Origin of the sequence: Providencia sp. PROV129 (genome assembly GCF_028482245.1) — a bacterium.
Lineage (GTDB): Bacteria > Pseudomonadota > Gammaproteobacteria > Enterobacterales > Enterobacteriaceae > Providencia > Providencia vermicola.
This window is the reverse complement of record NZ_JAMPQD010000013.1, coordinates 1-81,093: the sequence shown is the minus strand read 5'-3', so window position 1 is coordinate 81,093 and position 81,093 is coordinate 1. Positions and strand designations below refer to the sequence as shown.

Here is an 81,093-nt window from a genome sequence, read left to right as displayed (position 1 = left end):
TACCACAAGGTTGCAGGCTTCACTCACTCGCTCTAGTCACAGACTTATGTATGCTCCTAGGGACTCAATCGCTTGCCGCCTACTTGTGGCACAAACTATTTTGGATACTGCTTTAAATTTGATTTATTAACAATACAGTTATTTGATAATGAATCATTTTTTATGCATAACAAATCCGTTATGCGCGATATACAATGCCACAATGATATTTTTCACTCATGACAAATGATATAATTCAATGAATTAATAATCTAATTAATGCAACCCACGTTAATCGTCAAGCAAGTCAGAGTGTAACGATAAGCTTACTATAACAATAGGTTGTGTGGGTATAATTACCTGATTGAATGATTATCAAATCAGTCTACTCTTAATCGGAGACCAATATGGATGCTTTAACTCTTTTGTTGAACCGTCGTTCAGCTTCCAGACTCACTACACCAGCACCACAAGGCGAAGAACTTAATAACATTCTTGCGGCAGGAATGAGAGCACCCGATCACGGTGCATTACGCCCATGGCATTTCGTTATTATGCAAGATGCGGGTATTAAGCGCTTTAGTCAATTGCTAGAAAAAGCAGCGATTGAAGGCAAACTAGGTGCAGAAGTTGAAGAAAAAGCACGTAATGCACCTTTTCGTGCACCCTTAATCATCACAGTGATCGCGAAAATTAAAGATCACGCTAAAGTGCCACAGTGGGAGCAATTAGTTGCTGCGAGTTGTACTGTCCAAGCAATGCAAATGGCTGCAGTTGCACAAGGTTTTGGTGGGATTTGGCGCTCAGGTTCATGGACAGAAGATGCCGTTGTTCGTGCAGGGTTAGGTTGCGAAGAAAATGACCGTATTGTCGGTTTCCTTTATTTAGGCACTCCAGAACTAAAAGCACCAGCAAAAGTTCAAACACCAGATATGGACAGCTTTATCACACATTTTTAAGGGAACAATAATGACTGAGAAAATTAGGCTAACGCAATACAGTCACGGAGCGGGTTGCGGCTGTAAAATTGCCCCGAAAGTGTTAGAACAGATTTTACATACAGAACAAGCCAAATTTCATGATCCACATTTGTTAGTTGGCAATGAAACTAAGGATGATGCTGCTGTTTATGATTTAGGTAATGGTATTGGGATCATCAGTACCACTGACTTCTTTATGCCAATCGTTGACTCTCCATTTGAATTTGGGCGCATTGCGGCAACCAACGCGATTAGCGATATTTTTGCTATGGGGGGTAAGCCGATTATGGCGATTGCGATTTTAGGATGGCCGATCGCTAAATTACCACCAGAGGTTGCTCGTGAAGTGATTGAAGGTGGTCGTGCTGCTTGTGCAGATGCTGGAATTTCCCTTGCGGGTGGGCACTCTATTGATGCCCCTGAGCCTATTTTTGGCCTGGCTGTCACGGGGGTCGTCAACACGGAGTATGTGAAAAAAAATAGTGCTGCAACAGCAGATTGTGAGCTGTTTTTGACAAAACCACTCGGTATTGGCGTGCTAACGACCGCGGAGAAAAAAGGTTTACTCAAAGAAGAGCACCAGCACCTTGCCGCAGAAACCATGTGCCAGTTGAATAAACTCGGCGCCGTGATTGCCCCCCTAGAAGGTGTCACTGCAATGACGGATGTGACAGGTTTCGGTTTACTTGGTCACTTAAGTGAGATTTGCGAAGGTTCTGGCGTTCGCGCACAGGTTTCTTTTAGCAAAGTGCCAAAATTAGCCGATGTTGAAAAATATATCGAAGCGGGATGTGTGCCAGGCGGAACATCACGTAATTTTGATAGCTATGGTCATCTTATTGGTCCTATGAGTGATATGCAGCGTCAATTATTGTGTGATCCTCAAACCTCTGGTGGGTTACTTATTGCTGTAAAACCATCTGAAGTCATTAAAATTAAAGAGATTGCACAGCAGCAAGGTGTTTTGCTACAGTCTATCGGAAGATTACTCCCCCATCAGGACAATGTCCCACTAGTTGAAGTGATAGATTAATTCATGCGTTTGTTTATTGCGGAAAAACCGAGCCTCGCTAGAGCGATTGCCGATGTACTACCAAAACCTCACCAGCGGGGGGATGGTTTTATTAAATGTGGTGATGGCCAAACGGTCACATGGTGCATTGGTCACCTTCTTGAACAGGCTGAGCCCGATGCTTATGAGCCACGCTATGCGCGTTGGAATTTGCAAGACTTGCCAATTATTCCTGAAAAGTGGCAGCTAAAACCGCGTGCCGCAGTAACCAAACAACTGAAAACCATCGAAGCACTGCTTAAACAAGCAACAGTTGTGATCCATGCAGGAGACCCTGATAGAGAAGGTCAGTTGCTGGTGGATGAAGTGCTCGATTTTCTAAAACTTGATGTGGAAAAACGCAAAAACGTTAAACGTTGCCTTATCAATGACCTTAATCCCCAAGCCGTTGAGCGCGCTATTGACCGGTTAAGGGAAAACCGCGAGTTTATCCCATTGTGTGTATCTGCCCTTGCAAGGGCAAGAGCAGATTGGTTGTATGGTATTAATATGACTCGCGCTTACACGTTGCTAGGGCAACGTGGCGGCTATCAAGGTGTTCTTTCTGTTGGTCGAGTACAAACCCCTGTTTTAGGGCTGGTAGTGAGGCGTGATGAAGAGATAGAACATTTTGTGCCTAAAGACTTTTTTGAAGTGAAAGCGCACATTGTCACCCCAAACGATGAACGCTTTGTTGCGACTTGGCAACCGAGTGAGTCTTGTATTGATTATCAGGATGAAGAAGGGCGCTTATTTCATCGACCGTTGGCTGAGCATGTCGTATCTCGTATTGAGGGAAAACCCGCAATTGTCACGCTGTATCAAGACAAACGAGAGTCTGAAATTGCGCCACTGCCTTTTTCATTGTCTGCATTACAAATAGAAGCAGCTAAAAAATACGCGTTAAGTGCGCAAGAAGTGTTGGATATCTGCCAGCGCTTATATGAAACCCATAAATTAATCACCTATCCACGTTCAGATAGCCGTTATTTACCCGATGAGCACTTTGCAGGGCGACATAGTGTATTAAATGCAATTGCGGTTCATCAACCTGATTTAACAGAATTTGAATTACCTGAATTAGATAAGAAAAACCGTTGCTGGGATGATAAAAAAGTTGATGCTCACCATGCGATTATCCCTACAGCTAAAGCAACAGCAGTAAAATTAACAGAAAATGAAAATCATATTTATCAGCTAATTGCACGCCAATATATTATCCAGTTTATGTCTGATGCTATTTTTCGCAAATGCACGATTGAACTGGAAATTGAAAAGGGCAAATTTGTTGCCAAAGCTCGCTTCTTAGCTGAAGCAGGCTGGCGGGTTGTTTTAGGCGGGAAAGAGCGTGATGCTGAAAACGATGGGATGCCATTGCCTGTTGTTGCTAAAGATGATGAGCTTTTGTGTGAAAAAGGAGAAGTGATTGAGAGGCAAACTCAGCCACCGAGGCCTTTTACTGATGCCACTTTACTCTCTGCTATGACGGGTATTGCGCGATTTGTTCAAGATAAAGCATTAAAAAAAGTATTGCGAGAAACAGATGGTCTTGGCACTGAAGCAACCCGAGCTGGGATTATCGATTTATTGTTTAAACGCCAGTTTCTGTATAAAAAAGGGCGATATATTCATTCATCTCCTGCAGGAAGAGCCTTGATTCATGTATTGCCTGACATGGCTACGTTGCCTGATATGACAGCGCACTGGGAATCAGTTTTAACGCAAATCAGTGAAAAGCAAACTCGTTATGATGATTTTATGCATCCACTGAGTGAAACATTGATACAGCTTATTCATCACGCACGCCAGTTTACTAATTTACGAGCATTTAGAGAGTTACCTCCACCGCCAAGTAAAGGTGGTAAGAAAATGGCTAAAACTGCGAAGAAAAGTAAGAAGAAAGCGGATGACTAAGTCAATAAAAAGGCGCTGATTTGAGCGCCTTTCCACATAATATTAACTATTTAGTTAAATCGAACTCAGACCAAACAGGGGCATGATCAGACGGTTTTTCCATTCCACGAATTTCATAATCAATACCTGTTGCAATACAGCGTTCTGCTAGCTTATTGGATGCCAGTAATAAATCGATGCGTAAACCACGATTATCATCGAAACCTTTCGAACGGTAATCAAACCATGAATAACGGTCATCGACATCTGGGTTTTTTGCGCGATAAGTATCAACTAAACCCCAACCTATTAGCTTGTCTAGCCACTCTCGTTCTTCAGGTAAAAATGAACATTTTCCTGTCTTTAACCAGCGCTTACGGTTGATATCGCCAATACCAATATCTAAATCTGTTGGGCTAATATTCATATCACCCATGATGAGTAGCTGGGAGTCCGCAGTTTGTGTGGAAGTCACATAACTTTGTAAGTCACGGTAAAATTTTTCTTTTGCAGGAAATTTTGTTGGATGGTCACGGCTCTCACCTTGAGGGAAGTAACCATTGACTACAGTGAGTAATCCCCGCTCTGTTTGAATGTCAGCCATAATGATTCGCCGTTGAGCTTCTTCATCATCAGTCGGGAAGCCTTTACGAACAGCGATAGGTTCATTTTTAGTCAGAAGCGCAACACCGTAGTGTGCTTTTTGGCCGTGATAAAAAACATGATAACCCAATTGGCTCACTTCATCATAAGGAAACATATCATCATGTACTTTGGTTTCTTGTAAGCCGATGACCTCAGGTTGATGTTTTTCGATGATAGCGGCAAGTTGATGCGGGCGAGCACGAAGACCATTGATGTTAAACGATATGAATTTCATGAATTTTTATCACCTATTTTTAATATTCTTATGGTTAATTCTAACAGATGCAATCGTCACTGTAACCCATATGATAGTGGTTATTGGCTAATATACAAAATAACAATTAATTAAAGATATGAATTAGGGGTGTAATGGAAAATAGCCATATTAAAAATAAATAAGGATATATTTAATTATTTATAATTTATTGTGTGTGATTCAATTGTCATTAATATAAAGTTATGGTTGATGATTAAAAAATGGTTGTTAATTATTTGAAATAAGCATTGTTAATTTCATTTAAAGTCAATTGGTTATTTGCATTTTAATGTGATTTAATAGTGGTGGCATAAAAAATAATTAAAAGAAACAGTATAATATATTGCTTTGCTATGTTGGAAATTATAAAAATACTTTTATGAAATATTGTTACTCATTCAATAAAAAATTAAATTTTATTTTTTATTGAATGATTTTGGTTATGGGATAATCAATATATTATCTATTGGATAATAATTTTGTTGATTAACATATTAATAAATAGAATGGGGTCATAGATATGTTCTTTTCAAGAAAATTAGAGGCGTTTATGGCGGTTGTTGAAAATGGCTCGTTAAGTAAAGCTGCGAGAGTGATGAACCGAACGACGCCTCCTATCGCTAAGTCTATCAAGGACTTCGAAACAAGCCTAGGTAAACGGCTTTTTAAACGAGAAAAATTTGGAATGACATTAACTAAGGATGGCCAGGAACTTTATAATGATCTTAGAGATCTGTACTTGCAGGAGAAGGAAATCACTAAAAAACATTTTTCAGGTTATATTGTCAATGAAGCAAATATTTACTATGACTGGGGAAAGGAAAATCATTTGATTAATCTTTACCAAGCAGCTCATCAAAATAATGTACAAGTAAATATATTAAGGTTTAATTATGATGAGGTGGATGAAATAGTTGACTATGATGGAAATACACTGATTTTAAGCTCTGAACAAGTGATAAGTGAACGATTTTCATTACAAAAAAAAATAGAGAATTCACCATTGGGCATTTACTGTCGTAAGGCTCTTTATGAGAAATTTAATCATGACCTTGTCGCATTATTACAAGAAAGCACATGGCTTTGTGATCCTGCGTTTTATAAAAGTTCACTGATGAGTGATTTATTAGAAAAAATAGAAACACTCGATAATAAAGTGAGTGTGAGGCAAATGGATAATATTGGTTGTTGCCAGAGTTTTATTCAAGATGGTGATTTTATTGGCATTATTGATCACTATCCTGAAGAAGAATTAATCGATAAGTCATTAATATATATATCACTGAATAAATTATTGGGGCAGAGCGAATGTTATGTCTATAAGTCAAAGGCACATTCAAGTGTACTAAATCGTTTTATGGGGGTCGTTGATAAGCTTGGTGTAGAGTGTCTTTAAATGGTGGTGGGAGAAGGATTCGAACCTTCGAAGTCTGTGACGGCAGATTTACAGTCTGCTCCCTTTGGCCGCTTGGGTATCCCACCAGATTTTGAATTGCTGTAATCGGTCACAGCGGGCGGCATCATATCAAATGACGCGCCGCTGTAAAGCATTAATTTTCAAAAAACATTCGTTTGCTGTTTTTTTGTTCTTAATGATTGTAAATACTACAAATTATTACTAGAAAGGGCTTACGTGTATTTGTTTATAAAATGATAGTGCGGTTACCATATACAAATACACGTTGCGCCAACACCCAATACAATGCGTGACTTAAGACATTTTTTTCAACATCACGACCTGCTCGCATCATATCATCCGCTGTAAATGTATGGTCAACGTTAATCACGTTTTGCGTGATAATAGGACCTTCATCCAAGTTATCATTCACAAAGTGTGCGGTAGCGCCAATAATCTTCACACCACGCTCATAAGCTTGATGATAAGGGCGTGCACCAATAAAAGCAGGTAAGAATGAATGGTGAATATTAATAATTTGATTAGGATAATGCTGGACAAACTCAGGGGTTAAAACTCGCATATACTTTGCTAAAACGACATAATCAGGTTGATATTGATCAATCTGCGCCGTCATCTTTTCATCATGTTGTTCACGAGTTAAACCTTCATGACTAATATGATGGAATGGAATACCAAATTGCTCAACCAAATTTTTCAATGTGTCGTGATTACCAATAACGGCTGCAATTTCAACATCTAACCCGTCGTAAGCACTCTTCATTAACAAGTCACCCAAACAATGTGCTTCTTTGGTCACCATGATAACAATACGGCGGCGGCCAGAAGCATTGAGCTCACGTTTTGAACCCGCGGGTAATGCGTCATCAAGATCGGCGAGGAGGGTTTCATCATTAAAAATACCCTCAAGTTCTGTTCGCATAAAAAAACGACCCGTATGGTGATCCACAAATTCATTATTTTGCACAATGTTGAGTTGGTGCTTGTAACAAATATTGGTGATTTTTGCGATTAATCCTTTCGCATCAGGGCAAATAGTCCTGAGGATTTTTTTTTGTACAATTTTGTGTTGCATGAAACTGCCTAATCCTTAACTAACAGAGCCTTATTTTTCAGGCTAATACATACGGCGTAATGAACTCACGTAGGTAGATAGTATTTAGTGTTTATAACGAAAGTATTCGTTTTATTCACAGCATTTTTTATATTTTTTGCCAGAACCACAGGGACACAAATCGTTACGTCCAACTTTGGGGGTAATACCATCGAGATAATACCAACGCGAATTCAAACGAATAAAGCGGGAACGTTCATGAATAAGCTGTTTATGATCAGCTTTTTCATCAATAAAGCAAGCCGAAAATTCGACATAGCCTTCATCGGCGTTTTTAGCATAAGAAGAACTAATAACACGGAGCCCTACCCATTGTGTATGCTCGAAGCTATTTGTCATTTCTTGCCGCCACTCTTGTGCATTGCAATCTGGATGCCATGTTTCAATTAAATAATCAGCGTTATGCAATACATAGGCACTATAACGTGAACGCATAAGCTGTTCAGGCGTCTCTGGGGTGGCTTCATTGCGTAAGAATGGGGCACAGCAATGTTCAAATTGTGCTCTGCTGCCACAATGGCACTTACTTTCTTCTTGGTGATCCATAATACTCTCGATAAAAATAAGTAGAAGGTTGAAAAATCACTATACTCAAATGATGGATGAAAAATGATTTTATTATATGAATAATAGTATTGTTAATTAAACAGGGTTATTGCGGTAGGTATCAAATGAAAAATAGAAAAATATTGATAATCGAAGACGAAATCACCTTCTGTACTATCTTGAAAACGTACTTAGAAAGTTTAGAGCTAGAGATCTATACCGCAAGTAATGGCCAACAAGCGATTGAGATGTTGACGGTTGAGGGAATTGACCCTGATATTATTCTTTGTGATCTAAATATGCCAGTGATGAATGGGGAAGACTTCATGCGTGAATTGGTTGCTAGTAATATAACCACACCTGTGATCGTTATTTCTGCAACGACAGATTTTACTCAGCTTGATCGCATGTTTCGTCTTGGTGCAAAGGATGCTTTACTTAAGCCAATAAAGAATTTAGATGAAGTCAAAATTACAATTCTGTCTGCTCTCTATCCCGAAGAAGATGATCTTAGCACTCAAATTGGTGATGAAATACACCAGATTGCGTCTCTGATGCAAAGTAATACGCAAGATATGCTAGCCGTCTTGAAACAATTGCAGCCACCAGTGCATCAGATTATTAATGGTTATCGAATTAATTATCGCCAATTGAATGAAGCCAACCGATTTGGACTGTTGCTAGATTTAGCGCCAATTTCAGAAAGCCAAATCGGTTTTTATTGCATTGATACAGAGCGCTCAGCACAAGAGGGGATCATGGCTGCGTTTTTGATTCGTGTTGTTTTCAATGATTTGTTGAAAAACGCGGTGAGCTACCCAGATAAAAAACTACCAAATATTGATAAAATTATTAATCAAATAAATCATTTGTTAGAAGACTCAGGGTTTACCGGCCATTTTCCTCTACTTCTTGGGTATTTTAATACTCAGAATAAAGCGATTATTATGGCAAGTGCAGGTTTAGAAGCGGAAGTGACTACAGAAGAATCCCATTTTAAATTAGACAGAAGTATTCCATTGGGTGCTCTAAAATTCTACCATCCGAATCATTTAGAAGTAAAAGGAACGGCTTGGCAGTGTTTAATTCGTAATAACAGCCAGAAAATAAAACTTATGTTTAACCCTGAAAGTTAGCATTATCTTAAAATGACTCACAGTAAAGCGCCAAATAAAGCTAATCAGACTCATCGCTATTTATTCATTAATAATTCCTGATATACTTCTGCGCACTAAAAAAACCTCATTCACTTTTTTGAAAAATGAGGTAAAGGTGTGCAGAAATTATATGGAGTATAAAATGACACAACGTAAGGTGCGTAAAGCGGTAATCCCCGTTGCGGGATTAGGAACAAGGATGCTTCCAGCAACGAAAGCGATCCCTAAAGAGATGCTACCAATCGTTGATAAACCGTTGATTCAATATGTTGTTAATGAATGTATTGCCGCGGGTATTAATGAGATTGTCCTTGTCACACATTCTTCTAAAAACTCAATTGAAAACCATTTTGATACAAGCTTTGAGTTAGAGGCCATTTTAGAAGCCCGTGTTAAGCGCCAATTACTCGACGAGGTGCAATCTATTTGCCCAAGTCATGTTACGATTATGCAAACGCGCCAAGGAATCGCAAAAGGGTTAGGTCACGCTATTTTATGTGCTAAACCCCTGGTTGGCGAAGAACCATTTGCAGTAATTTTACCTGATGTAATTTTAGATCGTTACAGCACAGATTTAACTAAATTTAACTTACGTGAAATGCTTGAACATTTCGAGGAAACAGGGGCGAGTCAAATTTTGGTCGAACCTGTACCCGAAGAGGAAGTTTCTAATTACGGTATTGTGGATTGTAATGGTGAAAGCTTACAACCTGGCGATAGTAAAAAGATTTTACGTATGGTTGAAAAACCAAAACAAAACGAAGCACCATCTAATTTATCCATTGTTGGCCGTTATGTATTATCTGAAAAGATTTGGGGTGCATTAGCGAAGACAACACCAGGTGCTGGTGATGAAATACAATTAACTGATGCAATTGCTTTAATGATGGAAAATAACGAGCCTGTTGAAGCCTACCACTTATGTGGTAAAAGCCATGATTGCGGAAATAAATTAGGTTACATGAAAGCTTTTGTTGAATATGGAATGCAGCACGATACATTGGGCGATGATTTTACACAGTGGGTGAAAGAATTGTCATCAAACATTAAATAAACCTAAATCGCTTCAATCCGTCAAATTTTATTAAAGGCTAATTTTATCTGTTAGCCTTTTTTGTGCAGATAAATCGGTAATATTAATGCCAGTAGCTAAGTATTAAGTGGTATATCTTACATTGCAAATGCAACAATTGTGGCATTTAGCTTTTACGATGAAAGTATTAAAAATATGCTTACAGAGTAGGTCAATAAATGCTTGTCTATGCACCTGTTATTTCTAATTAAGATTACATTTCTTTACTATAACAATATTTTATTTAATTTTTTTAGGCATTTGAACAACGAAGAATACGCATTTTAAGAGAAGTCTATATGAAATAATTGAAATTAGGATGCTGGTTTTATATGCATGAAGATACTTCTGACACAGAGAAATATAAAATAATATATAAGGCTATAAATAAAAACACCCTTTAAAAAGGGTGTTTAGAATACGTGTTTAGTTGATTAGATTAAGAAATCGTCTAACGATTTGCCTTGCTCTTCAATAGCAACTTTGATTACAGCAGGTGTACGGCCTTGGCCAGTCCACGTTTTTGTTTCGCCGTTTTCATCAACATATTTGTATTTAGCAGGGCGTGCAGCGCGTTTAGCACGAGTGCTTGTCGTTTTACCTGAGTCCATAGTTTGCAGAAGATCATTTAAATCTACGCCTTGTTCTAGGATCATTTCACGAACTTTTTCTAATTTACGGTTACGTTCTTCTAATTCCGCGCGTGCTTGGCTTTCTTCATCACGACGCTCATCAACAACGACCGTTAATTTTTCCAGCATTTCTTCTAAAGATTCTAAAGTAACTTCGCGAGCTTGAGCACGAAGAGTACGGATGTTATTTAACGCTTTTAATGATTCGCTCATTTTCCTGGTCTCAAATTATTTGTTGGCATGTGTACAGTAATAATAGAATGCTATTTTAAATTCTGCAATAGCTAAATTACGCCCCTAGTTTAAAAGTAATCTTTAACGAATGCAATTTTTTTACAAAAGAAATATAAACTTTTCGTAGATATATATACCACTATTATCAATAACTGAACTAATGAAAAAAATAGCAATATGAAAAAGTTTTACTAACTTAATATTCTGTAAAATGAGTAAAAGGTCTTTTTTACTTTAGCTCAAAATGAAGCGATGTCAGGGATTAACTTAAATTTTCTTTTTTTGATGAGGTTTTTGCCATCAGTGCTTCAGCAAAAACATTTGTCGTTAATATTGAACTGGTTTTTATTGCATATAAGATAATCATTATAAGTATAAAATACAGATATGTTTACGTAAAAAGAGTTAAATTTTCAATAAGTAAAGGTGAGAAAGAGTGGTTATAGTTAATCTAATGATATGTTTTATGATAAAATTATTTCGAATATAATTTTTGAGGAAACAGCGAGATGGCTCAGCTTTATTTTTATTATTCAGCAATGAATGCGGGGAAATCAACGTCTTTGTTACAGTCATCGTATAACTATAACGAAAGAGGGATGCAAACATTGATATTCACGGCAGAAATTGATAACCGTTTTGCCCTAGGAAGGGTATCCTCACGTATTGGGCTATCAGCTGAAGCGTTATTATTCTCACCATCGACAAATATGGCAGAGATTATTAAACGTGAAAATAGCACACAGAAAGTACATTGTGTTCTTATTGATGAGTGTCAATTTTTAACAAAAGAACAAGTAGCGCAATTATGCGATATCGTTGATAACTGCGATATCCCTGTTTTATGTTATGGTTTACGCACTGATTTTGCAGGTGAACTGTTCGCAGGAAGCCAATATTTACTTGCTTGGGCTGATAAATTGGTTGAGCTTAAAACAGTCTGTTACTGCGGCCGTAAAGCGAATAAAGTATTACGTGTAGGAAGTGATGGGATCCCAGTTTATGAGGGCGCACAGGTGGATATAGGGGGAAATGAGAAATACATCTCTGTGTGTCGCAAGCATTATTCAGATGCGATTGAACAAGCTAAATTAATGAACGCAGGGACGATTCCTAAAAAAGCTATTCACTTCAATTAAACGAAAAATAAAATGGAAAGTGAAAAATAACCTATTTTTAGAATAGACCTATGGGCTTTTAATGAAAGCCCTTGTGTATAATTTCTCTAATATATGATTGTGATTAATAGCATTATTTGACTTGTAAAACATTAAAGGCACCGCATTTGCAGTGCCTTTATTATTTAATTATCCAAAAAATTATTTTTTAGATGATTTTTTCTCTGCCGTTTTTTTCGTTGTCGTCTTTTTCTCAACAACTTTTTTTTCTGTCTTTACTTCTGCAGATGGTGCACTTGTATGTTCAATAAACTCACGGCCATAATATGAATCCAGTAATAACTGTTTAATTTCAGAGATTAATGGATAACGTGGGTTAGCCCCTGTACATTGGTCATCAAAAGCGTCTTCTGACAGTTTATCAACGCGGGCTAAGAAATCAGCTTCAGAAACACCTGTTTCACGGATAGATTTAGGAATGCCTAAGTCAGCCTTAATTTCATCTAACCACGCTAATAATTTCTCAATTTTAACACCCGTACGGTCATTTGCATTTGTGAGCCCCAAATGATCTGCAATTTCAGCATATTGGCGGCGTGCATGAGGACGGTCGTATTGGCTAAAAGCAGTTTGCTTGGTTGGGTTATCATTCGCATTGAAACGAATAACGTTACAAATTAGCAATGCATTCGCAAGACCATGAGGAATATGGAACTCAGAGCCCAGTTTGTGTGCCATTGAGTGACAAACACCCAAGAAGGCGTTAGCAAAGGCAATACCTGCTAAGGTTGCACCATTGTGTACACGCTCACGTGCCACTGGGTTTTTAGCCCCTTCATGATAACTTGCTGGCAGGTAATCTTTTAATAAGCTTAGCGCTTTTAAAGCTTGACCATCGGTAAACTCATTAGCTAACACGGAGACATAAGCTTCTAATGCGTGGGTGACGGCATCTAAACCACCAAAAGCAGTTAACGATTTAGGCATGTTCATTACGAGGTTAGCATCGACAATTGCCATATTAGGCGTTAATGCATAATCCGCTAATGGGTATTTTTGACCTGTTTTATCGTCGGTGACAACTGCAAATGGTGTGACTTCAGAACCTGTACCTGATGTTGTTGTAATAGCAACTAATTTTGCTTTCACACCCATTTTCGGGAAACGGTGAATACGTTTACGGATATCCATAAAGCGTAACGCCAGCTCTTCAAAATGCGTTTCAGGGTGTTCATACATGACCCACATAATCTTCGCCGCATCCATTGGAGAACCGCCACCTAATGCGATAATGACATCAGGTTGGAAAGCTTGCATTTGCGCCGCACCTTTACGAACAACTGTTAACGTTGGGTCAGCTTCAACTTCAAAGAAAACATCGGTTTCGATATGGTGTTTTTTGAGGACATTAACCACTTCATCCACATAGCCGTTATTAAATAAATAGCCATCGGTGACAATAAATGCACGTTTTGCACCGTCAGTTGCAATTTCTTCTAGGGCGATAGGTAAACAGCCACGGCGGAAGTAGATTGAATTTGGAAGTTTATGCCACAACATATTTTCAGCTCTCTTCGCCACAGTTTTGGTATTAATTAAATGTTTAGGACCAACGTTTTCAGAGATAGAGTTACCCCCCCAAGAACCGCAGCCGAGTGTGAGAGAAGGGGCTAATTTAAAGTTATACAAGTCACCAATCCCACCTTGTGAGGCAGGGGTGTTGATCAGGATACGCGCCGTTTTCATTTTTTGACCGAAATAATTGACACGTTCATGTTCATTATCTTGGTCTGTATATAAGCAAGATGTGTGGCCAATACCGCCCATCTCAACCAGCTGCTCAGCTTTCGATACTGCATCCTCAAAGTTTTTGCCGCGGTACATGGCTAACAGTGGAGACAATTTTTCATGAGCAAAGGGCTCTGAATCATCGATCAGTTTCACTTCACCAATTAAAATCTTTGTATTGATTGGCACCGTAATGCCAGCCATCTCTGCAATTTTATAAGCAGGTTGACCCACGATAGCTGCGTTTAAATTGCCATTTTTTAAGATGATATCTTGAACAGCTTTGAGTTCTTTACCTTGCAGTAAGTAGCCACCGTGACTTGCAAAACGTTCACGTACTTGACTATAGATTTCATCGACAACGACAACAGATTGCTCAGATGCACAGATAACACCGTTATCGAAGGTTTTGGACATTAAAATAGAAGCCACTGCGCGTTTAATATCTGCAGTTTCATCAATAACCACAGGGGTGTTTCCTGCACCTACACCAATAGCGGGTTTTCCTGAGCTGTAAGCCGCTTTAACCATACCAGGGCCACCTGTCGCCAAGATCAGGTTAATATCAGGGTGATGCATTAATGCATTGGATAATTCAACTGATGGGGAATCAATCCAACCAATAATATCTTTTGGCGCACCTGCTGCGATAGCGGCATTAAGAACAATTTCGGCGGCACGGTTAGTGGCTACTTTTGCGCGAGGGTGTGGTGAAAAGATAATGGCATTACGGGTTTTTAAGCTAATCAGGGATTTAAAGATGGCTGTTGATGTTGGGTTTGTGGTTGGTACGATACCACAAATAATCCCAATAGGTTCTGCGATTGTAATCGTACCAAATGTTGGGTCTTCAGAAAGTACACCGCAGGTCTTTTCATCTTTATAGGCATTATAGATATATTCAGAGGCAAAGTGGTTTTTGATCACTTTATCTTCAACAATACCCATTCCAGACTCTTCTACCGCGAGTTTTGCGAGAGGGATACGTGCATCAGCAGCAGCAAGGGCAGCAGCGCGGAAGATTTCATCTACTTTTTCTTGCGAAAAACTAGCGAATTCGCGTTGAGCTTTTTTGACACGAGCAACGAGTTCATTGAGTTCGGTAACGTTAGTTACGGACATATAGATTACTCCTGATAAATGTTAAACTTTTTAAGCCAATGAGCAATGTATCTATTATAAAGAGGTTTAAAAAAGACCACTTAAAAAAGAAAGTATAGATAATATCTATAATAACGTAGCTCATCATCGCCTATTGGCTTAAAAACCTTGTTAAAACGTGAATTATTGATGATTGGTTCATCATTAACTCTGTCTATCAGTTAAGGATAGATTAACAAAACAGGAATTAAATAAAGTGATCTAAATCACGAAAATGGCAAGCTGACACCTTTCAGCATGGCTGTTTTTGTACTATTTGAAATAGTGTTGTTGGTGTATTAATTAACTTTCACATAAGTAAGCTAAATGCGTCGAGATTGATAATAAAGCTAACAAAAAATGGGGTAAAAAGAGACATTCACAGAAATTAGTGCTTTTCTCAAGGAAATTTACTGCATCAGTGATAAAATTATTTAAGACATCAATAAACCTCTAACAAGAGTTATTTAAGGAAATGAATGAGTGAGTGCAGCATTACTTGACTTATCGGGCTACATTAAATTTTTTATCGGTTTATTTGCATTGGTAAACCCTGTGGGTATTTTGCCTGTGTTTATCAGTATGACTAATTATCAAAGTAATGCAGGGAGAAATAAAACCAATACCATTGCGAATACTTCCGTTGCTATTATTTTATGTACGTCATTATTAATTGGCGATTCAATCTTACAATTATTTGGGATTTCTATTGATTCATTCCGTATTGCAGGGGGGATATTGATTGTCACCATCGCAATGTCGATGATCAGCGGGAAAATTGGTGAAGACAAACAGAATAAACAAGAAAAAACAGAAACAGCGGTTCGCGACAGCATTGGTGTTGTGCCTCTGGCATTACCGTTAATGGCTGGCCCTGGAGCAATAAGTTCTTGTATTGTTTGGTCTTCAAGGTGGCATGGCTGGCAAAATTTCTTGGGTTTAGCCCTAACCAGTATTTTCTTTGCCTTTTGTTGTTGGTTATTATTTCGCTCCGCTTCGTTATTAGTACGCTATTTAGGGCAGACAGGGATCAACGTTGTTACGCGTATTATGGGATTATTATTGATGTCGTTGGGCATCGAATTTATCGTCACAGGGGTTAAAGCACTTTTCCCAGGTTTACTCTAAAAACACCTCTTTCCAATGCTGCTGTTATGCATTTTGCTGACAGCAGCATTGAGAAAAACTATCGCCTTTCAAAAACAGTATTGTGGTATCCAATAGCAGGATATGTCGTTATCTAATCTCTTTCACAACAAACAATCAGCAATAATAAAAGTCACATCTGTAATTAAATATCGCATTTTTTGCTAAAATAGGGATAAAAAGTAAGGAATTGTGAGCTACGTAAATTTATTCACTATTTTAATTGGTGTTTGTTAATGATATGTTTGGAAGTGTGAAGGGGGGACATGCTGTGCGATATGATGGGGTTTATGGTATCGCATTGATTTTAATGTGTTTAATGGTGTGTTGATGAGTTTTTTTTAGAAATAGCATGAAATTTTTAACCAGAAAATGTTAATTAATTGTTTTAATTATTCATATTCAAAGGGTGCATTTGGCCATGTTCGGCTAGATAAAAGGTTTCGTTAATTACTGCGAAGGTTGCTAATCATGAGGGATAAAATGATAAGAACGGCAATGGGTTTGGGAGCACTGTCATTATTTATTACGACATCATCAATGAGTGCCAATATTGTTAAACCTGTACAGTCAATTGTGATTAACAATGGTTCAGAAGTGGCTTCCCTCGACCCGCACAAAGTGGAGGGAGTGCCTGAAAGTAATGTTATTTTAAATTTGTTAGAAGGCCTGGTTTATACTGATGTCGATGGCAAAGTGACACCAGGTGTGGCAAAAAACTGGGTAAATGATAATTACATTACTTGGATTTTTACGCTCAGAGATGACGCAAAGTGGAGTGATGGAACCCCTGTCACTGCGGAAGATTTTGTCTATAGCTGGCAACGTCTCGCGGATCCAGCAACGGGCTCACCTTATTCAAGTTACCTACAAAACGCTTATATTTTAAATGCAGATGCTATTTTGGCAGGGAAAAAGCCTGTCAATGAACTTGGCGTAAAAGCCTTAGATCCTCATCACTTACAAGTCACGTTAAGCCATCCTGTCCCCTATTTTGTTGATATGCTATCCCATACAGCGATGAAGCCTGTTAATAAACAGACAATTGAAAAACATGGTGATAAATGGACTCAACCACAAAATTTTGTGGGTAATGGGGCATATTTGCTGGATAAATGGGTGGTTAACGAGCGCATTGTTGTAAAACGTAATCCGCTATATTGGAATAATGTGCAGAGCCAGATAGACCAAGCGACGTTCCTCGCAATTTCTTCTGAAGTTAGTGATATCAACCGCTATCGCAGTGGGGAAACCGATATCAGCAATTCCGCTATTCCGCCCGCGCTTTATCAAAAGATGAAGCAAGAAAAGCCCAATGAGTTATATGTAAGGCCTTATTTGTGTACTTTTTATTATGAAATTAATAATAAACGCCCACCATTTAATGACCCTAGAGTGAGGGAGGCTATTAAATTAGGGTTAGATAGAGAAACTATTACGAATAAAATCATCAACCAAGGCCAAACCGTAGCTTATGGGTTCACACCAACATTTATTAATAATGGCAATTTTGAGCCACCGCAGTGGGCCAGTTTACCCGCTGAGCAGCGTTATCAACGGGCGAGAGAACTATTGGCAGAAGCGGGTTACACCAAAGAGAATCCCCTGAAATTTTCGTTGTTATACAACACGTCAGACCAAAATAAACAGCAAGCGATTGTTGCCGCTTCTATGTGGCAAAAAAATATTGGTGCGAAAGTTACGCTACAAAATCAGGAATGGAAAACTTCACTGCAAAGCCGTCATGAAGGGCAATACGACGTTGCAAGGGCGACTTGGTGTGCTGATTACAATGAACCAACTGCATTTTTAAATATGATGTTAACGGACAACAGCAATAACACTGGTTTCTATTCAAATGCCACGTTTGACGCATTACTTGCCCAAGCGTTAACTGCACAAGATGAACAAGCGCGCCATCAGATTTATCAACAAGCTGAAGCCTTGTTAGACAAGGACTCTGCGTTAGTTCCTGTCTATTATCGCGTCAGCGCACGTATGGTAAAACCCACCGTTGGTGGATTTAAAGGTAAAGACCCCCTTGATTATACGGATATTAAACGGTTATATATAAGTGAACCTAATAAATAATATCCAAATAATTATAAAAAGTGTTTATCTCTAAGATAAACCTGCATCAACACACAATCATAATAAATATGTATGGGAGTAACCGATAAGATGAGTAAATTAATCAATAAATCGATTATTGCACTTAGCGTTACCGCTGGGTTAGCGATGGGGTCAATAGCAACCAGTTTTGCTGCGACGGTTCCAGCTGGTGTTGAACTTGCTGAAAAGCAAGTGATGGTCAGAAATAACGGTTCAGAGCCACAGTCTTTAGATCCACATAAAATTGAAGGGGTACCAGAGTCAGCTTTAGCAAGGGATCTATTTGAAGGGATTACTATTGTTGGGCCAGATGGGGAAATTTTACCTGGCTCAGCAACCAGCTGGGAAAACAAAGATTTTACCGAGTGGACGTTTAAAATTCGTGATGGGGCAAAATGGTCAAATGGTGACCCTGTCACGGCAGAGGATTTCGTTTATAGTTGGCAACGTTTAGCAGACCCTGATACCGCCTCTCCATATGCAAGCTACCTACAATACGCGCATATCAAAAATGTTGACGATATTATTGCGGGTAAGAAAAAACCGCAAGAACTTGGTGTCAAAGCGCTTGATGACAAAACATTAGTTATTTCGCTCAGTGAAGCCGTTCCTTATATTCCTAAATTATTAGCTCACTCATCCATGTCCCCAGTAAACAAAAAAGTGATTGAAAAGAATGGAGCTAAATGGACACAACCCCAAAATTTTGTCGGTAACGGAGCCTATAAACTGAAAGATTGGACTGTTAACGAGCGTATTGTATTAGAGCGCAGCCCAACATATTGGGATAACGCAAACACGATTATTGACCAAGTCACTTTCCTGCCAATTTCGTCTGAAGTCACCGATGTAAACCGCTACCGAAGTGGTGAAATTGATATGACGTACAGTAACTTACCTATTGAGCAATTTAAAAGCTTACAACAAAACATGCCCAATGAGTTACGTGTAAATCCTTATCTGTGTATTTACTACTATGAAATTAATAACGAAAAACCACCATTTAACGACCCGCGTGTTCGTGAAGCATTAAAACTGTCGATGGACCGAGACACTATCACCTATAAAGTGAAAGCGCAGGGGGATATCCCCGCTTATGGTTTTACTCCACCCTTTACCAGCGGCATGAAAACTGAGAAACCAGATTGGTACGCCAATATGACTCAGGAACAGCGTAATGAAAAAGCGAAACAATTGCTGGAAGAGGCGGGTTATAACAAAGCAAACCCATTAAAATTCAACTTACTATATAATACGTCAGATTTGCATAAACGTATTGCGATTGCTGCCTCTTCTATGTGGAAGAAAAATATCGGCGCAGACGTTAAACTCGAAAACCAAGAGTGGAAAACCTTCTTGGATAGCCGACATCAAGGTAATTATGATGTTGCCCGCGCAGGATGGTGCGCAGACTATAACGAACCATCTTCGTTCCTGAATATGCTGCTTTCCTACAGTAGTAACAACACGGTTCACTATAAAAATACGGACTTTGATGCTGTGATGAAGAAAACATTACAGGTGAAAACAGACGAAGAACGAGCGGCCTTATATCAACAAGCTGAAAAGTTACTCGATAAAGATTCAGGCATTGTTCCGCTTTACTACTACGTTAACACCCGTTTAGTGAAACCTTACGTTGGTGGTTATAGTGGTAAAGACCCATTAGATAACTTACATACTAAAGATTTATATATTATCAAACACTAATAACAATGCTCTGGCTCCGAGAGGGGCCAGATATTAGCCTAATGGGCAATAGAAGCAGGAACGAGCAATGCTGAAATTTATTTTGCGTCGGGTGCTTGAGGCGATCCCGACTCTTTTAATTCTCATTACCATCTCATTTTTTATGATGCGCTTAGCGCCGGGTAGTCCGTTTACAGGCGAGCGTAAGCTACCACCTGAGGTGATGGCAAATATTGAAGCCAAATACCATTTAAATGATCCGATGTATAAGCAGTACTTCAACTACCTTATTCAACTCTCACAAGGCGATTTTGGGCCTTCATTTAAATATAAAGACTATAGTGTCAATGACTTAGTAGCGAAAGCCTTCCCTGTTTCTGCGAAACTGGGGGCTACTGCCTTTGTGGTTGCTGTTTTATTTGGTGTCACGGCAGGGGTCATTGCTGCCCTTAATCAAAATACTAAATGGGACTTTACAGTCATGGGGTTTGCCATGACGGGGGTTGTCATCCCCAGCTTTGTTGTGGCACCTCTTTTGGTGCTGATATTTGCCATTCACTTGAAATGGCTCCCCGGCGGTGGCTGGGACGGCGGTAATTTGAAACATATGATCTTGCCGATGGTGGCACTGTCATTAGCCTACATTGCCAGTATTTCCCGTATCACTCGTGGCTCGATGATAGAAATTATGCATTCAAATTTTATCCGTACTGCACGCGCTAAGGGCTTACCACTGAGAACTATCATTTTACGCCATGCCTTAAAACCTGCGTTGCTCCCAGTGCTTTCTTATATGGGCCCTGCATTTGTGGGAATCATTACGGGTTCAATGGTGATTGAAACTATTTTTGGCTTACCTGGCATTGGTCAATTATTCGTTAATGGCGCACTTAACCGCGATTATTCATTGGTGTTGAGCTTAACCATTTTGGTTGGGGTATTAACGATAACCTTTAATGCTATTGTCGATGTGTTGTATGCCGTCATTGACCCGAAAATTCGCTACTAATTGGAGAAACGCTATGATTTCGAATCAAAAAAATAGTGAAGCTCTGGCGAATTTTTCAGAGCAATTGGATATTGAAGGGCGAAGTTTGTGGCAAGATGCACGTCGTCGTTTCATGCATAACCGTGCGGCAATTTTCAGTTTATGTGTGTTGTTTTTAATCACATTATTTGTCATTTTTGCGCCGATGCTATCACCATTCCTATACGATGATACCGATTGGGAGATGATGTCCATGCCGCCAGATATGGCGACAGGCCATTATTTTGGTACGGATGCGTCGGGGCGTGACTTGCTAGTGCGTGTCGCAATTGGTGGGCGTATCTCGCTGATGGTCGGCGTTGCTGCTGCGCTGGTGGCAGTAGTGGTTGGGACGTTATATGGCTCACTGGCAGGCTATGTCGGTGGTAAAGTTGACTCAATCATGATGCGTTTATTGGAAATTCTGAATTCATTTCCATTTATGTTCTTCGTTATTTTATTAGTGACCTTATTTGGCACCAATATCTTATTGATTTTCGTCGCAATTGGGATGGTCTCTTGGTTAGATATGGCACGTATTGTACGTGGTCAAACACTGGGGTTAAAACGTAAAGAGTTTATTGAAGCGGCATTAGTTTGCGGTGTCAGCACGCGCCATATTATTTTACGCCATATTGTGCCAAATGTGCTGGGTGTGGTGGTAGTCTATGCATCCTTGTTAGTACCGAGCATGATCTTGTTTGAATCATTCCTCAGCTTCCTAGGTTTGGGCACACAAGAGCCACTCAGCAGTTGGGGGGCTTTGCTCAGTGATGGGGCAAATTCGATGGAAGTGACACCATGGTTATTATTGATCCCTGCAGGTTTTCTGGTTATCACGTTGTTTTGTTTTAATTTTATCGGCGATGGCTTACGTGATGCCCTCGATCCGAAAGACCGTTAGAGGGAAATGTTATGTCAATAAATTCAACCAAAAGCCCTCTGTTATCAGTTAAAGATTTGAGTGTGACTTTTTCTACGCAAGATGGCGATGTCACTGCGGTTAATAAGCTTAATTTTGATTTACGCGCAGGGGAAACCTTGGGTATTGTTGGGGAGTCAGGGTCAGGGAAATCGCAAACGGCATTTGCTTTGATGGGACTACTGGCAAAAAATGGCCGAATCAATGGTTCGGCGATGTTTAATGGTCGTGAAATTCTGAATTTAAAAGAAAAAGAATTAAATCGGATGCGGGCTGAAGAAATCTCCATGATCTTCCAAGACCCAATGACGTCATTAAATCCCTACTTAAAAATTGGCACGCAGCTATCTGAGGTACTGATGCTCCATAAGGGGATGGGCAAAAGTGACGCTTTCGAGGCATCAGTGAAAATGTTGGATGCGGTTAAAATGCCTGAAGCGCGTAAGCGTATGAACATGTATCCCCATGAATTCTCAGGCGGAATGCGCCAGAGGGTGATGATTGCGATGGCACTATTGTGCCAACCAAAATTACTGATTGCAGATGAGCCAACAACGGCGTTAGATGTGACGGTACAAGCGCAAATCATGACGTTGCTGAATGAATTGAAAGATGAGTTTGATACAGCAATTATTTTGATCACCCATGACTTGGGGGTTGTGGCTGGCGTTTGCGACAAAGTGTTGGTCATGTATGCGGGGCGCACTATGGAGTATGGCACTGCCAAAGATATTTTTTATCAGCCATCTCACCCTTATTCTTTGGGGCTATTAGCGGCAGTTCCGCGACTCGATGGGGATGATGAAAGTCTCGCAACAATACCAGGTAACCCACCAAATCTATTAAGATTACCAAAAGGTTGTCCGTTCTCACCACGTTGCCAATATGCAACACAGCAATGTGTAGAAAGTGAACCTGCTTTATCATCCTTTGCGCAAACTCGCCTGCGTGCCTGCTTCAAGCCTATGGAGGAATTAGTATGACGACTCATGAAAATAGGCCTGTGTTACTGGAAGTTAATGATCTAAAAGTGCACTTTTCCATTAGGGATAAAAAGCAGTGGTTTTGGCAACCCGACAAAAGTTTAAAGGCGGTGGATGGCGTCACACTGCGCTTATACGAAGGGGAAACTCTGGGGGTGGTTGGTGAGTCTGGTTGTGGTAAATCCACCTTTGCTCGTGCGCTAATTGGCTTAGTCAAAGCGACAGACGGCACCGTTAGCTGGCTAGGTCAAAATTTATTAGGTAAAAGTGATAAAGAGTGGCGCAGTGTGCGTAGCGATATTCAAATGATTTTCCAAGACCCATTGGCCTCATTAAACCCGCGAATGACCATTGGTGATATTATTGCTGAACCACTAAAAACCTATCACCCGAAAATGCCACAATCGCAAATCACCGAAAAAGTAAAAGCGATGATGATGCGAGTGGGGTTATTACCGAACTTGATTAACCGCTATCCCCATGAGTTTTCTGGGGGGCAGTGCCAGCGAATTGGTATTGCTAGGGCGTTGATATTAGAACCAAAATTGGTTATTTGTGATGAACCAGTTTCTGCGCTGGATGTATCCATTCAGGCGCAAGTGGTGAATTTACTGCAAGAACTACAGCGTGAAATGAAATTATCGCTGATATTTATTGCTCATGATTTAGCCGTGGTTAAGCACATTTCTGACCGTGTACTGGTGATGTATTTGGGACATGCCGTGGAATTAGGTACCTATGATGAGGTCTATAATAACCCCTTACACCCGTATACTCGAGCGTTGATGTCAGCGGTTCCTGTGCCAGACCCTGACAAGGAAAAAAATAAAAGCATTGAATTACTCGAGGGGGAGCTGCCATCACCGATTAACCCTCCTTCAGGTTGTGTTTTCAGAACACGTTGTCCATTGGCAGATGAAGGGTGTGCGAAAACGCGTCCGTTGTTAGAAGGTAGTTTTAGACATGCAGTATCTTGTTTGAAAATAGACCCTCTTTAATCATTTTTGCCAACAATTAACCTTAAAAGCAGAGTCAATTGGCTCTGCTTTTTTGTTATTAATCTTAAAAACCACTTTTTTAGCTGTGTTCAGATAATGACTGATAAATAATGGAAGCAAAACATGTTAATAAACTAATTATTCATTGAGGCAATAAAATAAAGGTTCAACATAAATGACGAATGATTTTTTACAGGATGAAGAGACGGTTTCGGTTTTACGCCAATGGCAGCAGATTAATGAACAGTATCCAAACGACGCATTAGCACGAATTCGTGAGAAAATCCCTTTAGTTAAACAAGTAGATAGCGAGTTAAACTTATTTGGTGCAGATAGCCATGAATATGAGTTAAACCCCGTTATTGCCTTAGCAGATATTGAAAAATGGCAAAAGCGAACGGGGGCGACATTACCGCAAGATTTTGTACAGTTTTTAACGCAAATTGGTAATGGTGGACTAGGGCCTTATTATGGAATTGTCCGTTTTGAAGATAGCGAAAGCCGCTTTGATCAAACCGCAGCATTACCCTCTATTTTAAGTCCTACGATGAGCCAAGAGGAATGGCAGAAACTGACTTTCCTTGATGATGATTGCAGTGATGAAGAATTCGATGAGCGAGAAAACTATATTCACCAAGGTGTTTTTTACCTTGGAACGTGCGGGTGTGAATATGATTTATTATTAGTGATTACAGGGGAATATGCAGGGCGAATTATTTATACAAACCATTGGTGTGGTTCTAATCAGCCTTTCTTCTTTTCTTACGAACTGAGTTTTTCACAATGGTATGAACGTTGGTTAGATGAAGTTATTCAAGGCTATGAAACTAGTTGGTTTGGTCACAGAATTGGCGGTGATGAGCAAACGTTATTTGATTTATACATCCAAATGGATAGTTCGGAATTAAGATGTCAGGTATTGTCAGGGTTGACTAAACTTAAGCTTTTATCTGATAAAGGTTTGGTGTTATTGACCGAAATTATTAAAGAAAACCAAGGGGAAGAGTCAAAACTGGCTTTGAGAGTTTTAGCGCAATATGCACCTAATATTGCTTCCTCATACCTTATGTCTGCGTTAAAAAGTACCGACCGTGCATGGCAAAATTTAGCGATTAGTACTATCTTTTTTAATCAAAAAGAGAACTTAGCCGATTATAAAGATAATATTTTGGAGCTAATCAAAAGTGTGGAAGATGCCGATTTTATTCGTTTTGCAGGGTACATACTTAAAGACTTAGCTGCCACACAAGCTGAAGATTTTGCTCATTTATTTAAACATTCGAACCTAAACCTTGCGAGAACTGCTCTTTATGCAGCGAGTTCTGATACGAATGTTAAGGAAAAATCTGCACTTTTTTACCCAAGCATTACGTCAGATGATGGTGACATGGCTTGTCTGGCCATTCGAACGCTAGTTGAACTTAATACTGTAATACCTGATGTTATTCCTCTATTAGAATGTGCATGGAAAAAATTCCCAAAAGAGAAAAATGAATATGTCAGGACCAATATTCAGAATTATTTGCGAAAATTTTCAGTGACAGGCGACTTTCCTAAAGAAGATTAAGATGTGAAGAAGAGGGGCTAATGCCCCTCAATCGTTATTTTTTCCAGAGAATAGAGTGGAAAGGTTCTGTAGGATGGCGGCTAATTAATACGCGAGCAAAGATATCGTCGAGTTCGTCATCAGGGTTTTTCGCTAGCCCAATAATCACTTCACTGAACTGTGATAAATTTGCCTCACTCGGCAGAATACCTTGCCAATTATCAGTTAAATCAATGAGTTCAGCTGCGCCAGATTCTTCAAACTGTAAGGCAAAAATAAGCTGGTCAGCAGGTTCTAGATTATCCATTGCGCCTTCGAGAAAAAGGTCATAAGCCATTTCAATGATATCGTCTTCATCGATTAAATGTATATTGTGTTTCTCAGTCATGACCTTTCCTAATTCATTTACGCTATAACAGTGGGCTAAAGAAATAACAAACACGCTCAACCACGCGGTTCCAGAAGGGGCGTTGTTCCCATTCTTCAATTTCTAAGCGTGTTGATCGAGCCATGTAATCATACTGAACTAACGTCAGATCGCTACCAAAACTTTTATCATCAATAACGACGGTGATTTCAAAGTTAAGCCATAAGCTACGCATATCGAGATTAACGGAACCAACTAAACTGAGTTCGCCATCCACAAGGACACTTTTAGTATGCAATAAGCCATCTTCGAATTGATAAATTTTTACGCCAGCCTCAAGTAATTCGCTATAAAATGAACGGCTTGCCCATCGAACGAGGAAAGAGTCATTTTGTCTTGGCATGATAATACTCACATCGACACCGCGCATGGCCGCGGTACAGATAGCATGCAGAAGGTCATCACTAGGGACAAAATAGGGCGTTGTCATGATTAACTGTTTGCGAGCAGAAAACATGGCGGTCATCAGCGATTGTTGAATCAGTTCATCAGGGAAACCAGGCCCTGAAGCGATGGTTTGAGTGGTGTGACCATTGGCTTGCTCAAACGGCATAATATTGCTGTCTGGTGGTGGTGGCAAAATACGTTGGCCTGTTTCCATTTCCCAGTCAAATGCATACACAATCCCTAAAGTGGTGCTCACAGGGCCTTCCATACGCACTAAAATATCAATCCATTCACCAACACCTGAGTCTTGTTTAAAATAGCGAGGGTCAACCATATTCATACTTCCAGTGTATGAAATATAGTTATCGATAATGATAATTTTACGGTGTTGGCGTAAATCCATGCGACGTAAGAAGAAACGCATTAAATTCACTTTTAGCGATTCGACAAACTCAATGCCTGCTGCGCGCATTTTTGCAGGATAATCACTGCGGAAAAAGTGCCAACTCCCTGCGGAGTCAACCATGATGCGGCATTTTACACCACGTTTAGCGGCATTTAGCAGAGCCTCCGTTACGCCATCAACCAATCCACCAGGTTGCCAAATGTAGAACACCATCTCGATAGAATGCTGTGCATTATTAATGTCATTAACAATGGCTTTTAATGAATCTTCGCAAGTGGTTAATAGTTGGATACGGTTTCCTTTAACGCCAGCGATGCCCTGACGTTTTTCAATCAATTGAAAAAGCGGTTCTGCTACCGAACTGTTTTCATTTGCAAAAATATGTTTTGAATGGCGTAAGTTTTCGAGCCATGTGGCGACAGAAGGCCACATATGGTGGGCTTTATCAACACGGCGTTTCCCTAAATGAAGCTCCCCAAAGGCGACATAGGCAATTATCCCAACTAAAGGAAGGATATAAATAATTAACAACCATGTCATTGCAGAGGTCACAGGCCTCCTTTTAACTAAAATGCGGACAGTAATTGCTGCAATAAGTAGCCAGTAAAGGAAAAATAGAAGCCAACTCATAAGGGTATAAACAGTTGCCATAATGGATTAAATGCCTCTCGCTAATAGGAAAATACCATCGAAAAAAGAAGTTTTACCTGAAAAAACAGTGAGCAATATATTAACTTAATAGAATTTAGCAAAATTTTGCAGTAAAAGCTTTGTGTAATAGATAATTCATGAGGAAATAATAATTTCAAATTGAAATAATAAATATTGAAATTAAATAATTATTATGAGATAGACCATAAAAGATCTTCTTGGCTCTTTTTTTCAAAGGAATATAATATTTTCTCACCGTATTTTTTCATAAAAAAGGGCAGAAAAATGAGACGCAGTAGGCATGAGGTCGGTCGTTGGAGAATGTTAAGACAAGTGCAACGTCGCCGTCGACGCTGGCTAGAAGGGCATTCAAGACGCAATATGCACATTTATGCCATGCGCAAAATCGATATTTATCGCCGTCGACACTCACTACTTTTTACTCAATGGGTTGAGTAGGGTTATTAGGGCGCACATTCACATTTTTCACTTTGTATGACAAACCTTATTGAATATGATTGCTATTTGCATTTAAACTAGTGACTATATTCTTTTAGGTCGACAGGTGTAGGGTAGAAATTGCATATGCGTTGGATCCGTTGGAGTTTAATTATCGTCATTTCGTTATCTATTCATGCAGGTCTTGCGATGGCATGGATTTTTAATCAACCTAATTTGGCTAGAGATCCTGAGCCAATGACGATTGCGATGGTTGCTTTTGCTGCCCCTGAACCTGCTTCAGAGCCTGTTCCTGAGGTTGAAACACCTGTCGAACCAGAGCCAGAACCGATTATCGAACCTGAACCCGAACCTGTGGTTGAGCCTGCGATTGTTTTGCCGAAGAAAAAACCTGAAGTGAAGAAGAAGCCAAAACCAAAGCAGGAAGAAAAGAAAAAAATTAAAGAAGATGTTAAGCCTGTTGAAAAACAACTTGCGATGAATAACATCAAATCAGATGCAACAGCACCGAAAACAAACAATAATCCAGTAACGACCGCAAAAAATACTGGGGCGAGTAATAGCCAGTCTACCGCGAAAAGTGGTCCAAGGGCTCTACATAAACAAGCTCCTGTTTATCCAGAACGTGCACGCCGTTTAGGGAAAGAGGGGTATGTTAAGGTGCGTTATGATATTGACGACGGCGGCCGTGTGACGAATATCGAGTTTGTTGAGGTTTCACCGAAAGGTTTGTTTGAGCGAGATGTTAAACGAGCAATGAACCGCTGGACATTCGAGAAACAACCCGCAAAAGGTTATGTCACCGAAATTTACTTCAAACTGGATGGTACAGTTAGCCAAGTGTAACTTGCTGATTAAGCCATTAAAAAAGCACCAAAACGGTGCTTTTTTAATTTAAGCGTGAATTAAACGATTATTCAGTGATTTGCTCAGAGCTGGCTAATTGGAAATGCTGTTTTTCTGTTGGTAACTCTCGTGGCGTATTATCATCATTCACGGCTACATAGGTAAATACCGCATCGGTGGCACGGTAACGTTGGCCTACAGGCTCCGTTGCAACTTTTTTCACCCACACTTCAATATTAATGGTAATTGAGCTTTTACCTGTTTTTAAGCAGCGCGCGTAGCAACAGACCACATCACCGACTGCGACAGGTTTTTGAAATTTTATGCCATTCACTGCGACGGTAACAACACGGCCGAGCGCGATTTCTTTTGCAAGGATAGCACCGCCAATGTCCATTTGTGACATTAACCAGCCACCGAAAATATCACCATTGGCGTTTGTATCCGCAGGCATGGCGAGGGTTCGTAAAACCAATTCACCGTTTGGTAATTGCATATTTAACTCTTATTAAAAAGGGAATAAAAACGACTAGTTAGCATTTATAGCAAATTACTGATACTCAAGTAAACTCTAACTACAGACTTATTGTCCAAGTATCGCCAATAAAACGTGTTTAGCCAATAAAATCCAATAAATAGCGCAGAACATCGGCGTATTGTGTTTAAATTCGGCTGAAAGTTAGAGTTATGCAAAGAAAACGCTAGAAGTGTTTTTTGTATTTAGTCAATTGGCTAGATTGCCTATACTTAAACCATAAACCGTTGATAAGTATTTGGGGGGAAAGTATGAGACTCATTTTGGCGATATTATTACCGTGGTTGCAATTTTTTACTATTGGTCGTCCATTTGCAGGAATAATTTGTCTGATTTTACAACTGACTTTAATTGGTTGGTTGCCAGCGGCTATCTGGTCTGTATATGCGTTATCACAATACAATACTGACAAAAAGATTGAAAAAGCGTTTGGTCAAAACCGACATTAGCTTAAAAACAAAAAAACCTGCTCAATCAGATAAAGCAGGTTTTTTTGTTTAGATATTCAGAAACATGACTACTCTTCGTGTTTTTCAACCGCTTCTTTGGTCATGTTTTTAAAAATATATACTACGCTTAACACAGTAAAAATCAGTGTTCCTGCCGTCAGACCGAATACTTTGAAATTGACCCAAATATCTTGTGCCATCCAAAATGCGACATAAATATTTAAAACTGCACAAAAAACAAAGAAGATAGCCCATGCACTATTAAGCTTATTCCAGTAACTATCCGCTAACTTAATTTCTTGGTTACTTCCTAGCATACGTTGAATTAATGGTTTTTCAGTAAACCATTGGCTGAATAATAACGCGATAGCGAATGCACCATAAATGATGGTGACTTTCCATTTAATGAATGCATCACTGTGGAAAATTAGTGTTAATGCCGCAAAACCCATCACAATAGCACAGGTGATCTTGGCTACTTTTTCAACTTTCTTATAAATAAGATAAGTGGCTAACAATGCCAGTGGTGTAGTGACCATTAAGGCACCACTTGCGTAAAAAATGTCGTATCGCTTATACACGATGAAAAAGATAATCAGAGGGATAAAATCAATAAGTTGTTTCATAACAGTGAATACAGCGCCTCAACGTCAAGATAATAGAGTAGTTTAACCGATATTGGCATTAATTGTTAAAAGTTTGCACCTTTTTACCAATAAACATGCCTTGTTACCAATCATATTTGCACAATTTTACTATTATTTGACTTACTTCTAGATAAACTTTATCAGTTCGGCTATAAATAAGGTTTTAGATAATTTAACTTACTAATTTATAGGTGTTTTTCCTCAATGATAAAGGCGAAGCTATTTGTCTGGATGCCAGGTTTAGAAACGCTGTTTAACTACCAGCTTTCAAACTTAGGTTCTGATGTGAAAGCTGGATTGTCCGTTGCGGCGGTGGCATTACCTGTTGCGATTGCTTATGCCGAATTAATGGGGGTGAACGCTATTGTTGGATTGTATGCCTGTATCCTTCCTATGTTTTTTTATGCGTTGTTTGGGACATCAAAGCAACTGATTATTGGCCCTGATGCGGCGACTTGCGCGGTTATTGCTGCTGCCGTTGCTCCACTTGCAATGGGGGATGAAAATGTTCGCTGGCAGTTAATCATTGTAATGAGCCTCATGACGGGTATTTGGTGTTTGATTGCAGCAAGATTCCGTTTAGGAACTTTTGCTGATTTTCTATCCCGCCCGATATTACAAGGCTTGTTAAATGGGGTGGCATTAACCATCGTTGTTAGCCAAATGGGTAAAATTTTTGGTATTACCACATTACCTGCAGGATTTATCGAGCGCCTTATTGCGTTTCCTCAATCAATAGCACAAACGCATATACCAACCTTATTGGTTGCGGCGGCAACATTAGCAGTCACATTAATTATTAAACGTGTGCGTAGTAAGTGGCCATCATTATTGATTGCCATGGTTCTCGCGACGGTTGCTAGTATCGTATTTAATCTTGAACAGTATGGTATTAGTATTGTCGGGGATTTAGGAGACGGGTTGCCTTCTATTCCAATGCCCGAGTTCCCACCGGGACTGCTACGCGACTTAGTTATTCCTTCAATGAACTTGGCAGTGATCAGCTTTGTCAGTTTTATGATGACTGCGCGTAGTTTCGCTAGTAAAAATGGCTATGCTATTGATGCGGATCAGGAACTACGTGCATTAGGGATAGCCAACATCGCCTCTGCGTTTTCCCAAGGTTTTGCTGTGAGTGCGGCAAGCAGCCGTACAGCAGTTAACGATATGATGGGGGGGAAAACTCAGCTCGTTTCTATTGTTGCGGCACTAACGATTTTAGCCGTATTGTTATTTTCTATGGACTTATTGGAATATATTCCGATGCCAGCCTTGGGAATGGTACTGGTCGTTTCGACGTTCTCGTTAATTAGCTTTCGTAGTATTTTATCCATGCGTAAGCGTAATAGAGAAGCCTTCTTCTTATGTGTCTTTACGTTAGTTGCTGTGTTGCTAGTTGGGCTAATCAGTGGTGTGGGTTTAGCCGTATTATTGGGTTTATTGCAGTTTATCCGAGTGATATTTAGGCCAACCGATCAGCAACTTGGTGTGGATGAGCAAGGCATGTTGCATTCAATGACATCAGATAATGATATTCAACCTATTGAAGGTGTATTAATTTATCGTTTTAACTCTCCGTTGACTTACTTCAACGTGAATTACTTTAAAGAGCGGTTGAATAAGCACTTAGATAACCAATTAAAGAGACCTGCATGGGTGATCGTCGACGCCGCGGTAAGTTTTACCCATAATGATGTGAGTGTATTTTCAACTCTTAATGATATCGTCACATCTTTGAAAGCGAAAGGTGTCACGTTAGTGTTGGCAGGGCGTCGTACATCAATTAAACGTTGGCTAGAACAAAATAAAATTACACGCTCTGATGATGATTTATTAGTTGTCCCTGATATCTATTTTGCAATTCGTTTAATTCAAAGTAAGCAACAAATTCAAATTAAATGTGTTGAAGAGAGAAAAGCGCAAGAAGAGATGAATGCGTTAGAACAACAAAGGGATTATGAAGATATTGATGAATCACTTAATTTGAAACCAGAAAAGAATTAAGATTTTTCTCAATTGATTGCATTAGAAAAAAGGAGCCACTTGGCTCCCTTTTTTAAATCGAAATTAAGCGTTTTTATTGACTAACATGTATAAACGGTAGAAATAAATTAAGGCGAAAGCAGCAACGATATTATTCAGCAGGAATGATATACCGTTAATGACAATGTGGTTCATCTGTAAGCTGCTTAATAATACACTCACCAACATTTGTGCAGCCATCCAAATTAAAATCATTGGCAGGGCAACACGCCAGTTTGCATACGCCATTTTCCAGCTTTTACCCATCGCACTAAACGGGTTTGTTTTTTCATTAATTAAGATAGCTGGTGCGAGAGAAAAACCAATCGCTAGAACAATCCCTGGGAGCACCATAATGGTGATGCCAAGTTGAATGAGAAGTGAGCAAACAACGAGTAACAAAAACATAGAAGGGGCTTTGCCTAATGAAGCGCTAAGTGCCTGCGTCGCATTCATGGCTTCACCGCGGGACATCCCTGCAATATAGGATAAAGTGCCACAGATAAGCACTAAGCTGCCTAGCGTTACAGAAAGAATTAGCCCAAAGGAAACACGTAGGATGCTGCTTTTGTCTTGCTCTGAAAGGCCTAATATCCAATCTTGTAAACCTGCATTCCCTGACTCAATCATTTGGTTTTGTGCTTGAGCAAGCACACCAATCATTTGTTCATTCGGGATCATCATTGCGTAAATCACGAGGCTCACCGCCGTTGCCAACACAACAATGGTGAAAAGGCCACTCAGTTGATTTTTGAAAAAATTAACGCTGTCACTGATGAGTGAGTTGGCCGAAATGGACATTTAACTGCTCCTATCTACAAACGGGATCAAAATTTTAAGGCAATTGTAACTGAGTATCAGACATAGAGGTAGAGAAAGATAAGAAATTTCGGGAAGTTAACATAAGTATGTAAAGGGAATGATTCTCAATATTTAACCAAATTAATTGAGAGGGTTAATTAGAATTACTTAAATTGCATTTTAAATATATGTTTTATGTATGGGGTAAATATATAAATTTAAGGATCAAGTTTTTATTTTATTAGTTATTTTCCAAAAATTGATTTAAATCAAAATTAAAAAAATAATAGATGGAATAATAAAACTATATTTATTGGATTACCTATAAATTGGTAAAAGATGTGATCTTGATTTGAACATCAATTTATATAATGCGGTATATTTTACTAAAATAAAAACACAGGAATGGGATTGATAATGAAAAAACTCACTGCGCTTGTATTAGCGGCTGCAACTTTAGCTCCAGCTGCTTCTATTGCTCATGAAGCTGGCGATTTTCTATTTCGCGCCGGTACTGCAACTGTAAGACCTAATGCAGGCTCGGATAATGCGTTAGGAGCATATGGATTAAATGATTCGTTTGGTGTTAGTAATAATACACAATTAGGTTTAACCTTTGGGTATATGATCACTGATAATATCGGTGTGGAATTATTAGCAGCAACGCCGTTTGAACACAAAGTTGGCACTGGTGTAACTGGTAATATTGCAACTGTTAAACATTTACCGCCAACCTTAATGGCACAATATTATTTTGGTAGTAAACAAGATAAATTACGCCCTTATTTAGGCGCAGGTCTGAACTATACGTTCTTCTTTGATGAAAAATTTAATTCCAAAGGTAAAGACACATATCAATTATCTGATTTAGACCTATCTAGCTCTTGGGGCTTTGCGGCACAAGCAGGTATGGATTATATGCTGACTGATAACTGGATGTTGAACGCATCAGTTTGGTGGATGAATATTGAAACGGATGTAAAATATAAAGCAATGGGTGAGCAACAAAAAGTAAGTACTCGCTTAGATCCATTTGTATTTATGTTTGGAGCAGGTTATCGCTTCTAATAGTTTTGATAGGATGCAATACAGGTTAATACCTGAATTCTGATGGAATAGAGTGCAGTAGGAAATCCGAGAGTATTTATATTCTCGGATTTTTCATTATATAAAGACAGTAAGATCAATTAAACATTTTTATAACAATAAAGCGCGTATTGCATTACAATTACTTGGTTTTAAAATATTAAAAATATAGAGTTAACACTTTTTTTGTCTATTTTATTATCTTGATTGTTAAAGAACGAAATAAATGACAGCGCCATTAGGTGAGGGGAAATATTTACAGGGACATAAAAGCTAAATACCTCATTGTGGTATTTAGCTTTTAGTCAGCTGATCTAAGCTGTCACATTACCAAAACCATTGAACATTTAATCCTGCGTTGACGCTATTGGTTTCGTACTCATCGGGTTTATAAAGTGGAGCGCCTAGAAATAAATCATAACTGAAGATATTGACGCTTCCACGCATACCAATTGCCGTTCCTAAAAGTTGGTCATCGGAATAAAGACCAAGAGGATATACACCACCAAATATACGGCCGTAGTCAATCGCATAATAAGGATAGAAAGAAAAACCTGGAATATAAAAGTTAAATTCATTCCTTAAATAGAAGCCTTTATCACCAATAAGTGAAAATTCTTCGTCAAAACCACGTACTGTCCATCGATTACCGAGTGAAAATTGATCTTGAATTGTTAATCTGTCCTTGCTGTACTGAACAAAAAGCTGAGGATTGTAACTCATGACAAAATTATCAAAAGAGATAGGGATCATGCCAGACACATCCAGTGTAAAAACTCGGGCCATATGGCTTGCATCGCCGTATTTCATGTCCCAGCTCTGTTCCGCACCTAACCAAGGAACGTTACGCTGATAATTGATTGAGGCATCCAGTGTTGAGTTGTCGATATTTTGTCGGTGATTGACTCCCACTTTAAAGGTGGTTAAATTCCTCTCCTGAGACAATAGTTTGACATCTTCAAGCTTATACTCTGATTTACGCTTTATTAACTGAATAGACGCGGTATCTTTGAATGTTTGTCCACGTAAAAAAACATTACTAGCAGTCGCATTGTAATATTTGCTGTCGCCATAATATTTATAACTGACAATATCTTTAATCGTTTGTTTATAATCACTTTTGCTAGCATAGATAGAAAAAAGCCAATAATTGTAGGGTACAGCATAGTAAATTGCGGCATTACTTGTACTGTATCGTTCTTGGTTTTTTAGGTTCTTACCTGCTGAAATATACACTGTGTCATTCAAACTGGTTAAGTTATTACCATAAATGGTTACACCAACTTGGTCTTTACCCGTTTGGCGGCTGCCTGAGTTATTGTAATATCCCCCGACATTAACATGGGGGGATTTTTCTCGTTGAATAGTGATATCTGATGTAGAGAAATCTTTCCCTGGGGATAATTCGATATTGGCTTTGGCTCCAGGAATGCGTTCCAAGTTTTCTAAGCCTTGTTCTATATCGCGAATATTCAGAATATCGCCTTCTTTTGCGGGCATGATTGCACCGAGCGTAATATAGGTATCGCTATCTTCAGATAATTTTACATTAGCGACTTTGCCGGGTATTATCTCTAGCGTCAAAATGCCTTCGCTAATATTTTGCTCAGGGATATTGACTCGAGTGGTGACATAACCTGATTTAATAATATTATCTTGTAAGCCTTTTGCTAATGTTTCAACCCCTTTAATTCCAATGCAGACTCCTACAACTTGGTTAGCATAAGTTTCAAGAGGGCGCATTGACGGTAATTTAGGTTCAGACACCAAAATTACTTTTTTCATATCAAAACATTGTTCTTCTTTATCAAAGATTAGAATATTGTTAGCGCGCTCTTGTTTTTTCCCTAAAACATCTTTAGCTTCTAATTGTATTTGTTGCTGGCGAGATTTATCTTGGCTTATTTGATTATTGATTTGTTGATCAACGGTCGAAGAGGGAGTCCCTGATGCATAAAATGGGAAAGCGAATAGGGTACTGGATAAAAAAATAAAACGAAAATTCATGGCCACCACTTTTATTCTTAAATGATCATATAAAAAATATTGGAAATATAATTAAGAATATTTTTATGATGAAGGTTTATTCTTTATTATATAAGATTGTTCTTATTGGTAATTAATTTTTTTTGAGTTTTTTTTCATGTATATCCCTATGGGCTTTCACCGAGAAAAATAGTCTTAAGTAAGTTTATAAACTTTTAGATTATGCGTTAAAATGGGATTTAATAAAAATTAATTATATTAATTAAGTTATGAAATAAGTGAAAAGCTATTAGTTCGGTGTATATTATGATAATGATATAAAATATTGGTTTTATATTTTTTTTATTAAATATTAATTAGATACAATAAATCCCAAAATGGTGTATTTAGGTGTTTTTACTTGTTTTTTGGGTTTTTAAATTATTATTTATTTCAATGAGATATTAAATAGTTTTAACTGAATTTATATAGAGTAAGGAATAACAACTAATTAGGTTGAAAGAGGTAAATTTAATATGAAAAGGAGGCTAATTAGCCTCCTTTGTGCTCTAATTAGTAATAATTAGGTGTGTTTAAAATGATCATGGAGCCTAAGATTTTTCCGTATGGGCTGTTATAAATTACAGGGCTTGTAATTTTAGTGGTTCCCATAGAACTTAAACGGCCATTATTATTATCAACACGAGTAAATGCATCAATGATTAAATCTTTACCTGCATCTACTAAGCCTGAATAAGTATTATTTAACTTGTTAACATCAAGCTTGACAGTATTTGCACCTTGAATTTTACCGTAACGGTTATCTAAGTCATTTCTCAATTTAATATTGATATCACCTTTGACTCCCGCTTTTTGAGATGCATCCGCAGCAATAATACCTGAGTAGTTGTTCAAGCTATTTGCGTTAATGTTAACCGCGCCGTCTTCAGCATAGATTCCGCCTGTTCTACCTGAAACACCGAACTTACTGGCATAAGCATTGAAGCCGCTTGCATAGCTGTTATCCAGAGAAGTCGTATTGATAACAACGTCGTTGTCAGCGGTAATCAGGCCACGATTGTTTGTTACATTCGTTGCTTTAATATCTAAATTAGTTCCTTTGATGTAACCATATTGGTTGATTAAGCTATAAACATTAAATTTAGATTTTCCCGAGTTAGAAACTAAAGAACCTTGGTTTTGAAGGATATTAGCCGTAATGTTTAGTGCCTTACCGCTATCTATAGCTGCATAACCATTGTTTACTAGGTTGTGAGACAACGTAATATTCGTTTGTCCATTGGTGGTTTTGATCAGTGAATTGCTGTTTTGCAATGTCTCAGCATCTATATCAATGCGACGTTTAGCTACAATCTCACTGCTGTTTTCATTAGCAATTAAAGTACGTGCATTAATCGCAATATCACGGCCTGAAATTGTTGAGTTACTATTGACAACTTTACCCGCATTGATAGTTACGTTGTTTCCTGAACGGATCCCACGATTATCTTTATTAATGACGTTATTACGTAAGTTATAATAGTTTTCAATGGTTCCCGTAGAACGAATATCGATATCACCACGGTTAGTTTTGATTGAGCCGTTAGTGTTATACAAGTTAGTTGATACCAGATTAATATTTTGTTGTGCATCAACAATACCACTTCGGTTATCAATGTTTGATCCTGTGGTTAATGTAACACTACCGCCATTGGATTTAATCTGGCCATTCACATTACTTAAAATGCCATTGTTAGTATTGATATCAATATCATTGTTACTCGCGATTGTGGAGTTGTTGTACAATCCTGAGTTAGTTTTGATATTAATTTTACCGTTGGCATTCATTTTGGCGTTTTGATTATAAACCAGGCCTTTTGAATCAATATTGATACCGCCCGAGCCTGCAACCATGCTGCCATAGTTGGATACACCAGTACCACTCTCTGTTGAAACTAATGTAATTTTATCGGCATACATACCCCCTAATGCGGACACATCAATACCGACTCGAGCTGTTGAACCTACACCTTGTACATTAGTGACATAGTTACCCTTTGCATCAACAAAGTTATTACCTGCAACAATATTAATTTCTTTTGCGTTAATATCACCACGGATCACTGCCGAGCGCGCAATAATATCTGTTGGAGAATCAGACTGTAAGCGGCTATTGATGATGATCTGGCCTTTTTCTACGTTATAGCCAAGTACTTCTCCCCCCGCAACAATAGGTTTACCTGTTGTTAGGGTAACGCGGTCGGTATTAATAAAACCACAGTTATTACATGTAATCCCAGATGCGTTAGCGACAATGACTTGTGCTTTCTGACCAGCCACTTCAACCATACCGTTGAGGGTACTTGCATTTGTGGAGTTAACTTCATTAAGAATCACTTTTGCAGGGCCGTTACCATTATTTAGGTTGAGGTTCCCATTGATTTGACCACCCAGAGTGGTATTTGTGTTGGTTGCACTGTTATTGAGAATAACGCCTTTCTGATCAACATCAAATTGGCTATAGATGTTATGAGAAACGCCTTTATCGCTTGCACCTTTGATATGAACGATAGTCGGGCCATTATTTTGGTTTATTACTCCAGCGCCATTAATATTAGTAATTGCAGCTTGTGAGACTGAAACTGATCCTAAAATAACGCATACACTTAAGAACAGAGGTTTAATCTTCAGCGTAGGCTGGCTGATAGATTTATGATTAAATTGTTTCATAAATATCCCTAAAATTGACTATAGATAAAATTAAAAATAGCTAATTAAAATTCCATTAAAGCGTAGGGATTATGCGTTATTATTATTTGCAATAAAATTTAATTGTACTTAAGTTGATTGAGCTAAATATTAAAAGAACAAAATAGCTTTATGTTTTTAATAGTGGTCTTTTATATTATTGTAAACATAAATATGATATAAATCATCGAATTATATTTACTCTGTAATGGATATCGTAAGGGATAGTACGCGGGTAGTAACACGTAACCATGATATTGATTTATAAATTGATAATTCAGAGTTATTTATGTTTATTAAGAAAAGGTACGTAATTTTATTATTAAGGTTAATAATTTAGATGGTTGCTGGAAATTTTTATTTAAAAAATTTAATAAATAAAAATAAGTTAGATAAATAAATAAGCAATTAATCCTAATATTGCGTATTTAATATTTTTTTTTAAAAAAAAAGCCACCCAGTAAAATAGGGTGGCTAAAATTTTAAATATATTATTTTTGTGTGGCTACTTTCATTTTAGTTACAAATTCAGTTAATGCTTTTAGCATGACATCTGGCTTATCAAGGTTATTTTCAATAATTTTAACCACAGCAGAGCCTGAAATGGCACCAGCGGCACCATTTTTAATTGCCTCGGTGACTTGTTCTGGTTCAGAAATGCCAAACCCTTGGAGTGCAGGTGCGGCTTGATATTGCTTAAGCTTATCGACCAAATGTGTTAATGGCATTTGAGCACGTTGTTCAGTACCCGTCACACCAGCTCTTGATAATAAGTAAGTATACCCACGGCTATGTTCGCCGATTTGTTGTAATAAGGCATCGTCACCATTAGGAGGGCAAATAAAAATAGGGGCAATATTATGGGTAAGGGCAGCTTCACGAAAAGGTTTTGATTCACTCATGGGAACATCTGCAACTAATACAGAATCAACCCCTGCTTTCTGGCAACGGATATAGAAATTTTCAATTCCATTTGTAAAAACGAGGTTTGCATATACCAATAAACCGATTGGCATGGTTGGGTGTTTTGCTCGAATGCGGCTTAATAACTCAAAGCAAATTGTGGGTGTAATTTCACTTTTAAATGCTCGCAGGTTGGCGTTTTGAATTGTCGGGCCATCTGCCAGAGGATCTGAAAAGGGAATACCAATCTCTAGCGCATCAGCGCCACCTTCAATTAAAGCATCAATAATTTTCAGTGATGTTTCAGCATCGGGATCACCTAATGTCACAAAGGGAACGAAAGCACCTTGATTTAGGTTGTTTAGACGTTCAAAAAGTTGGTTATAACGTTCCATTAAATTTCCCCTTTGTTAGCTAAAATATCATGCACAGTAAAAATATCTTTATCGCCGCGACCTGATAAATTCACAATTAATAATTGCTCTTTATTGGGTTCTTGTTCTGCCATTTTTAACGCATAAGCTAAAGCATGAGAAGATTCTAACGCAGGTATAATGCCTTCCTTGCGAGATAAAAGTTTAAAGGCATTTAATGCTTCATCATCGGTAATAGAGACATATTCAGCACGACCGATGCTATTTAAATGTGCATGCTGTGGCCCAACTGAAGGGAAGTCTAACCCTGCAGATATTGAATAAGATTCTTCTATTTGTCCCTCGCGAGTTTGCATCATTGGGGACTTCATTCCAAAGTAGATACCCACGCGTCCATGTTTTAATGGGGCGCCATGTTGCCCTGACTCGATACCTAAACCTGCAGGTTCAACGCCAATAAGATTGACATTTTCTTCAGGGATAAAAGACGCAAACATGCCAATGGCATTGGATCCACCACCAATACACGCAATCACTGCATCGGGTAAACTGCCTTCTTTTTCAAGAATCTGCTGTTTTGCTTCATCACCAATCATGCGTTGAAATTCACGCACGATGGTTGGGTAAGGGTGTGGGCCAGCGGCAGTGCCCAGTAGATAATGCGCGTTATCGTAGCTGCCAGACCAGTCTCGCAGTGCTTCATTACAAGCATCTTTTAGGGTGGCGGAACCACTGTGGACAGGGATAACTTCTGCGCCCATCAGTTTCATGCGAAATACGTTAGGGGATTGACGCTCAACGTCTTTAGCGCCCATATAAATACGGCATTTCATGTTGAGAAGCGCACAAGCTAATGCTGTCGCAACACCGTGTTGCCCCGCACCTGTTTCAGCGATAATCTCTGTTTTGCCCATACGTTTAGCCAGTAGCGCTTGGCCTAAAACTTGGTTTGTTTTGTGCGCCCCGCCATGAAGCAGGTCTTCACGCTTTAAATACAACTTTGTTTTGGTGCCTGCAGTGAGATTTTTGCAGAGGGTCAAAGCTGTCGGACGACCTGCATAGTTTTTAAGTAGGTCATGGAATTCTTTGATAAATTGTGCGTCGTCTTGTGCGGCAATAAAGGCATCTTCTAATTGATTGAGTGCAGGGATTAAAATCTCTGGCACATATTGCCCACCAAACTCACCGAAATACGGATCTAATTTGCTCATTATTTGTTATCCATCTCATCAGTTAAAACGTAATTATTGTTTAGCCTTATCTTATTGCTTTATTGGATTGTTGATTCAGCCAGCAACGTTGATAACACTAACTTAATTTTTTGCTCACTCTTAATACCAGGCTCAATTTCGACACCAGAATTAAAATCAAGCCCATTACACAGCAATTTCGCGGCCTGAAGGCAGTTTTGAGGATTTAATCCGCCCGCTATCATTAGCTTTTGCTTTGCAGTTGTTGGAATGGCCGACCAATTGAAACTTTTACCTGTTCCGCCTTGCCCGTTATCGAGTAACAGAACATCAATATCTTGAGTTTCGTATTCAGATACGTTTGCTTGCGACATATCCAGCGCTTTCCACACTTCACAATAACTTGGTAATTGAGAGCGAACTTCTTGAATATATTGTAGGTCTTCATTACCGTGTAGCTGCACGGCAAAGAGCGCTAACTTTTTCGCGATATGCGCGACAAAATCGGCCGATTGATTACGAAACACACCAACATATTTTAGCGGGGCAGAATGAACAATACGTTCAGCTTGTGACAGTGTCACTTTCCGAGGGGAGGATTCAGCAAATATTAATCCTCCAAAACAAGCACCCGCGTCGAAAGCGGTTTTTGCATCCTGTTCACGGGTTAAGCCGCACACTTTATGTTCACCAACGAGCAATTTTTGTAGTGCCTTTGCAAGGTCATCTTGTTCCATTAAAGCGCTACCAATCAGAAAACCGTTAGCATATTGGCTAAGAGATTGAATATGCTGGTGTAAATAAATACCAGATTCACTGATCACAATTGTTTCTGGCGCTAAACGCGGTGCTAATTCGCGGGTACGATTTAAATCAATGGATAAATCACGCAAGTCCCGGTTGTTAATACCGACCACTTTAGACTTTAATTTTATGGCTCGTTCTAATTCTTCTTCGTTACTGACTTCCGTTAGAATGCCCATATTTAATTGATGTGCAACATTCGCTAAGGCCACATATTCTTCGTCATTTAATACCGATAACATCAATAAGATAGCATCAGCTTGATAATGACGTGCAAGGTATATTTGGTATGGATCGATAATAAAATCTTTACATAAAACAGGTTGCTTAACTGTGTTACTGACAATCGTCAGATAATCCATATTGCCTTGGAAATATTTTTCGTCAGTGAGGACGGAAATCGCAGATGCGTAGGGTGCATAGGTCTTCGCAATCACTTCGGGATCGAAATTTTCTCGAATTAACCCTTTTGAAGGAGACGCCTTTTTACATTCTAAAATAAACACTGGGCGCTTAGCGCTTAATGCATCATAGAAGCTGCGTTGACTTGGCTGTAATGTGTCAATGAAACTGTCTAAGGGCTGTTTAGCCTTACGTTCAACAAGGTAAACGGCTTTGTCATCAACAATCTTTTGTAATACAGTCGCTTTCATTTTACTGGTTCCTTGCCGCGAGCGCAGTGACTCGGTCGAATGATTTGCCGCTGCGAATAATTGAGAGAGCATGTTCGCTATTTTGTTTTAAATCTTCATGGCCATTAATCCGCATTAACATTGCCACATTAGCCGCGACTGCAGCCTCGTGAGCGGCTTTACCATGGCCTTGTAATAACTGGGTCAGTAGAATACGGTTTTCATCAGGAGTGCCGCCTTCCAAATCACGTAATTGATACGGTGTTAAGCCAAAATCGTCGGCGGTTAATTGGTAATGATGTAACACACCGTCTTTTAATTCAGCAACTTGGGTTGTGGCATGAAGTGAAACTTCATCCATCCCTCCACTGTGTACCACAGCTGCACGGGTAAAACCAAGCATATCTAAGGTTTCAGCGACGGGTTTTACCAGCGCTTCTTGATAAACGCCGATTAACGCGATGGGTGGGCGAGCTGGGTTGATTAATGGCCCAAGGACGTTAAATAATGTTCGTGTTTTCAGTTGTGAACGAACAGGTGCTGCATGGCGAAAACCACTATGGTACTGAGGGGCAAATAAGAAACACACGCCTAAATCATCCAAAATGTCCCGAGCACTTTGAGCGCTTAAATCAAGTGCAATACCAAAGGCCGCTAATAAATCTGATGATCCAGAACGACTAGATACGCTGCGATTGCCATGTTTAGCGACTTTAATTCCAGCTTCAGCGGCTACAAATGCGCTAGCCGTTGAAATGTTAATACTGTTTGCGCCATCTCCCCCCGTACCCACAATGTCACTGAATTGATAATCAGGTCGAGGGAATGGTTGGGCATTTTCTAAGCAGGCAAGGGCGGCACCTGCAATTTCTTGAGGTTGTTCACCACGCATTTTCATACTGATAAGTACGGCTGCCAGTTGTGGTTCGGTTAATTCACCTTGAATAATGGCATTAAATAAATACTGACTTTCTTGTTGTGTCAGTGGCTGCGCGTTGAATAATTTATCATAAATATTTTGCATAATTGGCTCTCTATATCCCGTTAGTGCGAATGAGTCGTGGTGCTTGCATTGGGTGTAGAAAGAGCCCATGCCACAGTATTTTCTAACAACTGTTTACCCTGAGTGGTTAAAATAGATTCAGGGTGAAATTGGAATCCACACACTTTGTCTTGCTCATTTCGCACAGCCATGACCATTCCGTTGGATTGCGCATTAATAGTCAGTGTTTCAGGAATTTGGCTACCCACTAAAGAGTGGTAGCGCGCGACTGAAACAGGATTTTCGAGATTAGCAAACATCGCTTGCCCATCGTGGGTAGCAAGTGAAGCCTTACCATGTAGTATTTCCCCCGCGGAAGAGACAACACCACCGTAAGCCTCAACAATAGCCTGATGGCCTAAACAAATACCAATCACAGGAATTTTGCCGATAACCTGTTTTAAGACTTCAGGCATAGAGCCTGCTTCACTCGGTTTTCCTGGCCCTGGTGATAACACTAAAATTGGTGAGTTCATTTGGTTTAATACAGATAAAATATGTTCTGAGCTCACGGTATTACGGTAAATAACGACTTGGTGGCCATTCGCACGCAGTTGATCGACCAAGTTGTAAGTGAAAGAATCCACATTATCGAGCAGTAAAATATTCGCCATTAGAATAACTCCTTCACTTGGTGGGCTTGGGCAATCGCACGGATCACGGCGCGTGCTTTATTGCGCGTTTCATCTGCTTCAGCTTGAGGGAACGAATCCAATACGACGCCACCACCAGCTTGCACAGTCGCAATGCCATCTTCTACATAGGCTGAGCGGATCACGATACAAGTATCGAAATCACCTCTGCCGTTGAAATAACCCACCGCACCGCCATAGGAGCCACGACGCTGTTGTTCATACTGCGCAATTAATTGCATGGCTTTCACTTTGGGGGCTCCCGTTAATGTGCCCATATTCATACAGGCTTGATAAGCATGAAAAATGTCTAAATCGTGACGTAATGTTCCCACAACATGGGAAACGAGATGCATCACAAAGGAATAACGATCGACTTTGGTTAAGTTAGCCACATAGCGGGTGCCCGCTTCACAGATACGGGCAAGATCATTACGTGCAAGATCAACAAGCATGATGTGCTCTGCTAGCTCTTTTTCATCTGTACGCATTGATAGTTCAATGCGGCTGTCTAAATCGAGGTCGATATCCCCTTGAGCATCACGACCGCGTGGGCGAGTGCCTGCGATAGGGTAAATTTCGACCTTCCGGTCGCTGGTGGCATATTTCAATGCACTTTCTGGTGATGCGCCAAATAGCGTAAAATCCTGATCTTGCATATAAAACATATAAGGACTTGGGTTTTGCGCTTTTAATTTTTGGTAGGCAATCAGTGGATGTGAACAAGGCATGGTGAATTTTCGTGAGGGCACTACTTGGAAGATATCTCCACGATAAATCGCCTCTTTTAATGATATGACAATAGCGCCATATTCTTGGTCGTTTTTGCTCAGTGTAACTTGAAAGTTAGGCTCGCTTTGCAAAGGGAGTGCGGGCAAAAATGGACGGCAAGATGCAATAATTTCATTGTGACGTTGTTTAACTGACGCCAGCGTTTGTTCATCTTGATTGAAAACACAGCTTTTAATGCGAGCCGCTTGGTTTTGATGGTCGATCACTAAATAGTGTTCCGCGACGAAGAAACAATAATCAGGGCACTGATTGACAGTTTTAACGTCAGGGATGGACTCAAAGTTTGCCACAAGGTCATAGGCAAATAAGCCTCCTACAAATACCGTTTCTGGCTTAGTCGAATAAGTTTGAGCTAAGGCAGGTAATGCACGTAACACGTCTAAGCATGATGCTGCTTTTAAACGACTGTCTTCATCTAAAGCAGGGTTAGGTTGCTCGAAGGTGACAACTAATAATGCCGTTTCAATGGTATGGGTGGAAATTATCCCAGAAAGTTGCGCTAACAATAATGGCAGCAAGGCTTGGCCGTTTAATGTTAACGCTTCAACTTCAACGCGTTGGCCAAAAGCGCGAATACGCAATGCGCTGTTAACAATCAATAAGCTTTGTAAGTTAGCTTTATTATTGATTTCAGCTGACTCCAGCAACATGGTTGATGGAATTGCATGGCATAAGTGATTGAATAACAACGTTGGGTCTGGCTGATAGTTAATTGGGCTATCCAGATACGTAAAATGTGCTAATGTGGTGTTTTGTTTGTTCATTTTGTTGCCTTACGCTAATTTTTGACATTAAAAAACCCGCCGTATGAAGGGCGGGTTTGGCACTGAGGCATGGTTTAACTATGCGCGTGCGGCTTCCGCCCAATTTGGGAAGTCACGCCACCAACGATTTGTTAAGTTAATTAAAGCCATAATGTGCCTCACTGGATAAACTGAATGTTATTGGCTGCAAGCCATCTTGCGTACTAGTAAACTGGATCGCATTTGAAGTGTCAAGTATTTTGTTAATTTATTAGGAAAAAATAGCTATTTATGGAAATTGGAGACGATATCACCTTGCAACCTGTATCCACACCGCTACTGACTCGCTACGACTTACACAGCCATACGACAGCCTCTGATGGGGATTTAACGCCAGAGGAATTAATCGAGCGAGCCATTGAAAAAGGCGTCAATGTTCTAGCTATCACTGACCACGATACGTGTGATGGCTTAATACAGGCAAGACAGTATATACGCGATAACGAAAAGCCGATTGAGTTAGTGAATGGTGTTGAGATCTCAACACTTTGGGAAAATATTGAAATCCATATCGTCGGTTTAAATTTCACCTCTGAACACCCAGCAATGGTTGCGTTACTTACGGAGCAATCGGCTCGTCGTGAAGCTCGGGGTATTGAGATAGGGCGCCGTTTACAAAAAGCGGGCATTGAAGATGCGTGGGAGAACGCCCAAAGTATATCGGGTGGCGGGCAAGTTACCCGAGCTCATTTTGCGCAATATATTATGAAAATAGGCAAAGAAAAAACCATCAACAATGTATTTAAACGCTATTTGTCTAAAGGCAAAACAGGTTATGTGCCTGCAACATGGTGTAGTATTGAAGCGTCCATTGCGGCGATTCATGCCGCTGGCGGCGTGGCTGTTTTAGCGCATCCATCTAAATATCAGCTTTCAAATAAATGGTTAAAACGTGTGATTGCTTATTTTAAAGAGCATGGGGGCGATGCGATGGAAATTTCCCATTGCCAGCAACCCCCTAATGAAAAACAATATTTAGCTGAATTGGCTAAAATGGCGGATTTACGAACATCTGTGGGGTCTGATTTTCACCGTCCTTGTTCTTGGATTGAATTAGGGCGAAACCTATGGTTACCAAATGATGATCAAGCAGTTTGGACATTGTGGCAGGACGTAAAAAATCGCTAATTCATTGATGTATTGGTCGGTCGGTGTAAAATAATACTATACATAGAGTGATTAGATTAAAATCAATCATTCGATTGAGCAAAGAGATAGTGCCATTTTTAGGTATTTTGCCGGGTGATGCTGTCGATACCAAATTGTTGAGGTATATATGAGCCAGTTTTTTTATGTCCATCCGGATAACCCGCAAGCTCGGTTAATCAGTCAAAGTGTTGAAATTCTAAATAAAGGCGGTGTGGTTGTTTATCCTACTGATTCGGGGTATGCCATTGGATGTCGTTTAGAAGAAAAAGATGCATTGCAGCGAATTTGTCGTATCCGTCAGTTAGATACTAACCACAATTTTACATTAATGTGCCGTGATCTTTCTGAGCTTTCTAACTATGCACACGTAGATAATACAGTTTTTCGTTTAATTAAGAATAATACTCCAGGTAATTATACATTTATCTTAAAAGCCACCAAAGAAGTCCCTCGTCGTTTAATGAATGAAAAGCGTAAGACAATCGGCCTGCGCGTACCATCAAATCCGATTGCACGAGATTTACTTGAAGCGGTTGGCGAACCACTGATGTCAACGAGTTTAATTATGCCTGGTGATGATTTTACCCAATCTGATCCAGAAGAAATTCGTGATTTATTAGATAAACAAGTGGATTTAGTGATCCACGGTGGTTATATCGGACAGAAACCTACCACAGTCATTGATTTTACTGATGATACACCTGTTGTAGCCCGTGTTGGCACAGGGGATCCATCACCCTTTGAATAAATAAGCTATTTAGGTAGCGAATGTGCGATAAGGTGATAAAAGATAGGGGTTCAGGGGAAACCTGTGTATAATGCGCGGGTTTTCAAATTTATGACTTTTTGCACTCGTTTTTTTACTCGATGAAAAGTTATTTGACGCCTGTGAAGGCGACAGTAGAGGGTTACATGAGCGCTAAACCGCAAAATACAGAGAAATTACAAAAAATCCTTGCCCGTTCAGGGCATGGTTCACGTCGTGAAATCGAAACCTTCCTGCAAGCAGGTCGGATCAGCGTAGACGGTAAAATCGCCACTTTGGGTGACCGTGTCGAAGTCAAAGCATCAACCAAAATTCGTTTAGATGGTCGTTTATTAGCGATTAAAGAAGCGGAAAAAGAAATTTGCCGTGTGATGGCCTATTACAAACCTGAAGGTGAATTGTGTACTCGCCACGATCCTGAAGGGCGTCCAACCGTTTTTACGCGTTTGCCAAAACTGACAGGGGCAAGGTGGATTGCGGTAGGTCGTCTTGATGTGAATACTAGTGGGTTACTGTTATTCACAACCGATGGTGAGTTAGCGAACCGTTTAATGCACCCAAGCCGTGAAGTTGAGCGTGAATATGCAGTGCGGGTTTTTGGTGAAGTTAACGATGCAAAAATTCGCCAGTTGACCCAAGGTGTTCAACTTGAAGATGGTCCTGCGTCCTTTAAAACTGTCTCTTATCGTGGTGGTGAAGGGATGAACCAATGGTTCAATGTTACGTTAACAGAAGGGCGTAATCGTGAAGTCCGTCGTTTGTGGGAATCGGTTGGTGTACAAGTTAGCCGTTTGATCCGAGTGCGTTATGGTGATATCGATTTGCCAAAAGGGCTACCGCGTGGTGGTTGGACGGAGCTGGGTTTAGAGCAAACTAACTATTTGCGTGAATTAGTTGAGTTGCCAGCTGAAACAGAAAGTAAAGTGGCGGTTGAACGTGATCAACGTAGAATCAAAGCGAATCAAATTCGTCGTGCTGTGAAACGTCATACTCAAGTGGCATCACGCCCTGCATCTAAGCGTCAATCTTCAGGCCCGACAGCGAAGCGTCGTACACGCATCTAATTACTGCGTTATCATTATTTAAGAAGCGATGGCATAACACCATCGCTTTTTTATTGCCTAAAAATTACAGCTTACTGTCTGTATGTGTCTGTAAATTGCGGGTTTAGGTCACAGAATCACAACACTTGTCTGTAATAGATAATTAAAATGAGATTTAAGTCTCATTTTAATGTAACAAAAAAACTTAACATCAAGCTCTATGTGAGATTTAACTCACATAATTGCTGCAAAATGTACTTATAAACACCTGAACACGATAAGCAGCAATGTCTATTACTTACATATAAAAATGTGGTTTATCCAAGTGAATAAAGAATGGTTTCTAAGTGGGTAAACTCGATAAGGATAAAAGATGAAAAAAATAACACTGACGCTGAGCGCGGTTGCATTAGCTTTAACGTTTACGGCAACGTCTCAAGCCAAAATACCAATGCCAGAAACTGTCAGCCCAGGCGTTACCGTTGTTGAATTAGCGCAGCAGCAACCTATTCATTGGGTTTCTATTGAACAAATTAAACAAAGCCTAGAAGGTAAAGCGCCAATGGCAGTTGGCTTTGATATCGATGATACAGTGTTATTTTCTAGCCCAGGTTTTTACCGTGGTAAACTCGAGTTTTCCCCAAATGATTTTAGTTATTTGAAAAATCAGCAGTTTTGGGAAAAAATGAATAATGAGTGGGACAAATTCAGTATGCCAAAACAAGTGGGTATTGATTTAGTCAAAATGCACTTAGACCGAGGAGACACCGTTTATTTTATTACTGGCCGTACTAAAACGAAAACTGAAACTGTGACTAAGTACGTTCAAGAAGGCTTGGCGATCCCAGCCGATAAAATGCAACCTGTTATTTTTGCAGGTGATGAGCCTGGCCAAAATAATAAAGTAAGTTGGATGCGTGACCATAAATTAACTATTTATTATGGAGATGCAGATGCGGATATTGCAGCGGCTCATGAACTAGGTATTCGTGGCGTTCGTATTTTACGTGCAGCCAACTCATCTTATCAACCGCTGCCAAAAGCAGGGCGTTTTGGTGAAGAAGTGGTGATTAATTCTGAATTCTAATTGAATTTTGAATATGAAAAAGGCGACTTGGAGGTCGCCTTTTTCAATACTTGAATGACAGTTAGTTATTCACAATTGCGTCAATAACAACACGGTTACCCGTGATAGAACCTGTTGTTCCACTTGTTACAATTGGACTAGTGACCTTCGTCGTATTGTTAGAGCTAATAGTTCCATATTGGTTATTCACGCGATTTTTAGCTTCAATGGTCATGTTTTTGCCAGATACCATTTTTCCTGCATAATTATCGAGTGTACCAGCACTCACATTATGGTTATTAATCCCCGTAATTTGGCCATAATTATTGTTCAGGGTTGCTTTTGTTTTAATATCAATATCGCTGCGTGAGGCAACGTTATTATTCGCATTGGCTGCGATTGAACCATATACGTTATAAAGGTTATCACTTTTAACTTTGATAGTACCATCATTGGTTTGCAAACCACCATTTTGGTCTGTTAAACCAAATTGTGCGTTTACGTTTTTAAAATCAGCACTATAGTTATTGTTTAAATGGCTAGTTTCAATATCTAAGTTGCTTTCAGCGTTAATTAAACCAGATTGGTTATCAATATTATGCGCAGTTATTGTTAAGTTTTTACCTTTAATATAACCAGAACGATTACTGAGTATATTGGACTTTATTTCTGTTTTGCCATTATCAGAAATAATTGAACCTGAGTTTGTTAATTGGTTTGCATTGATATTCAGTAGTTTACCACTATGAATTTTTGAACGAGGGTCATTAGTCAATGCGACAGAAGCATCAAGATCCATACGGCCTTTAACAGCATTTAACTCTGAGTTAGACTGTGTTAAATACATGGTATTCACCTCAGCACGTCGCTGTGCCACAATCTTACTGTTAGCCATGTTTTCGATAGAGTTTTGTGCGTTTAAGGTGATATCACGACCCGCAGTGATGTTGGAGTTCTCATTCACAATACGAACGGCATCAATAGTGATATCTTGACCAGCAATAAAACCCTTCGTTGGATCATTTGGATTCCCCATATTATCGCGGTTATAGATTACATTGGTAGAATGGACGTTGAGGTCACCTCGAGTGGCTTTAAATGACCCATTATCATTGACGATAGTATCAGATAACGTGGTCACATTTTGTTGGGCTTCAATGGTTCCGTTGTTATTTGACAAAGTACCTAACGTCGTTAAATTTACATCGTTGTTCAGGGACGTAATGTGCCCACGATCGTTATTAATTGCACCTGTGCCTGCAGCCTGAATGTTGACACTTTTTGCTGCGGAAATAGTGCCGCTATTTGTCAGCCCAGTCGCATTAATCGAGAGGGTATTTGCTGAGTGAATGTTGCCATTAATATTATTGACGGTGCCTGCGCTATCAATGGTAATTGCACCATTATGTGAAGCGATATCACCTGCGTTAGATACGCCAACACCTGTTTCGGTCGCCATTAACGAAATTTTATTCGCATACATGCCGCCTAAGGCGGAAACGTCAATACCAATACTTGGTTTTGCACCAATGGCTGTTGTCGTACCAATAACATCACCAGCGGAATTCACACGGTTATTCCCTGCAATAACGTTTAGACGTTGAGCTGTGACAGCACCGTTAATCGCGACAGAGCGTGCAATTATATCAGTAGGTGAGTTTGCATTGAAACTACCATTGATGGCAATTTTTCCTTGCTGCACATTGTAGTCATTGACTAAGTTATTGCCATCTAAGGAAACTTTACCCGTAGTTAATGTGGTGCGGTTGGTATTAATAAATCCGCAGTTATTACAGGTGATACCTGATGCATTTGCGACAATCACTTGCGCTTTACCGCCAGCGACTTCAATCATGCCGTTTAATGTTGTTGCCGTATTTGAGTTGACCTCATTTAGGATCACTTTTGCGCGTTTACCTGCGACATTGCCATTACCGCCAATTTTACCCCCTATTGTGGTATTAGAAAGGCCTGCACTATTGTTTAAAATAACGCCTTTTTGGTCAACATCAAATTGGCTATAAATATTGTGAGAAACACCGCTTTCAGACGGTTTATTAATATAAACAATGGTTGGACCATTACCTTGAACCATTACTCCAGCGCCATTTGTTGGCGTAATAGCAGCTTGAGCAACCGTTGTTGAACCGACAATCATTGAAACACACAGAAATAAAGGTTTGAATTTCAATTTAGGTGCATTGAAAGTATTCATTGAAACGTTTTGCATATATATCCCTTAAATTAAAATAGACAATATCTAAAATAACTAACAATCCATTATTGCAATTTAATTATGCGGAAATATAAAATTAAATAAAATTAATAATGTTAACATGAGTTAAGTTTTTATTCGGTATTGAATAATAACTTAGTATGAATAAAGCTAGAATAAATGCGTTATTTTGTATTTAACTTGTTTTTTATCAGTTGGTTAAATTTCTTTCTGTATTGTGATTTTCGGTATGTTTACTCAAGGGGTAACACGTACTAGTTTATATTAAATAGGGAAAAGGTGAGTTTAATCATTAGAATAACTTATGGTCTGAATTTATATTGTAAAAATGGTCGATATAATTAAAGCCGAATTGGGAATATATGCGAATGATTAAATTAACACGCAAGATGGTTTGATTAAACTTATCATGCATAAAAAGAGAACTTAGCAATAGTCTTATTTTAGCTTATAATTGCTAAGTTAACTTTTATCGTTTACCAGTCAATGCCTTTTTGCGCTTTAATACCAACATCAAACGCATGTTTAACAGGGCGCATTTCAGTAACTGTATCCGCTAAATTAATTAAATCACGGTGGCATCCTCTACCTGTAATGATGACGGATTGGTTGGCAGGACGATCTAGCAAGGCTTGTATAACGTCGTCTAACCCAAGGTAATGATAGCTGACCATATATGTTAGCTCATCTAAGACAACCAAATCATATTGAGGATCACTTAAAAGTCGTTTTGCATGATGCCAGGTTTCAAGGCAGGCTAGTGTGTCCGTCTCTTTATTTTGTGTTTCCCACGTAAAGCCAGTGGACATTACAAAAAAAGGCGCTCCAAGCGGCTCTAAGAGTTCACGTTCACCATTATCCCAACTTCCTTTAATAAATTGCACAACAGCCGCTTTTTTACCATGGCCGATGGCACGACAAACCGTACCAAATGCGGCGGTCGTTTTACCTTTGCCGTTGCCAGTGAAGATGATGATAATCCCACGCTCAATTTGAGCGGCTTCAATACGCGCATCGACTTTTTCTTTTAAGCGTTGTTGACGTTCTTCATGTCGGCTTTGTGACATAATAAATTACTCCGCTGCACCTGGTTTACGGCCTGGTTGTGCATCATAACTGCTGCCTGTTTTACGGGTGCTATCATCACCCATTAAATAAATGTAAATAGGCATAATATCTGCTGGGGTTTTGAGTTTTTCGGGGTCTTCTTCGGGGAATGCGCTGGCACGCATACTGGTTCTGGTTCCTCCAGGATTAATGCAGTTAACGCGTAAATGACTATTTTTATATTCCTCAGCAAGTACTTGCATTAGACCTTCTGTTGCAAATTTAGAAACAGCGTAAGCTCCCCAACCAGCGCGGCCTTGTTTCCCAACACTCGAACTTGTGAAAACTAATGATGGATTTGGCGCTTTCAAGAGTAAGGGGAGTAGGGATTGCGTAAGCATAAAGGTCGCATTGACGTTGATCTGCATGACATCATGCCATAGTTGAGGCGGTTGTTCTGAAATGGGGGCGACAACGCCAAGAATACCCGCATTATGCAAGACGCCATCTAGATAAGGAACAGTGTTAGATATTTGCGTGGCTAATGATTGGCAGTTTTCATTGGTTGCTGTCAATAAATCTAAAACATAACATGGCGATTTCTTGCCAGAAATTGCAGTGATTTCTTGGCTAACAGCGTCTAATTTATGTTGCGTTCTTCCGACAAGAACCAATGATGCACCGAATCGGGCATAGGTCAGGGCGGCTTCACGACCAATGCCATCGCCTGCGCCAGTTATGAGTATCGTTTTGCCTTTCAATAGGTCTTGTCTAGGCTGATATTGAAGCATATTCTTTCCTATGATTGTGAATTAAATGTAACGGTATCATCGCACTGATTTGGTTTTTTGGCTAATCTAACATAGATATCTACGGAGTTTATGGTGTGAAATACGATTTTTTCTGGTTGTTTACCCATAATCGTGAGATTATTTTTGTGTTGAAGATAAATATCAGAAGGATCATGTTGTGGAGTATTTCTCTTTGTATGGATTATTTTTAGCAAAAGTTGTCACTATCGTGGTGGCTATCGTTTTGCTGGCTGTTTTTGTCTTTGGTGTAGGTATGCGTCGCCAAAGTGCTAAAGGTTCGTTAAAACTCACTGATTTGGGTGAGAATTATCGCGAACGCCAGCGTCAGATGCAGCAAGTGAAAATGAATGAATCTGAGCATAAAGCATGGCTCAAGGCATTCAAAAAACAGCAAAAAGCAAAATCAAAAAGTGAGAAATCAGGGGCTAAACTTGGGCAAACATCCATTAAAAAGCCCTGTTTATATGTCTTAGACTTTAAAGGCAGCATGGATGCACGCGAAGTGGCATCTTTGAGGGAGGAAATCAGTGCAGTTCTGGCTGTTGCTGATACACAAGATGAAGTTTTGCTGCGTTTGGAGAGCCCTGGCGGTATGGTTCATGGTTATGGGCTTGCAGCATCACAATTACGTCGTTTAAAAGAAAAGAATATTCCGTTGACGGTTGCTGTTGATAAAGTGGCAGCAAGTGGTGGCTATATGATGGCCTGTATTGCAGATAAAATTGTTGCTGCACCATTTGCTATTATTGGCTCAATTGGTGTTGTGGCACAAATTCCTAATATTCATCGCTTATTGAAAAAACATGATGTTGATGTTGAACTTCATACGGCAGGTGAATATAAAAGAACGCTGACATTGCTCGGGGAAAATACCGAGCAAGGCCGTAAAAAGTTTGTGGAAGATTTAAATTCAACGCATGATCTTTTCAAGCAATTTGTTCATCAAAATCGTCCGTCATTAGATATTGATAAGGTTGCAACGGGTGAATACTGGTACGGGTCACAGGCGTTAGAAAAAGGGCTTGTGGATAGCATTGGCGTCAGTGATGACATTATTATTGATGCAGTTGATGCTAAAGAGATTGTTGGTGTCCGTTATGTTCTAAGTAAAAAAATGGTGGATAAAGTCATGGGAAGCGCAGCAAATAGTGTTGATAACCTTTTATTGCGTTGGTGGCAGCGTGGCCAAAAACCAATGTTATAAATGAATAGTCGCCTCGCAAATATTCTGTTTTAATTCTACTATTAATTACCGGCACTGAAGCCGGTAATTTTTTATCAATTATTGAATGTTAATTAATCATTTTCACGTAATTGGTATTGTTCTGAAAGAACATGGGCAAGATGTTTGTACATATTAAAAGCAGCGGTACTTTTTAATGTTGGGATACCATTTTCATCGAGAAAGAATTCCCCTTTAAAAACCAGCGTACCACGATGCTGCTCCACGGTGTCTACAAACATACCGTGAATATATTCGTCATGTTTCTGTATGATATCGTTAGCTTTTTCAAGTAACTCTGTTTTTGTAATGTACGGTAGATCGTCTTGCATAATAGGGCTCCCTTGAAAAAATAATTGGTTGCTTCTCGCATTTTATCAGGTAGAGTGTGTGGTTTTCAATTATGGCTTAATGCCTTTATATGGTTAAAATCAGTCAGCTAGAAGACTTTCATGACTTGTAGAATAACGTGATTGAGATTATAAGTTTTGTTTCAACACAAATAATTGATTGAAAATATATTGATATATTGTGATTGTGTCGCAATATAAAAAACAGATTCTCATTTTACGCATTTTAATGTAAAAGTGCGTCATAGTTGATATTTAGGTAAAGGTAAATATGGGTAAAGCTCTTGTTATCGTGGAGTCCCCGGCAAAAGCCAAGACAATTAATAAATACCTTGGCAGTGGCTACGTTGTGAAAAGCAGCGTCGGCCATATTCGTGATCTGCCGAAAAGCGGCTCTGGTTCACAAACCGGCTCACAAAAGAGTACAGGCTCATCTACCGAGAAAACAAAGAAAGTTAAAAAAGATCCACGCGATGCATTAGTGAATCGCATGGGTATCGACCCTTATCATGGTTGGAAGGCGAATTACCAAATTCTACCAGGTAAGGAAAAGGTGGTTTCTGAGCTGAAATCTCTGGCTGCGGATGCCGATCACATCTACCTCGCAACGGACTTGGACCGCGAGGGGGAAGCGATCGCATGGCATTTACGTGAAGTGATTGGCGGTGATGATTCGCGTTTTAGTCGTGTTGTATTTAACGAAATCACGAAAAACGCCATCACCCAAGCATTTGATAGCCCAGGTGAGCTAAATATTGATCGGGTTAACGCGCAGCAAGCACGTCGCTTTATGGATCGCGTTGTGGGGTACATGGTATCTCCATTATTGTGGAAAAAAGTGGCTAGAGGTTTGTCTGCGGGGCGTGTTCAGTCTGTTGCAGTGAAACTGATTGTTGAACGCGAACGAGAAATTAAAGCGTTTGTTCCTGAAGAGTATTGGGAATTACACGCGGACTTAGCAGATAAAGATATTGCAAATTTACGCATGGAAGTGACGTCGCAAGCAGGTAAATCGTTCAAACCTGTTAATAAAGCGCAAACTACCGCTGCGGTAAAATTACTTGAAAAGGCGCGCTTTGAGGTTATTGACCGTGAAGACCGCCCTACATCAAGTAAACCAAGTGCACCTTATATCACTTCAACATTGCAACAAGCGGCAAGTACGCGTTTAGGCTTTGGGGTGAAGAAAACCATGATGATGGCCCAGCGTCTGTATGAAGCGGGTTACATTACTTATATGCGTACTGACTCAACTAACTTGAGTCAAGATGCGTTGGATATGGTTCGTGGTTATATCAATGACAACTTTGGGGCGAAATATCTGCCGAAAGATGCCAATGTATATAGCAGCAAAGATAATTCCCAAGAGGCGCATGAAGCCATCCGTCCTTCTAGTGTTGATGTATTACCTGATTCGCTAAAAGATATGGAAAATGACGCAAAACGGTTGTACCAATTAATTTGGAACCAATTTGTTGCGTGTCAAATGACGCCAGCGAAATATGACTCTACGACCTTAACAGTGAAAGCGGGAGACTTTGAACTGAAAGCCAAAGGGCGTACGTTACGTTTTGATGGTTGGACGAAAGTAATGCCTGCACTGCGCAAAAACGATGAAGATAAAACCTTACCGCCAATTCAAGTGGGTACGGAACTATCATTAATTGAATTATTGCCAAGTCAGCACTTTACTAAACCGCCTGCACGTTTTAGTGAAGCTTCACTGGTTAAAGAACTCGAAAAACGTGGAATTGGTCGTCCTTCAACTTATGCGGCAATTATTTCGACTATCCAAGATAGAGGATATGTCAAAGTTGAAAACCGTCGCTTCTATGCGGAAAAAATGGGGGAAATCGTTACTGATCGTTTAGAAGAAAACTTCAACGATTTGATGAACTACGATTTTACCGCACGCATGGAAAACCAGCTCGACCATGTTGCAAATCATGATGCCGAGTGGAAAGCTGTTCTTGATGAATTCTTCTCTGATTTTAGTACCCAGCTTGATGTTGCGGAAAAAGATCCAGAAGAAGGGGGAATGCGTACTAATCCGATGGTTATAACATCAATAACCTGTCCTGATTGTGAACGCCATATGGGTATTCGCACTGCATCTACAGGGGTATTCCTGGGGTGTAGTGGCTATGCATTGCCACCAAAAGAACGCTGTAAAAAAACCATCAATCTGATCCCTGAAGATGAAGTACTTAATATTCTTGAAGGGGATGATGCAGAAACTAACGCGTTAAGAGCAAAACGTCGTTGCCCTAAATGTGGTACGGCGATGGATAGCTACTTGATTGATAACCAACGTAAATTACATGTTTGTGGTAATAACCCTGCATGTGAAGGTTATGAAATTGAAGAAGGCGAATTCCGTATTAAAGGCTATGATGGCCCTGTCATTGAATGTGATAAATGTGGCTCTGAAATGCACCTGAAAATGGGGCGTTTTGGTAAATACATGGGTTGCACCAATGAAGAATGTAAAAACACACGTAAAATCCTAAGAAGTGGTGAAGTTGCGCCACCGAAAGAAGATCCTGTTCCGTTGCCTGAATTACCGTGTGAAAAGTCTGACGCTTACTTTGTATTGCGTGATGGTGCCGCTGGGGTGTTCCTTGCTGCCAACACTTTCCCGAAATCCAGAGAAACACGTGCGCCATTAGTGGCTGAGTTACAACGCTTTAAGGACAGATTACCTGAAAAGCTTGCCTACTTGGCAGAAGCACCTGCTGAAGATGCTGAAGGTAACCCAACAGTTGTTCGTTTTAGCCGTAAAACCAAGCAACAATATGTTTCTTCGGAAAAAGACGGTAAAGCAACAGGTTGGAGTGCTTTTTACGTTGATGGCAAATGGGAAGTGAAAGAGAAGTAATTTCTTTTTCTGTATTCAATAGAAAAAACCAGTTGCAACATTGTGACTGGTTTTTTTATAGTCATATCAGGCTATTTGTTAGCACACAACGGTTGTGATCATAAAGATGTGTTAGCAAAAAGCCGATTTAAGAAGGATAACGTTTTTTCGTGGGTAAGAGTTTCATTATCAAACAACAAGTGGAAAATAATAGGAGAAACCACAAAGTTAATTATTAACTCATTTGGGATTGTCTGTTCACCACGCTTCTTCGCTCTAGCATTGATGATATCTAGTTGTTCGCCTATTATTAGGGTACATTTTCTTGCGGCGCTACCTTCTTTAGCATAAATAATTTCTCTCAACATATTCATACCTGTTGGGGAACTCATTTCCTCATAATATTGTTCAACCCATTCAGTGATATCTGCTTTGTAGTCTCCCATATTATTAGGGATCGTATCTGGGTGTAATTTTTGAACTGCAACATCAGCAAGCAGTCGATTTAAATCTCCCCAACGCCTGTATATCGTTGATGCTGGCACTCCAGCCTCTGAAGCAATGGCATACACCGAAAGGGTTGATGGGGAGCACTCCTCAAGTAGTTTGTTCACGGCATCGTAGACAGCTTGTTGTATTTTGGCACTACGGCCGCCCGTTCTTAGGGACTTGACTGATATTTCCATAAATTTACTCATTTTTTGTTAACGCAATAATATTGCGTTAATGGTGCTTGCTATGTATTATAACATTTTTGTTGCGTTAAGGTGTTTTCATGAGTCATAGGTTCATACAATACAAATTTAGTTCTAGTCAAAATATCATCTATTACACATCTATATTTATGCTTGTCTTGGCTTTTTCCAGTATACCGACTCCGTTTTATCATATGTACCAAACTCAGTTTTTGTTTTCTACCTTCACATTAACCATAATATTTTCAGTTTATGCATTATCGTTATTGATTACATTGGTAGTAGTAGGGGCTATTTCGGATAACATCGGAAGAAAACCAATCATACTCATTTCTCTTATTTTAATATTGCTTGCAGATGGATTATTTTATTTGGCAGATTCCGTCATATTCCTTATTTTAGCTCGTTCAGTCCAAGGCATCGGGACTGCATTAGCCACCTCGACATTGTGCTCAGCTATTATTGATGTGAATAAACCATTAGGCTCACGAATTAACAGTTTTGCACCAATGGCTGGAATGGCCGTTGGAATGTTGATATCTTGTACTGTGGTTACTTATTCCAGGTATCCTCTAAAAACCACGTTCCTTATTGTTGGTTTAATTTTATGCGTATCATTAGTCACATTGATATTCACAACTGAAACGGTTAACAAGAACAAAATCACGCTGCAAGTATTTAAACCTTCACTCAGGATGCCAGCCAGTTCACGACAACGATTTACGCTAATTTCGTCTATTAACATATCTCTATGGATGTTGAGTGGTTTTTATTTATCCCTAATGCCTTCGCTACTTACCGCTGCTTTTGGTGATATTAACATTTGGGTAAGTGGATCTGCTTTTTTGTTTCTCACGATTTTCGCATCAATAACGATTATTTTTATCAAAAAAATTCAATATGATGGGTTAATGAAAGTTGGGATCTTACTACTGGTTGTTGGTATCGTCTTTTTGTTATTTGGTGTCAATACGAATAGAGTTGCACTACTTTTTGTGGGGAGTGCTTTAGCTGGAATAGGCTTTGGTATCTGTTTTATGAAAGAAATGGAGGTACTGCTAATGGGAGTGGATGGGACAGTAAAAAGCCGTGTGCTATCTGTTTTTTATATCGAAAGTTATTTGGCATTTTGCCTGCCCGTACTGGTTATCAGCTTTGCACTAAATATGTACGAAACTTCCCTTACAACTGCAACAAATGTTTATGGAATAGCCATTCTTTGCTTACTTGGTGTGTCAGTAAGTAAAAACTATAGTTGCGCTAACGCGATTACAATCCAGAATAGCCAATAGTATTAGCTGATCGTGTATATATTTTAGGTAGTTAATGTTCATTTTTTGCATAAGCTCAAAATTAGAACTAACTGTGATACAACCATCATTTATTAACTAAACCAAAATTTATCACCCGAAGTGATAACTAATTTATGTAAACTTAAGATAGAATTATTGTTTTGATGAATTAACAGTAACAGTTCTTATCTTATATTTATGTAATGTAAGTCGATGGAACGATAGATAAATGTTATCCACTGGAGGCAATATGAAGTTAAAGATGTGCTTATTTGCTGCATTACTGACTGCGGGCACTGCCTATGCAGCACAATCCACTGTGGTATTAAAGGAAGCAACGCCAACGGGTGAGGGTAAAACGATTGGTGAAGTTGTTATCTCTGAAACTGAGTATGGGTTATTGTTCACACCAAAACTTTCAGGTTTACAATCTGGTATTCATGGTTTCCATGTCCACGAAAACCCAAGCTGCGAGCCAGGGGAAAAAGACGGCAAATCTGTTCCTGCACTAAAAGCGGGTGGGCATTTAGATCCAGCAAAAACGGCTGTTCACAAAGGGCCATATGATAATACTGGGCACTTAGGGGATTTACCCGGTCTCGTTGCAGATAGCCAAGGTAATGCCGATTATGCGGTTTTAGCGCCACGTTTAAAAACACTGAAAGATGTGCAAAACCGTGCATTAATGGTGCATGTGGGGGGCGATAACTATTCCGATAATCCAGAAGCGTTAGGTGGTGGGGGGGCTAGGATGGCCTGTGGCGTCATCAAATAACTTTGCTCGTTATATTTTACGGTGTGGCGTTGTTGGCTTCATTCGGTTATGTGGGTCACATACTGGAGTATGCTCCCCACGATAACCTCATTTGCCGCCTAGCCACAACGTAAACTATTTAGAGCAAGGTCTTAATTGTCCAAAGCAATACTTAATAGCGTAGTATTGCATTGGGTATTAAGTAATTTAAATGATGATAGAGCGTCATATATTGCCTAGCCACAACGCAGACTATTTAGAGCAATATCTAATTGTTCAAAGCAATACTTAACTGATGATGTGGTTTGAAAGCTCGGAAATATGCCGAGCTTTCTTTTTATCTATTTATCAATCGACTACCAAATACGAATACGCTTTTCAGGTTCCAAATAGAGAGCATTGTCTTTATCGACACCAAAGGTTTGGTACCAATCATCAATATTACGCACAACGCCATTGGCACGGAATTGGTTTGGACTGTGCGGGTCAGTCATAATTTTATTACGCTCAGACTCTTTATTCGACAGCTCTTGCCATGTGCGTGCCCATGCGATGAAAAAACGCTGTAAGCCGGTTGTGCCGTCAATAATCGGTGGTTCACCATTTGGGTAATTTTCTTTGGCGAATTGTTTATAGGCACTCAACGCGATATTTAGCCCGCCTAAGTCCCCAATATTTTCGCCTAGAGTTAATTGCCCATTAACTTTCAAACCATCGACATCAAACGCGTTGTATTGTTCGACCAACTTCTCAGTTTTTTCTTTGAAGTGCGTTTTGGCACTTTCACTCCACCAATTACGTAGTTGCCCTGTACCATCATATAAACTGCCTTGGTCATCAAAACCATGACCCATTTCATGGCCTATCACTGCACCAATTGCCCCGTAGTTATAAGCGGGGTCAACGTTAGGGTCAAAGAATGGGGCTTGTAAAATCGCAGCAGGGAAAACGATTTCATTTTGTACAGGGTTGAAATAGGCATTCACCGTTTGTGGTGTCATGCCCCATTCCCATTTACGAACAGGCTGGCCCATTTTGCTAATCATGTCGTTGTAGGACCATGCAACAACTTGTTTGTAGTTATCAAACAGTGAATCTGGTTTTAAATTAATGTCACTGAAATCATTCCATTTGTCAGGGTAGCCCACTTTTACGGTGAACTGTTCCAGTTTTTTCAGGGCTTCTTGGCGTGTGCTATCATCCATCCAATCGTTGTCTTTTAAACGTGAATTAAATGTGCCTCTGACATAGCTCACTAAATCTTGAATTTTTTCTTTGGATTGCGGGTCGAAATATTTTTCAACATAGATTTGCCCTAATGCTTCGCCCTGAAGGGAGTTTACTGTTTGTAACGCACGTTCTTGGCGGGTACGTTGTTTCTCGACACCGTTGAGTTTTTTCGAATAAAAATCAAAGTTGGCATCAGAAACAGCTTTATTTAAATAGCGTGCATGATCGCTAATATATTGGAACGTTAAATAATCTTTTAAGGTTGAAACAGGTGTTTGCGCGAAAATTTTTGCGGTTTGTTCAACGGCGCTGTCTGTTTCTACTACCACTTTTTCAAGCTGCTTATCGGTGAGTTTGTAGCGGCTGATAAAACTGCTCCAATCAAAGCCTTTGGTATGATTTTTCATTTCAGCTAATGACATAGCATGGTAGTTTTTGATGGTGTCACGGCGCGCTTCAGGACTCCAATGTACGGTTGCAATGGCTTTTTCTAAATCGAATATTTTTTGCGCTTTTTGTTCAACGTCTTTTTCACCCGCCAGTTTCAGCATCGTTGCGATATAAGCGATATAACTTTTTCGTATATCTTGCATTTGTGGGGTGTCATCGAGGTAATAAGTCCGATTAGGTAATCCTAAACCCCCTTGGCCAATATACAACACATACGTTTCAGGGGATTTTGCATCTAAATCTACCCAATAAGAAATCAATGAATTGAAATCTGGGTTAGTCATTAGCTGACTGATATCCTGATGGTTTTTTGCTTTTGCTATCTCGGCTAAATCCTGTTTGATAGGTGAAAGTCCAGCCTTTTCGATGGCGTCTTCATTGAGAAAACTTTGGTACAAATGACGAATATTGCGTTGATTATGGTTTAGTTCGCTTTCTGGTTTTTTCTGTAGTTCATCAATGATAGCTTGGGTCTGTTTTTCGGTATTTAAATACAAATCAACAAAAGAGTTAATGCGGGGCATACCCGTTGGGATTTTTGCCTTGCTTATCCAATCCTCATTCACGTAGCGGTAGAAATCATTACCAGGGTTAATTGTGTCGGATAAAACAATTTTCTGTTGTCCGTAAGTCACTTCCTTTGCAAGTAGTTGAGGTGCAAAGGAAACCGTTGACATACCAATAAGCAGTGCCAAAATATTTATACGCATGTAAAAACCTCTCTTCGTTGAGAATCTATAACTCCACTTTTTCAAGCTTATACTGAAGTGGAAATCCTTCAAATTACGTTTTATTCATTGAAACATATCACGAATTAAAGATAACCCGTCTTTGCAATACATTACGACGTTGAGGCAGGAAAAATTCACCTTAGATGAAATTTTGTCATCATACTGTTTATTCTCGTTAGAATAATGTTATATTGGTTATATCGATTCAATTGTATATAATTTTTAGTTATAACTAATGTTTTTTAGCTATAGCGACTCTATCGTGATCCAGTAAGGGGTAGGCAGAAATATGAAATTGCAGCAATTACGTTATATTGTTGAAGTTGTTAATCATGACTTAAATGTCTCCTCTACGGCGGAGGGGCTTTTTACTTCGCAACCAGGTATTAGTAAGCAAGTGCGGATGCTAGAAGATGAGCTAGGCATTCAGATTTTTGCTCGCAGCGGTAAACACTTAACGCATGTCACCCCTGCGGGAGAAGAGGTCGTTCGTATTTCAAGGGAAGTGTTGTCGAAGATTGAAGCAATACGTTCAGTTGCGGGGGAGCATACCTACCCAGATCGCGGTACGTTAAATATAGCAACGACCCACACGCAAGCGCGTTATGCATTACCGCCGGTTATTAAAGGCTTTATTGAACGCTACCCACATGTGTCTTTGCATATGCAGCAAGGCACACCAACCCAAATAGCGGAAGAGGTATGCAAGGGGAACAGTGATTTTGCAATCGCCACGGAGGCACTCCATCTGTATAGCGACTTAATTATGCTGCCTTGCTACCATTGGAACCGTTGTGTGGTGGTGCAAAAAGACCATCCGTTGGCGACGAAAAAGAATGTGACCATTGAAGATATTGCGGAATACCAAATTGTGACATACACCCATGGCTTTACTGGGCGTTCAGAACTGGATGTCGCTTTTCAAAAAATAGGCCTAGAGCCGAAGATCATTTTTACAGCAACAGATGCAGATGTGATTAAAACTTACGTCAGGCTGGGATTGGGTATTGGTATTATCGCCAGTATGGCGGTTGATGCGGTAAATGATTCTGACCTTGTTGTCATTGATATGCGTGATAAGTTCAGCTATAGCACCACGAAAATTGGCTTTAAACGCACCAGTTTCTTGCGTAGCTATATGTATGATTTCTTATGGCGTTTTGCCCCACATTTAACGCGTGATGTGGTGGATAAGGCGATTGCCATTCGCAACAATGATGAAATTGAAGCTTTCTTTAAAGATATTCAGTTACCGATTATTTGATTTTTGTATTATTGCCTGCCCATCTAATGGTAGCCACATGATGAACAGTGGCTACCATTAATCATCTATTCACCGCAATGCGGATAAAACTGTGTGCTATGTGTTCTCCTTCTTCACCTGTAATGACTTTGTCATTACAATGCTGTGTGCTTAAAAAATAAGTCATCAGTTAGGCGTTAACCATTGCGATGCAAAATACATGTGATAATGATACGGTGCTTACACGTTCATCATTGAATTTACGAATTAAATTAGAAGATAAAATTCTGATTGACCGAGCTGCTAACGCTGTTGGGAAAAATCGTACTGAGTTTGTACTCGAAGCGGCTCGTCGTGCTGCGGAAGAAACATTAGCCGATCTCCGTGTGATTAATGTGAGCCCTGAAGTTTATCAGGAGTTTGTTGCTCAATTAGATGCCCCGCCGAGCAATAATGAGGCGCTCAGAAAAACCATGATGTCCAAATCTCCGTGGGAGAAATGACATTGAACCTGACAGCTCCTGAGCCGCTCAATTTAAACCACCGTCTGGATGTATTCTCTTCGGGTGAAGAAACGTTGGATCATTGGTTAAAAAACCGCGCGATGGGAAATCAGAAAACGGGTGCATCCCGCACTTTTGTCACTGCATCTGATAATACGGTGATGGGGTATTATGCACTTTCTACAGGCATTATAACTACCAACCAAGCGGTGGGTAAATTTCGGCAAAATATGCCAACAGATATTCCTGTTGTTTTACTTGGCCGCCTAGCAGTGGATGTAAACGTGAAAGGATTCGGTGTTGGCAGGGTGCTCGTAAAGGATGCGGCGCTGAGAGTTATCCAAGCATCAGGGCTTGTCGGTATTCGGAGAATGGTTGTTCATGCGCTTTCAGTTGATGCTAAACGGTTTTATGAACACGTTGGGTTTGTATCTTCACCTCTAGACTCAATGATGCTAATGGTCACTTTAGCTGATCTTCAGCTCGCAATCGGCGCCTATCCAAACTGAAAATAACCGTCATCCCCCAAACTTTTTACCGTCATTTACGCTTATACTTTCCATTCTTATCTCAAATTTCCTATGATAAATAGGTCTAAACTGCAAATTTGGCACAAAATCTATAAATCAAATTTATAAAGCAACTATGATTACAATTGGTTAACAAAAAATAATGGTGGTAAATAAACATTATTGCCATAGCCATAAAAACCAAGGAGGAGTTATGTCGTTGAGTCTAAAAACAACGAGTGCCTCAACACTCGCTGTCGGAAACAAGCAGTATAATTACTTCAGTTTGGCGCTTGCCGAGAAAAAAATCGGCGATGGTTCAAAGCTGCCCAAATCCCTCAAAGTGTTACTCGAAAACCTATTACGCCATATCGATGGCACTTCTGTTGTTGAACAAGACTTACAAGCCATTATTGATTGGCAAAAAAACGCTCATGCAGATAGGGAAATTGCCTATCGTCCCGCTCGTGTACTGATGCAAGATTTTACTGGCGTCCCTGCGGTTGTTGACCTTGCAGCAATGCGTGAAGCGGTGAAATCGTTAGGGGGAAATGTCAATCAGGTCAACCCATTATCACCTGTTGATCTGGTGATTGACCACTCGGTGATGGTGGATGAATTTGCCACACAATCTGCGTTTGGTGAAAACGTGGAAATTGAAATGGAACGTAACCACGAACGCTATTTATTCCTGCGTTGGGGGCAAAAAGCGTTTAACCGTTTCCAAGTTGTGCCACCGGGCACTGGGATTTGCCACCAGGTTAACTTAGAGTACCTTGGAAAAGCGGTTTGGCATGAGGAAATCGATGGGAAGCTATACGCTTATCCAGATACGCTAGTGGGTACCGATTCTCACACAACCATGATCAATGGGCTTGGTGTGCTGGGTTGGGGAGTGGGTGGTATAGAGGCTGAAGCAGCGATGTTAGGTCAGCCTGTTTCGATGCTTATCCCCGATGTGGTTGGGTTTAAGTTAACAGGCAAATTATCGGAAGGTATTACGGCAACTGACCTTGTATTAACCGTCACACAAATGCTGCGTAAACACGGCGTGGTCGGTAAGTTTGTGGAATTCTACGGTGATGGTTTGGCGGATTTACCCTTAGCTGACCGTGCCACCATCGCCAATATGTCACCTGAATATGGTGCAACCTGTGGGTTCTTCCCCATCGATGATATTACGTTGTCCTATATGCGACTAACAGGACGTAGCGACGATGAAGTGGCGCTGGTGGAAGCGTATAGTAAAGAGCAGGGCTTATGGCGTCACGCAGGTGATGAACCTATCTTTACCAGTACCCTTGAATTAGATATGTCGACAGTTGAATCTAGCTTAGCTGGGCCAAAACGTCCACAGGATAGAGTGGAGCTGAGTCAAGTACCAAAAGCGTTCCGAGGTGCAGTTGAACTCGAAGTGAATAAACAAGATAAAAATGCACACCCAGAAGTGAAATATCAAAATCAAACCTTTGAACTCACTGATGGCGCGGTCGTGATTGCGGCGATTACATCTTGTACCAATACTTCAAATCCGAGTGTTTTGATGGCGGCGGGGCTGTTAGCGAAAAAAGCGGTTGAAAAAGGGCTGTCTCGTCAACCCTGGGTTAAATCATCCCTTGCACCAGGTTCCAAAGTGGTCACGGACTACCTTGCGGTAGCGGGCTTAACACCTTATTTAGATAAATTGGGATTCAATCTTGTTGGGTATGGATGTACCACCTGTATCGGTAACTCAGGTCCATTACCGGAACCAATTGAAGCGGCGATTAAGCAAACCGATTTAACCGTTGGTGCAGTGCTTTCGGGGAACCGAAATTTTGAAGGGCGGATCCATCCTCTGGTGAAAACTAACTGGTTGGCATCTCCGCCGTTAGTTGTGGCCTATGCCCTTGCAGGAAATATGAATATTAACTTGAAAAATGAACCGCTTGGTGTAGATAAACACGGTAATGACGTTTATCTGAAAGATATTTGGCCAAGCAGTGCTGAAATAGCCCAAGCTGTGCAACAAGTTAAAACAGAGATGTTCCGCAAAGAATATAATGCCGTATTTGAAGGTGACGATGCGTGGCGTGCTCTCGAAGTTGAAAGCTCATCAACTTATCATTGGCAGGCGGACTCAACGTACATTCGCCATCCACCATTCTTTGAAGGCATGCAAGCCCAGCCTGCGCCAGTTAAAGATATTCACGGCGCCAATATTTTGGCTATCCTTGGCGATTCAGTTACTACTGACCATATTTCACCTGCAGGGAATATTAAGAAAGACAGTCCAGCAGGGCGCTACCTTCAAGAGCGTGGTGTTGCTGTTGCAGACTTTAACTCTTATGGCTCACGACGAGGTAACCATGAAGTGATGATGCGCGGCACCTTTGCGAATATTCGTATTCGTAATGAAATGGTACCAGGTGTTGAAGGTGGTTATACCTTACATATTCCAACAGGGCAGCAAATGGCTATCTATGATGCAGCAATGTTGTATCAGCAAGAAAAACGCCCATTGGCGATTATTGCAGGTAAGGAATATGGTTCAGGTTCGAGTCGTGACTGGGCTGCAAAAGGAACTAATTTGTTAGGCGTTCGCGTGGTGATTGCAGAGTCTTATGAGCGTATTCATCGTTCAAATTTAATCGGTATGGGGGTTGTACCTCTGGAGTTTAAAGATGGTATGTCCCGCAAAACCCTTGGACTAAAAGGAGACGAACGCATTGACGTTGTTGGTCTGCAATCCCTGACACCAGGGCAAGACCTGAAGGTGAATATTACTCTGGGTAATGGTGAGGTCAAGGAGATCACTACCCGTTGTCGTATTGATACGGGTACTGAAATGGAGTATTACCGCCATGGCGGTATCTTGCATTATGTCATTCGACAAATGCTTCATTAACACAGGTTAACTAAAAACGTCTGTTTGGTTAATCCAGCAGACGTTTTTTTATTCCTATCTTATTTCTTAATCTTGTTTTTTCTCAATATTTTCGATGTGGATCTACGTTATGGTGTTAGGTAGATGGTTAAATATAGGGGAGAAAACCATTCTTAATTCAGTGAGTACTGAATTAAGTTCGCCATAAATCAGTTTCTTTGTTTGAATTAGTATCCATGTAATGGATTCGGGCTCGCTAAATTTATCGAAAACAACGTAAAGGAAATATATATGGCAGATATCAATGAAACCGATTTCTATAAAGGGGCATTGTGGGCAGCAGATATCTTATTAACAACTTCTCATTTTGATGGGTCGAATGAAGAGGTTCGCGATATTTTAGAACATATTCCTAATTTGTATTCTATTGTGATGAGAACACCTGAAACGGAAGTTCACGACTTACGTCTCTATGCGGACAAAGAATTCCCACTTGGCTTAAATGCAGATTACACTGCAATTACTATCGCACCATTAAAAGAGTATTTTGATATTGTGCCTATGCCGGATCAAAACCCGGAGAGTATTACTTTTGAGGTGGAATTTTGGGGCGTTGTTGCCAAGACAACTGCAGGTAAAGACGATTTATTGATAGCGGGCTTACCTTCGGCAGAAGTTGCTCAGCATTATGCAAAAACATTAACGCATCAGCTTGAAATTCAGCGTGGTAAATAACCGATTGATTTATTTTTAATCTGTTTTGGCTTGCTTTTTAATCTAAAATGCCAAAAAACCGCAACACTGTGTTTATATCCAGTATTGCGGTTTTTTTTATAAGCTAAAAATTATAAAGCCTTACTTTCAGCCAGTTGTAGGGCAAAGTAAGTGAAGATAAGGTCAGCACCTGCGCGTTTAATTGAACCTAATGTTTCCAGTGCCACACGTGTTTCATCAATCGCACCCGCTTGTGCTGCAAATTTGATTTGCGCATATTCGCCACTAACTTGATACGCACCAATCGGTAATTGTGTGTGTTCACGTAAATCACGAATGATATCAAGATAAGCCCCAGCGGGTTTGATCATCAGCGCATCTGCACCTTCGCGCTCATCAATCAGCGATTCATGTAGCGCTTCGCGGCGGTTCATTGGGTTCATTTGGTAGGTTTTTCTGTCACCTTTTAAACATGAGCCAGCTGCATCACGGAATGGGCCATATAATGCGGATGCAAATTTTGTGGAATAGGACATAATGGCCGTATCCGTAAAACCTGCTTCATCCAGTGCACGGCGGATCGCCGCAACTTGTCCATCCATTGCAGCGGAAGGGGCGATAAAGTCTGCACCTGCTCGGGCAGCAGCAACTGCCTGCAGACCTAAATTGTGAATAGTGGCATCATTATCAACAACATGGTCATGCATCACCCCGCAGTGACCATGGGAAGTATATTCACAAAAACAAGTATCTGACATCACAATCATTTCAGGAACTGTGTCTTTACAGATACGGGACATACGAGCGACTAAGCCATTTTCCTGCCATGCATCACTGCCATTATCATCAAGGTGGTGGGAAACGCCAAATGTCATGACTGACTTAATGCCTGCATTTGCGATACGCTCAATTTCATACGCTAAGCGTTTTTCAGGAATACGCATAACACCAGGCATGCTATTGATCGGCATATAATCGTCGAGTTCTTCTTCAACGAAAATAGGTAAACAAAGGTCATTAATCGATAGATGGGTTTCTTGGAATAAAGTGCGGAGTTTTTCAGTTTTACGCAGTCTTCTCATGCGTTGAATAGAATGCAGGTTGTTCACAATATCTCCTTGTAGTTTGATGAATAAGCAAAAGATAAAGGTCATTCATCAAAGTCATAATATTGAGAACAGTATAAACCTTATAGAAAGAAAGTGAATATAACCATCAAGAAATGGCACACATTGAGAGGATAATTGAGAGAAAAGGGAAGAACGTAGAAACTCTCCCCTTATTGTGTAGCTTACTGGTGTTTAAACAGCATATGACCCATCTTTTGTGCTTTAACATCCAAATAATGTTCATTACTTGGATTACGCCCAACAATCAAAGGCACACGTTCAACCACATTTATACCCGCTTCACGCATGATATCGATTTTTTTCGGGTTATTCGTTAGCAAACGAACTTCGTTGATCCCCAGTAATTTGTACATATCTGAGCAGAGGGTAAAATCACGTTCATCGGCTTTAAAACCCAGTTTTAAATTTGCCTCGACAGTGTCTAAACCTTGGTCTTGTAGCGCATATGCACGGATTTTATTGAGCAAGCCAATATTACGGCCTTCTTGGCGATGGTAAAGTAACACCCCGCGGCCTTCTTTACTAATCTGAGAAAGCGCGGCTTCTAATTGGAAACCACAATCGCAACGTAAGCTAAATAGCGCATCACCCGTTAAACATTCAGAGTGAATACGGCTAAGAACGGGGGTATCCCCAGAGATGTCGCCAAAGATTAACGCGACATGGTCATGACCCGTTGCAATTTCTTCAAAACCTACCATCAGAAATTCACCGAACGGTGTTGGGAGTTTTGCTTGAGCAACACGTTTTAGCTGCATATTTTCATTCATTAGTTAAAGTAACTCTTGCTTAATGTAATAACGTAAATCGATATAAGGTACATGAGTATAATATATCGAAGCTATATGACGTTTTGCATATAGAGGCTGGTAATCTTTGCACACAACCAACACTGTATTACTATAACAGAGTTAATCGAGAGTGAATGGAATATTTCTTCATAAGGTGGATTAATATTTATGGAATGCATTAAATGAGAAAAACTATTTTCGTCGTTAGCCTGTTTGCTATTTTATTAGCATTACCACCCATGATAATGCTAATTTCGGGGTGGCAATGGACGCCAGAAAATCAATTTAAATCAATGAAATGGCTGTTATGGCTGACCGATACAGCAGGTGCACCATACAGTATTATTACGTCATTAGCACTTATGGGGATAATCATATTCAGACTACGTGCAGAAAAAAGTATGGTCTTGAAGATTGTGATTATTGTTGCTAGCGCTTTGTTACTGCAACAAGGTACCAAAACATTACTTAAAAACCATTTTCAAGAGCCTCGACCTTATGTGGTTTGGCTCGAAGAGCAATATGATGTGACGCATTCGGATTTTTATGAATTAACACGAGCCGCTCGAGCCAAGTTGATTAAAACGGTCGTTAAACAACATGATGATATTGCTAAGTGGCAAAGAAAGCATTGGCAAGCAGAAACAGGGTACTCATTTCCATCAGGACATATGTTATTTGCTGCTGGCTGGGCACTCTTGTTTATCGCCTTTTTTTGGCAAAGGGGCTACTATGGCTTTTCGATTGGCCTAGCACTCTGGGCAGAGGGGATCGCATTTAGCCGCATGTTATTAGGTATGCATTGGCCAATTGATGTCATTACGTCAGTATTTATCAGTGCCATTTTTGCCATTTTGGCTTACGGTGTATTTCTGTTTCTTAAGTGGAAAAAAAAGTCGGTTAATCTTTCATCAAGGGAGTGATTGTTGCGACAAACTCTGTGAATTTTCGAATTTGTATAAAATAAATTGCTTTGTCTGGATGCGCGGGAAATGCTACCTTATCAGGTAGATATTATTGAATGGATAAGAACTGATAACGGGAACAAATGTGAAATACTTTCTGATTTTATTACTGGCGGTCGCATTTTTTATTATCTCGATTACGCTAGGTTCAAGCAATGATCAGGTTATTACATTTAACTACCTGATTGCAAAAGGGGATTTTTCTTTATCAACCCTTCTTGCATCACTTTTTGGTGTCGGTTTTGTGCTGGGATGGCTGGTGTGTGCGGCATTTTATTTACGTACAATCGTTAGCCTGAAAAACGCACGTCGTAAAATTAGACGTTTAGAATCACAATTAGGTGCTGGAGAAAGTAATATTTCTGACTCAACCTCATTAGTGACGACTCAGAACAAGGAATAATCCTGTATGTTCGAGTTGCTGTTTCTGTTGCTTCCTGTGGCTGCCGCTTATGGTTGGTATATGGGGCGCAGAAGTGCTCAACAAGATAAACAACTACATGCTAACCGCTTGTCCCGTGATTATGTGACAGGCGTGAACTTTCTTTTGTCAAATCAGCAAGATAAAGCGGTTGATTTGTTTCTAGATATGCTTAAGAATTATGATAGCTCTGCATTTGAAGCACATTTAACCTTAGGGAATTTATTTCGTTCTCGAGGTGAAGTTGAACGTGCTATCCGCATTCACCAATCGCTGGTGGAAAGTGCTTCGTTATCCTTCGAACAACGCCTCCTTGCAACCCAACAACTTGGCCGTGATTACATGACCGCTGGGGTGTATGATCGCGCCGAAAATATGTTCCAGCAACTCACTGATGAAGTGGATTTCAAGCAAAGTGCTTTACAATCTTTATTAAATATTTACCAGTTAACCAGTGAATGGTCGAAAGCTATCGATGTTGCAGGTAAACTGGCTAAATTAGGCCATAACGAATTACGCGAGCAAATTGCACATTTTTACTGTGAGCTTGCGGTACAACAATTGGCGAGTGATGATCTTGATGATGCACAAGCCTTATTAAATAAAGCAGAACAAGCCGATAAAAACTGTGCGCGCGTTTCGATTATGAAAGGGCGTATTTTTATTGAGCAAGGCGTTTATGAAAAGGCCATTCATGTTTTAAAGCAAGTATATGATCAAGATAGAGAGTTGGTTACTGAAACGCTGCCACTGCTCCATGATTGCTATCAACGCACCGGTCAATTGGATGAATGGGAAGATTACTTGCGTCAATGTGTAGCGGGTAATTCAGGTGCAATTGCAGAGCTGTATCTCGCCGATATTATTGTTGAAAAGCAAAATCATGAAGCTGCTGCAAATTATATTAATGACCAAATTCAACGTCACCCAACCATGCGACTGTTTTATCGTTTAATGGATTACCACCTTGAAGAAGCCGAAGAAGGCCGTGCAAAAGAAAGTTTGATTTTGCTAAGAAAAATGGTGGGCGAACAAATCCGAACAAAGCCTGATTACCGTTGCCATAAATGTGGCTTTACTTCTCGTTCATTATATTGGCACTGCCCATCTTGTCGTTCTTGGGATACGATTAAACCCATTCGTGGGTTAGATGGCCAGTGACAACGTCACTTTTTAACCTCATAACAACTCATTAAAGGCTATGAAATGATTTCCTCAACTGAGAACCAGACACACTCGCCAATCATTGTGGCACTTGACTATGAAGATGCTAATGCTGCACTGGTGTTTGTTGACCGCATTGACCCGCGTGATTGCCGTCTTAAAGTAGGCAAAGAAATGTTCACGTTCAATGGTCCTCAATTTGTCAAATCACTCCATGATCGCGGCTTTGATGTTTTCCTTGATTTAAAATTTCACGATATTCCAAATACGGTTGCTCGTGCCGTCGCCGCTTCTGCTGAAATGGGCGTCTGGATGGTTAATGTGCATGCGGGCGGTGGAGCTAGAATGATGGAAGCGGCTCGTCAATCACTCGAAGTTTATGGTAAAGATGCGCCTTTATTAACGGCAGTAACTGTTTTGACCAGCATGGATGAGACAGATCTAGTGGGCGTGGGGATCCAAGACTCTCCTGCGGTTCATGCAGAACGTCTTGCATTGCTGACCAAACAGTGTGGTCTTGATGGCGTTGTCTGTTCTGCCCATGAAGCAAAACGCTTAAAAAGTTTATGTGGCAAAGATTTTAAATTAGTCACACCAGGTATTCGCCCAGAAGGTAGTGATGTTGGCGATCAACGCCGTATCATGACACCACAAGATGCTATCAAAGCAGGGGTTGACTATATGGTGATTGGACGCCCGATCACGCGTAGTGAAAACCCAACGTTAACATTACGGCAAATTAACCAGTCTATTAAAGGTCTCTCATGAGTGATTCAAACAGCCGTCTAGTATATAGCACAGACGTTGGGCGTATTGATGAAGAAAAACCGAAGGTAGAAAGGCCAAAAGGTGATGGCATCGTTAGAATTCGCCGTGAAACATCAGGTCGTAAAGGAAAAGGGGTTTGTGTCGTGACGGGCCTTGATCTTGATGATGTTGAGCTCATAAAACTTGCCGCTGAACTGAAAAAGAAATGTGGTTGCGGCGGTGCAGTAAAGGATGGAAATATTGAAATTCAAGGGGATAAGCGAGATGTGATTAAGCAACTCCTTGAAGCAAAAGGCATGCAGGTAAAATTAGCTGGTGGCTGATTAAAATGATTAAAGAAAAACGGTGGTTGCAGGTGTAATCACCGTTTTTTATGGGTTAAATTGCTGCGAGTTCTTTGAATAATTCAGGGTTTCTTTTTATTGCCACTAATACTTTAGCCGCTAACCCTGTTGGGTTAGGTCGTTTGAGTTCCCAGCTTTTAATGGTATCAACGCTAGTTCCTATTGCATTAGCTAATTCGCTTTGTGAAACATTGAGTTAGCGTTAGAACACTGAACATAAAATAGCGCCAAATGGATGGCGCTATTTAGAGAATAGGGGCATAGCTTATTGTCGGTTATTTGCCAATTTGGTGGCCAATGATCCCGCCAACGGCGGCACCGCCTACCGTACCAAGTGAACTACCTCCAGTAAGCACTGCACCACCGACGGCACCGACGCCAGCACCAATGGCAGTATTTTTATCGCGCTTAGACATGTTGGAACAGGCACTCACGCTAATAGCGACGGTTGCGATAACCATAAATGATAAAATGCGTTTGCTGACAGTATTCATTTTTTAATCCTTAACACGTATTAAACAAATCATAAATTAGCATGATAGGTAAATTTACGAATAAGAATAATCAGGAAAAAATAGCGAATAGCATATAAATTTTAACGTAAAATGCGAATTAATCACTACTGATTAGGTTGCGAACGAAGAAAAGACCATAAGCATTAACTTATGGTCTTTTAAAGATAGCACAGAAAGTATTATTCTGCAGGGCGAGCAACGATATTACGTGTTTCCATACGAACTTCCGCAATGGTGACATTAATAATATCATTGAGTTGATATGCTTTTTCGCCTTTAACCAGAACGCTGCCAGTTTCTTGGCTACACTGAATTTCATCACGAACACTGTGAATAAATGGTGCAGGAACAAATGCCACCGCGCCATTATCCACGAGACGTACACGTACACCGCCACGGGTAATATCAATAATTTCCGCGGGGAATTTAGTGTCAGTGCCTTCAAACGGTTTTAAGTAACGTGAATAGAGCCAATCACCCACATCGCGTTCCGCCATACGGTTTGCACGGCGACGTTCTGCCAATTTAATGGAAAGCTCTTCAGTGGGTTTATCCGTTGAAGGCTTGCCCGCAATAATGGACTTTAATAACCGATGGTTAACGATATCGGTGTATTTACGAATGGGGGATGTCCATGTTGCGTAAGCGTCAAAACCAAGGCCGAAGTGAGGGCCAGGATCAGCTTTAACTTCGGCAAAAGTTTGGTAGCGACGAATTCGGCTATCTAAGAACTGGGTAGGTTCGGCATCAAGCTTACGACGTAATTGACGGAACCCCTCCAGAGACAATAATGATTCTGCGGTGGTTTCAATACCATTGTCTTTTAAGGTTTGAACAACCTGGTCAATTTGCAATGGCTCAAAGCCCATATGCACATTGAAAACGCCGAAGCCGAGTTTTTCTTTTAACACGCTGGCTGCACAAAGGTTAGAGGTGATCATTGCCTCTTCAACAATGCGGTTAGAACTGCGGCGGCTTTCTGATACAATATCAACGACATTGCCTTTATCATCAAGCACAAAGCGGTAATCAGGGCGGTCTTTAAAGACTAATGCATGAGTTTCACGCCAATGTAAGCGTTTATCAGCCATTTCTTTTAACAGCAATATTTGTTGTTTGTCTGTGTCATTGGCGGGTTGCCAATTTCCAGTTTCTTCAAGCCAATCAGAAACTTCGTCATATACTAATTTGGTTTTTGATTCGACCCAAGCACTGAAAAACTCAATGTGACTATCAAGGCTGCCATCTGCAAGAATTTGCGCCACACAGACTAAAGCAGGGCGACGTTCATTTGGGCGCAAGGAGCATAAATCATCTGACAATTGACGCGGTAACATTGGGATATTGAAACCAGGTAAATAGTTAGTATAAGAACGTGCAAGGGCCAGTTTATCTAATTCACTGCCTTCGCGGATATAGCTGGTTGGGTCAGCGATAGCGATGAATAATTTGAGATTGCCTTCAGCGGTTTTCTCAACATACAGCGCATCATCCATATCTTCAGTACTAGCGCTATCGATGGTCACAAAATGTAAGTCAGTTAAATCAACGCGTTCAATGCCTTGATCATCACGCTCGCTTTCCACCATTTGAGGTTCATCACGGTCTAATTGGTGACGGCGTAACGTTACCCACCATGGTGCAAAGTGGTCATCGCCTTCAGTGATGTATTCTGTAATATCTGCGTAAAAGTTTTTATCGCCTTTTAAGGGATGACGGCGCATTTGAGCGACGACCCAATCATCTTGCTTAAATTCATGGGTAATACCATTCACAGGACGACATAAAATCATGTCTTTGAGTAACGGGTGATCGGGGATAACAAATAAGCGATTGTCGTTTTCTTTTTTCTGAATTTTACCGACAAATCTCTCTAAAAAAGGCTCGACAAGTTCTTCTGGCTCAGCAAACTCACGGTCTTTATCCGTATGTACTGCGGCGATGACACGGTCACCGTGCATCACTTTTTTCATCTGAGGAGGCGGAATGAAATAGCTTTTTTGGCCATCAACTTCTAAAAAGCCAAAACCTTTTTCAGTGCTTTTTACCAACCCTTCAACACGAGGTGTTTGGGCATGTAATGTCTGTTTAAGTTGTGCGAGCAGTGGGTTGTCTTGAAACATACTTACCGTTTTATTAAGTTTGAATTTGGCTCTATTGTTACGTAAGACAAAGTCCTAGAGCAAGGAAAAAATGCGTTGTGCTTATGATTAGCACGATGACCTATCTTTTTCGTCATCAAAAGCACGATATATAGTTAATCCTCTGGGTAGACTTTGTCTTTAAATTCACAGAGGTCTTCGATGATGCACGAACCACAACGGGGTTTGCGCGCAATACAAGTATAACGCCCATGTAGAATAAACCAGTGATGGCAATCGACCTTAAATTCAGCAGGGACGACTTTCAGTAACTTTTCTTCAACAGCGACAACGTCTTTACCTGGGGCAAAGTTGGTACGATTACATACGCGAAATATATGAGTATCGACGGCAATGGTTGGCCAACCGAAGGCCGTATTAAGAACGACATTGGCTGTTTTACGGCCAACGCCTGGAAGCGCTTCAAGGGCCTCACGGTTTTCGGGAACTTGGCTATTGTGCTTTTCAATCAGTATTTTGCAGGTTTTATAAACACTTTCTGCTTTAGTATTAAATAAGCCAATAGTTTTGATATATTCTTTAATACCATCAACACCCAGCGCCATAATTGTTTCAGGTGTGTTTGCTACGGGATAAAGCTTTGCCGTGGCTTTATTAACGCTGACATCAGTCGCTTGAGCGGAGAGTAACACAGAGATTAATAGCTCAAACGGGGAGCTAAACTCTAGCTCCGTCGTTGGGTGGGGATTGTTGTCCCGTAAGCGAGTTAAAATTTCAATACGTTTTGATTTATTCATTGCTCACATTAATTTGTTTATTAAGAAAGATGACCGCCGCAACCTTGTTGTTTTTCATATTCGCGTACTGACTGATGATCAGCTTGCAAAGCCGCTCTTTTTTTCATTTTTTCATCAATTAAATATTTTGCAGCTAACAATAGGGCAAGGCCAATAAAGGCACCTGGTGGTAGCATAGCGAGTAAAAATGGAGAATCAAGGTGAATAACTTCAATGCGTAATGAAGTAGCCCATGAGCCTAACAGTAAATCAGCTCCATCAAATAAGGTACCGTTACCTAAAATTTCACGAATTGACCCCAAAACAAACAATGTCGCCGTTGCCCCTAAGCCCATCGCTAAGCCATCTAATGCTGATAACGAAACGGGGTTGCGAGATGCGTAGGCTTCTGCACGGCCAATGACGATACAGTTCGTCACAATCAACGGAATAAAAATCCCGAGCGATTCATATAAACCAAAAGCATAGGCGTTGATTAGCATTTGTACCGCACTCACAACCGATGCAATGATCATCACATAAATTGGGATACGAATTTCAGATGGCACCCAACGGCGCAGGGCAGAAACAGCTACGTTAGTGCATATCAGCACAAGTGTTGTTGCAAGGCCAAGCCCGAGAGCATTCGTTGCTGTAGAAGAAACAGCCAATAGCGGGCAAAGCCCTAAAAGCTGGACTAATGCAGAGTTATTTTTCCATAACCCTTGGACTAATAAATCTTTAGATTCACTCATTATTCTTCCCCACAATTTGGGTAAGTTGCTAATTCTTGCGGAATAGTTTGCATAAAGACCGCAGTTCGTTTGGTGGCATTGACCACCGCTCTTGGTGTGATGGTGGCGCCAGTGAATTGGTCAAACTCGCCACCATCTTTTTTTACAGCCCATTTGGGGTCATTTGGCGATTCGATTTTCTTCCCGCTTAAATGGGTGATCCAATCTGAAATACGCGTTTCAATTTTATCACCAAGCCCAGGTGTTTCATGGTGTTCGGTCACACGGACACCTAAAACAGTGCCGTTAAAATCAGCGCCTACCAACAAGTGGATAGCCCCTGAGTAACCATCTAATGCCGTGGTTTCTAACGCCGCAGCAACGGGTTCACCATTTTTACGGGCTATATATAAACGCCGTGGCTGTTTATTACCTAATATAGCCTCATTGGTGACTAGATAACATTCTTTAGTTAAATCATTATTATAGAGGTCACTGGGGATGACTTGGTCGAGCAATTTTTTCTGCACAATGGCGGCTTGCTCTGCAATAATGTCTTTCGTCAAAGTATAGACCGCTGCACTCAATGCCGTGGTTCCTGCGGCAAATATGGCAAGGATAGTTCCGTGACGTCGCATTGTATTTAACATGTTGGCTCCTTATTTATGTCCATATGCACGCGGTTGAGTGTAATAATCAATTAACGGCACGGTGATGTTTGCCAATAATACAGCGAAGGCAACGGCATCAGGGTATCCGCCATAAACACGGATCACCCACACTAAGAAACCAATAATCATTCCAAAAATAATTCGCCCTTTTGGTGTTGTTGATGCGGTAACAGGGTCGGTTGCGATAAAAAACGCACCCAACATGGTGGCACCTGACAGTAAATGAACCAATGGCGGCGCATAACGGCTATCATCAATCAGGTAGCTGATTATGGAGAAAACAGCTAAGGTTCCTAAGAATGACAACGGAATATGCCAGCTAATAATACGGCGGTTAATCATAATTAAACCACCAATAAGATAAGCAATATTTACCCACTGCCAGCCAATCCCAGCTAATGAGCCTTGTAAAATAGGTTGTTGTAATACGTCAGAAATAGAGTGTGTTAGTAAGCCTGTTTTAAAGCTATCCAGCGGTGTCGCTTGGCTCATACCATCTATGCCCGTTCGTAACTGATCAAGCGTCACTCCCGAAGAAGTCTGCCCACTGAAGATCACTGACAAGCTATCAATGGCAGAGATATGCATGTTTTGCAATTCTTGTGGTGGCAGCCAGTTGGTCATATGTACAGGGAAGGATATTAATAATACAACATAACCAACCATTGCTGGGTTGAATGGATTTTGCCCTAATCCACCATAACATTGTTTGGCAATGGTAATGGCAAAGAATGTCCCTAATACAATCAACCACCAAGGTGATAACGGGGGTAAGCTGATCCCGAGTAATAGGGCAGTGATAATGGCAGAATTATCTTTAAGCACAGGAACAACAGGCTGCTTGCGTAAGCGTATGGAAACAGCTTCAGTTACAACCGCTGTGAGTATCGCTAAAACAATTTGATAGAGCGTACCTATACCAAAAAAGTAAATTTGTGCTGCTATTCCTGGAATGGCAGCGAGAAGCACCCAAAACATCACTAAGCTGGTGCTTTGGTTATTATGAGTAAATGGTGCGCTTGCAATTTTTAGTCGGCGATTTTTCGCATCAATTGGCCTAAATTTCATTTCGTTATCACTTACTCTGTTATCGTTTGTTCATTGTGCTTTTCAGCTTGTTTTGCTTTAACG

At 40.1% G+C, this 81,093-nt stretch carries 68 protein-coding genes, 1 tRNA gene, 2 pseudogenes and 1 other annotated feature; of the genes and pseudogenes, 38 read left to right on the top strand and 33 right to left on the bottom strand.

Annotated elements, in window-relative coordinates; all coding sequences use genetic code 11:
- The first annotated feature begins 386 nt into the window (after positions 1-386).
- From PSF27_RS09830 to PSF27_RS09820, 3 genes are read left to right on the top strand one after another with little or no spacing between them, the layout of a single operon-like run.
- The gene (locus PSF27_RS09830) at positions 387-938 is read left to right on the top strand and encodes an NAD(P)H nitroreductase (RefSeq protein WP_206086144.1); all 552 of its coding nucleotides are present in this window, start codon (positions 387-389) and stop codon (positions 936-938) included.
- 10 nt (positions 939-948) lie between these two features.
- On the top strand, positions 949-1,992 hold the full coding sequence (gene selD / locus PSF27_RS09825) for a selenide, water dikinase SelD (RefSeq protein ID WP_206086143.1): 1,044 nt from the start codon (positions 949-951) through the stop codon (positions 1,990-1,992).
- Between the two features lie 3 nt (positions 1,993-1,995).
- Entirely contained in the window at positions 1,996-3,924 is a 1,929-nt protein-coding gene (locus PSF27_RS09820) for a DNA topoisomerase III (protein ID WP_272681380.1), read from the top strand.
- A gap of 46 nt (positions 3,925-3,970) precedes the next feature.
- Here PSF27_RS09820 and xthA read toward each other — a convergent pair whose 3' ends face one another.
- Positions 3,971-4,783, bottom strand: a complete 813-nt coding sequence (xthA, locus tag PSF27_RS09815) for an exodeoxyribonuclease III (RefSeq protein WP_206086141.1) — start codon at positions 4,781-4,783, stop codon at positions 3,971-3,973.
- A gap of 541 nt (positions 4,784-5,324) precedes the next feature.
- Here xthA and PSF27_RS09810 point away from each other — a divergent pair.
- Positions 5,325-6,200: a LysR family transcriptional regulator gene (locus PSF27_RS09810; RefSeq protein ID WP_206086140.1), complete on the top strand. Its 876-nt coding sequence runs from the start codon at positions 5,325-5,327 to the stop codon at positions 6,198-6,200.
- A 1-nt stretch (position 6,201) separates the two neighbouring features.
- Here the strand turns inward: PSF27_RS09810 and PSF27_RS09805 are convergent.
- The 3 genes from PSF27_RS09805 to PSF27_RS09795 form a co-directional block, all read right to left on the bottom strand.
- Positions 6,202-6,286 (bottom strand) — tRNA-Tyr (locus PSF27_RS09805).
- A 161-nt stretch (positions 6,287-6,447) separates the two neighbouring features.
- Complete coding sequence (purU, locus tag PSF27_RS09800; RefSeq protein ID WP_206086139.1) at positions 6,448-7,296, bottom strand: formyltetrahydrofolate deformylase; 849 nt, start codon at positions 7,294-7,296, stop codon at positions 6,448-6,450.
- Positions 7,297-7,407: 111 nt separating this feature from the next.
- The gene (locus PSF27_RS09795) at positions 7,408-7,881 is read right to left on the bottom strand and encodes a YchJ family protein (RefSeq protein WP_206086138.1); all 474 of its coding nucleotides are present in this window, start codon (positions 7,879-7,881) and stop codon (positions 7,408-7,410) included.
- Between the two features lie 125 nt (positions 7,882-8,006).
- On the opposite strand from PSF27_RS09795, the gene rssB reads away from it, so the two are divergent.
- On the top strand, positions 8,007-9,017 hold the full coding sequence (gene rssB / locus PSF27_RS09790; protein ID WP_206086137.1) for a two-component system response regulator RssB: 1,011 nt from the start codon (positions 8,007-8,009) through the stop codon (positions 9,015-9,017).
- A gap of 163 nt (positions 9,018-9,180) precedes the next feature.
- Positions 9,181-10,092: a UTP--glucose-1-phosphate uridylyltransferase GalU gene (galU, locus tag PSF27_RS09785; RefSeq protein ID WP_206086136.1), complete on the top strand. Its 912-nt coding sequence runs from the start codon at positions 9,181-9,183 to the stop codon at positions 10,090-10,092.
- 452 nt (positions 10,093-10,544) lie between these two features.
- Here the strand turns inward: galU and hns are convergent, their stop codons facing one another.
- A complete protein-coding gene (gene hns, locus PSF27_RS09780) occupies positions 10,545-10,955 on the bottom strand; it encodes a histone-like nucleoid-structuring protein H-NS (protein WP_206086135.1) in 411 nt (136 codons plus the stop codon).
- A gap of 530 nt (positions 10,956-11,485) precedes the next feature.
- On the opposite strand from hns, the gene PSF27_RS09775 reads away from it, so the two are divergent.
- The gene (locus PSF27_RS09775) at positions 11,486-12,115 is read left to right on the top strand and encodes a thymidine kinase (RefSeq protein ID WP_206086134.1); all 630 of its coding nucleotides are present in this window, start codon (positions 11,486-11,488) and stop codon (positions 12,113-12,115) included.
- A gap of 180 nt (positions 12,116-12,295) precedes the next feature.
- Here PSF27_RS09775 and adhE read toward each other — a convergent pair whose 3' ends face one another.
- Entirely contained in the window at positions 12,296-15,004 is a 2,709-nt protein-coding gene (adhE, locus tag PSF27_RS09770) for a bifunctional acetaldehyde-CoA/alcohol dehydrogenase (protein WP_206086133.1), read from the bottom strand.
- Positions 15,005-15,505: 501 nt separating this feature from the next.
- On the opposite strand from adhE, the gene PSF27_RS09765 reads away from it, so the two are divergent.
- The 8 genes from PSF27_RS09765 to PSF27_RS09730 all read left to right on the top strand — a co-directional run bounded on the left by PSF27_RS09765 (position 15,506) and on the right by PSF27_RS09730 (position 25,466).
- Entirely contained in the window at positions 15,506-16,150 is a 645-nt protein-coding gene (locus tag PSF27_RS09765) for a YchE family NAAT transporter (protein ID WP_206086132.1), read from the top strand.
- Between the two features lie 501 nt (positions 16,151-16,651).
- A complete protein-coding gene (locus PSF27_RS09760) occupies positions 16,652-18,259 on the top strand; it encodes an ABC transporter substrate-binding protein (RefSeq protein WP_371007206.1) in 1,608 nt (535 codons plus the stop codon).
- Positions 18,260-18,349: 90 nt separating this feature from the next.
- Complete coding sequence (gene oppA / locus PSF27_RS09755) at positions 18,350-19,990, top strand: oligopeptide ABC transporter substrate-binding protein OppA (protein WP_206086130.1); 1,641 nt, start codon at positions 18,350-18,352, stop codon at positions 19,988-19,990.
- A gap of 67 nt (positions 19,991-20,057) precedes the next feature.
- Positions 20,058-20,978, top strand: a complete 921-nt coding sequence (oppB, locus tag PSF27_RS09750) for an oligopeptide ABC transporter permease OppB (protein ID WP_206086129.1) — start codon at positions 20,058-20,060, stop codon at positions 20,976-20,978.
- A 13-nt stretch (positions 20,979-20,991) separates the two neighbouring features.
- Complete coding sequence (gene oppC / locus PSF27_RS09745) at positions 20,992-21,900, top strand: oligopeptide ABC transporter permease OppC (protein ID WP_206086128.1); 909 nt, start codon at positions 20,992-20,994, stop codon at positions 21,898-21,900.
- Between the two features lie 11 nt (positions 21,901-21,911).
- Positions 21,912-22,901, top strand: coding sequence for an ABC transporter ATP-binding protein (locus PSF27_RS09740; protein ID WP_206086127.1), 990 nt, complete (start codon positions 21,912-21,914; stop codon positions 22,899-22,901).
- Positions 22,898-23,899, top strand: a complete 1,002-nt coding sequence (gene oppF / locus PSF27_RS09735) for a murein tripeptide/oligopeptide ABC transporter ATP binding protein OppF (protein ID WP_206086126.1) — start codon at positions 22,898-22,900, stop codon at positions 23,897-23,899. The genes PSF27_RS09740 and oppF overlap by 4 nt, the downstream gene beginning before the upstream one ends.
- A gap of 175 nt (positions 23,900-24,074) precedes the next feature.
- The gene (locus PSF27_RS09730; RefSeq protein ID WP_272573174.1) at positions 24,075-25,466 is read left to right on the top strand and encodes an SMI1/KNR4 family protein; all 1,392 of its coding nucleotides are present in this window, start codon (positions 24,075-24,077) and stop codon (positions 25,464-25,466) included.
- A 34-nt stretch (positions 25,467-25,500) separates the two neighbouring features.
- Here the strand turns inward: PSF27_RS09730 and PSF27_RS09725 are convergent, their stop codons facing one another.
- A complete protein-coding gene (locus PSF27_RS09725; protein WP_272681379.1) occupies positions 25,501-25,833 on the bottom strand; it encodes an HI1450 family dsDNA-mimic protein in 333 nt (110 codons plus the stop codon).
- A gap of 22 nt (positions 25,834-25,855) precedes the next feature.
- Positions 25,856-27,316, bottom strand: a complete 1,461-nt coding sequence (gene cls / locus PSF27_RS09720; RefSeq protein ID WP_206086123.1) for a cardiolipin synthase — start codon at positions 27,314-27,316, stop codon at positions 25,856-25,858.
- Between the two features lie 285 nt (positions 27,317-27,601).
- On the opposite strand from cls, the gene PSF27_RS09715 reads away from it, so the two are divergent.
- A complete protein-coding gene (locus PSF27_RS09715; protein WP_206086122.1) occupies positions 27,602-27,775 on the top strand; it encodes a YciY family protein in 174 nt (57 codons plus the stop codon).
- Between the two features lie 126 nt (positions 27,776-27,901).
- Positions 27,902-28,621: a TonB family protein gene (locus tag PSF27_RS09710; RefSeq protein WP_206086121.1), complete on the top strand. Its 720-nt coding sequence runs from the start codon at positions 27,902-27,904 to the stop codon at positions 28,619-28,621.
- 67 nt (positions 28,622-28,688) lie between these two features.
- On the opposite strand, the gene yciA is transcribed toward PSF27_RS09710, so the two are convergent.
- A complete protein-coding gene (gene yciA, locus PSF27_RS09705; RefSeq protein ID WP_206086120.1) occupies positions 28,689-29,117 on the bottom strand; it encodes an acyl-CoA thioester hydrolase YciA in 429 nt (142 codons plus the stop codon).
- Positions 29,118-29,407: 290 nt separating this feature from the next.
- Here yciA and PSF27_RS09700 point away from each other — a divergent pair, with 290 nt between their 5' ends.
- Complete coding sequence (locus PSF27_RS09700; protein ID WP_206086119.1) at positions 29,408-29,605, top strand: YqaE/Pmp3 family membrane protein; 198 nt, start codon at positions 29,408-29,410, stop codon at positions 29,603-29,605.
- A 68-nt stretch (positions 29,606-29,673) separates the two neighbouring features.
- Here PSF27_RS09700 and PSF27_RS09695 read toward each other — a convergent pair whose 3' ends face one another.
- Positions 29,674-30,231, bottom strand: a complete 558-nt coding sequence (locus tag PSF27_RS09695; RefSeq protein WP_206086118.1) for a septation protein A — start codon at positions 30,229-30,231, stop codon at positions 29,674-29,676.
- A 225-nt stretch (positions 30,232-30,456) separates the two neighbouring features.
- Between PSF27_RS09695 and PSF27_RS09690 the strand changes: the two genes are divergently transcribed.
- On the top strand, positions 30,457-32,256 hold the full coding sequence (locus PSF27_RS09690; protein ID WP_272539868.1) for a SulP family inorganic anion transporter: 1,800 nt from the start codon (positions 30,457-30,459) through the stop codon (positions 32,254-32,256).
- Between the two features lie 63 nt (positions 32,257-32,319).
- On the opposite strand, the gene PSF27_RS09685 is transcribed toward PSF27_RS09690, so the two are convergent.
- Positions 32,320-33,075: a YciC family protein gene (locus PSF27_RS09685; protein WP_206086116.1), complete on the bottom strand. Its 756-nt coding sequence runs from the start codon at positions 33,073-33,075 to the stop codon at positions 32,320-32,322.
- Between the two features lie 417 nt (positions 33,076-33,492).
- Here PSF27_RS09685 and ompW point away from each other — a divergent pair, with 417 nt between their 5' ends.
- The gene (gene ompW, locus PSF27_RS09680; protein ID WP_206086115.1) at positions 33,493-34,143 is read left to right on the top strand and encodes an outer membrane protein OmpW; all 651 of its coding nucleotides are present in this window, start codon (positions 33,493-33,495) and stop codon (positions 34,141-34,143) included.
- A gap of 345 nt (positions 34,144-34,488) precedes the next feature.
- Here the strand turns inward: ompW and PSF27_RS09675 are convergent, their stop codons facing one another.
- From PSF27_RS09675 to PSF27_RS09640, 7 genes and pseudogenes are all read right to left on the bottom strand, one after another.
- Positions 34,489-36,168 (bottom strand): ShlB/FhaC/HecB family hemolysin secretion/activation protein, encoded by a 1,680-nt coding sequence (locus tag PSF27_RS09675; protein ID WP_206086114.1) that lies wholly within the window; start codon positions 36,166-36,168, stop codon positions 34,489-34,491.
- A 531-nt stretch (positions 36,169-36,699) separates the two neighbouring features.
- Complete coding sequence (locus PSF27_RS09670; RefSeq protein ID WP_272681378.1) at positions 36,700-38,856, bottom strand: two-partner secretion domain-containing protein; 2,157 nt, start codon at positions 38,854-38,856, stop codon at positions 36,700-36,702.
- 509 nt (positions 38,857-39,365) lie between these two features.
- Positions 39,366-40,172, bottom strand: coding sequence for a tryptophan synthase subunit alpha (gene trpA, locus PSF27_RS09665; RefSeq protein WP_272681377.1), 807 nt, complete (start codon positions 40,170-40,172; stop codon positions 39,366-39,368).
- On the bottom strand, positions 40,172-41,362 hold the full coding sequence (trpB, locus tag PSF27_RS09660; protein ID WP_272681376.1) for a tryptophan synthase subunit beta: 1,191 nt from the start codon (positions 41,360-41,362) through the stop codon (positions 40,172-40,174). The genes trpA and trpB overlap by 1 nt, the downstream gene beginning before the upstream one ends.
- 59 nt (positions 41,363-41,421) lie before the next feature.
- Positions 41,422-42,798, bottom strand: coding sequence for a bifunctional indole-3-glycerol-phosphate synthase TrpC/phosphoribosylanthranilate isomerase TrpF (gene trpCF, locus PSF27_RS09655; RefSeq protein ID WP_206086110.1), 1,377 nt, complete (start codon positions 42,796-42,798; stop codon positions 41,422-41,424).
- A gap of 1 nt (position 42,799) precedes the next feature.
- A pseudogene (gene trpD, locus PSF27_RS21215) lies at positions 42,800-44,433 on the bottom strand (bifunctional anthranilate synthase glutamate amidotransferase component TrpG/anthranilate phosphoribosyltransferase TrpD).
- Positions 44,433-46,007: an anthranilate synthase component 1 gene (locus PSF27_RS09640; protein ID WP_272681375.1), complete on the bottom strand. Its 1,575-nt coding sequence runs from the start codon at positions 46,005-46,007 to the stop codon at positions 44,433-44,435. The pseudogene trpD and the gene PSF27_RS09640 overlap by 1 nt, the downstream one beginning before the upstream one ends.
- 26 nt (positions 46,008-46,033) lie before the next feature.
- Positions 46,034-46,136 (bottom strand) — a sequence feature (Trp leader region).
- A 141-nt stretch (positions 46,137-46,277) separates the two neighbouring features.
- Here PSF27_RS09640 and rnm point away from each other — a divergent pair.
- The 4 genes from rnm (at position 46,278) to aphA (ending at position 50,091) form a co-directional block, all read left to right on the top strand.
- Positions 46,278-47,174, top strand: coding sequence for an RNase RNM (gene rnm / locus PSF27_RS09635; protein ID WP_272681374.1), 897 nt, complete (start codon positions 46,278-46,280; stop codon positions 47,172-47,174).
- 148 nt (positions 47,175-47,322) lie between these two features.
- Positions 47,323-47,943: an L-threonylcarbamoyladenylate synthase gene (locus tag PSF27_RS09630; RefSeq protein ID WP_206086105.1), complete on the top strand. Its 621-nt coding sequence runs from the start codon at positions 47,323-47,325 to the stop codon at positions 47,941-47,943.
- Between the two features lie 164 nt (positions 47,944-48,107).
- Positions 48,108-49,025: a 23S rRNA pseudouridine(2605) synthase RluB gene (gene rluB / locus PSF27_RS09625; protein ID WP_206086104.1), complete on the top strand. Its 918-nt coding sequence runs from the start codon at positions 48,108-48,110 to the stop codon at positions 49,023-49,025.
- A 352-nt stretch (positions 49,026-49,377) separates the two neighbouring features.
- Positions 49,378-50,091, top strand: coding sequence for an acid phosphatase AphA (gene aphA, locus PSF27_RS09620; protein ID WP_225819487.1), 714 nt, complete (start codon positions 49,378-49,380; stop codon positions 50,089-50,091).
- Positions 50,092-50,152: 61 nt separating this feature from the next.
- Here aphA and PSF27_RS09615 read toward each other — a convergent pair whose 3' ends face one another.
- From PSF27_RS09615 to PSF27_RS09605, 3 genes are all read right to left on the bottom strand, one after another.
- Positions 50,153-52,300, bottom strand: coding sequence for a two-partner secretion domain-containing protein (locus PSF27_RS09615; RefSeq protein ID WP_272681373.1), 2,148 nt, complete (start codon positions 52,298-52,300; stop codon positions 50,153-50,155).
- Positions 52,301-52,782: 482 nt separating this feature from the next.
- The gene (cobO, locus tag PSF27_RS09610) at positions 52,783-53,373 is read right to left on the bottom strand and encodes a cob(I)yrinic acid a,c-diamide adenosyltransferase (protein ID WP_206086101.1); all 591 of its coding nucleotides are present in this window, start codon (positions 53,371-53,373) and stop codon (positions 52,783-52,785) included.
- A 6-nt stretch (positions 53,374-53,379) separates the two neighbouring features.
- On the bottom strand, positions 53,380-54,144 hold the full coding sequence (locus tag PSF27_RS09605; RefSeq protein WP_272681372.1) for a YciK family oxidoreductase: 765 nt from the start codon (positions 54,142-54,144) through the stop codon (positions 53,380-53,382).
- A gap of 178 nt (positions 54,145-54,322) precedes the next feature.
- Here PSF27_RS09605 and sohB point away from each other — a divergent pair, with 178 nt between their 5' ends.
- Positions 54,323-55,369, top strand: coding sequence for a protease SohB (gene sohB, locus PSF27_RS09600; RefSeq protein WP_206086099.1), 1,047 nt, complete (start codon positions 54,323-54,325; stop codon positions 55,367-55,369).
- A gap of 92 nt (positions 55,370-55,461) precedes the next feature.
- Here the strand turns inward: sohB and PSF27_RS09595 are convergent, their stop codons facing one another.
- Entirely contained in the window at positions 55,462-55,719 is a 258-nt protein-coding gene (locus PSF27_RS09595; RefSeq protein ID WP_206086098.1) for a DUF2498 family protein, read from the bottom strand.
- Between the two features lie 289 nt (positions 55,720-56,008).
- Here PSF27_RS09595 and topA point away from each other — a divergent pair, with 289 nt between their 5' ends.
- Positions 56,009-58,615, top strand: coding sequence for a type I DNA topoisomerase (gene topA / locus PSF27_RS09590; RefSeq protein ID WP_206086097.1), 2,607 nt, complete (start codon positions 56,009-56,011; stop codon positions 58,613-58,615).
- Between the two features lie 98 nt (positions 58,616-58,713).
- Here the strand turns inward: topA and PSF27_RS09585 are convergent, their stop codons facing one another.
- Complete coding sequence (locus PSF27_RS09585) at positions 58,714-59,280, bottom strand: TetR/AcrR family transcriptional regulator (RefSeq protein WP_272681371.1); 567 nt, start codon at positions 59,278-59,280, stop codon at positions 58,714-58,716.
- An 89-nt stretch (positions 59,281-59,369) separates the two neighbouring features.
- Between PSF27_RS09585 and PSF27_RS09580 the strand changes: the two genes are divergently transcribed.
- Positions 59,370-60,581: an MFS transporter gene (locus PSF27_RS09580; protein WP_306803745.1), complete on the top strand. Its 1,212-nt coding sequence runs from the start codon at positions 59,370-59,372 to the stop codon at positions 60,579-60,581.
- Between the two features lie 250 nt (positions 60,582-60,831).
- A complete protein-coding gene (gene sodC, locus PSF27_RS09575; RefSeq protein ID WP_206086094.1) occupies positions 60,832-61,356 on the top strand; it encodes a superoxide dismutase family protein in 525 nt (174 codons plus the stop codon).
- A gap of 335 nt (positions 61,357-61,691) precedes the next feature.
- On the opposite strand, the gene PSF27_RS09570 is transcribed toward sodC, so the two are convergent.
- Positions 61,692-63,725 (bottom strand): M13 family metallopeptidase, encoded by a 2,034-nt coding sequence (locus PSF27_RS09570; protein WP_272681370.1) that lies wholly within the window; start codon positions 63,723-63,725, stop codon positions 61,692-61,694.
- 310 nt (positions 63,726-64,035) lie between these two features.
- On the opposite strand from PSF27_RS09570, the gene cysB reads away from it, so the two are divergent.
- The 5 genes from cysB to PSF27_RS09545 all read left to right on the top strand — a co-directional run bounded on the left by cysB (position 64,036) and on the right by PSF27_RS09545 (position 69,602).
- Positions 64,036-65,010 (top strand): HTH-type transcriptional regulator CysB, encoded by a 975-nt coding sequence (gene cysB, locus PSF27_RS09565; RefSeq protein ID WP_206086092.1) that lies wholly within the window; start codon positions 64,036-64,038, stop codon positions 65,008-65,010.
- Between the two features lie 188 nt (positions 65,011-65,198).
- Positions 65,199-65,492, top strand: a complete 294-nt coding sequence (locus tag PSF27_RS09560) for a type II toxin-antitoxin system TacA family antitoxin (protein ID WP_272573166.1) — start codon at positions 65,199-65,201, stop codon at positions 65,490-65,492.
- Entirely contained in the window at positions 65,489-66,001 is a 513-nt protein-coding gene (locus PSF27_RS09555; protein WP_272681369.1) for a GNAT family N-acetyltransferase, read from the top strand. Before PSF27_RS09560 ends, PSF27_RS09555 begins: the two co-directional genes overlap by 4 nt.
- 214 nt (positions 66,002-66,215) lie before the next feature.
- The gene (gene acnA / locus PSF27_RS09550; RefSeq protein WP_272681368.1) at positions 66,216-68,888 is read left to right on the top strand and encodes an aconitate hydratase AcnA; all 2,673 of its coding nucleotides are present in this window, start codon (positions 66,216-66,218) and stop codon (positions 68,886-68,888) included.
- A 270-nt stretch (positions 68,889-69,158) separates the two neighbouring features.
- Positions 69,159-69,602 (top strand): hypothetical protein, encoded by a 444-nt coding sequence (locus PSF27_RS09545; protein WP_206086088.1) that lies wholly within the window; start codon positions 69,159-69,161, stop codon positions 69,600-69,602.
- 110 nt (positions 69,603-69,712) lie between these two features.
- Here the strand turns inward: PSF27_RS09545 and hemB are convergent, their stop codons facing one another.
- Both hemB and ribA read right to left on the bottom strand, forming a co-directional pair.
- Positions 69,713-70,690 carry a porphobilinogen synthase gene (gene hemB, locus PSF27_RS09540; protein ID WP_206086087.1) on the bottom strand — a complete coding sequence of 326 codons (978 nt, stop codon included), beginning with the start codon at positions 70,688-70,690 and terminating at the stop codon, positions 69,713-69,715.
- 182 nt (positions 70,691-70,872) lie between these two features.
- Entirely contained in the window at positions 70,873-71,469 is a 597-nt protein-coding gene (gene ribA, locus PSF27_RS09535; RefSeq protein WP_206086203.1) for a GTP cyclohydrolase II, read from the bottom strand.
- A gap of 215 nt (positions 71,470-71,684) precedes the next feature.
- Between ribA and PSF27_RS09530 the strand changes: the two genes are divergently transcribed.
- The 5 genes from PSF27_RS09530 (at position 71,685) to yciH (ending at position 75,143) form a co-directional block, all read left to right on the top strand.
- The gene (locus tag PSF27_RS09530; protein ID WP_272681367.1) at positions 71,685-72,425 is read left to right on the top strand and encodes a phosphatase PAP2 family protein; all 741 of its coding nucleotides are present in this window, start codon (positions 71,685-71,687) and stop codon (positions 72,423-72,425) included.
- Positions 72,426-72,552: 127 nt separating this feature from the next.
- A complete protein-coding gene (locus PSF27_RS09525) occupies positions 72,553-72,870 on the top strand; it encodes a LapA family protein (protein ID WP_206086085.1) in 318 nt (105 codons plus the stop codon).
- A gap of 6 nt (positions 72,871-72,876) precedes the next feature.
- On the top strand, positions 72,877-74,049 hold the full coding sequence (gene lapB / locus PSF27_RS09520) for a lipopolysaccharide assembly protein LapB (protein ID WP_272681366.1): 1,173 nt from the start codon (positions 72,877-72,879) through the stop codon (positions 74,047-74,049).
- Between the two features lie 45 nt (positions 74,050-74,094).
- Complete coding sequence (pyrF, locus tag PSF27_RS09515) at positions 74,095-74,820, top strand: orotidine-5'-phosphate decarboxylase (protein ID WP_272681365.1); 726 nt, start codon at positions 74,095-74,097, stop codon at positions 74,818-74,820.
- Positions 74,817-75,143, top strand: a complete 327-nt coding sequence (gene yciH / locus PSF27_RS09510; RefSeq protein ID WP_272539854.1) for a stress response translation initiation inhibitor YciH — start codon at positions 74,817-74,819, stop codon at positions 75,141-75,143. Before pyrF ends, yciH begins: the two co-directional genes overlap by 4 nt.
- A gap of 55 nt (positions 75,144-75,198) precedes the next feature.
- Here yciH and nadS read toward each other — a convergent pair.
- The 7 genes and pseudogenes from nadS to rsxD all read right to left on the bottom strand — a co-directional run.
- A pseudogene (gene nadS / locus PSF27_RS09505) lies at positions 75,199-75,360 on the bottom strand (NadS family protein); the annotation flags it as partial.
- A 79-nt stretch (positions 75,361-75,439) separates the two neighbouring features.
- On the bottom strand, positions 75,440-75,658 hold the full coding sequence (osmB, locus tag PSF27_RS09500; protein WP_225819467.1) for an osmotically-inducible lipoprotein OsmB: 219 nt from the start codon (positions 75,656-75,658) through the stop codon (positions 75,440-75,442).
- A gap of 200 nt (positions 75,659-75,858) precedes the next feature.
- On the bottom strand, positions 75,859-77,802 hold the full coding sequence (locus tag PSF27_RS09495) for an exoribonuclease II (RefSeq protein ID WP_206086080.1): 1,944 nt from the start codon (positions 77,800-77,802) through the stop codon (positions 75,859-75,861).
- Positions 77,803-77,936: 134 nt separating this feature from the next.
- Complete coding sequence (gene nth, locus PSF27_RS09490) at positions 77,937-78,578, bottom strand: endonuclease III (RefSeq protein ID WP_206086079.1); 642 nt, start codon at positions 78,576-78,578, stop codon at positions 77,937-77,939.
- A gap of 20 nt (positions 78,579-78,598) precedes the next feature.
- Positions 78,599-79,312 (bottom strand): electron transport complex subunit E, encoded by a 714-nt coding sequence (locus PSF27_RS09485; RefSeq protein WP_206086078.1) that lies wholly within the window; start codon positions 79,310-79,312, stop codon positions 78,599-78,601.
- Complete coding sequence (gene rsxG / locus PSF27_RS09480) at positions 79,312-79,941, bottom strand: electron transport complex subunit RsxG (protein WP_206086077.1); 630 nt, start codon at positions 79,939-79,941, stop codon at positions 79,312-79,314. The genes PSF27_RS09485 and rsxG overlap by 1 nt, the downstream gene beginning before the upstream one ends.
- A gap of 9 nt (positions 79,942-79,950) precedes the next feature.
- Positions 79,951-81,030 (bottom strand): electron transport complex subunit RsxD, encoded by a 1,080-nt coding sequence (rsxD, locus tag PSF27_RS09475; RefSeq protein WP_272681364.1) that lies wholly within the window; start codon positions 81,028-81,030, stop codon positions 79,951-79,953.
- Positions 81,031-81,093: the final 63 nt, after the last annotated feature.

What these genes read in the sequence shown, in the direction of transcription:
- PSF27_RS09830 (WP_206086144.1), top strand. Translation starts at nt 387, where the DNA reads ATGGATGCTTTAACTCTTTTGTTGAACCGTCGTTCAGCTTCCAGACTC.
- selD (WP_206086143.1), top strand. Translation starts at nt 949, where the DNA reads ATGACTGAGAAAATTAGGCTAACGCAATACAGTCACGGAGCGGGTTGC.
- PSF27_RS09820 (WP_272681380.1), top strand. Translation starts at nt 1,996, where the DNA reads ATGCGTTTGTTTATTGCGGAAAAACCGAGCCTCGCTAGAGCGATTGCC.
- xthA (WP_206086141.1), bottom strand. Translation starts at nt 4,783, where the DNA reads ATGAAATTCATATCGTTTAACATCAATGGTCTTCGTGCTCGCCCGCAT.
- PSF27_RS09810 (WP_206086140.1), top strand. Translation starts at nt 5,325, where the DNA reads ATGTTCTTTTCAAGAAAATTAGAGGCGTTTATGGCGGTTGTTGAAAAT.
- purU (WP_206086139.1), bottom strand. Translation starts at nt 7,296, where the DNA reads ATGCAACACAAAATTGTACAAAAAAAAATCCTCAGGACTATTTGCCCT.
- PSF27_RS09795 (WP_206086138.1), bottom strand. Translation starts at nt 7,881, where the DNA reads ATGGATCACCAAGAAGAAAGTAAGTGCCATTGTGGCAGCAGAGCACAA.
- rssB (WP_206086137.1), top strand. Translation starts at nt 8,007, where the DNA reads ATGAAAAATAGAAAAATATTGATAATCGAAGACGAAATCACCTTCTGT.
- galU (WP_206086136.1), top strand. Translation starts at nt 9,181, where the DNA reads ATGACACAACGTAAGGTGCGTAAAGCGGTAATCCCCGTTGCGGGATTA.
- hns (WP_206086135.1), bottom strand. Translation starts at nt 10,955, where the DNA reads ATGAGCGAATCATTAAAAGCGTTAAATAACATCCGTACTCTTCGTGCT.
- PSF27_RS09775 (WP_206086134.1), top strand. Translation starts at nt 11,486, where the DNA reads ATGGCTCAGCTTTATTTTTATTATTCAGCAATGAATGCGGGGAAATCA.
- adhE (WP_206086133.1), bottom strand. Translation starts at nt 15,004, where the DNA reads ATGTCCGTAACTAACGTTACCGAACTCAATGAACTCGTTGCTCGTGTC.
- PSF27_RS09760 (WP_371007206.1), top strand. Translation starts at nt 16,652, where the DNA reads ATGATAAGAACGGCAATGGGTTTGGGAGCACTGTCATTATTTATTACG.
- oppA (WP_206086130.1), top strand. Translation starts at nt 18,350, where the DNA reads ATGAGTAAATTAATCAATAAATCGATTATTGCACTTAGCGTTACCGCT.
- oppB (WP_206086129.1), top strand. Translation starts at nt 20,058, where the DNA reads ATGCTGAAATTTATTTTGCGTCGGGTGCTTGAGGCGATCCCGACTCTT.
- oppC (WP_206086128.1), top strand. Translation starts at nt 20,992, where the DNA reads ATGATTTCGAATCAAAAAAATAGTGAAGCTCTGGCGAATTTTTCAGAG.
- PSF27_RS09740 (WP_206086127.1), top strand. Translation starts at nt 21,912, where the DNA reads ATGTCAATAAATTCAACCAAAAGCCCTCTGTTATCAGTTAAAGATTTG.
- oppF (WP_206086126.1), top strand. Translation starts at nt 22,898, where the DNA reads ATGACGACTCATGAAAATAGGCCTGTGTTACTGGAAGTTAATGATCTA.
- PSF27_RS09730 (WP_272573174.1), top strand. Translation starts at nt 24,075, where the DNA reads ATGACGAATGATTTTTTACAGGATGAAGAGACGGTTTCGGTTTTACGC.
- PSF27_RS09725 (WP_272681379.1), bottom strand. Translation starts at nt 25,833, where the DNA reads ATGACTGAGAAACACAATATACATTTAATCGATGAAGACGATATCATT.
- cls (WP_206086123.1), bottom strand. Translation starts at nt 27,316, where the DNA reads ATGGCAACTGTTTATACCCTTATGAGTTGGCTTCTATTTTTCCTTTAC.
- PSF27_RS09715 (WP_206086122.1), top strand. Translation starts at nt 27,602, where the DNA reads ATGAGACGCAGTAGGCATGAGGTCGGTCGTTGGAGAATGTTAAGACAA.
- PSF27_RS09710 (WP_206086121.1), top strand. Translation starts at nt 27,902, where the DNA reads ATGCGTTGGATCCGTTGGAGTTTAATTATCGTCATTTCGTTATCTATT.
- yciA (WP_206086120.1), bottom strand. Translation starts at nt 29,117, where the DNA reads ATGCAATTACCAAACGGTGAATTGGTTTTACGAACCCTCGCCATGCCT.
- PSF27_RS09700 (WP_206086119.1), top strand. Translation starts at nt 29,408, where the DNA reads ATGAGACTCATTTTGGCGATATTATTACCGTGGTTGCAATTTTTTACT.
- PSF27_RS09695 (WP_206086118.1), bottom strand. Translation starts at nt 30,231, where the DNA reads ATGAAACAACTTATTGATTTTATCCCTCTGATTATCTTTTTCATCGTG.
- PSF27_RS09690 (WP_272539868.1), top strand. Translation starts at nt 30,457, where the DNA reads ATGATAAAGGCGAAGCTATTTGTCTGGATGCCAGGTTTAGAAACGCTG.
- PSF27_RS09685 (WP_206086116.1), bottom strand. Translation starts at nt 33,075, where the DNA reads ATGTCCATTTCGGCCAACTCACTCATCAGTGACAGCGTTAATTTTTTC.
- ompW (WP_206086115.1), top strand. Translation starts at nt 33,493, where the DNA reads ATGAAAAAACTCACTGCGCTTGTATTAGCGGCTGCAACTTTAGCTCCA.
- PSF27_RS09675 (WP_206086114.1), bottom strand. Translation starts at nt 36,168, where the DNA reads ATGAATTTTCGTTTTATTTTTTTATCCAGTACCCTATTCGCTTTCCCA.
- PSF27_RS09670 (WP_272681378.1), bottom strand. Translation starts at nt 38,856, where the DNA reads ATGAAACAATTTAATCATAAATCTATCAGCCAGCCTACGCTGAAGATT.
- trpA (WP_272681377.1), bottom strand. Translation starts at nt 40,172, where the DNA reads ATGGAACGTTATAACCAACTTTTTGAACGTCTAAACAACCTAAATCAA.
- trpB (WP_272681376.1), bottom strand. Translation starts at nt 41,362, where the DNA reads ATGAGCAAATTAGATCCGTATTTCGGTGAGTTTGGTGGGCAATATGTG.
- trpCF (WP_206086110.1), bottom strand. Translation starts at nt 42,798, where the DNA reads ATGAAAGCGACTGTATTACAAAAGATTGTTGATGACAAAGCCGTTTAC.
- PSF27_RS09640 (WP_272681375.1), bottom strand. Translation starts at nt 46,007, where the DNA reads ATGAACAAACAAAACACCACATTAGCACATTTTACGTATCTGGATAGC.
- rnm (WP_272681374.1), top strand. Translation starts at nt 46,278, where the DNA reads ATGGAAATTGGAGACGATATCACCTTGCAACCTGTATCCACACCGCTA.
- PSF27_RS09630 (WP_206086105.1), top strand. Translation starts at nt 47,323, where the DNA reads ATGAGCCAGTTTTTTTATGTCCATCCGGATAACCCGCAAGCTCGGTTA.
- rluB (WP_206086104.1), top strand. Translation starts at nt 48,108, where the DNA reads ATGAGCGCTAAACCGCAAAATACAGAGAAATTACAAAAAATCCTTGCC.
- aphA (WP_225819487.1), top strand. Translation starts at nt 49,378, where the DNA reads ATGAAAAAAATAACACTGACGCTGAGCGCGGTTGCATTAGCTTTAACG.
- PSF27_RS09615 (WP_272681373.1), bottom strand. Translation starts at nt 52,300, where the DNA reads ATGCAAAACGTTTCAATGAATACTTTCAATGCACCTAAATTGAAATTC.
- cobO (WP_206086101.1), bottom strand. Translation starts at nt 53,373, where the DNA reads ATGTCACAAAGCCGACATGAAGAACGTCAACAACGCTTAAAAGAAAAA.
- PSF27_RS09605 (WP_272681372.1), bottom strand. Translation starts at nt 54,144, where the DNA reads ATGCTTCAATATCAGCCTAGACAAGACCTATTGAAAGGCAAAACGATA.
- PSF27_RS09595 (WP_206086098.1), bottom strand. Translation starts at nt 55,719, where the DNA reads ATGCAAGACGATCTACCGTACATTACAAAAACAGAGTTACTTGAAAAA.
- topA (WP_206086097.1), top strand. Translation starts at nt 56,009, where the DNA reads ATGGGTAAAGCTCTTGTTATCGTGGAGTCCCCGGCAAAAGCCAAGACA.
- PSF27_RS09585 (WP_272681371.1), bottom strand. Translation starts at nt 59,280, where the DNA reads ATGGAAATATCAGTCAAGTCCCTAAGAACGGGCGGCCGTAGTGCCAAA.
- PSF27_RS09580 (WP_306803745.1), top strand. Translation starts at nt 59,370, where the DNA reads ATGAGTCATAGGTTCATACAATACAAATTTAGTTCTAGTCAAAATATC.
- sodC (WP_206086094.1), top strand. Translation starts at nt 60,832, where the DNA reads ATGAAGTTAAAGATGTGCTTATTTGCTGCATTACTGACTGCGGGCACT.
- PSF27_RS09570 (WP_272681370.1), bottom strand. Translation starts at nt 63,725, where the DNA reads ATGCGTATAAATATTTTGGCACTGCTTATTGGTATGTCAACGGTTTCC.
- cysB (WP_206086092.1), top strand. Translation starts at nt 64,036, where the DNA reads ATGAAATTGCAGCAATTACGTTATATTGTTGAAGTTGTTAATCATGAC.
- PSF27_RS09560 (WP_272573166.1), top strand. Translation starts at nt 65,199, where the DNA reads ATGCAAAATACATGTGATAATGATACGGTGCTTACACGTTCATCATTG.
- PSF27_RS09555 (WP_272681369.1), top strand. Translation starts at nt 65,489, where the DNA reads ATGACATTGAACCTGACAGCTCCTGAGCCGCTCAATTTAAACCACCGT.
- acnA (WP_272681368.1), top strand. Translation starts at nt 66,216, where the DNA reads ATGTCGTTGAGTCTAAAAACAACGAGTGCCTCAACACTCGCTGTCGGA.
- PSF27_RS09545 (WP_206086088.1), top strand. Translation starts at nt 69,159, where the DNA reads ATGGCAGATATCAATGAAACCGATTTCTATAAAGGGGCATTGTGGGCA.
- ribA (WP_206086203.1), bottom strand. Translation starts at nt 71,469, where the DNA reads ATGCAGCTAAAACGTGTTGCTCAAGCAAAACTCCCAACACCGTTCGGT.
- PSF27_RS09530 (WP_272681367.1), top strand. Translation starts at nt 71,685, where the DNA reads ATGAGAAAAACTATTTTCGTCGTTAGCCTGTTTGCTATTTTATTAGCA.
- lapB (WP_272681366.1), top strand. Translation starts at nt 72,877, where the DNA reads ATGTTCGAGTTGCTGTTTCTGTTGCTTCCTGTGGCTGCCGCTTATGGT.
- pyrF (WP_272681365.1), top strand. Translation starts at nt 74,095, where the DNA reads ATGATTTCCTCAACTGAGAACCAGACACACTCGCCAATCATTGTGGCA.
- yciH (WP_272539854.1), top strand. Translation starts at nt 74,817, where the DNA reads ATGAGTGATTCAAACAGCCGTCTAGTATATAGCACAGACGTTGGGCGT.
- osmB (WP_225819467.1), bottom strand. Translation starts at nt 75,658, where the DNA reads ATGAATACTGTCAGCAAACGCATTTTATCATTTATGGTTATCGCAACC.
- PSF27_RS09495 (WP_206086080.1), bottom strand. Translation starts at nt 77,802, where the DNA reads ATGTTTCAAGACAACCCACTGCTCGCACAACTTAAACAGACATTACAT.
- nth (WP_206086079.1), bottom strand. Translation starts at nt 78,578, where the DNA reads ATGAATAAATCAAAACGTATTGAAATTTTAACTCGCTTACGGGACAAC.
- PSF27_RS09485 (WP_206086078.1), bottom strand. Translation starts at nt 79,312, where the DNA reads ATGAGTGAATCTAAAGATTTATTAGTCCAAGGGTTATGGAAAAATAAC.
- rsxG (WP_206086077.1), bottom strand. Translation starts at nt 79,941, where the DNA reads ATGTTAAATACAATGCGACGTCACGGAACTATCCTTGCCATATTTGCC.
- rsxD (WP_272681364.1), bottom strand. Translation starts at nt 81,030, where the DNA reads ATGAAATTTAGGCCAATTGATGCGAAAAATCGCCGACTAAAAATTGCA.